Here is a 111,434-nt window from a genome sequence, read left to right as displayed (position 1 = left end):
GCCGGATCAACCCGTCGTCGGTGAACAGCTGCGCCCTCTCCAGGATGTTACGCAGCTCACGGATATTGCCCGGGAACGGGTGCAGCGCAAGTTGCTGCAAGGCAGCCTCAGTCAGGCTGGCAGCCGGCTTGCCGGCCATCCGCTGCAAGAGGCTCTGCGCCAGTAAGGGCAGGTCCTCGACCCTTTCGCGTAACGCGGGTAAGCGTATCGGGAAGCCACTGATGCGGTAATACAGGTCTTCACGGAATGTGCCGTCCGCGACCATTTGCTTCAGCGGCTTGTGTGTTGCTGAAACCAGGCGGAAATCGGAATGCACGGTACGCAGGCTACCGACCGGGCGGAAGCTACCGGACTCGATCAGGCGCAGCAGTTTGACCTGCATCGCCAGCGGCACTTCGCCGATTTCGTCGAGGAACAGCGTGCCACCATGGGCCGCTTCGGCAAGGCCGATCTTGCGCTGGTTGGCACCGGTAAAGGCGCCCTTCTCGTAGCCGAACAATTCACTCTCGAACAATGACTCGGTCAAGCCGGTACAGTCGACTACCACCAAGGGGCCGTTGGCCCTAGGGCTGCCCATATGGATTGCACGGGCGAACAGCTCTTTGCCAGTCCCCGATTCGCCCTGCAGCAGCACGGGTATCTGCGCAGGTGCCGCCCGTTGCAGGCTGGCCAGGGCTGCTTTGAACGCTGGGGCCCGGCCAACCAGCCCCTGCTGCTGCGGTTGCGCGGACGCAAGCGTGATGGTGGTCAGGCGCTCGACGAACGCAACGACCCTGCCCTGTTCATCGAGGATGGGCCGCAACTCTACATCCACATGTTCAGGCCCACGCGGGGTGTGATGGATATGCAGCACGCGCTCCGGCGCCTTGCTGTCCCAGGCCTTGCGCATCGGGCAATGTTCGCCGGCCTGGTCACAAGGCACGGCGTAGTGATGAGACACCCGATGGCACTTCTCACCCAGCGGCGCTACTGCGTCACGGCCGAACTGTCGGCGGTAGGCCGCATTGGCAGCGAGGATGTTGTAGTCGGTGTCCAAGACGATGGCAGGTAGCGCATCGTGTTCCAGGTAGGAAACCAGGGCTAGGATGATTGAATGGGTTTGAGGCATGAAAATGAAAACGACCGGTTGGATAACCTGGCCGAGGGTACCAAGTACTGCCAAACACTGCCATTGGCTGCCAGTCGACTGCCAAACGTAGCTGCCATTTTATCTGGCATGCGCCTGCCAATGCCGGATCGGCTGGCCTGCGTGGCTGGAAATTCCTGGCATGCATCTTGATAAACCTCCTGTCACTCCCTGCGCCTCTCAAAGGCGCCGTGGAACATTTGGAGAACGTAATGATCATTGGCAACAACCTTCACGTAGAAGCTTTCTTCGATGAGGCGACCTCGACCATCAGTTACCTGGTCATGGACGGCGAAACGCGCAAGTGTGCATTGATCGACAGCGTGTTGGATTACGACCCGAAGTCTGGGCGCACCTGTACCGCTTCGGCGGACCGGCTGATCGCCCGGGTCGCCGCGCTGGGCGCAGAGGTCCAGTGGGTGCTGGAAACCCATGTACACGCCGATCACCTTTCGGCCGGGGCGTACCTCAAGGAAAAGCTCGGCGGCCACACGGCCATTGGCGCGCACATCACCCAGGTGCAGAAAGTGTTCGGCACCTTGTTCAATGCCGAACCTGGCTTTGCGCGCGATGGCAGCCAGTTCGATGTGCTGCTCGAAGACGAGGAAGGGTTTCGTATCGGCAATTTGCATGCCCGGGCCTTGCACACCCCTGGGCATACCCCTGCGTGCATGAGCTACCTGATAGAGGATGCCGGAGAAAAGGTGCTGTTCGTTGGCGATACGCTGTTCATGCCTGATTACGGCACCGCCCGTTGCGATTTCCCCGGTGCCGACGCGCGTACCCTGTACCGGTCAATCCGCCGGCTGCTGGCGTTCCCCGACCACACTCAACTGTTCATGTGCCATGACTACCTGCCAGGCGGGCGTGCCATGCGCTACGTCACCACGGTGGCCGAACAACGCGCCAGCAATATCCACATCCATCAAGGCATCGACGAGGACAGCTTCGTCGCCATGCGCGAAGCCCGTGACAAGACCCTCGACATGCCCGTGCTGATCTTGCCGTCGGTGCAGGTCAACATGCGCAGCGGTCATTTTCCCGAGCCCGAGGCCAACGGTGTCAGCTACCTGAAGATCCCGCTGAACAAGCTTTGACCGCCCTGCCCGATAACCAGAATTTCAGGAAGTCCCCCATGCCTGCCTTGCAATCCCCTGCCAGTTCCAACCACCACAAGGTGGTCATCGTCGGTGCCGGTGCCGCGGGTATCGCCACCGCTGCCAGCCTCATCAGCCGCGACCCCTCGCTGGACATCGCGCTGATCGATCCCGCCGATGTGCACTACTACCAGCCTGGCTGGACCATGGTCGGCGCCGGTGTATTCACGGCACCGAGTACCGCTCGCACCATGGCCTCGACCATTCCACAGGGCGTACGCTGGGTCAAAGCGCGCGTTCAAGGCTTCGATCCACAGGGCCAGCGGGTCACGCTCGAGGATGGCCGTGCCATCAGTTATGAACAACTGGTGGTGTGCCCTGGACTCAAGCTCGACTGGGAGGCCATCGACGGCCTCAGCGATACCCTCGGGCGTAACGGCGTGACTTCCAACTACCGCTACGATCTTGCGCCCTACACCTGGCAACTGGTGCAAAACCTCAAGCAGGGTCGTGCCCTGTTTACCCAACCACCGATGCCGATCAAGTGCGCCGGTGCGCCTCAAAAGGCGCTGTACCTGTCTTGCGATCACTGGCTGCGGCACGGTCGGTTGGGTGATGTGAAGGCCAGCTTCTTCAATGCGGGCGCCGTATTGTTCGGTGTACCCGACTATGTGCCAGCGCTGATGGCTTATATCGACAAGTACGGTGTCGACCTCAACTACACACAACGCCTGGTGGCGGTGGATGGCCCCAACAAGCGTGCCACCTTCGTCCGTGCGCTGGCCGACGGCAGCAGCGAGACCCGCACCGAGGCCTTCGACATGCTGCACGTCGTGCCACCGCAGGTTGCCCCGGACTTCATCCGCAACAGCCCGTTGGCGGATGCTGCGGGCTGGGTCGATGTCGACCCACATACCCTGCGCCATCGGCAGTTCGCCAATGTCCATGCTCTGGGTGACGTTGCCAGCACCAGCAATGCCAAGACCGCCGCGGCGGCGCGCAAGCAGGCGCCTGTAGTGGCCAATAATGTGCTGGTGGCGCTGGGCAGGTTGCCGACCCTTGCACAGTACGATGGCTATGGGTCCTGCCCACTGACCGTCGAGCGGGGCAAGATCGTCCTGGCCGAGTTCACATATGGCGGCAAGGTTGCACCGAGTTTTCCGCGTTGGCTGCTCGATGGACGGCGACCAACACGCCTGGCCTGGTTGCTGAAGGCCCGGCTGCTGCCACCGCTGTACTGGCAAGGCATGCTCAAGGGGCGTGAGTGGCTGGCGCGGCCCCTGCCGTTGGCCGCCGAGGCCGCCCAGTGATCGAACATCAACTGCTCGGCGCCGGGCTCGGTGCAATCATCGGCGCAGTGCTGGCGCTGACGGGCGCTGGCGGAGGCATCCTTGCCGTACCCCTGCTGGTGTTTGGCCTCGGCCTTTCGATGGTGGAAGCCGCCCCCATTGGTTTGCTAGCCGTTGGGCTCGCCGCTGCCGTGGGCGCGGTGCTGGGCTTGCGCCAAGGGCTGGTGCGTTACCGTGCAGCGCTTTTCATCGCACTGATTGGCATTGCCGGCGCTCCGCTCGGCCTGATGCTGGCGCACCGCTTGCCCAATACGCCGTTGGCCTTGGTGTTCGCCGGGGTCCTGGTTTACGCCTGTGTACGCATCTGGCGCAAGGCGGCCAAAGAGCTGCGGGGTGAAACCAACGAGGCGCACCGCTACATCGAGCCCTGCGTACTCAACCCGTTGCAGGGGCGTTTGCGCTGGACGTTGCCTTGTGCGCGGGCGTTGGCCTTGACTGGCGCGCTGTCGGGGTTGTTGTCAGGGTTGCTGGGGGTGGGTGGCGGCTTCGTGATCATTCCGGCCTTGAACCGCTACACCAACCTGCGCATGAAGAGCATCGTCTCCACCTCCCTGGCGGTCATTGCGCTGGTGTCGACGGGGAGCGTGGTTAGCGCCAGCCTGGCTGGGGTAATGCACTGGCAGGTGGGCGCACCGTTCGCTATCGGCGCTGTGCTCGGCTTGTTGCTGGCCAGGCCACTGGCGGCGAAGCTGGCCGGGCCACGCTTGCAGCAGATGTTTGCAGTGGCCGGATGGCTGGCTGCCTTGCTGCTCGCGGCAAAGGCTCTACTCGGCTAACAGCTCGCCCTGTTCGGCGGCGCACAGCGCCAGCAGGTAGTCCCAGACCACCCGCAGGCGTACCGACTTGTGCAGTTCACGGCGCGTGCAGATCCAGTAGCTGCGCTGGATGGTTTCGCTGGGCAGTACGCGCACCAGCGTCGGGTCGTGGCGGGCCATATAGTTGGGCAGCACGGCGATGCCCAGGCCTGCCCGGGCCGCCGTTTGCTGGGCGATGACGCTGGTACTGCGGAAGGCCACGCTGGGTGAGCGGCAGAAGCTGTTAAGGAACAGCAACTCCTGGCTGAACAACAAGTCGTCGACGTAGCCAATCCAGCTGTGGCGGGCCAGGTCTTCACGGTGACGCAAAGGTGGCGCCCGGTCCAGGTACGCCTGGCTGGCATACAGCGCCAGGCGGTAGTCAGTGAGTTTGCGGGTGATCAGTAGGTCAGCGTTGGGCCGCTCGAGGTGAATACTGATTTCCGCTTCGCGGTTGAGAATGCTGACAAACCGCGGGACCGCCACCAACTCCACTTCAAGCCCGGGGTAACGCTCGAACAAGGCGTTCATGCGTGGGGTGAAGAACATGATGCCGATGCCTTCGGTTACCCCCAGGCGGATTTTGCCCAACGGGGTGATGGCCTGGTTGATTTCTTCCTGCGCCAGCAGTGCGACGTTCTCCATGGCTTCAGCATGCTTGAGTAGCGCCTGCCCGGAGGGGGACAGTTCGTAGCCTTGGGCATGTTGCACGAACAATGCAGTGCCCAGGCTTTTTTCAATGCTTTCGATATGCCGGGCGACGGTACTGTGGGTGGTGTTGAGGCGCTTGGCGGCGGTGAGGAGGCGGCCACTGCGCTGCAACTCGAGGAAAAACCGCAGATCATTCCAGTCGAACATGCATCCCTTTCCCTGTTGGCCGTTGTGCTAAAACGCACAACGGCTGCGCGAAATCTCGTGTTCCCTCAGCGAAATTAATCAATAAGATGGAAGGCGACAAGAATAATAATCAGGCGCGAGGTTGCACATGCCATCAGCCGATTCTGTCTTTGACTACGTGGTCGTAGGGGCCGGCCCCGCCGGATGCCTGCTGGCCAACCGTTTATCTGCCGACCCTTCCTGCCGCGTCCTGCTGCTCGAAGCGGGCGGCCGCGACAACTATCCCTGGATTCATATCCCTGTCGGCTACCTTTACTGCATCAACAACCCGCGCACCGATTGGTGTTTCAAGACCGAAGCGCAACCGGGGCTGGGCGGACGCAGCCTGGGTTATCCACGGGGCAAGGTGCTGGGTGGCTGTTCCTCGATCAACGGCATGATCTACATGCGTGGCCAGGCAGCCGACTATGACCGCTGGGCTGAACAGGGCAACGACGGCTGGGCCTGGAGCGATGTACTGCCATTGTTCAAGGCCAGCGAAAACCATTTTGCCGGAGCCAGCGAACACCATGGCGCCGGCGGTGAGTGGCGGGTCGAACGCCAGCGCTACAGTTGGCCGATCCTCGATGCGTTTCGCGATGCTGCCGAGCAGAGCGGCATCGGCAAGGTCGATGACTTCAACACGGGCGACAACCAGGGCTGTGGATACTTTCAAGTCAACCAGCGCAGCGGTGTGCGCTGGAACGCGTCCAAGGCGTTCCTGCGGCCCATCAAGGAACGCTCCAACCTCACCGTCCTGACTGACGTGCAGGTCGACCAGGTGTTGTTGAACAACACCCGAGCACGCGCTGTGAAAGCGCTGTGGCAAGGCGCCTGGCATGCGTTCGCTGCCCGGCGCGAGATCATCCTGTGCGCCGGTGCTGTGGGGTCTCCCGGCATCCTGCAGCGCTCTGGTATAGGCCCGCGCACGTTGCTGGAACGCTTGGGTATAGGCGTGCGCCACGATATGCCGGGTGTCGGCGGCAACCTGCAGGACCACCTGCAACTGCGCCTGATCTATCAAATCCGCAATGCCCGCACCCTCAACCAGATGGCCAACAGCCTGTGGGGCAAGATGGGCATGGGCCTGCGCTATCTCTACGACCGCAGCGGGCCGCTGGCCATGGCGCCGAGCCAGTTGGGTGCGTTCGTGCGCTCAAGCCCCGATCAGCCCACGGCCAACCTCCAGTACCATGTGCAGCCGCTGTCGCTGGAGCGCTTCGGCGAGCCACTGCACCGCTTCCCGGCGTTTACCGCTTCGGTGTGTAACTTGCGCCCGGCGAGCCGCGGGCGTATCGACATTCGCAGCGCGGACATGAGCAGTACCCCGCTGATCGACCCCAACTACCTCAGCGACCCGCAAGACCTGCGCGTGGCCGCCGACGCTATCCGCCTCACCCGGCGTATTGTCCAGGCCCCTGCCCTTGCCGCTTTCGACCCTGTGGAGTATTTGCCTGGCCCTGCCCTGCAAACCGAACAAGACCTGTTCGAGGCCGCCGGCAAGATCGGCACCACGATTTTCCACCCGGTGGGTACCTGTCGCATGGGTAATGGCCCATTGGACGTTGTGGATAACCAATTGCGCGTGCGCGGTATACCCGGCCTGCGCGTGGCAGATGCCTCGATCATGCCGCAGATCACCTCCGGCAATACCTGTTCCCCTACCCTGATGATCGCCGAGAAAGCGGCGCAACTGATCCTCAAAGGAGCTGCCACTCACACTTACCTGAACGAAGACGCGTTACCGACGCCCTGACCCGGGTGCGTGCAGTACCGGCAGCCTGCGGTCAGAGGCGGCCGACAGTGGAACAACAAAAATAATCACTGTGGCCTGCGGGCCGAGGACAGCAACGATGTCGGATTACATCCAAGAGCAGGGGGCGGCGGCGAGCAGCAACAGCCGTCGTGAAGAACGCAAGATCATTTTCGCGTCATCCCTCGGGACGGTTTTCGAGTGGTATGACTTTTTTCTTTATGGCGCGCTGGCTGCGGTCATCAGCAAGCAGTTCTTCGCGGGTGTCAACGACACCACTGCCTTCATCTTCGCCCTGATGGCCTTTGCTGCCGGCTTCCTGGTGCGACCCTTCGGTGCCTTGGTGTTCGGCCGGCTGGGTGACATGATCGGGCGCAAGTACACGTTCCTGATCACCATCGTGCTCATGGGCCTGTCCACCTTCGCCGTGGGCCTGCTGCCTACCTACGCCAGCATCGGTATCGCAGCGCCCATCATCCTGGTGGTGCTGCGCATGCTCCAAGGGCTGGCCCTGGGCGGCGAGTACGGCGGTGCGGCAACCTATGTGGCAGAACACGCACCGCCCGGCAAGCGCGGCTTCCATACAGGCTTCATCCAATCCACTGCTACCCTGGGCCTGCTGCTGTCGTTGCTGGTGGTGCTGGGCAGCCGTTACATCAGCGGCGATCAGTTCGAAACCTGGGGCTGGCGCTTGCCGTTCCTGCTGTCGATCGTGCTGTTGGGGATCTCAACCTGGATCCGCATGAGCATGCATGAATCGCCGGCCTTCGTGAAAATGAAGGCGCAGGGCAAGGTCAGCAAGTCGCCGATCCGTGAGTCGTTCACTTCCTGGCCCAACCTCAAGGTCGTGCTCACCGCCTTGTTCAGCATCAACGCCGGCCAGGCCGTGACCTTCTATACCGCGCAGTTCTACGTGCTGTTCTTCATGACCCAGATGCTCAAGATGGACCCGGCCCAGGCCAATACCCTGCTGATCATCAGCGTGGTGATCGGTGCGCCGTTCTTCGTGATTTTCGGCTGGTTGTCCGACCGCATCGGGCGCAAGCCGATCCTGATGGTTGGGCTGTTGCTGGCGACGGTGCTGTACTTCCCGCTGTTCAAGGCGCTCAGCCACTACGCCAACCCTCAGATCGATGCCGCCAGCCGCCAGGCGCCCATCGTGGTCACTGCTGATCCGCAAGGTTGCACCTTCCAGTTCGACCCCGTTGGCAAGGCCCGTTTCGACAGCCCGTGCGACAAGGTCAAGACGTTCCTGGTCAAGCAGGGCCTGCCCTATAGCTCGGTGGCGGTCACCGGCAGCCAGGTGGTGGTGAACATCGGTGACAAGACCATCAATGGCTTCGATGAAGCCGCCATGCGTACCGCGATCGAACAGGCAGGCTACCCGGCCAAGGCTGACCCGGCGCAGGTCAACCAGGTCATGGTAGTGGTGCTGATCGTGGCGATGATCCTTATCGCTACCATGACCTATGGCCCGTTGGCGGCGGTGATGGTCGAGCTGTTCCCCACCCGCATCCGTTACACCTCGATGTCGCTGCCCTACCACATCGGCAACGGTTGGTTCGGTGGGTTCCTGCCGACGGTGTCGTTCGCGTTGGTGGTGTACACCGGGGACATCTTCTATGGCCTGTGGTACCCCGTGCTGGTGACCGGCATCAGCCTGGTGGTGGGGATCTTCTGTCTGAAGGAAACCAAGGACGTGGATATCGACAAGGTGTGAGGCAAGGCACACGTATAAAAAAACCGGCTGTAAAAGCCGGTTTTTTTATGCCCTAAAAAAACTTATGCACGATTTTCGAAAAAACGTCATACACAGAAATAAATAGCTAATTCAGATACTTACCGCTGTTCCAAGCGCATTCATCCAAAAATTGCTAACAACTTATCCACAGATGCTCAGGCGATCTGCTCCTGCGGTTTTTCATCCACTGGCGGCAGCGAACCCAAGGCCCGTTGGGTCGCCTCATTCCAGGCGGCAGCACGATCATTGAGCTCGGCAATGGCCCGCGGACCGCTGCCGTTGGCGTACATCGGCTCACCAATCACTACCTCGATGGTGCCCGCGCGCTTACCCCAGCCGGTCTTGGGCCAGAACTTGCCAGCGTTGTGCGCGATCGGCAGCACCGGCAGGCCAGCGTTCACCGCCAGGGCAGTACCCCCGCGGGAAAACTTGCCCAGTGTGCCGAATGGCACACGGGTACCTTCGGGGAATATCAACACCCATACGCCCTGCTTGAGCAGCTCATCACCCTTGCTTGCCACCTGGCGCAAGGCTTCCTTGGGGTTGTCGCGGTTGATGGCGATCGGCCTGAGCATGGCCATCGCCCAGCCAAAGAAGGGCACGTACAGCAGTTCACGCTTGAGCACTTGGCTCAACGGCGAAAAATAGGCGGAAAGGAAGAAGGTTTCCCAGGTGCTCTGGTGGTTGGACAGAATCACACAGGGTGTTTTGGGCACGTTCTCGGCACCGGTCACCTTGTAGTGGATACCCAGGAATACCCGCGCCAGCAGCACGGCGAATCGGCACCAGTAGACGTTGATGAAGCGATAGCGTTTGTGGAAGGGCAAAAATGGCGCGATGAAAAAGCTCAGCGAGCACCACAGCAGAGAACTGGTGCCCAGTAGCAGGTAAAAAAGAAAGATTCTGATCGCCTGCAGGATCGACATAGTGGCATGTACCGTTGCGGGGCTTGCCCGCCTGAGAAAAATGCGCCCTTAGGCGCATCGTTTAAATTAGTTCTCTGGCGATAGCGGCCAGATCGTCGAAAATCAGTGTAGTTTCAGCGACGCCTTTTTCCAGGGTCCGCTCTCCCTTGCCGGTTTTGACCAACACGGGTTGTGCACCGACGGCCAGGGCGGCCTCAAGGTCACCTTTGCTGTCGCCAACGAACCACACGCCGCGCAGGTCGGCCTGGTAGTAGTCGGCAATTGCCCGCAGCATACCCGGCTTGGGCTTGCGGCACGCGCAGCCTTCATCCGGCCCGTGCGGGCAGTACACGATGTGGCCTACTTCGCCGCCCTGTTCGGCCACCAGCGCACGCAGGCGTGCATGCATGGCCTCCAGGGTTGCCAGCGAGTAGTAACCACGGGCAATGCCGGACTGGTTGGTGGCCACGGCCACCGTCCAGCCCGCCTTGCTCAACTGCGCGATGGCCTCGATCGAGCCGGGAATCGGGATCCATTCCTCCAGCGACTTGATGTAGGCGTCGGAGTCTTGGTTGATCACTCCGTCACGATCGAGAATCAGCAGTTTCAAGGCTTACCCCAGCAGCGAAATGTCGGCCACGCCCAGGAACAGACCGCGCAGGCGGCTGAGCAAGGCATAACGGTTGGCACGCACCTTGGCATCCTCGGCGTTGACCATCACCGCCTCGAAGAAGGCGTCGACCGGGTCACGCAAGGCAGCCAGGCGGGCCAGCGATTCGCTGTACTGGCGTGCGGCAGCCATCGGTTGCACAGCCTGGTCGGCCTGCTGGATGGCCGAGTACAGGGAGAACTCGTTGGCGTTGTCGAAGTACTTCGGTTCGACCTGCTCTGCGATAGCACCTTCAGCCTTGCCCAGCAGGTTCGACACGCGCTTGTTCACCGCGGCCAGGGCCTCGGCTTCTGGCAGCTTGCGGAAGGCCTGCACGGCCTGTACGCGCTGGTCGAAGTCCAGGGCGGAACCCGGCTTCAGGGCACGCACCGACAGATAGGTGGCAACGTCGATGCCCTCGTCTTCATAGCGCGCGCGCAGGCGGTCGAAGATGAACTCCAGCACCTGCTCCGCCAGGCCGGCAGCCTTGACCTTGGTACCGAACTGCTTGACCGCGAACTCGACCGCACCGGTCAGGTCCAGGTCCAGCTGCTTCTCGATCAGGATACGCAGCACGCCCAATGCAGCACGGCGCAGGGCGTACGGGTCTTTGCTTCCGGTGGGCAGCATGCCGATACCAAAGATGCCGACCAGGGTGTCGAGCTTGTCGGCGATGGCAACGGCAGCACCGGTCAGGGTCTGCGGCAGCTCGGCGCCAGCGCCGCGCGGCATGTACTGCTCGTTCAGTGCCAGGGCGACGTCTTCTGGCTCGCCATCGTTGAGCGCGTAGTAGTAACCGGCAACGCCCTGCATTTCAGGGAATTCGCCGACCATCTCGGTGGCCAGGTCGCATTTGGACAACAGGCCGGCACGGCCAGCACGCTGGGCGTCGCCGCCGATCAGCGGGGCAATGAAGGCGGCCAGTTTGGAAACGCGTTCGGCCTTGTCGTAGACGGTACCCAGCTGAGCCTGGAATACCACGTTCTTCAGGCGCTCGTTGAAGCTCGCCAGTGGCTGCTTCTTGTCCTGCTTGAAGAAGAACTCGGCGTCGGTCAGACGTGGGCGCACGACCTTTTCGTTACCCTGGACGATCTGCTTGGGGTCCCGGCTCTCGACGTTGGCCACGGTAATGAAGCGCGGCAGCAGCTTGCCTTCGCTGTCCAGCAGGCAGAAATACTTCTGGTTGTCCTGCATGGTGGTAATCAGGGCTTCCTGCGGCACGTCGAGGAAACGCTCCTCGAACGAGCACACCAGCGGCACAGGCCACTCGACCAGCGCGGTCACTTCGTCCAGCAGCGCTGGCGGCACGATCGCTGTGCCTTCCTGCTGCAGGGCCAGTTCGGCAGTGCGCTTGGCAATCAGCTCGCGGCGCTCGGCGAAGTCGGCCAGCACGTAGGCTTTGCGCAGGTCTTCGACGTAGTTGGCCGGGGTGGTGATGACCACATTTTCCGGGTGATGGAAACGGTGGCCACGGGACTCGCGGCCTGCCTTCTGCGAGAGGATGGTGCAGTCGACCACCTGGTCGCCGAGCAGCATCACCAGCCACTGGGTCGGGCGTACGAACTCTTCACGGCTGGCAGCCCAGCGCATGCGCTTGGGGATCGGCAGGTCGTTGAGCGAATCCTCGACGATGGTCGGCAGCAGGCTGGTGGTGGCTTTGCCCGGGATGTGCTGAGAGAAGCGCAGTTTGGCGCCGCTCTGGTCGATTTCGGACAGTTCGACCCCGCACTTCTTGGCGAAGCCCAGGGCCGCCTGGGTTGGCTGGCCTTCGGCGTTGAACGCCGCCTGCAGGGGCGGGCCATCGATGTTGATGCTGCGGTCAGGCTGCTGCACGTCGAGCTGGCGGATCAAAACGGCCAGGCGGCGTGGCGCGGCATAGACCTGTTTGCCCGCGTAGTTCAGGCCAGCGGCCTGCAGGCCTTTCTCGATACCGGCGAGGAAGGCTTCGCCGAGGCTGGCAAGGGCTTTGGGTGGCAGCTCTTCGGTGCCCAGTTCTACCAGAAAATCTTGAGCACTCATTGTGCAGCCTCCAGCTTCGCCAACACTTCGTCACGCAGTTCAGGGGTGGCCATCGGGAAGCCCAGGCGTGCGCGGGCTTGCAGATAGCTTTGCGCCACGTCCCGGGCCAGGGTGCGCACGCGCAGGATGTAGCGCTGGCGCTCGGTCACCGAGATGGCGCGGCGGGCGTCGAGCAGGTTGAAGGTGTGCGAAGCCTTCAGGACCATTTCGTAGGTGGGCAGCGGCAGGTCCAGCTTGATCAGGCGGTTGGCTTCGCTTTCGTAGAAGTCGAACAGTTCGAACAGCTTCTCGACGTTGGCGTGTTCGAAGTTGTAGGTCGACTGCTCCACCTCGTTCTGGTGGAACACATCGCCGTAGGTGACCTTGCCGAACGGGCCGTCGGCCCACACCAGGTCGTACACCGAGTCGACGCCCTGGATGTACATGGCCAGGCGCTCCAGGCCGTAGGTGATTTCACCGGTGACCGGGTAGCACTCGATACCGCCAACCTGCTGGAAGTAGGTGAACTGGGTCACTTCCATGCCGTTGAGCCAGATTTCCCAGCCCAGGCCCCAGGCGCCCAGGGTCGGCGACTCCCAGTTGTCTTCGACAAAACGGATATCGTGGACCAGTGGGTCGAGGCCGATGGCTTTCAGCGAGCCGAGGTACAGCTCCTGGAAGTTGGCAGGGTTGGGCTTGAGCACTACCTGGAACTGGTAGTAGTGCTGCAGGCGGTTGGGGTTTTCGCCATACCGCCCGTCGGCAGGGCGACGGCTAGGCTGCACGTAGGCGGCGTTCCAGGTTTCTGGGCCGACGGCGCGCAGGAATGTTGCGGTGTGGAAAGTGCCGGCGCCTACTTCCATATCGTAGGGCTGAAGCACCACACAACCTTGCTCGGCCCAGTAGTTCTGCAGGGCGAGGATCAGGTCTTGGAAGGTACGCACGGCTGGCGTAGGCTGGCTCACGAAATTCACCTGTATCTGGGGATGCGGATGTAAAGAGCGGGAGTATAACCTGATTCGCTTCGCCCTCTACTCATTGGAGCCTTATGCCACGCTGCTTTTGGTGTTCAGACGATCCGTTGTACCAGGCCTACCACGACCAGGAATGGGGAACGCCGCAGCGTGACCCGGCGTTGCTGTTCGAGATGCTTTTGCTCGAAGGGTTCCAGGCGGGGTTGTCGTGGATCACCGTGCTGCGCAAGCGCGAACGCTATCGACAGGTGATGTATGGCTTCGATCCGGTAAAGCTGTCGCAGATGAGCGACGAGCGGATCGAAGCGTTGATGCTCGATCCCGGCATCATCCGCAACCGCCTCAAACTCAAGGCCGCGCGGCGCAATGCACAGGCCTGGCTGGCTGTGGATAACCCGGCCGAGTGGCTGTGGTCGTTCGTCGGGGGCACGCCCAGGATCAATCATTTCACGGGCCGCGGCGAGGTGCCGGCAGTGACCGATGAAGCCAAGGCCATGAGCAAGGCCCTGCAGAAAGCCGGCTTCACTTTCGTCGGCCCGACCATCTGTTACGCCTTCATGCAGGCGACCGGGATGGTCATGGACCACACCACCGATTGTGATCGTTACGCCGCCTTGGTGCGCTGAGGGGTTACAATGCGCGCCTTGCTGAAATAAGGAATTCGCCTGTGGAAAAGTTCAAGGGCGCCCTGATGGTCGGGGTGCTTCGTCTGTTTGCCAAGCTGCCCTGGGGCGCAGTGCAGCGCGTCGGTGCCGGCATCGGCTGGCTGATGTGGAAAATCCCCAACGGTTCGCGCAACGTCGTGCGCATCAACTTGGCCAAGTGCTTCCCGCAGATGGACCCGACCGAACGTGAGCAGTTGGTGGGCCGCGCGCTGCGGGACATCGGCAAGTCGTTTGTCGAAAGTGCCTGTGCCTGGATCTGGCCGCCGCAGCGGTCGCTGGACCTGGTCAAGGAAGTACACGGGCTTGAAGTACTGGAGCAGGCCCTGGCCTCGGGCAAGGGCGTGGTCGGCATCACCAGCCACCTGGGTAACTGGGAAGTGCTCAACCACTTCTACTGCAGCCAGTGCAAGCCGATCATCTTCTACCGCCCACCCAAGCTCAAGGCGGTGGATGACCTGCTGCGAGAGCAGCGCGTACAGATGGGCAATCGCGTGGCGCCTTCGACCAAGGAAGGCATCCTCAGCGTGATCAAGGAAGTGCGCCGTGGCGGCCAGGTGGGCATCCCTGCTGACCCGGAGCCGGCCGAATCGGCGGGTGTGTTCGTGCCGTTCCTGGGTACCCAGGCGCTGACCAGCAAGTTCGTGCCGAACATGCTGGCCGGTGGCAAGGCGGTAGGAGTGTTCCTGCATGCGCTGCGTTTGCCGGATGGTTCGGGCTTCAAAGTGTTCCTGGAAGCAGCCCCGGAGGCGATGTACAGCACCGATGTGACCGAGTCGGCGGCGGCCATGAGCAAGGTGGTCGAGCGCTATGTGCGCGAATATCCCAGCCAGTACATGTGGAGCATGAAGCGCTTCAAGAAGCGCCCGGCTGGCGAGCCGCGCTGGTATTGATGTTTCGGGGGGCTGCTTTGCAGCCCCAACGATTTCAGGCCTTGTTCAGTTTCTTGAGAAACACCGTCATTTCTTTTTCGGCCTGCTTGTCGCCATGAGCCTGCGCCGCCACTATCCCATCCTCCCAGGCCTTGCGCGCCGCCGCCGCATCACCCTGCAGCTGATACGCCTTGCCCAGCAGCTTCCAGGCTGCGGAGTACTTCGGGTCTTGCTCCACACACACCGCCAGGTGCACCGCCGCTTCAGCGCCGTTCCCTTCATCCAGCCAGGCTTTGCCCAGCCCGAACCGCAGCAGCGGGTTATCCACACCCTTGGCCAGCATCTTCTCCAGCGACTCGCGCATGCCCTCTTCCCCTAGAAGAAACTCAAACCCACGTGGAACAGCTTCTCCACGTCCCTGATGTGCTTTTTATCCACAACGAACAGGATCACATGGTCGCCTGACTCGATCACCGTATCGTCGTGGGCGATCAGCACCTGTTCGTCACGAATGATCGCGCCGATGGTGGTGCCGGGTGGCAGGGAGATGTCTTCGATGGCCTTGCCGACCACCTTGCTCGACTTCGCATCGCCATGTGCTACCGCTTCGATCGCCTCGGCCGCACCACGGCGCAGCGAGTGTACGCTGACGATGTCGCCACGGCGCACGTGCGCCAGCAGGGTGCCGATGGTGGCCAGCTGCGGGCTGATGGCAATGTCGATGTCGCCGCCTTGCACCAGGTCGACATAGGCCGGGTTGTTGATGATGGTCATCACCTTGCGCGCGCCAAGGCGCTTGGCCAGCAGCGACGACATGATGTTGGCTTCGTCATCGTTGGTCAGCGCCAGGAAGATGTCGGCGTCGGCGATGTTCTCTTCCAGCATCAGGTCCTTGTCCGAGGCACTGCCCTGCAGCACCACGGTGCTTTCCAGGGTGTCGGACAGGTGGCGGCAGCGCGCCGGGCTCATCTCGATGATCTTCACCTGATAGCGGCTTTCGATGGCCTCGGCCAGACGCTCGCCGATCTGCCCGCCACCGGCGATGACCACGCGCTTGTTGGTTTCATCGATCCGCCGCAGTTCACCCATCACGGCGCGGATGTCTTTCTTGGCGGCGATGAAGAAGACCTCGTCGTCGGCCTCGATCACGGTATCGCCCCGTGGGGTGATCGGCCGGTCGCGGCGGAAGATCGCGGCTACGCGGGTGTCGACGTTGGGCATGTGCGCGCGAATCTGGCGCAACTGCTGCCCCACCAACGGGCCACCGTAGTAGGCCTTGACTGCCACCAACTGCGCTTTGCCTTCGGCAAAGTCGATCACCTGCAGTGAGCCTGGGTGTTCGATCAGGCGCTTGATGTAGTTGGTGACCACCTGCTCGGGGCTGATCAGCACGTCCACTGGAATGTGGTCGTTGTCGAACAGTTCCTCGCGTGTGAGGTAGGCCGATTCACGCACGCGGGCAATCTTGGTCGGGGTGTGGAACAAGGAATAGGCGACCTGGCACGCCACCATGTTGGTTTCGTCACTGTTGGTGACGGCCACCAGCATGTCGGCATCATCGGCGCCGGCCTGGCGCAGTACCGTGGGCAGCGAGCCGCGGCCTTGCACGGTACGGATGTCGAGGCGGTCGCCCAGGTCGCGCAGGCGATCGCCGTCGGTGTCGACCACGGTGATGTCGTTGGCTTCGCTCGCCAGGTGCTCCGCCAGCGTACCACCCACCTGCCCTGCGCCGAGGATGATGATCTTCATCCGCTACTCCCTAAACGTTTTGCTTACCCGCGCGAGGCGGCGATCTTGATCAGCTTGGCATAGTAGAAGCCGTCATGGCCGCCTTCCTGGGCCAACAGCTGGCGGCCATGGGGTTGACGTACACCTGCCTCGGTAGCCAGGTCCAGCTCACGGGCGCCCGGGGTGCGGGTGAGGAAGGCCTCGATCACTTCGGTGTTCTCGGTGGGCAAGCTCGAGCAGGTGGCATACAGCAGCATGCCGCCCACTTCCAGGGTTGGCCACAGGGCATCGAGCAGCTCGCCTTGCAGCGCGGCGAGGGCTGGAATGTCGTCGGCCTGACGGGTCAGTTTGATGTCCGGGTGGCGGCGGATCACGCCGGTCGCCGAGCACGGCGCGTCGAGCAGGATGCGCTGGAAGGGCTTACCGTCCCACCAGCTGGCCGTGTCGCGGGCGTCACAGGCGATCAGCTCGGCGTCCAGCTGCAGGCGGTCGAGGTTCTCGCGCACACGGGTCAGGCGCTTGGCCTCCAGGTCGATAGCCACCACATGGGCCAGGCCCGTTTCGGCTTCGAGCAGGTGGCAGGTCTTGCCGCCTGGGGCGCAGCAGGCGTCGAGCACGCGTTGGCCGGGCGCCAGTTCGAGCAGGTCGGCGCACAGTTGCGCGGCTTCGTCCTGCACGCTGACCCAGCCCTGGGCGAAGCCTGGCAGGCTGCGTACATCACAAGCTTCGGCCAGCACGATACCGTCGCGGCTGTACTGGCAGGCACTGGCACCGACGCCTGCTTCGGCCAGTAAGGCCAGGTAGGCGTCGCGGCTATGGTGGCGGCGGTTGACCCGCAGGATCATCGGCGGGTGGGCATTGTTGGCCGCGCAGATCGCTTCCCACTGCTCTGGCCAGAACGCCTTGAGCGCTTTCTGCAGCCAGCGCGGGTGGGCGGTGCGTACCACGGGGTCGCGCTCCATGCCGGCGAGCAGGGCCTCGCCTTCGCGTTGGGCGCGACGCAGCACGGCGTTGAGCAGCCCTTTTGCCCAAGGCTTTTTCAGCTTGTCGGCGCACCCGACCGTCTCGCCGATGGCTGCGTGGGCCGGAATGCGGGTATAGAACAACTGATACAGGCCGACCAGCAACAGTGCCTGCACATCGGCGTCGGCAGCCTTGAACGGCTTCTGCAGTAACTGCGCGGCGAGCAGGTCGAGGCGCGGCTGCCAGCGGGCAGTACCGAACGCCAGGTCTTGGGTCAGGCCGCGGTCACGTTCGTCTACCTTGTCCAGTTGCGCCGGTAGCGAGCTGTTCAGCGAAGCCTTGCCGCTGAGGACAGCAGCCAAGGCACGAGCGGCGGCGAGGCGTGGGTTCATTGGCCAAGCACCTTGCCACTGGCGAACTTCTCGCGGCGGCTGTTGAACAGGTCGCTGAAGGCCAGGGCCTTGCCGCCTGGCAATTGCAGGCGTGTCAGGCTCAAGGCCTGGTCACCGCAGGCGACCACCAGGCCGTCCTTGCTGGCAGAGAGGATTTCACCCGGGGCGCCCTTGCCTGTGGACACGTGAGCGGCGAGCACCTTCACGCTCTCGCCGTCGAGGGTGCTGTGGCATACCGGCCAGGGGTTGAAGGCACGGATCAGGCGCTCCAGCTCCACGGCTGGGCGGCTCCAGTCGATGCGCGCTTCGTCCTTGTTCAGCTTGTGTGCATACGTGGCCAGGGCATCGTCCTGCACTTCGCCCTGCAAGCTGCCGTCAGCCAGGCCGGCGATGGCCTGCACCACAGCGGGTGGGCCCATTTCGGCGAGGCGGTCGTGCAGGCTGCCGCCGGTGTCCTGGGCGCTGATTGGCGTAATCACTTTGAGCAGCATGGGGCCAGTGTCCAGGCCGGCTTCCATGCGCATCACGGTCACGCCGCTCTCGGCATCGCCTGCTTCGACGGCGCGCTGGATCGGCGCCGCGCCGCGCCAGCGTGGCAGCAGCGATGCGTGGCTGTTGATGCAGCCCAGGCGGGGGATGTCCAGCACTGCCTGGGGCAGGATCAGGCCATAGGCGACCACTACCATCAGGTCCGGCTTCAGTGCAGCCAGTTCGGCCTGGGCCTCTGCATTGCGCAAAGTCGGCGGCTGGAACACCGGAATGTCATGGGCCACGGCCAGCTGCTTGACCGGGCTTGGCATGAGCTTCTGGCCACGGCCGGCAGGGCGGTCGGGCTGGGTGTAGACGGCCACGACCTGGTAGGGGCTGTCGAGCAAGGCCTTGAGGTGTTCGGCAGCAAACTCTGGAGTGCCTGCAAAGACGATGCGCATGGAGTTCTCGCTTCAAAAAAGAAAAAGGCTTGCCGGAGCAAGCCTTCTGGAAGGTGGGGATCAGGCTTGCTGGCGGTGCTGCTTTTCCAGCTTTTTCTTGATCCGGTCGCGTTTGAGCTGCGACAGGTAGTCGACGAACAGCTTGCCGTTGAGGTGATCGAACTCGTGCTGCACGCACACCGCCAGCAGGCCTTCGGCTTCGAGCTCGTAGGGCTTGCCGTCGCGGTCCTGCGCCTTGACGCGCACGCGCAGCGGGCGGTCGACGTTCTCGTAGAAGCCAGGCACCGACAGGCAACCTTCCTGGTACTGGCCCATGTCGTGGGTGAGTTCTTCGACCACCGGGTTGATGAAGACCCGCGGCTCGCTGCGGTCTTCGCTCAGGTCCATCACCACGACCTGTTTGTGGACGTTGACCTGGGTGGCAGCCAGGCCGATGCCGGGCGCTTCGTACATGGTTTCAAACATGTCGTCGATCAGCTGGCGCAGGGCGTCGTCGAACTCTGTCACCGGTTTGGCGATGGTGCGCAGGCGCGGGTCCGGGAATTCGAGAATGTTCAAGATGGCCATAGGGTCAGGCAGTCACTGTGCGTTCGGTTGAAAACTGAACACACATAATAAAGGGAATCGGGGGATTCGGCACCTGGCAAGCTCGACTAGGGTGTCTATGGGCTTGATAGCGTCCGATTAATGGACAGCTTTTCAAAGTGTTACCCACACAGTTATCCACAGGTTGTACCACGTAGATGGCCCTGTTTCGATCAAGGATGATCCCTATGCTCAATCACCATTCGTCGCTCTGCCCGCCTGCCGAACTAGAGGCGCGATTACGCCTGCATCGTCTTCCAGAAACGGGTTTGCGTCGCTTTCGCACTTTACTCGAAGCCTTCGGCAGTGCTTCGTCGGCGCTTAGCGCTCCGGCCGGCGCCTGGCGAGCATTGGGTATAGCACAAGCCAGCATCGATGCCAGGCGAAGTGCTGAGGTGCGCGACGGGGCGCTGGCTGCAATGGCCTGGTTAGAGCGGCCCGGCCAGCATTTACTGATGTGGGACAGCCCTGGCTACCCCGCGCTGCTGGCGGAAATCGACGATGCCCCGCCCTTGCTTTTCGTCGCGGGTGACCCGGCCTTGCTCGAGCGGCCCCAGCTGGCGATTGTGGGCAGCAGGCGTGCTTCGCCACCGGCTCTGGACACGGCCCGGGCCTTTTCCCGTTACCTGTCCCATGCCGGGTTCACCATCACCAGCGGGCTTGCATTGGGTATCGACGGCGCCGCTCATCGGGCTGCGCTTGAGGCCGAAGGTGCCACAATTGGCGTGCTAGGCACGGGTCTGAAAAAACTTTATCCACAGCGCCACCGCGACTTGGCCAGGGCAATGATCGACAACGGAAGCGCGCTGGTTTCCGAGTACCCGCTGGATGCCGGGCCGTTACCTGGCAATTTTCCACGGCGTAACCGGATCATCAGTGGCCTGTCACTGGGCGTGCTGGTGGTCGAGGCGAGCTTGGCCAGCGGTTCGCTGATTACCGCACGGCTTGCGGCCGAGCAAGGCCGCGAGGTGTATGCCATCCCCGGCTCCATCCACCACCCAGGCGCCAAGGGCTGCCACCAGCTGATTCGCGATGGCGCATTGTTGGTGGAAAGCGTGGAGCAGATCCTGGAAAGCCTGCAGGGGTGGCAGAACCTGCCACCGGCCGTCGTGGACACACCGACACATCCGTTGCTAGCGCTGTTGCATGCTGCGCCGCAGACCAGCGAGATGCTTGCCCATTGCAGCGAACAACCATTGGCGCAGGTACTGGCGCAGTTGACCGAGTTAGAGCTCGAAGGCCGGGTGAGCAATGAAGCTGGGCGTTGGTTTGCCCGCGCCGGCTAAGTAAACTGCGTGCAAGGCTTAAATGCGGAGAGACACAAATGGTGAGCAGTTGGCGTGTGCAACAAGCCGCACGTGAGATTCGGGCCGGTGCGGTGATCGCCTACCCGACGGAAGCGGTCTGGGGCCTGGGCTGCGACCCGTGGAACGAGGACGCGGTGTATCGCTTGCTGGCGCTCAAGTCGCGGCCTGTGGACAAAGGGTTGATCCTGATCGCTGACAACATCCGCCAGTTCGATTTCCTGTTCGAGGATTTTCCCGAAGACTGGATCGACCGCATGGGCAGCACCTGGCCGGGGCCCAATACCTGGCTGGTACCGCATCAGGACCTGTTGCCGGAGTGGGTGACGGGGCAGCATGACACCGTGGCGCTGCGGGTCAGTGATCACCCGCAGGTGCGCGAGTTGTGTGCGTTGGTGGGGCCGTTGATTTCCACCTCGTGCAACCCGGGTGGGCGGCCGGCGGCGAAGACGCGGTTGCGGGTGGAGCAGTATTTCCACGGGCAGCTGGATCTGGTGCTCGGCGGGGCGCTGGGTGGGCGCAAGAATCCGAGTGTGATTCGTGATCTGGCCACGGGCGAGGTCGTCCGCCCGGGATAGAGCTGCCGGGAGAACCGACGACTTCCCGGGCAGCGCCTATGTTGTTGCAGCGGGCTTGTCCTGCGAAGGGGCCGCAAAGCGGCCCCTGTGTTCAAGGGAGCAGAACGGTCGACCCCACAGTCCGCCGCGCCGACAGTTCGGTCTGCGCCTTGGCTGCCTCACTCAGCGGATACCGCTGCTGGATATCCACAACCAGCTTGCCGCTGGCAATCATGGCAAACAGGTCATCCGCCATGGCCTGGGTGTTTTCGGCATTGTTGGCATAGCCGGCCAGGGTCGGCCGGGTGACATACAGCGAGCCCTTCTGCGACAGGATGCCCAGGTTGACCCCCGTCACCGCGCCCGACGCATTGCCAAAGCTCACCATCAACCCGCGTGGCTGCAGGCAGTCCAGTGAAGTCAGCCAGGTATCGGCACCCACGCCGTCGTACACCACCGGGCATTTCTTGCCGTCGGTCAGCTCAAGCACGCGCTTGGCCACATCTTCGCGGCTGTAGTCGATGGTGGCCCAGGCACCCAGCGCCTTGGCCCGCTCAGCCTTTTCGGAGGAGCTGACAGTACCGATCAACTTGGCCCCCAGCGCCTTGGCCCATTGGCAAGCCAGCGAACCGACGCCCCCGGCCGCCGCATGGAACAGGATCACATCGCCTGGCTGCACGGCGTAGGTCTGCTTGAGCAGGTATTGCACGGTCAGGCCCTTGAGCATCACCGCCGCCGCTTGCTCGAAGCTGATGCTGTCAGGCAGCTTGACCAGGTTGGCCTCCGGCAGCGTATGCACTTCGCTGTAGGCACCCAGTGGGCCGCCGCCATAGGCTACACGGTCACCTACTTTCAGGCGGCTGACCCCCTCGCCCACCGCTTCGACCACACCGGCACCCTCGGTGCCCAGGCCTGACGGCAACGCAGGCGGTGCGTACAGCCCGCTGCGGAAATAGGTGTCGATGAAGTTCAAGCCGATCGCATGGTTACGCACACGCACCTGCTGGGGCCCGGGCGGCGCCGGGTCGAACGCCACAAGCTGCAACACTTCGGGGCCGCCATGCTGGCTGAACTGGATACGCTTGGCCATCTCGCACTCCTGTTATCGGGATCGGGAAAGGCCTTCTATCGGACGCCTTTGCTTGATCGCCGTCAACTGCGGCGCGCCAACCACCGGTGGTATGCTACGCGCCGAATTCTTCCCTGCCCGTTCCTGGTGACCCGATGACTAGCCGCACCGAGGCCGTGAAAGCCTACCTGCTCGACCTGCAAGACCGCATCTGCTCTGCCCTCGAAGCCGAAGACGGCAGCGCCCGCTTCGTCGAGGACGCGTGGGTGCGCGAAGCTGGTGGCGGGGGCCGCACGCGGGTGATCGGTGACGGGCAACTGATCGAAAAAGGTGGGGTGAACTTCTCCCACGTGTTCGGCGCCGGCCTGCCGCCATCGGCCAGTGCCCATCGCCCCGAGCTGGCAGGCCGTGGCTTCGAGGCCTTGGGCGTGTCGCTGGTAATCCATCCGCACAACCCGCATGTGCCAACATCCCATGCCAATGTACGTTTCTTCATCGCCGAGAAGGAAGGCGAGGAGGCCGTCTGGTGGTTCGGTGGCGGCTTCGACCTGACCCCGTACTACGGCAATGAGGAGGATTGCATTCACTGGCACCGTGTGGCCGAGCAGGCGTGCGCGCCGTTCGGCGCTGACGTTTACCCGCGCTACAAGGCCTGGTGCGACCGCTACTTCCACATCAAGCACCGAGGCGAGCCCCGTGGCATTGGCGGGCTGTTCTTCGATGACCTGAACGAGTGGGATTTCGACACCTGCTTCGCCTTCATCCGCGCCATCGGCGATGCCTATGTCGACGCCTACCTGCCGATCGTCCAGCGCCGCAAGAACACGCCTTACACCGCCCAGCAACGCGCGTTCCAGGAGTACCGCCGCGGCCGCTACGTGGAGTTCAACCTGGTCTATGACCGCGGCACCCTGTTTGGCCTGCAATCAGGTGGCCGTACCGAGTCGATCCTCATGTCGCTGCCACCGCAGGTACGTTGGGGTTACGATTGGAAGGCCGCGCCGGGCAGCGAAGAAGCGCGCCTGACCGAGTACTTCCTGCAAGACCGCGACTGGCTCGCCCAGTAAGCCTGTGGATAACCGAGGAGCTCCCATGGACCAGTATGTCGTTTTCGGTAACCCCATCGGCCACAGCAAGTCGCCGTTGATCCACCGCCTGTTTGCCGAGCAGACCGGCCAGGACCTGGAGTACGCCACCTTGCTGGCGCCACTGGACGAATTCAGCGACTGCGCCCGTGGCTTCTTCAAGCAGGGCAGCGGCGCCAACGTGACCGTGCCGTTCAAGGAAGAAGCCTACCGCCTGTGCGACAGCCTTACCCCACGTGCCCAGCGTGCCGGGGCGGTAAATACCCTGAGCAAGCTGGCAGACGGCACCCTGCGCGGCGACAACACCGACGGCGCAGGCCTGGTGCGTGACTTGACGGTGAACGCCGGGGTCGAGCTGGCAGGCAAGCGCATTCTCATTCTGGGTGCCGGTGGTGCGGTGCGGGGTGTGCTGGAGCCTATCCTGGCGCACAACCCGCAATCGCTGGTGATTGCCAACCGCACGGTGGAAAAGGCCGAGCAACTGGCCCATGAGTTCGATGACATGGGGCCGGTGGTGGCCAGTGGCTTTGCCTGGTTGCAGGAGCCGGTGGATGTGATCATCAATGCCACCTCGGCCAGTTTGTCCGGTGAGCTACCGCCGATTGCCGACAGCCTGATCGAGGCGGGGCGGACGGTGTGCTACGACATGATGTATGGCAAGGAGCCCACACCTTTTTGCCAATGGGCGAGCAAGCTGGGGGCCGCCAAGGTGTTGGACGGGCTGGGCATGCTGGCAGAACAGGCGGCTGAGGCGTTCTTTATCTGGCGTGGAGTTCGGCCGGATACGGGGCCGGTCTTGGCTGAGTTGCGTCGACAACTGGCTCGCGGCTGAGAACCTGGGGCCGCTTTTGCGGCCCATCGCCGACAAGCCGGCTGCACATCATTCGGTAAATTGAATAGGGCACAGCGCCTTTCCCTCCAGCTTCTGCAACTCTTCGATTACCTGCGGCCTGGCCCGCTGCAGCGTCAAACTTCCCCCCGTGCGTCGCAACCGCCGTGCCTCGCGGTGCAACATATCCACACCTGAGTAATCGATGAAATTCACCTGCCGAGCATCAATCACCACATGCGGCCCCTGGCAGCGCTGCAGGCGCACCTGCAGGTAATGCGCCGCGCCGAAAAAGATCGACCCGCCCACCCGCAGCACATCCACCGACCCTTCGCGGCTCTGCTGTACCCGTGGCCGTGACGTGCGCTTGAGATAGAAAAACAGCGAGGCCAGCACGCCAGCGTAAATGGCCGTCTGCAACTCCAACAGCAAGGTCGCGGCAGCGGTCAGGGCCATGACCAGGAACTCCGAACGGCTGACCCGGAACAGTGCGCGTATCGCGCGATGGTCCACCAGCCCCCAGCAGATCAGCAGGATGCTGCCGGCCATGGCCGGAATCGGCAACTGTGCGATCAGCCCGGCGCCTGCCACGGCGAACAGCGCCACCCACGCTGCGGAAAACACCCCAGCCATCGGCGAGCGGGCGCCGGCGTCGTAGCTCAGCCCCGAACGGGTGAAGGAGCCGGATGACAGATAGCCGGAGAAGAACGCCCCGACAATATTCGACAACCCTTGGGCACGGATTTCCTGATCGGCGTCGATCAGTTGCTCAGAGCGTGCCGACAGCGAGCGGGCAATCGACAGGCTGGTGACCAGCCCGAGCATGCCCACCGCCACGGCGCTGGGCAGCAGCCGCAGCATCAGGTCCAGGTCCAGCAGGGGCAGTGGGCTCAAGGGCGGTAATTGGCCAGTGAAGGCCGGTACCCGTGGTACGTGACCGAAGACGCCCGGCAGCAGCCAAGCCAGCAGGCTGACCAGCATCAGGCTTATCAACAGGCTCGGCCAGCGTGGGCGCCAGAGCTTAAGGGCGATGCCGATGAGTACGGTGGCCACACCCAGCGCCAGTGAAGGCAGGTCGATCTCACCGGCGTGGCTGGCCAGCGTCTGTACGGTTTTCAACGCCGTTGCCTGGCTTGGCAGGTCCATGCCCAGCAGGTTAGGCAGTTGGCCAAGGGCGATGACGATGGCGGCGCCGAGGGTGAACCCGAGCACCACCGAATGGGAGACGAAATTGACCAAGGCCCCAAAACGCAGCAGGCCGAGCAGCAACTGGAAGACGCCGGCGAGGAAGGTCAGCAGCAACACCAGGGTGACGTAGTCAGCGCTGCCGGCCACGGCCAAGGGGCTGATGCTGGCGTAGAGGACAATGGAAATCGCGGCGGTCGGGCCGCAGATCAGGTGCCAGGAGGAGCCCCATAGGCAGGCGACCAGTACCGGCACGATTGCAGCGTACAGTCCGTATTCTGCAGGCAGCCCGGCGATCAGGGCATAGGCGATCGATTGCGGCAGGGCGAGGATCGCACCGCTCAGGCCCACCAGCAGGTCCTGGCGCAGGCTGCGACCCGATTGACGGGGCAGCCAGGTGAGGAAGGGCAGCAGGTGGGTCAGGTGAATCATCGGGCAACTCGCGTCAGGGGTTGTCGGGTACAGGCTTTACAAATCGGATGCCACCGCTTCCCTGGCACTGCCGCCGGCCAGGGTGGTCACCCCGGCCAGCCAGCCCTCGACCACCTGAGGGTTCGCCTTGGCCCAGGCCTTGGCCGCTTCATCGAAAGTGATTTTCTTATCCACAACCTCGGCCATGATGCTGTTTTCCATATCCAGGGTGAATTTCAGATTACCCAGCAGCCTCGCCGCGTTCGGGCACGCTTGTGGATAACCCTTGCGGGTCAGCGTATAGACCTCGCCCTTGCTGCCAAACCACTGCTCACCGCCCGTGAGGTAATGCATCTTCAGCTTCACGTTCATCGGGTGCGGTGTCCAGCCCAGGAAGGTGATGAACTGGCTCTTCTTCACGGCGCGGTCGACTTGCGCCAGCATTGCCTGTTCGCTCGACTCCACCAGCTTCCACTGGCCGAGGTTGAATTCATTCTTGTCGATGATCGCTTTCAGCGACAGGTTCGCTGGCGCCCCCGAGCCGATCCCGTAAAGCTTTCTGTCGAATTGGTCGGCATGTTTTTGCAGGTCGGCAAAATCCTTCACGCCGGCATTCCATACGTAGTCGGGTACCGCCAGCGTAAATTCGGTTCCCTCCAGATTGCGCGAGTGCTGCTGCACATCGCCGCTGGCGATGAACTTGTCGTGAAAGCCCTGCTGCGCCGGCATCCAGTTGCCGAGGAAGGCATCGACCTTGCCGTCCTTCAGGCCACCATAGATGATCGGCACCGCCAGGCTGTCGACCTTGACCTGATAGCCCAGGCGCTCCAGCAGCAGCCGGGCGATAGCGTTGGTGGAGGCAATGTCGCTCCAACCGGGGTCGGCCAGTTTCACGGTGGTGCATTGCGCGTCGTCGGCGTAGGCGCTGGCAGTGGTCAGGCCAAGGGCCAGGGCGAACATGGCGGTGGAGAACTTGAGCATGGCGGCCTCTCTTCATCAATCCAAGGGTGCGGGCTGTGGATAACGTGCCTTGCGCTCGAGGTCGTCGAGGTCGATGTGGTTGCGCATGTACTGTTCGCTGGCATCAACCCAAGGTTGATGGTCCCAGCTTTTCAGCGTGCCGATGGCCAGCGCTTCGGCGACCAGACGGCGCCGCCGCTGGCTGGCCAATACCTGCTGGCGCAGGCTGGGCATATCCCAACGCTGCCGGGCTTCATCGACAAATGCCTGCAGCAGCGCCTGGTGGTCCGGGCTGCCGGTGAGGTTCTCCCGCTCGTGCGGGTCGCGGCTCAGGTCATAGAGTAGACAGGGGTCGTCTTCGCTGTACACGAACTTGAAGGCGCCGCGGCGGATCATCATCAGCGGGCCGACCGTGCCTTCGGCCATGTATTCGCCGATCACCTCGTCATGGCCGCCCTGCCCTTGCAAGTGCCCGAGCAGCGAGTGGCCATCCAGGTGCAGCTGTGGTTCCACCTGGCCGCCGGCCAGCTCGACCAGAGTCGGCAACAGGTCGCAGGTAGACACCGAGGCGCTGACCCGCCCGGGCGCAAAGCGGTTGGGTGCATAGATCAATAGCGGTACCCGCGCCGCCATCTCGAACCAGTGCATCTTGTACCAGAGCCCACGCTCGCCAAGCATGTCGCCGTGGTCACCGGAGAATACGATCAAGGTATCGTCGGCCAGGTTGCACTCTTGCAGGGTCTGCAGCAGCTGGCCGATGTTGTCGTCAATGTAGCTGCAGGCGCCGAAGTAGGCACGGCGGGCGTCGCGGATCTTATCCACAGGCAGGGGCTTGTCCCACAGGTCGTAGACCTTGAGCAGGCGCTGGGAATGGGGGTCCAGCGCATGCTGGCCCAATTCGGCGCAGGGCATGGGGATATCCACACCCTCGTAACGATCCCAGTAACGCTTCGGGATGGTGTACGGGTCGTGGGGGTGAGTCATCGAGACGGTCAGGCAGAACGGCCGGCCATGGTTCTCGCGCACATGGTCGTAGAGGTACTGGCGGGCCTTGAACACCACCTCTTCGTCGAAATCCAGCTGATTGGTGCGCACGCAGGGGCCGGCCTGCAGCACTGATGACATGTTGTGGTACCAACTCGGGCGCTCGTGCGGCGCGTCCCAGTTCACTGTCCAACCGTAATCGGCGGGGTAGATATCGCTGGTCAGGCGTTGTTCGTAGCCGTGCAATTGGTCCGGGCCACAGAAGTGCATCTTGCCCGACAACGCTGTGCGGTAGCCGAGCCGGCGCAGGTAATGGGCGTAGGTGGGGACATCAGCGGGGAAGTCGGCAGCATTGTCATAGGCGCCGATGCGGCTGGGCAACTGGCCGCTGACCAGGGTGAAGCGCGAGGGGGCGCACAGCGGGCTGTTGCAATAGGCCGAATCGAATACCACGGCCCCCTCTGCCAGACGCTCCAGGTGGGGCATCTGGATCGGTGAGGTGCCGTAGATCGGCAAGAGGGGCGCGGCCATCTGGTCGGCCATGATGAACAGGATGTTCGGGCGCGTCATGGTGGGCTTCCATCGTTCAGGGTTATGCGAACTGCTTGCCTATCAAGATGCGGGTGTGGATAACATGGGTAAAGCCCATGGCGGGCAATGACTGGGATTAGCAGTACTTATGTTTGATCACTTGGCCGAGCTCTCGCTCGACACATTGCGTGTGTTCGAGTCCGCGGCGCGCTTGCGCGGCTTCACCGCTGCCGCGCTGGAACTGGGGACTACCCAACCGGCGGTGAGCCAGCAGGTCAAGCGCCTCGAGGCCCATCTGGGCACGCGCCTGTTCGACCGCATCTACCGCGGTATCGAGCTGACCGAGGCGGGCCAACTGTTATTCGAACAGGTGAATCAAGGCCTGCAGGCGATGGACGACGGTATTGCCCAAGCCAGCGGGCGGGGCCAGCGCGAGGTGCTACAGGTGGCCACGGACTTCGCCTTTGCCGCGTTTTGGCTGATGCCGCGCCTGCAGCGTTTCCATGCTGCTTATCCACAGGTGGATGTGAGCCTGGTGACCGGTGAGCGCAGTCAGGCGATGTTGCGGCCTGATATCGATGTGGCGGTATTGTTTGGCGATGGGCGCTTCCATCAGGGGGAGAGCCGATGGTTGTTCGATGAGGAGGTATTCCCGGTCTGCAGCCCACGGCTGACTCATGGCAAACCCTTGTCAGCCGTGGCTTTGCAACGATTGCCCTTGCTTCATTTACGCGGTGAACAGGCCAGCCGCTGGTTCGATTGGGCGGGGGTCTTTCGCGGGTTTGGTGTGGCCAGCCCGCCGCCATCTGGACAATTGCGGTTCGATAACTACACGTTGTTGATCCAAGCAGCGATTGCCGGGCAGGGGGTGGCAATTGGCTGGGGACATCTGGTCGATGGGTTGGTGGAGCAAGGGTTGCTGTGTCGGCCGTTGGAGGGGAGTTTGCGCTCCCAGCGGGGGTATTACGCGGTGCTGCCTCCGCGCAAGCGGCGGGGGGCGCTGATTGAAAGGTTCGTGGCGTGGCTGGAGCATGAGCGGGGGCTTTGACAGGGTTGATGTGTAGCCGGGCTGGCTTGCCGGCGCAGAGCGCTCAGGATACGAAGTTCAGATGCTCGCCCCGGTGCAGCCCCAGCTCCAGGATATCGACCATCCCCGCCGCCACCCCGGCCAGCCGCCGTAACGGCCCATCCAGCTCCGGCGGCACCGTACCGCTGGCCGTGCGAAAGTGCTCCATACCCATTCCAGGGAAATCCTGCGGCGCATTGATCAGCGTCCAGTGCAAGGCGCTGCGCTGCAGTGCATCGACCACCTGGTCGGCGCCCTTACGCTGTTCATCACTGTAGCTGCCCGGCGTATCCAGCACGGCAAAATCGCCCACCAGCAGCACACGGCGTATAGTCGTGCGGGTAAGCCCGGCGACCAGTGCTTCGCTCATTTGCCATTGTGCTGCCAGGTCGCCTGGTGCCAGCGCCGACAACAGGGCAATCACCGCCGAGCCGCCCGCCGCGCCCTGCTCCGCCTGGTCGGCGCCCTCCAGGCCGCCTATCTTGAAATGCAGGCCGGGGCGCGGGGCATGACGGTTGAGGTCATCGACCACGGCCGTGACCTCATGCTGGCGTGACAGCAACTCAACCATCAGGGCGCTGCCCAGGCTGCTTTCAGCCCCAAACAGCACCAGCTTGAACACTGGGGTTTCGGCATTTTTCACCACGTCACTCCCTTTGCAGGTGGTGATGGTTTGACCGCATTCAGGAGTTATCGTGCAGAGGATCAAGGGTTACCACGCCCACGTCTATTACGACGCAAGCACCATCGAACAAGCTCGGGCTCTGTGCGAGGAGGCAGCGCGGCTGTTTCCCGTGACCATGGGACGCATGCACCGCAACCCGGTCGGGCCGCACCCGGACTGGAGCTGCCAGTTGGCTTTCGGGCCAGAAGTGGTGGGGGTGGTGTTGCCGTGGTTGGCGTTGTACCGCAAGGGGCTGGTGGTGTTTCTGCATCCGCTGACGGGGGATGAACTGGCGGATCACCGGGATCATGCGATCTGGATGGGTGCCGTGCGGCCTTTGGATCTGTCGATCTTTGAGCAATAGGCTGTTCTTACCGCCCCTATCGCCGGCTTGCCAGCGATAGGGGCGACGCGGCTCAGCGTCGTGCGCCTCGCACCCCTTCAGCCAAGGCCGAGCACAGGCCCAGTACGTCGCTGACGGCCTGATCGGCATCCTTGGCCTGGGCGATCTTGTCGACCAGCGCCGAACCCACCACCACCCCATCGGCCAGGCGCGCAATCGCCGCAGCCTGCTCCGGGGTGCGAATACCGAAGCCGACACTGATCGGCAAATCGGTATGCCGACGCAGGCGCGCAATGGCTTGGGTCACCTGGTCGGTGGTCGCCGAGCCGGCACCGGTCACACCCGCCACCGATACGTAGTAGACGAAGCCGGAGCTGCGCTCCAGTACGCGCGGCAGGCGCGCATCGTCGGTGGTCGGGGTGGTCAGGCGGATGAAGTCGATGCCTGCGGCCTGGGCCGGGGTGGCGAGTTCGGCGTCGTGTTCTGGCGGCAGGTCGACGATGATCAGGCCGTCGACACCTGCCTCTTTGGCCTCGGCGACGAACCTGGCCACGCCAAAGCGGTGGATCGGGTTGTAGTAACCCATCAGCACGATCGGGGTGGTTTGGTTACCGACGCGAAATTCGCGAACCATCTGCAGGGTTTTGGCCAGGGTCTGGCCAGCGTCCAGGGCGCGCAGGGTGGCCAGCTGGATGGCCACGCCATCGGCCATCGGGTCGGTGAATGGCATGCCCAGCTCGATCACGTCGGCACCGGCCGCCGGCAAACCCTTGAGGATCTGCAGCGAAGCGTCATAGCCAGGGTCGCCAGCGGTGACGAAAGTGACCAGCGCAGAGCGGCCTTCGGCTTTCAGCTCGGCGAAGCGTTGTTCTAGACGGCTCATGCCTGTTTCTCCTGGGCGGCCATGTGGTTCATCACGGTTTGCATGTCTTTGTCGCCACGGCCGGACAGGCAGATGACCATCAGGTGGTCCTTGGGCAGGGTCGGGGCGCGTTTGATTGCCTCGGCCAGGGCATGGGCGCTTTCCAAGGCCGGAATGATGCCTTCCAGACGGCAGGTGGCATGGAACGCATCGAGGGCTTCGTCGTCGGTGATGCTGACGTACTCCACGCGCTTCACTTCGTGCAGGTAGGCGTGCTCTGGGCCGATGCCCGGGTAGTCGAGGCCTGCGGAAATCGAGTGGGCGTCGGTGATCTGCCCGTCATCGTCCTGCAGCAGGTAAGTACGGTTGCCGTGCAGCACGCCTGGGACGCCGCCATTGAGGCTGGCGGCATGCTTGTCGGTGTCGACGCCGTGGCCACCGGCTTCAACGCCGATGATCTGCACGCTGGCATCGTCGAGGAAATCGTGGAACAGGCCCATGGCGTTGGAGCCACCGCCGACGCAGGCAATCAAGCTGTCGGGCAGGCGACCTTCCTTCTCCTGCAGCTGGGCGCGGGTTTCCTTGCCGATGATCGACTGGAAGTCGCGCACCATGGCCGGGTAAGGGTGTGGGCCGGCTACGGTACCGATCAGGTAGAAGGTGTCGTCGACGTTGGTGACCCAGTCGCGCAGAGCCTCGTTCATGGCGTCTTTCAAGGTGCCGGTGCCTGCGGTAACCGGAACGATCTCGGCGCCCAGCAGTTTCATGCGGAACACGTTGGCCTGCTGGCGCTCAATGTCGGTGGCGCCCATGTAGATCACGCAGGGCAGGCCGAAGCGTGCAGCGACGGTGGCCGTGGCCACGCCGTGCATGCCGGCGCCGGTTTCGGCGATCAGGCGTTTTTTGCCCATGCGCTTGGCCAGCAGCACCTGGCCGATGCAGTTGTTCACCTTGTGCGCGCCGGTGTGGTTGAGCTCTTCACGCTTGAAGAAAATCTTGGCGCCGCCGCAATGTTCGGTCAGGCGCTCGGCGAAGTACAGCGGGTTGGGGCGGCCGATGTAGTCGCGCTGGAAGTAGGCCAGCTCTTCGAGGAATGCGGGGTCGGCTTTGGCCGCTTCGTATTCGCGGGCCAGGTCCAGTACCAGCGGCATCAGGGTTTCGGCCACGTAGCGGCCGCCGAACGCGCCGAACAGGCCGTTGGCATCGGGGCCGGCGCGGTATTGGGTCTGGGTCATGGGGCGCTCCAAGGCGTAATGAATGAGTGATGGGCTTTACTCTAACCACGGCAAGCCTGTCTGAAAACCGATAAGATTGCGAAAACCTGTAAGGAAAACTCACAAGTCAAATGGCCCATGACCTCCCTCCCCTCAATGCCTTGCGTGCGTTCGAGGCGGCCGCCCGGTTCAATAGCGTCAGCCAGGCAGCGGAAGCTTTGCACGTGACCCACGGCGCTGTGAGTCGGCAAATCAAGGTGCTTGAGGAGCACTTGGGCCTAGCGCTGTTCGTTAAGGACGGGCGTGGCATCAAACTCACAGATGCAGGCGCAAGGTTGCGTGATGCCAGTGCTGAAGCATTCGACAGGCTGCGGGGTGTATGCGCCGAGTTGAGTCGGGATGTGAGTGAGGCGCCGTTCGTGCTGGGCTGCTCGGGCAGTTTGCTGGCGCGCTGGTTTATCCCCCGGCTGGGGCGTTTGAAAGCCGACTTGCCGCAATTGCGCCTGCACTTGTCCGCAGGTGAGGGCGACCTTGACCCGCGCCGCCCAGGGCTCGATGCCCTGCTGGTTTTTGCCGAACCGCCATGGCCTGCTGACATGCAGGTCCATGTATTGGCCGAAGAACGTATCGGCCCGGTGCTCAGCCCACACTTTGCAGGCTTTGAACGCTTGCGTAATGCACCTGCCACTGCCTTGCTGGATGAGGCGCTGCTGCATACCACCTCACGCCCGCAGGCGTGGCCCACCTGGGTGGAAGAACAAGGCCTGAAGGCCGCTGGCCTGAAGTATGGCCAGGCCTTCGAGCACTTGTACTATTTGCTGGAAGCCGCTGTGGCAGGCCTTGGTGTGGCGATCGCGCCGCAGCCGCTGGTGGCTGACGACCTGCGTGCTGGCCGGTTGAGTGCACCGTGGGGCTTTTCCCCCACCGCGGCAGCCCTGGCGCTCTGGGTGCCCCGGCGCGCCGCTGACGGGCGCGCCGAGCAACTGGCGCAATGGCTGCGCCGCGAACTGGAACGGCAGGCAGGTTAGTTGCGACGGTACAGCAGATAGGCGGCCAGCAGGCCGAGGGCGCCAATGGCTACGCCGGCAGTGGTGACAGGGTGCTCCTGCGCATAGTCACGGGTGGCGATGCCGGTCTGGCGAGTGCGGGTCTTCACTTCCTCGTAGGCATCACTAAGCAGGCTGCGCGAGTGTTTGAGGGCGCTTTCGGCATTGCTGCGGATGGCCTTCACAGATTTCTGCGATTCCTCCGATGCGTCGTGCTTGAGGTCCTCGAGGCTCTTCAGAAGGCTTTCGATCTCCGCTTCCATGCTTTCCAGGGATGTTTTACGCAGCGAATTGCGGTGCATGTTGACGCTCCTTTGCAGTATGGACTGTAAGGATTGCGACTACGCCACGGTGCAAAAGTGCAATCGAACTTTCCCTGGCGCCGACGGTTCGCAGGTAAACCAGGCCTGCGCTGCTAGGCTCAATCTCACCGTCATCCAAGGAGAGTGCACATGTCCGATCATCACACCTACAAGAAGATCGAACTGGTAGGGTCATCGCCCACCAGCATCGAAGAGGCAATCAACAATGCCTTGGCCGAAGCGGCCAAGAGCATCAAGCACCTGGAGTGGTTCGAAGTGATCGATACCCGTGGCCATATTCAAGGCAACAAGGCTGCGCACTTCCAGGTCACGCTCAAGGTAGGCTTCCGCATCGCCAACAGCTGAAACATGCCGGGGGTGGATAAACCCGGCGTGATAGCGTTATACAGTCAAGGGCGCCTTGCCGGCGCCCTTTTCGATTTTCATCTGAACAAGGAACGCGTGTGATGAAGAAACTGATTCTGGCGGTTGGCCTGATGACGCTGGCGGGTGGCGCGCTGGCGGCGGGCAAGCCTTGCGAGGAACTGAAGGCTGAGATTGCGGCAAAGTTGGATGCCAAGGGGGTGAAGGGCTATACCCTGGAGGTGGTCAAGAAGGGCGACCCGGCTGGCAAGGTGGTGGGTAGCTGTGAAGCGGGCAGCAAGGAGATTGTCTACCGCCGTGGTTGAAGGTCGGCCAATCGCCGACTCCCACACGTTACTCCACTGCCTGCAGGTCTGTGCGGTAACCGTGGGAGCCGGCGTGCCGGCCAAAATGGGGCCTACTCGGCTTTCAAGGCCTGTGCCATCAATTCATAGGACCTGATCCGGTCCGCGTGCTCATACAGGTCGCTGGTAAAGATCAGCTCATCGGCCCCGGTCTGTTCCAGTAGCACCTGCACTTTGGCCCGAACCTTCTGCGGGCTGCCGATCATTGCCAAGCCCAGGAAGCTACCCACCGCGTCCCGTTCGTGCGGCAGCCACAGCCCGTCCATGCTTGGTACAGGTTTACGCTGCATCAGGCTTTGCCCGCGAATCAGGGCGAGGATGCGCTGATACATCGAGGTGGCCAGGAACTCGGCCTTGTCGTCGGTTTCTGCCACCACCATCGGAATACCCAGCATCACATAGGGCTTGTCCAGGGTGGTCGAAGGTTTGAAGTGGTCGCGGTAGATACGAATCGCCTCATGCATGTAGCGGGGCGCGAAGTGCGAGGCAAAGGCGTAAGGCATGCCGCGCATGCCGGCCAGCTGCGCGCTGAACAGGCTGGAGCCGAGCAGCCACATGGGTACCTCAGTGTCATGCCCGGGTACTGCGATCACTTTTTGATCATCCGTGCGCGGTCCCAGGTAGCGGGACAGCTCCTCGACATCATCCGGGAAGTCGTCGGCGCTGCCCGAGCGTTCGCGGCGCAGGGCGCGTGCGGTCATCTGGTCGGAGCCGGGTGCGCGGCCAAGGCCCAGGTCGATCCGCCCCGGATAGAGGCTGGCCAGGGTGCCGAACTGTTCGGCGATCACCAGCGGAGCATGGTTGGGCAGCATCACGCCGCCGGAGCCGACGCGGATCGTCGAGGTACCGCCGGCCAGGTAGCCGATCAGCACTGAAGTGGCCGAGCTGGCGATGCCATCCATGTTGTGGTGTTCAGCCACCCAGAAGCGGTTGTAGCCAAAGCGTTCGACGTGCTGCGCCAGGTCCAGCGAGTTGCGCAGCGCCTGCGCAGGGCCGCCGTCGGCGCGTACTGGCACCAGGTCGAGGGTCGATATCTTCAGGTCGCGCAGTTGCGTCATGGGTGCCTCCGCAAGAGTGATTGGCCAGAGGCCTTTACAACTCTGTATGGGCACATTCCGAGGATTCAATGCTTGCCGTACGATTGATCTGAACTTGCCGTAGGCGGATGACCTCTGAACCGTTAGATACGCAACCGAACGACCAGGAGGCATCATGAAAAAGACAGCATCGGCAATTTGGCAAGGCGGCCTTAAAGAGGGTAAAGGCCTGCTCTCCACCGAAAGCGGCGCGCTTAAACAGAACCCCTATGGTTTCAACACCCGTTTTGAAGGCACGCCCGGCACAAACCCTGAAGAGCTGATCGGCGCTGCCCATGCCGGATGCTTTTCCATGGCGCTGTCGATGATGCTCGGTGAGGCGAAACTTACGCCGGAACGTATCGACACCATTGCTGAGGTTACGTTGGACAAGCAGCCCGATGGCTTTGCCATTACTGCCGTGCACCTGATCCTAAAGGCGAAGGTGCCGGGGGCCAGCGAGGCCCAGTTTCTGGAGATTGCCAACAAGGCAAAGGCCGGATGCCCAGTGTCGAAGGTGCTGAACGCGAAGATCACCCTGGATGCCTCGCTGGTGGGGTGAACGGCGCAACGTGAACGGTTTGCTGTAGTCTAAACAGCGTCGGCAGCGTCGCTGCCTTTTCAGGAGCCGTTCAATGATTCGCGTAGCAATCGCCGTGCTGGCTTCCCTGCTGGCCACTTCTGCACTGGCGGCGGTCAAACCGTGCGAGGAACTGAAGGCCGAGATCGAAGCCAAGATCCAGGCTCAGGGCGTACCGTCCTACACCCTGGAGATCGTGCCCAACAGTGACGTCAAGGACCAGAACATGGTCGTTGGCAGCTGTGAGGGTGGGACCAAGAAGATCATTTATCAGAAGAATGATCGGTAGATCGTCAGGGGCTGCCAAGCAGCCCCGGCGTTCATTCACGGAATGCAGAATACGTTGCTGGGCTCATTGACCACCACCTTTCGGCTGGCGTCATACAGCAGCACCTGCGGTTCCATGACCGGTGCCCGCGCTTCCAGGCGATAGCGCTCGCCCGCCTTGAAATCATCGAAGCGCACGGTCAGGTAGCAGGTACGGTCACGGGGCTGGGTCATCATGCCGCCCGCGTAAATTTCATAATCGAAGCGCACCACCAGTTCATGCTTACCAGGCGTCACCTGGAAATAGCGGCCATCGCTTAGACGCTTGCCATCGAGCTTGTCAGCCATGATGACCCGGCCTGGGGTCATGGTGTAGAGGTCAACCCATGCCTGCTTGGGGTCGACGGGTGGCAAGGGGCTGGCGCATGCCCCCAGTGCACTGAGGGCGATCAGCATCATGGGCTGGCGCATGGTGAAACTCCACTTGCGATTTACACGCTACAAGCATAGCGCCGTTTGGGGCCCTCAGGTGCGTTGGCAGCCTGCAGGCAGGCCTTGGCCTAGCAGTTTTTGCTGATGATCGTAGAGTTTGACCCAGGGGCGAAAGCCAATGCTGCCGGCCTGCAGTTGGTACCGCTGCCCGGCGTTGAAGTCCTTGAAGGTCAGGTTGAGCTGGCAATCACGCCACAGTGGCTCGTCCACCGGGCCGATGTTGCTCGGATTGACCGGAAACTGGTAGCGCACGGTCAGCTCGTGGCTGCCGGGTTGGACTTCAAAGTAACGCGAATCGACCCAGTCACGTTCGTCGACCTGCACGGCGTGCAGGGAGGTATCGTCAGTTGGGCTCAAATCGACCCAGGCTTGGTTAGGGTCCGGGTCTGGCAGGGTCGAACAGGCAGATATGAGCAGCAGTGAGCCGATGACGAACAGTGCACGCATGGCGAAACTCCCCCCTGGCGAGATAGTCTTGGAGCGCATCGGCCGTGAGCGAGTTGGATAGCCCAAGATGGTATGGTTTTTTCTTTTGAAGCGCTCAGGCCCTGGGCCACTCGACCACTGTTTCAGGGCGTTGGTTCCCCTTGTGGGCGCCTTTCTGCTGAACGGCTGTACCAGCCTCGGTTACTACGGCCAGCTGGCGCAGGGCCAGTGGCAACTGCTACGCGCCCGCCAGCCGGTGGACCAGGTGATCGCTGACCCGTCCAGCCGCCCTCAACTGCGCGCCCGCCTGCAACATGCCGAGCAGGCCCGAGTGTTTGCCAGCGAGCACCTGAAACTGCCGGACAATCGCAGTTATCGGGTCTACGCCGACCTGGGGCGCCCTTATGTGGTGTGGAACGTATTTGCCACGCCCGAACTGTCGCTGCAGCCGGTTACCCACTGCTTTCCCATCGCCGGTTGCGTGGCCTATCGCGGTTACTACCAGCAAGGTGCAGCCCGCGGCGCGGCGGCGTTGATGCGCGAGAAAGGGCTGGATGTGTACCTGGGCGGGGTTGAGGCGTACTCGACACTTGGTTGGTTCGACGACCCGATTCTGTCGTCGATGGTCGGATGGGGCGATGAGCGCCTTGCCACACTGATCTTCCATGAGCTGGCACATCAGCGCTTCTACGTGCAAGACGACACCGAATTCAACGAGTCGTTTGCCACCTTCGTCGAGCAGGAGGGAACGCGCCAATGGCGCCAGGCACGTGGGCTTGCAGCGATTGAGAACGGCCAGGGCCAGCAGCGTGACCAGTTCATCCGACTGGTATTGGCGAGCCGCGAGCGGCTGCAAACGATTTATGCCGGGCCACTGGATGACGCGCACAAACGCGCGGCCAAGCAGGCGGAGTTCGAGCGCTTGCGCCGTGAGTACCGTGATGTGCGCGACCGTCAATGGGCGGGTGACAAGCGCTATGACGCCTGGATGTATGGGCCGATGAACAACGCCAAACTGTTGCCGTTCGGGCTATATGACCAATGGGTGCCGGCGTTTGCGGCGGTGTTTCGTGAGGTTGGGGGGGATTGGACGCGGTTTTATGAGCGGGTTGAAGGGTTGGGGCGGTTGCCCGTTGAACAAAGGAAGCAAGCGCTGGCCAGATTGGCGGCGAGCCACTGAAAGGTGGGGGGCTGCAAGGCAGCCCCATGTGCCTCAGGCCTTGAGGAATGCCTGATGCATCTGAGCCAAGGTAGCGAAGTGAAATTCCGGCGTGTGCGCCTTCAACTCCTGCTCACTACCAAACCCATACCCTACCGCCACTGCCTGCAGGCCGTTGCTGCGGGCACCGATCAGGTCGTGCTTGCGGTCACCGATCATCAGGGTTTGCGCCGGGTCCAGCCCTTCCTCGTCCAGCAAGTGACGAATCAACTCGACCTTGTTGGTGCGCGTGCCGTCCAGTTCGCTGCCGTAGATCACCTTGAAGTGATGATCGAAAGCGAAATGACGGGCGATTTCGCGGGCGAACTCCCACGGTTTGGAGGTGGCGATGTACAGGGTGCGCCCTTGCCCGTTGAGGGCATCGAGCAGTTCCGGCACACCGTCGAACACCAGGTTTTCGTACAGGCCGGTCACGCGGAAGCGTTCTCGATAGAAGTTCACCGCTTCCCACGCCCTGGCTTCATCGAAGCTGTAGAACTGCATGAAAGCCTGCAGCAAGGGTGGGCCGATGAAGTGTTCGAGGCGCGTCAGGTCCGGTTCGTCGATACCCAGTTTGGCCAGGGCATACTGGATTGAACGGGTGATGCCCAGGCGCGGGTCGGTGAGGGTGCCATCGAGGTCGAAGAGGATGTTCTGATGGTGCATATCAAGTGCTCTACTCAATTCATTCATGGACGCCTTCGCGGGTCATTCCGGTTGATCGTAGCCTTCGGCCAGGTGCTGGTCCTTGAGCTTGACGTAGTTACCGGCGCTGTAGGAGAAGAAGGCGCGCTCCTTGTCGGTCAAGGGCCGGGCCTGTTTTACCGGGCTGCCGACGTACAGGTAGCCGCTTTCCAGGCGCTTGCCGGGCGGCACCAGGCTGCCGGCGCCGATGATCACTTCGTCTTCGACAGTGGCGCCATCCATGACCGTGCTGCCCATGCCAACCAGAATGCGGTTGCCCAGGGTGCAGCCATGCAGCATGACCTTGTGGCCGATGGTCACCTCATCGCCGATGATCAATGGAAAGCCATCAGGGTTGAACGGGCCAGCATGGGTGATGTGCAGCACACTGCCGTCCTGCACGCTGGTGCGCGCCCCGATACGGATGCGATGCATGTCGCCACGCACCACCGTCAGTGGCCACACCGAGCTGTCCTCACCGATCTCCACATCGCCCAGCACCACGGCCGAACGGTCGACAAAAGCGCGCGGTGCAACTTTCGGAGTGTGTTGCTGAAAGCTTCGGATGGCCATGATAGCGTCTCTCATCTGTGCCGATAGGCAGGCTGCCTGCTGCGGTCGACGTCGATTGTAATTAAGATGGGGTAGTGTTTCTTCTGCCAAGGTATCCAAACCGTGAGTGCGACCAACCCGCTTCTGCAGCCCTACGATCTGCCGCCCTTCTCGGAAATCCGTGCCGAACACGTGTTGCCGGCGATCGAAGAGATCCTTGCCGACAACCGTAAAGCCATTGCCGACATCCTCGAAAAGCAGAGCAAGAACCCCACCTGGGCCGGCCTGGTGCTGGCCATGGACGAACTTAACGACCGCCTGGGCGCTGCATGGAGCCCGGTCAGCCATCTCAATGCGGTGTGCAACAGCAAGGAATTGCGCGAGGCCTACGAGGCCTGCCTGCCAGCGCTGAGTGCCTACTCTACCGAACTGGGCCAGAACCGTGCGCTGTTCGAAGCGTACCAGGCACTGGTCAACAGCCCGCAAGCCGCAGGTTTCGACGTCGCGCAGAAGACTATCCTCGAGCACGCCCTGCGCGACTTCCGCTTGTCGGGCATCGACCTGCCTGCCGACAAGCAGCAACGTTACGCTGAAGTACAGAGCAAGCTCAGTGAACTGGGCAGCCGCTTCTCCAACCAATTGCTCGACGCCACCCAGGCGTGGACCAAGCACGTCACCGACGAAACGGCGTTGGCCGGCCTCACCGACTCGGCCAAGGCCCAGATGGCTGCCGCCGCTCAGGCCAAGGGCCTCGACGGCTGGCTGATCACGCTGGAGTTCCCCAGCTACTATGCGGTGATGACCTACGCCAGCGACCGTGCCCTGCGCGAAGAACTGTACGCCGCCTACTGCACCCGCGCCTCGGACCAAGGCCCGAACGCCGGCCAGTTCGACAACGGCCCGGTGATGCGTGAAATTCTGGACCTGCGCCAGGAGCTGGCCGGGTTGCTGGGCTACAAGAACTACGCCGAACTGAGCCTGGCGACCAAGATGGCCGAGTCCAGCGACCAGGTGCTGAGCTTCCTGCGCGACCTGGCCAAGCGGTCCAAGCCGTTTGCTGCCCAGGACCTTGAACAGCTCAAGGCCTATGCCGCCGAACAGGGCTGCGCCGAGCTGGCCAGCTGGGACGCCGGTTACTTTGGCGAGAAGTTGCGTGAACAACGTTACAGCGTGTCGCAGGAAACCCTGCGCGCCTACTTCCCCATCGACAAGGTACTGTCTGGCCTGTTCAGCATCGTCCAGCGCCTGTACGGCATCGAAATTGCCGAGCTCAAGGGCTTCGACAGCTGGCACCCCGACGTGCGCCTGTTCGAGATCAAGGAAAACGGCCAGCACGTCGGCCGCTTCTTCTTCGACCTGTATGCCCGCGCCAACAAGCGCGGCGGTGCCTGGATGGATGGCGCCCGCGACCGTCGCCGCACCGCCGACGGCGAGCTGCAGAGCCCGGTGGCCAACCTGGTGTGCAACTTCACCCCGGCCGCGCCTGGCAAGCCTGCACTGCTGACCCATGATGAAGTCACCACGCTGTTCCACGAATTCGGCCACGGCCTGCACCACCTGCTGACCCGTATCGAGCATGCCGGCGTGTCCGGGATCAATGGCGTGGCGTGGGATGCGGTGGAGCTGCCGAGCCAGTTCATGGAAAACTGGTGTTGGGAGCCCGAAGGCCTGGCGCTGATCTCTGGCCATTACGAAACCGGCGCCGCCCTGCCCCAGGACCTGCTGGACAAGATGCTGGCAGCGAAGAACTTCCAGTCCGGCATGATGATGGTGCGCCAGCTGGAATTCTCGCTGTTCGACTTCGAGTTGCATGCCAGCCACGGCGACGGCCGTAGCGTATTGGAGGTCCTCGAAGGCGTGCGTGACGAGGTTTCGGTCATGCGCCCACCGGCCTACAACCGCTTCCCCAACAGCTTTGCGCATATCTTTGCGGGGGGTTACGCGGCGGGCTATTACAGCTACAAATGGGCCGAAGTGCTGTCGGCTGACGCCTTCTCGCGCTTCGAGGAAGAAGGCGTGCTCAACGCTGAGACCGGCCGCGCCTTCCGCGAGGCGATCCTGGCCCGGGGCGGTTCGCGCGAGCCGATGGTGCTGTTCGTCGACTTCCGCGGCCGGGAACCATCCATTGATGCACTGCTGCGCCACAGCGGCCTGAGCGAGGGCGCGGCGGCATGAGCGAGGTAGCTGTGACCAAGACCAAGAAGCGCTTCATCGCCGGGGCGGTATGCCCGGCGTGCAGCGAGCCCGACAAGCTGATGATGTGGAACGAAGACGGTGTGCCGCACCGTGAATGTGTTGCCTGCGGCTTTTCCGACACCTTGAATGAACAAGGGCTGTCGGTGCCCACGGAGCTGGGCACGCGGGTCAACCACTTGGCACCGAAGGCCGCACCGGCCAAGGTGCAGACGGTGCAGTTCTTCCCCAATCCAAAGCTGAAGAAACCGGCCGAATAAGGCCCCACCTGCCTGCCCTGGCTCACTGCCAAGGCAGGCAGTGCTTCATCACCACGGGTGGTAGATAATCACGCCACTGTGGCTCTACTCGCCATCCATGCTGGCCTGCTCTTCACGTGAGCACGGTGATCCATCATGGACAACCCCCTTCTGCAAAGCAGCAGCACCCCCGTCGATTACCCTTCGATAACGCTGCAAAACATGCGCGACGCTTTCGAGCACGTGCTGCGCGCCCACGCGCAAGGCGTGGCGCGCATCATTGAGCAGCAGCAAGCGCTTCCCACCTGGGATGACCTGGTACTGGCAGTGGACGCGCTGGATGCGCAGTTGCTTGCTGTGCTCTATACCGTTATCCCCCTGGTGGGCAAACAGCCGTCCTGGGGCGAGGCGATTGCCGACTTCTACGGCCAAACGGTGGCGCGCTTCGACCAGAAATTTGCCAACCGCCACCTGCACAGCTTGTACGAGCGGCTGGCGAACAGCGCCATCGGCAGGAACCTGGGCACTCAGCAGCGCGCGACCCTGCATTGGTACCTGGGCAAGTTTGCCGTCGGTGGCGCAGCGCTGGCCGAAAGCGACCAGGCTCGCCTGGCTGAACTGCAGATGCAGATCGGCGAGTTGCGCCAAGCGTTCCTGAGCAACATCGGCCGGCCAGGGTTGTTGGTCGAGGATGAGACCGAACTGCGCGGCCTGCCACGAAGGCTGCGTGACGAATTGGCCGCGCGTGCCGAGGCAGCGGGTGCGCAAGGTTGGTTGATCGCCTGTGAAAGCGAGCCCACCGGCGCGGTGCTTCGGCAAGCCGCTCACCGCCCCCTGCGCGAGCGCGTGTACCGTGCCTTTCACACCCGTGGGGTAAGCGCCGACCCGCAGCAGGACAATGGCACTCAGTTGCAGCGCCTGGCCGAATGCCTGGACGAAAAGGCCCGCCTGCTCGGCTTTGCCAGCCACCTTGAACTGAGCCTGCTTGGCAAAAGTGCAGGCTCGGCCAGCCAGGTGAGCCATTTTCTACAGCTACTGGCAAGGTGCGTGCGCCCCGCCATGGCGCAATGGCGCGCCCGGCTGGCGCAACAGGCCGTGGCGCAAGGCCTGGGGACTGTGCGGCCTTGGGATGTCAGTTATCTGCTGGCAGCATCGGGGGAAGCGCAACCCAGGGGGACGTTTCGCGAGCATTTCCCGCTCAGTGGCGTGGTCAACGCATTGGCCCAGCTGGCGCAGCAGCTGTTTGCGCTGGAACTGCGCCCAAGGCGGCTGGCGACCTGGGACGACAGCGTACAGGCTTTCGAAATCTGGCAGCACCACGCCTTTATCGGTTTGCTTTACCTCGACGCCGTGCAACATGCGGGCAAACAGGCCGATGCCGTGTTCACCACCTACGTGCGCAACCGGCGGGTCGATGCCGAGGGTATCTACCATCCAGCCGTCGTGGTCGTGAACAGCGATATCCCAGCGGCGCAGAAGGGGGCAGAGCCGCTGCTGGATCACCTTTCGTTGCGCAAGCTGTACCATGAGTTCGGCCATGCCCTCCATCACCTGCTGGTGCGCACCAGTAGCCATGTGATGTCGGATGTGACCGAGCTTGGCACCGATGGCGTGGAGCTGTTCGGTAAGCTGTTCGAACGTTGGGTGTGGGACGCGGGCTACCTCGCTGGCATTGCTGGGCCTCGGCAGGACGGCAGCACGCTGAGCCAGGCGCAGGCTGAGGTGCACGTGAACGCGTTGAGGCAGCAGAGCATCGATGAAATCGGCCGCGACCTGAGCCTGGCGTTGTTCGACCTGGACCTGCACCGCACGCCGCTGGACGGTAGAACGCTGGTGCAGCGTCTTGAGGACGCGCGCGCGTGTTGCGGGTATTGGCCCCTGGAAGATTTCGAGCGCCCCGCGCATGCTTTCGACCACCTGATGGACGGTTACGACGCTGGCTTTTACGCCTACCTGTGGGCGGACGTTCATGCGTTTGATCTGTTCAGCCGCTTCCAGGCGCAGGGGCTGTTGGACCGGGCCACGGGGCGGGCCCTGCAGCAGACGCTGTTCGAAAGCGGTGCCGCACGCCCGCTGCGCGAAGGTATCCAGGCCTTCCTCGGGCGGCCGCCAAGCCCGTCCGCTTACCTGCGCTGGCATGGGCTGGGCTGACCGAAGGTGCTGGCAAGATCCCAGGGATCTCGATACTGTATGTAAATACAGTATGAGGGTGCGTCATGATACCGCCAGTAGCGCAAAAGGGCCGTGGCACGGCCCACAACCCGCATAACCGCTTCGCCCCGAACCATTCGGTGGCGGAGGATGACGGCTGGTATCAAGAGGTGCCGCTGACCCAGGCTACCGAAGTACGGGTCGAAACCGCCAAGTCGGTCATCAGCCGCAATACCTCCCCCGACCTGCCGTTCGACCGCTCGATCAACCCTTATCGCGGTTGCGAGCATGGCTGCATTTACTGCTATGCCCGTCCTTCCCACGCCTATTGGGACCTTTCCCCAGGGTTGGACTTCGAAACCAAGCTGATCGCCAAGACCAATGCGGCCGAGGTGCTTGCGCAACAGCTGAGCAAGCCGGGTTATGTCTGTGCACCGATCAACTTGGGGTCCAATACCGACCCATACCAGCCGATCGAGCGTGAGCAGCAGCTGACCCGGCGCTTGCTGGAAGTGCTGTTGAAGTTTCGCCACCCCGTGACCATCGTTACCAAGGGCGCGTTGGTGCTGCGCGATCTCGACGTGCTGGCCGAGATGGCCAGCCAACGGCTGGTGCGGGTGATGATCAGCCTGACGACATTGGACGATGACCTCAAACGAGTGCTCGAGCCGCGGGCGGCGTCGTCCAGGGCCAGGTTGCGCGCCATCCGGGTATTGCGCGAGGCGGGGGTGCCGGTGGGCGTCTTGTGTTCGCCGATGATCCCGATGATCAACGACAGCGAACTGGAGCGCTTGCTCGAGGCCGCCAAGGAGGCTGGCGCGCAGAGCGCGGCCTACATGATGTTGCGCCTGCCCTTGGAGGTGGCACCGCTGTTCGAACAATGGCTGCAGGACCACTACCCGCAGCGCGCCAACCATGTGTTAAGCCTGATTCGCCAGAGCCGGGGAGGCGAGTTGTATGACAGCCGCTTTGGCGCGCGTATGCGGGGAGAAGGTATTTTTGCCGAACTGCTGGCACAACGCTTTGCCAAGACCCAGCGCCGGTTGGGGTTTGAAGGGCGCGACGCGCAACCGCTGGACTGTTCAGCGTTCTGTCCACCGGGCGGACAGATGGCTTTGTTCTGAAACCCCAACCTAACTAATCGAAGTACATAATTCTATTCCAGGCTCTTGGCAGTTGATGTTTTTTTGCTATTATTCAGTTCCCGCCTCACCTATCTGGAACACGCGTTCTAGAGCCTCCGAATTAAGTTTCAGTTAAGTTTTCCCCGCTAGCGTAGGCATCCAGTTCACCGAGACTGTGATTTCTGGCCCGTGCGTGTCATCTAAAACCCTGCATAGCCAGAATCTTTCACCGGTAAAATGGACTTACCTACACACCGTCAAGAGGATGAATCATGCCCGTCAAGGACCCATCCAAGGTCGTTCCGCAGGTCCCCGCGGAGAGCGCCGATGCCGCCCTTAAGCACATCGTCGACGGCTTCCTGCGCTTTCACCACGATGTCTTTCCCGAGCAGCAGGAGCTTTTCAAGAAGCTCGCCACCGCTCAAACGCCACGCGCCATGTTCATCACCTGCGCCGACTCGCGCATCGTCCCCGAGCTGATCACCCAGAGCTCGCCAGGCGACCTGTTCGTGACCCGTAACGTCGGTAACGTGGTGCCGCCTTACGGGCAGATGAACGGCGGCGTTTCCAGTGCGATCGAGTACGCCGTGTCGGCGCTGGGTGTGCACCACATCATCATTTGTGGCCACTCCGACTGCGGCGCGATGCGTGCGGTGCTCAACCCGAAATCGCTGGCCAAGATGCCGACCGTTTCCGCCTGGTTGCGCCACGCCGAAGTGGCCCGTACCGTGGTTGAGAACAACTGTTCTTGTGGCAGCGAGCACGAAACCATGCAGGTGCTGACGCGGGAAAACGTCATCGCCCAGTTGCATCACCTGCGCACGCACCCGTCGGTGGCTTCGCGTCTGGCAGCGGGTGAGCTGTACATCCATGGTTGGGTGTACGACATCGAGACCAGCAAGATCGAAGCGTACGACGCCGCCAGCGACAGCTTCATGCCCCTGGCTGCTGGCGAGCCAATCCCCTGCGCTACTCCGAGAGGCCGCTACTAAGCGACCCGTCCAACGCTAGAACCTTGATAGCCGGCTGCACCCCCTGAGGGGTGTGGTACGGCCTTCGGCTGCCTTGAATTCCCTGACTGCCCTGCCGGCCTGTCCGCCGGCGGCCCGCGCCTGCGCGCTTGTCAGGGGCCAACGTGCCCACGGCCAGAGGAATGGCCGTGCGACAAAGGAAGGAGAAATAGGGTGAACATGACACAGTTGAAAGCGGCCCTGCCGCGAGAGTTGTTGGCGTCGGTGGTGGTCTTTCTGGTGGCCCTGCCCTTGTGCATGGGGATTGCGATCGCTTCCGGCATGCCACCGGCCAAAGGCCTGATTACCGGCATCATCGGCGGCATCGTAGTGGGCTTTCTGGCGGGCTCACCGCTTCAGGTCAGTGGCCCTGCAGCGGGCCTGGCGGTGCTGGTGTTCGAGTTGGTACGCCAGCATGGCATGGCCATGCTCGGGCCGATTCTGCTGCTGGCCGGGGTCTTGCAGTTGCTGGCCGGGCGCTTGCGCCTGGGCTGCTGGTTTCGCGTCACCGCGCCAGCGGTGGTGTACGGCATGCTGGCGGGTATTGGCGTGTTGATCGTGCTGTCACAGGTGCATGTGATGTTCGACACGGCGCCACAACCCTCGGGCATGCATAACCTGCTGGCGTTCCCGTCGACCGTGGCTGCTGCCCTGCCACTGGAAAGCGCAGGTTCGGGCTGGCAGGCCGGCGCCCTGGGCCTGGGTACCATTGCCATCATGTGGGGCTGGGAGCGCTGGCGGCCGCAGGCGCTGCGGTTCATCCCCGGTGCCTTACTCGGCGTGGCGGCAATGACAGCCATCAGCCTGTGGCTGGCGCTGCCGGTCAACCGTGTGCAGGTACCGGCGGACCTTTCCGAAGCCATCGACTGGATCGGCGTGGACGACCTTATGAAGCTGGCCGACCCCGCTCTGCTGGTCGCAGCCTTTGCCCTGGCGTTCATCGCCAGTGCAGAGACCCTGTTGTCGGCCGCCGCCGTAGACCGCATGCACAGTGGGCAGCGTTCGGACTTCGACCGTGAGTTGTCGGCCCAGGGTGTCGGCAACATCCTTTGCGGCGTGCTCGGCGCGTTGCCCATGACCGGGGTGATCGTGCGCAGCTCGGCCAATGTGCAGGCCGGAGCCCAGACGCGGGCATCGGCCATCTTCCATGGCCTGTGGCTGTTGGCATTCGTGGTGGCGCTGAGCAGTGTGCTGCAGCAGATCCCGGTGGCGAGCTTGGCCGGCGTGCTGGTCTTCACCGGTGTGAAACTCGTGGACTTCAAGGCATTTCGGGGGCTGGGCCGCTACGGGCGCATGCCAATGTTCACCTACGCGGCCACCGCGTTGGCGATCATCTTCACCGACCTGCTGACCGGTGTGTTGCTGGGCTTTGCCCTGACCCTGCTCAAGCTGGCCTTCAAGGCGGCCCGCCTGAAGATCAACCTGGTGAGCCTGGAGACGCCTGGGCATATGGCACTGCGCCTGAGTGGCGCAGCGACCTTTCTCAAGGTGCCGGCGCTGACGCAAGTATTGGAAAGCCTCCCCGCTGGCACCCACCTCCACGTGCCGATGACCCACCTCAGTTATATCGATCACTCTGTGCTGGAGCTGCTCGAAGACTGGGGCCGCACCCAGCGCCACCATGGCTCACGGTTGATCATCGAGCCCCGGGGGCTGAAACGGCGGGTCGAGGGCCGCTTGCGTACCGTCACCGAGTGCTGATACCTGGGGCTGTCGGCTCTGCCGTGCCGACAGCCTGCCAGCATCCGGGACGAAAGGTCAGGCGGGTTGGCTCAGTTCCACGCCCAGTTGGCGCGACAGGCAAGGCCAGCGTTTCCAGGCAGCACCCGTCGCCGGGCTACTCAGGGTTTCGCGGTAGGCCTCTACCGATTCCACGGCGAAACTCTCGTCATTGAGCATTTCTTCGACCGAGTGGTGCACCACCTCATCCAGTTGGTTGGCGAACGTCTCGCCAATCAGTTGATGGGCAATCAGGTTGGCCATGGTGGTATCGAACGGAATCAACGGTTGCTGGAAGTGACGGATGTACAGGTCGTTCACTTCCTCTACCAGGCGATGGGCCAGGTAGGCCTCGTCCAGCAGGCAGTCCAGCCCCGCATGCCCGTGCATCACGCTGGGCGGCTGCAGGAAATAGGCTTCGGCGATTTTAAGCACGGGTTTGATCTGCGATTCGATACCGGCTTCGCGGGCGACCGCATGGGCGGCCTCCAGCAATTCTGGAACCTGGTCGATGTAGGCGCTGACGAAGCGCGCCAAGGTACCCTGGGCGTCCTGCTCAGGCAGTTGGATCGAGGGGTGCAGGTGCGGTAGTTGGGCCTCGAGACGCGCTTTCAGTTGGCCGGTACGGCCTTCGTGTTGGTGGGCTTGGCTAATCTGCTCGCGTACAGCAGCGATGTTCATGACAACTCCAGGGACAAGACGTTTCAAACGGAAGACACTAAATTAGCTCGATATGCAGGATACTTAAGACGTATTTGTTATAAGCGCCGCAAACGTGTGCGCCCTTGGCTATATCTAAATGCCATTATTGTGCCAGACCCTATCTAGCACGGGCCCTGCAGGATATTTCCTGAATTCATGAAGTTCATTTCACCCCCGCCGTTGCGGGCCATTGGTCGCTGTCTATACTCCGCTTGAACGTGATTCGTTGATGAGGCCCGACTGCTTTTAGCAGGGGCTCGGTCGTCGAAGCCAGGCAGTCTTGACCGCCGTTCCCTCTTGCCGCAGGCCATGCCTCCGGGACAACAAGAATTAGAAGGGGAACCCGCAATGATGCGACATCCACCTGTCTGGATGGGCCTCCTGTTGTGGACGGTTTTCGGTCAGGCCAACGCCGCCTGGACTGTGAACATGGCGCCCGGCGCGACTGAAGTCTCCAACGCCGTGTTCGACCTGCACATGACCATCTTCTGGATCTGCGTGATCATCGGCATCGTGGTGTTCGGCGCGATGTTCTGGTCCATGGTCATCCATCGTCGTTCCATCGGCCAGCAGGCTGCGCATTTCCACGAACATACCTGGGTGGAAATCCTCTGGACGGTGATCCCCTTCCTGATCCTCGTGGCCATGGCCATTCCGGCGACCAAGACGCTGATCGATATCTACGATGCCAGCGAATCGGACATCGACATCCAGGTCACCGGCTACCAGTGGAAGTGGCATTACAAGTACCTGGGCCAGGACGTGGAGTTCTTCAGCAACCTGGCCACGCCGGCCGACCAGATCCAGAACAAGGCACCCAAGGATGAGCACTACCTGCTCGAGGTAGACCAGCCGCTGGTGCTGCCGGTGGGCGCAAAAGTGCGCTTTCTGGTAACGGCCGCCGACGTGATCCACTCCTGGTGGGTACCGGCCTTTGCGGTCAAGCGCGATGCCATTCCCGGCTTCGTCAACGAAGCCTGGACCCGCATCGAGAAGCCCGGCATCTACCGTGGTCAGTGCACCGAGCTGTGCGGCAAAGACCACGGCTTCATGCCAGTGGTGGTCGAGGTCAAAACCCAGGCCGACTACGACACCTGGCTTGGCGAGCGCAAGGCCGATGCGGCCAAGCTCAAGGAGCTGACCAGCAAGGAATGGACCCTGGAAGAGCTGGTCGAGCGCGGCGACAAGGTCTACCACACCACCTGCGTGGCCTGTCACCAGGCCCAGGGCCAGGGCCTGCCGCCGATGTTCCCGGCGCTCAAGGGCTCGAAAGTGGCCACCGGGCCCAAGGAAGAACACTTGAGCGTGGTCTTCCATGGGCGGCCAGGCACGGCCATGGCCGCGTTCGGCAAACAGCTCTCGGAAGTCGATATCGCTGCTGTGGTTACCTACGAGCGTAACGCCTGGGGCAACAACAAGGGCGACATGGTCACGCCGAAGGATGTGCTGGCGCTCAAGCAGGCAGACGCGCAATGAACCGGGTTACTCGCGGCAGTCAGTGGATTGCAGGAGACAGGACATGAGTGCAGTGATCGACGACCACGCCAACGGCCATGAGCATGCGCATGGCCCCGCGAAGGGCCTGATGCGCTGGGTGCTGACCACCAACCACAAGGACATCGGCACGATGTACCTGTGGTTCAGTTTCATGATGTTCCTGCTCGGCGGCTCGTTTGCCATGGTTATCCGCGCCGAGCTGTTCCAGCCCGGGCTGCAGATCGTGGAGCCGGCGTTCTTCAATCAGATGACCACCATGCATGGCTTGATCATGGTGTTCGGTGCGGTGATGCCGGCCTTCGTCGGCCTGGCCAACTGGATGATCCCGCTGATGATCGGGGCGCCCGACATGGCCCTGCCACGGATGAACAACTTCAGCTTCTGGCTGCTGCCGGCGGCATTCCTGCTGCTGGTTTCGACGCTGTTCAGCCCAGGCGGCGGGCCGAACTTCGGCTGGACCTTCTACGCCCCGCTGTCTACCACCTATGCCCCAGCCAGCGTGACCTTCTTCATTTTCGCCATTCACCTGATGGGTATCAGCTCGATCATGGGCGCGATCAACGTGATCGCGACCATCCTCAATCTGCGTGCGCCCGGCATGACCCTGATGAAGATGCCGCTGTTCGTCTGGACCTGGCTGATCACCGCCTTCCTGCTGATCGCGGTTATGCCGGTGCTGGCGGGTGTGGTGACCATGATGTTGATGGATATCCACTTCGGTACCAGCTTCTTCAGTGCTGCCGGCGGTGGCGACCCGGTGCTGTTCCAGCATGTGTTCTGGTTCTTTGGCCACCCCGAGGTGTACATCATGATCCTGCCCGCCTTTGGCGCGGTCAGCTCGATCATCCCGGCGTTTTCCCGCAAGCCGCTGTTCGGTTACACCTCGATGGTCTATGCCACTGGGGCGATCGCCTTCCTGTCGTTCATCGTGTGGGCACACCACATGTTCGTGGTCGGCATCCCGGTGGTGGGTGAGCTGTTCTTCATGTACGCCACCATGCTGATCGCCGTGCCCACCGGGGTGAAGGTGTTCAACTGGGTGAGCACCATGTGGGAAGGCTCGCTGACATTCGAGACACCGATGCTGTTCGCCATTGCCTTCGTCATCCTGTTCACCATCGGCGGTTTCTCCGGCCTGATGCTGGCCATCGCCCCGGCAGACTTCCAGTACCACGACACCTACTTCGTGGTGGCGCACTTCCACTACGTGCTGGTGCCCGGGGCGATCTTCGGCATTTTCGCCTCGGCCTACTACTGGCTGCCGAAATGGACGGGGCACATGTACGACGAAACCCTCGGCAAGCTGCACTTCTGGCTGTCATTCATCGGTATGAACATGGCCTTCTTCCCCATGCATTTCGTAGGCCTGGCCGGCATGCCGCGGCGCATCCCCGACTACAACCTGCAGTTCGCCGACTTCAACATGGTGTCATCGATCGGTGCATTCCTGTTCGGTGCCACACAGATCTTCTTCTTGTTCATCGTCATCAAGTGCATTCGCGGTGGCGCGCCGGCACCGGCCAAGCCCTGGGATGGCGCCGAGGGCCTTGAGTGGTCGATCCCCTCACCCGCGCCCTATCACACCTTCCAGACACCACCGGACGTGAAATAGGTAACTGCCCATGAACGGCCAACCGCTCAAGCGCCTGGTATTGCGCCTGCTGATGCTGACGGTGGTGATGTTTGCCTTCGGCTTTGCCCTCGTGCCGATCTACGACGTGATGTGCAAGGCCTTCGGCATCAACGGCAAGACTGGCGGGCAGTATGAAGGCAGCCAGGTCAGCGACCTGACGCGCTCGGTGCGAGTGCAGTTCATGTCAACCAATGCCAGCGACATGGTCTGGGACTTCTATTCCACCGCCGATCAGCTCGAGGTCAACCCGGGGGCGGTCAACCAGATGATCTTCATCGCCCATAACCCGACCAACCGAGCAATGAGTGCCCAGGCCATACCCAGCATCACCCCGGCCGAAGCCGCGGCGTATTTCCACAAGACCGAGTGCTTCTGCTTTACCCAGCAGGTGCTGCAGCCCGGCGAACGCATCGAGATGCCAGTGCGTTTCATCGTCGACCGCGACCTGCCGGCGAGCGTGAAGCACCTGACACTGGCCTACACCTTGTTCGACATCACCGCTCGCCATCCGCCGGTTGCGCATGCCGCTGCCCCGGACGTTCAGGGCGCCCGTTAAGGGAAGGAGAACAGCAATGGCAAGTCATGAGCACTACTACGTCCCGGCGCAGAGCAAATGGCCGATCATCGCCACCCTTGGGATGTTCATCACGGTGTTCGGCCTGGGCACCTGGTTCAACGATCTCAAGGCCGGCCACCCTGGCTCTCATGGGCCGCTGATTTTCTTCATCGGGGCGTTGTTCCTGGCCTACATGTTGTTCGGCTGGTTTGGCTCGGTTGTCAGGGAAAGCCGCGCCGGGCTCTACAGCCCGCAGCTGGACCGCTCCTTCCGCTGGGGCATGAGCTGGTTCATCTTCTCCGAAGTGATGTTCTTCATGGCCTTCTTCGGCGCGCTGTTCTACGTGCGTGTGCTGGCCGGCCCATGGCTGGGGGGTGAGGGGCACAAGGGCGTGGCCCACATGTTGTGGCCGAGTTTCGAGTTCGCCTGGCCGCTGTTGCACACACCCGACCCTAAACTGTTCCCGCCACCGAAGGAAGTCATCGACCCTTGGCACCTGCCCTTGATCAACACCATTCTGCTGGTCAGCTCGAGCGTGACCATCACCATCGCCCACCACGCCCTGCGCCGCGAAAACCGAGGTGCGCTGAAGCTGTGGCTAGGGCTGACCATCCTTCTGGGCCTCAGCTTCATTTCACTGCAGGCCTATGAGTACCACGAGGCTTACACCAAGCTGGGGCTGACGCTGGGGTCGGGGATCTATGGCGCGACCTTCTTCATGCTCACGGGCTTTCACGGTGCCCACGTGATCTTGGGCACGATCATCCTGATCGTCATGTTCATACGGGTGCTACGTGGGCATTTCAGCCCCGAAAAACACTTCGGCTTCGAGGCGGCCAGCTGGTACTGGCACTTCGTCGACGTGGTGTGGGTGGGGCTGTTCATCTTTGTGTATGTGCTTTGAACGCTGATGAAGAACGCTGTGGGAACAGTCAGAAGGGTGCGTGGGATACAAGCTGGCCACTGATGAAGCCCCAGGCCACCAGGCCTATGGTCAGGGCCGCCAGGGTGACCCGCACGGTCAACGCCTTCAGCAAGCGGGTCGAGTTCTCGTCGTCCTTGACCAGAAACACCAGGCCACTGAACAGGCTGGCAACCGTGGCCAACAGCATCAGGACAATCGCGGCCTTGAGCATGGCGCTTCTCCAGAGGGATGCGGTGATGTGGATAAGTATAGCGAGGCGCCCGTGAGGCCGTTTCGTCCGGGCTGGGTACCCACCCTGGTGGTGCTTGCGCTACTGCCAGGTTTGATTGCGCTTGGCTGCTGGCAGCTGGGCCGTGCCGATGAAAAACGTGCGTTGCTGGCGGCGTATGCCGAGCGCAGCATCGAAGCGCCGCTCTCCACTGCCCAGTTGCAGCAAAGCGACGATACCGCGATGCGCCGTGTCCACCTTTACGGCCGTTTCGATGCTGAGCACAGCCTGCTGCTGGACAACCGCATGCGCGATGGCCAAGCCGGCGTGGAGCTGCTGCAACCGTTCCACGACCAGCCCAGTGGCCTGTGGCTGCTGGTCAATCGTGGTTGGCTGCCTTGGCCGGACCGCCGCAGCCCCGTCGCGTTCGACACTCCGACGCAGGCGCTGGCGCTGGATGCCTCGGTATATGTGGCGCCGGGCAGCACCTTCCAGCTGCACCCCGACCCCGTCGGCGGCCAATGGCCGCATTTGCTGACCGCCGTGAACCCCACGCAACTGTGGCAACAGCTCGCGCGCGAAGGCTTCGCCCATGAGCTGCGCCTGCAGCCCGGCCCGGCCACCTACCGCCTGGACTGGCCGGTGGTCGCCATGGGCCCGGAAAAACACCTGGGCTATGCCGTGCAATGGTTCGCCCTGGCCACTGCCCTGGTGCTGCTTTACCTCTACTTTGGCTGGCACCACAAAAAGGAGAACAACCATGGCCGCCGCCACCACTCCACTGGACCCGCCTGACCGTCGCAAACCCAGAGCCCGCGGGCGTTTGCAGTTGATTCTGATTCTGCTGGTGGTGCTCGGCCCGATGATCCTGGCCACCAGCATGTACAAGCTCAAGTTCTGGGTGCCGGAAGGCCGCAGCTACCATGGCGCGATGATCGGCAACGGCCAGAGCCGCAGCGACATTGGCGTCACCGGCGAGGATGCGCGCTGGCAGCTGCTGGTCAGCGCGCCCGAGGGCTGTGCCGAAGAGTGCCAGCGCCTGGTGTACCTGGCGCGGCAAATCCAGGTGGGCCTTGGGCGAGACGCCAGTCGCGCCAGTCATGCCCTGGCCGCCGCCCAGCCGTTGAGCGCTGACTATCAAACCCTGCTGGGCCGCGAGTATCCGCAGCTGCAACGCTACCCACTGGATGCCCAGCGCTATGTCCAGAAGCTGGGCGAGCGGGCCCCGCACCTGTGGATCGTCGACCCACACGGCAACCTGGTGCTGCGCTACGACGGCAAGGTCAACGGCAAGCATGTGCTGGACGACCTGCGCCACCTGCTCAAGCTGTCCAATATCGGCTAGGAGCCTGCCATGGCCAGACCCGGATTTCGCCTCGCTGTGTTCGCCACCTTGCTGGCGCTGCTGGTCGTGCTGCTGGGGGCCTATACGCGGCTGACCCATGCCGGCCTGGGGTGCCCCGATTGGCCGGGTTGCTATGGCTTCATCAGCGTGCCGAAAACCGATGCGCAACTGGCCCATGCCGAGTTGCACTTCCCCGAGCACCCGGTGGAAGAAGCCAAGGGCTGGGCCGAGATGGTCCACCGCTACTTTGCCGGCACCCTTGCCCTGGTGATTGCCCTGCTCGCTTTCCAGGCCGTACGCCGCCATACCCGCGACGGCCAGCCGTACCGCTTGCCGCTGGTGTTGCTGGGGGTGGTGTTGGCCCAGGCGGCGTTCGGCATGTGGACCGTGACCCTCAAGCTGTGGCCACAGGTGGTCACGGCGCACCTGCTTGGCGGTTTCACGACCTTGAGCTTGCTGTTCCTGTTATCCCTGCGTCTATCCCGGGCCTTTGCGCCGTTGCCGAAGCTGCCCTTGAGCCTGCGTCGGCTCGCGGCATTGGCGCTGTTGGTGGTGGTTGGCCAGGTCGCCCTGGGTGGGTGGGTCAGCGCCAACTACGCGGCGGTCGCCTGCATCGATCTGCCCACCTGCCATGGCCAGTGGTGGCCGGCAGCGGACTTCAGCAACGGCTTCCACCTCACCCAGCACGTCGGCCCCAACTACCTGGGCGGGCAGTTGGACAGCGATGCGCGCACGGCCATCCATATCAGCCACCGCCTGGGGGCGTTGCTGGTCACCTGCGTGCTGCTGATGCTCAGTTGGAAGCTGCACCGTTGTGGCCTGCCCGGCCTGGCGCGGTGGGTGCTGCTGGCCTTGGCACTGCAAGTAGGCCTGGGCGTCAGCAACGTGGTGTTCCACCTGCCGCTTGCCGTGGCCGTGGCGCATAACGCCGGTGGAGCGCTGTTGCTGCTGAGCATGGTGCTGGTGAACTACCGCATTCGTGTGGTCGACAAGGTGCGCGTCGGCCATGGCTGGCGCCTGACGCCGGTTACCGGTGTCGGTATCTCCCATCACATGAGGAACGATTCGTGGCGACGCCTCTGAGTGCCCGGCGTGCCAGTTGGCGCGACTATCTGGAGCTGACCAAGCCGAAGGTGGTGGTATTGATGCTGATCACCTCGCTGGTGGGGATGCTCCTGGCTACCCGTGCCGGTGTGCCCTGGAGCGTGCTGTTGTTCGGCAACCTGGGCATCGCCCTGTGCGCGGGCGGCGCGGCGGTGGTCAACCATGTGCTGGACCGGCGTATCGATGCGCTGATGGCGCGCACGCACAAGCGGCCGCTGGCCGAGGGACGGGTCGAGCCGCTGCCGGCGCTGCTGTTCGCGCTCGCATTGGCGTTACTGGGCATGGTGCTGCTGCTGGTGTTCACCAACGCCCTCACCGCCTGGCTGACGCTGGCATCGCTGCTCGGCTATGCGGTGCTCTATACCGGCTTTCTCAAACGTGCGACACCACAGAACATTGTCATTGGCGGCCTGGCGGGGGCAGCCCCGCCGCTGCTCGGCTGGGTGGCGGTGAGCGGACACGTCAGCGCCGAACCGCTGCTGCTGGTACTGATCATCTTCGCCTGGACGCCCCCGCACTTCTGGGCCCTGGCCATCCACCGCAAGGAGGAGTACGCCAAGGCCGATATCCCGATGCTGCCGGTGACCCACGGCGAGCGCTACACCACGCTGCACATCCTGCTCTACACCCTGATTGTGCTGGCGGTGTCCCTGCTGCCGTATGTCATCCACATGAGTGGCCCGCTGTACTTGGCCTGCGCCCTTGCTCTGGGCCTGCGCTTCCTGCAATGGGCCTGGGTGTTGTACCGTGGCAGCCGGCCGCATGCGGCGATCAGCACCTTCAAGTACTCTATCGGCTACCTGTTCGCGCTGTTCATCGCGTTGCTCGTTGACCACTACCTGTTGTTGAACCTATGACCCGAACCCAGAAAACCGTCTTCATCCTCGTTGCCCTGGTCGCGTTGATCATGGGCCTGACCGTCAACAAGGTGCTTAACGGCCGCGACCAGCTCAACCCGACCGAGCTGATCGATGCCGGCATCATCCTTCTGCCACAGAGCCGTGCGGTGGCGGACGTGACCATGACCAACCAGGATGGCCAGCCGGTGCAGCTGGACGACCTCAAGGGTAAATGGTCGCTGCTGTTCTTCGGTTACACCTATTGCCCGGACATCTGCCCGACCACCCTGGCCCAGTTGCGCCAGGTGAAGAGCGAGCTGCCCAAGGAGGCCGTGAACCGCCTGCAGGTCGTGCTGGTGAGTGTGGACCCGAACCGCGATACGCCGAACCAGCTCAAGCAGTACCTGGGTTACTTCGACAAGGATTTCGTCGGTGTGGCGGGGTCGATCGAGGATACCCAGAAGTTGGCCAATGCCTTGAGCATCCCGTTCATCCCGGCCGATACCAGCAAGCCCGGGTATACCGTGGATCACAGCGGCAACCTGGCGATCGTCGGGCCGGATGGACGTCAGCGTGGGTTCATTCGTGCGCCGTTCAACAACCAGAAGCTGGTGGCGCAGTTGCCGGGGCTGGTCAAGCGCGATTGATACAGGCCTGAAAAGCGTCGCGGGGCAAGCCCGCTCCCTCAGGTACCTCACTGCATTCAAGCTCAGTGGAGTACCAGTGGGAGCGGGCTTGCCCCGCGAGGAACACAGCGCGATCTAACGGCTTAGAACGCCGGCACCACCGCACCTTTGTACTTCTCGTTGATGAACTGCTTCACCTCTGGCGAGTGCAGTGCCGCCGCCAGTTTCTTCATGTCTTCCGAATCCTTGTTGTCCGGGCGGGCAACCAGAATGTTCACGTACGGCGAGTCGGCGCCTTCGATGGCCAGGGCGTCTTTTTCCGGGTTCAGCTTGGCTTCCAGCGCGTAGTTGGTGTTGATCAGGGCAGCATCGACCTGGGTCAGCACGCGCGGGATGGTGGCGGCTTCGAGCTCACGGAACTTCACGTTCTTCGGGTTCTCGGCAACGTCCTTAATGGTCGACAGGATGTTGCTGTTGTCCTTGAGCTTGATCACGCCGGCCTTGTCCAGCAGCAGCAGGGCACGGCCGCCGTTGGTGGCGTCGTTGGGAATGACCACGGTGGCACCGGACGGCAGCTCGTCGAGCTTCTTGTACTTGTTCGAGTACACGCCCAGCGGTTCGATGTGCACGCCGGCAACGCTGACCAGGTCAGTGCCCTTGGCCTTGTTGAACTCATCCAGGTACGGCTGGTGCTGGAAGAAGTTGGCATCCAGGCGCTTCTCGGCGACTTGCACGTTCGGCTGGATGTAGTCGGTGAACTCTTTCACCTTGAGGTTTACACCCTCTTTCTCCAACTGCGGTTTGACGAAGTTGAGAATTTCGGCGTGCGGCACCGGGGTGGCGGCAACGGTGAGGTCCCCGGCGTGGGCCGAGAAGGCCGCGACAGCGGCAGCGACAGCAAGCAGCTTCTTCATTGATCACTCCTTGTGAGGGCCGCGACGGCCCCCGAACGGGTCGGCCGGACCGACCCCATTGGGGTTACTTACGGGAAAAATGCACAACCAGTTTGTCGCCCACGCTCTGCAGGACTTGAACCAGTACCAACAGCAGCACCACGGTGACCACCATCACATCGGTCTGGAAACGCTGATAGCCGAAGCGGATGGCCAGGTCACCCAGGCCGCCGGCACCGACCACACCGGCCATCGCGGTATACGACACCAGGGTAATGGCAGTGACGGTGATTGCCGCGAAGATGCCCGGCCGAGCCTCCGGCAGCAGCGCATTGGTGATGATCTGGCGGGTCGTGGCGCCCATCGACTGGGTCGCTTCGATGATGCCGCGGTCCACCTCGCGCAAGGCGGTTTCCACCAGGCGTGCGAAGAACGGCGTGGTACCTACCACCAGAGGCGGAATGGCACCGGCCACACCCAGCGAGGTGCCGGTGATCAGCACGGTGATCGGGATCATCACGATCAGCAGGATGATGAACGGCAGCGAACGCAGGATGTTGACGATCAGCGACAGCAGCGCGTACACGCCCTTCTGCTCAAACATCTGCCGCGGGCCACAGAGGAACAGCAACACGCCCAGCGGCAGACCCAGCAGCACGGTGAAGAACAGCGAGCCGAACAGCATGATCATGGTGTCGATGGTAGCCAGCCAGATTTCGGCCCAGTCGACGTTGGCAAAGAAATTCAGCGCGTCCATCAACGCAGTACCTCCATATGTACGTCAGCTGCCTTGAAGCGGTCGAACGCCGCTTCCATGTCGCCGCCGGTCACGGCCAGGGTCAGCTGCCCATAGGGCACGTCCTTGATGCGGTCGATGCGCCCGGCGAGGATGCTGTAGTCCACCCCGGTTTCGCGGGCCACGGTGCCCAGCAGCGGCGCATAGGTAGCGTCACCCTGGAAGGTCAGGCGCACGATACGGCCAGGTACATGGGCAAAGTCGTCACGCTGTTCGCCTTCGTCCACCTGCTCGTCTTCCTGGACGAAGCGTTTGGTGGTGGGGTGCTGCGGGTGCAAAAACACCTCGGCAACCGAGCCTTGCTCGACGATCTGCCCGGCATCCATGACCGCCACGCGGTCGCAGACCCGACGAATCACGTCCATTTCGTGGGTGATCAGCACGATGGTGAGCTTCAACTCCCGGTTGATCTCGGCCAGCAGCTGCAGTACCGACGCCGTGGTCTGAGGGTCGAGGGCGCTGGTGGCTTCGTCGCAGAGCAGGATTTTAGGGTTGGTGGACAGGGCACGGGCGATGCCGACGCGCTGCTTCTGGCCGCCGGACAACTGCGCCGGGTACTTTTTGGCGTGGTCCGACAGGCCTACACGCGCCAGCAACTCAGTGACCCGTTTGTCGATCTCGCCGCGCGAGAGCTCGCCGGCCAGGGTCAGCGGTAGAGCGACGTTGTCGGCAACCGTCTTGGAGGCCAGCAGGTTGAAGTGCTGGAAGATCATGCCCACTTGCTGGCGGAAGCCGCGCAGCTGGTTGGCATTGAATGCGGTGACGTCTTCGCCGTCGACGATGATCGTGCCGCCGGAAGGCTCTTCCAGGCGGTTGATCAGGCGCAGCATGGTGCTTTTGCCCGCCCCGGAATGGCCAATCAGGCCGAACACCTGGCCGTTCTCGATAGTCAGGCTGGTCGGATTCAGGGCGGGTATTTCCCTACCGGCGACGCGGTAGGTCTTGTGTACATGTTGGAACTCGATCACGTAGCGAACCTTGTGGGGCGCAGGGGATTTGGGGTCAGCGGTTGGCTGGGGTGGCGCATTTTAGCCTTTTCCCATAGTTGTTCTTAGCATTTATTTCGTAATCAACCAATCCTGCGGGCATAACGCGACCACCGGTAAAGCTTATTGAACGTAGCCGCAGGCGCTCCAGTCACTACTAGAACAAGCCCACCGGGCACCCTGAAGACTGATGAGGAGAGCCGAGATGCCTAGCAAGAAGACGGATACGTCCAAGCAGAGCCAGCTTGCCGGCACCACTACACCCGATCGTGCCAACACCAATGCCAAGGTGCAGAGCCTGGAGGACGTGCGCAGTGACGCCACCGGCCAGGCCTTGCGCACCAACCAGGGCGTGCGCATCGCCGATAACCAGAACACGCTCAAGGTGGGTGACCGCGGGCCGTCGTTGCTTGAAGACTTCATCATGCGCGAGAAGATCACCCACTTCGACCACGAGCGCATCCCTGAACGTATCGTCCATGCTCGAGGTACTGGCGCGCATGGTTTCTTCCAGAGCTATGGCAATCATGCGCAACTGACCAAGGCCGGCTTCCTGCAGGACCCGGAGAAAATCACCCCGGTGTTCGTTCGTTTTTCCACGGTGCAGGGCCCGCGGGGCTCGGGCGATACCGTGCGCGACGTTCGCGGCTTTGCGGTGAAGTTCTACACCGACGAGGGCAATTTCGACCTGGTGGGCAACAACATGCCGGTGTTCTTCATCCAGGATGCGATCAAGTTCCCGGACTTCGTCCACGCGGTGAAACCCGAACCCCACAACGAAATCCCTACCGGTGGCTCGGCCCACGACACCTTCTGGGACTTCGTCTCGCTGGTGCCGGAGTCGGCGCACATGGTCATGTGGGCGATGTCCGATCGCGCCATTCCGCGCAGCCTGCGCATGATGGAAGGGTTTGGCGTGCATACCTTCCGCTTGATCAACGCCGAAGGTGTGGCCAGTTTCGTCAAGTTCCATTGGAAACCGGCCCAAGGCGTGCACTCGGTGCTATGGGACGAGGCGCAGAAACTGGCAGGCAAGGACACTGATTTCCACCGCCGTGACCTGTGGGAAGCCATCGAAACCGGCGACTATCCAGAGTGGGAGCTTGGCGTACAGATCGTGCCAGAGGCCGATGAGCATAAATTCGACTTCGACCTGCTCGACCCGACCAAGATCATTCCCGAAGAGTTGGTGCCGGTTACCCCGCTGGGCAAGATGGTGCTCAACCGCAACCCGGACAACTTCTTCGCCGAAATTGAGCAGATTGCGTTCTGCCCCGGCCATATCGTGCCGGGTATCGATTTCAGCAATGACCCGTTGCTGCAAGGGCGGCTGTTCTCGTACACCGATACCCAGATCAGCCGCCTGGGTGGCCCGAACTTCCACGAAATCCCGATCAACCGCCCAGTGGCGCCCAACCACAATAACCAGCGCGACGCGTTGCACCGGCAGACGATCCATAAGGGGCGTGCGTCCTACGAGCCAAACTCGATCGACGGTGGCTGGCCGAAGGAAACGCCTGCCGGCCCGGTAGACGGCGGTTTCGAGAGCTATCAGGAGCGGGTCGACGCCCACAAGGTTCGCCAGCGCAGTGAGTCGTTCGGTGACCACTTCTCGCAGGCGCGGATGTTCTTCCAGAGCTTGAGCGCCAATGAGCAGCAGCACGTCATCAAGGCCTACAGCTTTGAGCTGGGCAAGGTGGAACGCGAGTCGATTCGCGCCCGCGAGGTCAATGAGATCCTGGCCAATATCGACCTGAAGCTGGCAGCTGCCGTGGCCACCAACCTCGGCTTGCCAGCGCCCAAGGCCGGTACGGTGAAGGTCAAGGGCAGCAAGCAGGCGCAATCGCCCGCCCTGAGCCAGATGAACCACCCTGGCAAGGTCGGCGTGAAGGGCCGCAAGATCGCCGTGCTGGTAGCCAATGGTGTGGACGGCAACAGCGTCGATCGCCTGGTCAAGGCCCTGGAAGCCCACAGCACACGTATCCTGTTGCTGGGCCCGACCTCGGCACCGGTGAAAACCGCCGAGGGCAAGCCATTGCCGGTGGATGCGTCGATGGAAGGTATGCCCTCGATCATGTTCGACGGCATTGTCGTACCGGCGGGCAAGGGGGCATTGGATGCTCTGGCGGCCAGCGGCCTGGCCAAGCACTTCCTGCTTGAGGGCTACAAACACCTCAAGGTCATTGCCTTGGCCAATGACGGTAAAGGACTGCTGGGGGCCCTGGGGCTCAAGGAAGACAAAGGCCTGTTACTGGGGGATGACCAGAAAACCGTGGATGCCTTTGTCAAAGTGCTCGAAGGCCACCGTGTCTGGGAGCGCGAAGCGGTAGCCGAAGCCATACCTGCATAAGGGGCGCTGCCTTTCAACAGCATGCCGGCTCCTGCAGATTCGCCACAGTCATCAACGGCTATGGCGAATCTGGGTGAGCCGGCTTGGCGGCGATGGCATCAAGGCATTCAGCGTTGATGCGGGACCAGTACCACCTGGGCCGGCAACTTGCGCTGAATCTCGTGTTTCTGCTTCAGCTGGAAGCCACTGTCGATCTTGTGAACCCGCTTCTCCAGCAGATTTTTCAACCAGGGCGCATCCTCGGTGCGCGGGACCTGGAACACCACCTCACACTGATAGCTCACCACGTCTGCGGCAATCTCGTCGAGTTGGCGGCGCATGGCACGAATGTCAGTGGTCTTGAGTGCAATCACGGTGCTTGGCGCCGTCGGGTCGATCACCCGTGCCTGTGGTTTGGCCTCGGCAGCCTTCAACGCCGCCTCGGCCTTTTCCAGTTCAGCCTTGCGGGCCTGGCTGACGGCATCGCCACCGGTGACGGCAGGTGCTTGGGGCATCAGCGCGCGGGCACGGGCCAGCGCGGTGGCAGCCGCGTTGACATCGCCCTTCTGCAGGACGATCTGGCTGCGTTTGAGGTAAGCCTCGGCCAATTGCCGCTGGTATTGCTCCAGGCGGCTATCGTCGGGCGCTTGCGCCTGCAGGGCGGCAAGCTGGTCTTCGGCGGTGGCCAACTCATTGCTGCTGATGTTCTGCTGCAGCTGCTGCCAGGCATCGGCTTGGGCAGGTGCATTGGCCTGCTCGACCGGCGCACTGGAACAGGCGGCCAGGAACATGGAAAACGCGGCAACAAGCAGATAACGGGATGCGAACGGCTTCATTCCTGCGACTCTCTATTTGCGCAAAAAGCGAGCAAGTCTACACCCAGGTGCGCACGCTCGAAAACAGGTCTTACAGACCCTTTACCGGTCAAAAGGTTGCAGGGCACGCCTTTGCGTGCCCTGAATTTCAACGTTTGGGCAGGGCCAGGCTCAGCAAGAATAGCACTGCGGCACAGACCACGATCGATGGCCCGGCCGGGGTATCCTTGAACCAGGACAGGGCCAGGCCGCCGCACACGGCGATAATGCCGAGCACGCTGGCCCCCAGCGCCATCTGCTCAGGCGAGCGTGCGTGACGTTGTGCCGCAGCGGCCGGGATGATCAGCAACGAGGTGATCAGTAGCACGCCAACGATCTTCATGGCCACGGCAATGACCACGGCAATCAGCAACATGAGCGCCATGCGCAGGCCGGCCACGGGCAGGCCTTCGACCATGGCCAGTTCCTCGTGCACGGTAATCGCCAGCAAGGGCCGCCACAGGGCGGCCAGCAACAGCAACACCAGCGCACTGCCGCCGAGAATCCACGCCAGGTCGGTGGTGCTGATGGCCAGCAGGTCACCGAACAGGTAAGCCATCAGGTCAATGCGCACATCGTGCATGAAGCTCAGCACCACCAGGCCCAGCGACAGCGTGCTCGGTGCCAGGATGCCGAGCAGTGTGTCCGAGGCCAGCGGCTGGCGTTGCTGCAGGGTCACCAGCAGGATCGCCAGCAGCAGGCAGCCCACAGTCACCGCCAGTGCCGGGCTGACATCCAACACGAAGCCCATGGCCACGCCCAGTAGCGCGGCATGTGACAGGGTGTCGCCGAAATAGGCCATGCGCCGCCACACCACGAAGGAACCAAGCGGGCCGGCCACCAGCGCCAGGGAAAGACCCGCGAGCAGGGCGTAGAGAAGAAAATCAGCCATGCTTGCAGTGGTCTCCGTGAACATGGTTGCCAGGTGCGACCACTGCGCCATGCAGGTCGTGGCTGTGATCGTGATGGTGGTGGTAGACGGCCAGACTGGGGGCGTTCTGGCCGAACAGCTCGACGAAAGCGGGGTCGTTGCTGACGTGTTCGGGGTGGCCGGAGCAGCATACATGGCGGTTGAGGCAGACCACCTGGTCGGTGGCGCTCATCACCAGGTGCAGGTCGTGGGAAACCATCAGTACGCCGCAGCCATGGCGATCGCGCAGGCAGGTGATGAGGTTGTACAGCTCGGTCTGGCCAACCACATCGACGCCTTGCACGGGTTCGTCCAGCACCAGCAACTGCGGTTCGCGCAGCAGCGCCCGGGCCAGCAGCACGCGCTGCATCTCGCCACCGGAAATGGTCTGGATAGGGTTGTCGATGACCTGTTCGGCGCCGACTTCCTGCAGCGCCGACAAGGCTGCCGCACGGTCTACGCCAGGCACCAGGCGCAAGAAGCGCAGCACCGACAGCGGTAGCGTGGCGTCCACCTGGATCTTCTGCGGCATGTAGCCAATACGCAGCTTGGGTTTGCGCCAGACTTTGCCCCGATGCGGCTTGAGCAACCCGAGCACAGCGCGCACCAGGGTCGTCTTGCCGGCGCCGTTGGGGCCGATCAGGGTGACGATCTGGCCGGGTGCAACCGACAGGTCGATGCTGTCGAGCACGGCCTCGCCGCCGAAGGTGACGCCGACCTGCTCAAGGCGGATCAGTGCGTCGCTCATGCCGCGCTCCGGCAGTTGCCGCACAGGCCGACGATTTCCACGGTCTGGGTCTCGACACTGAAACCCACGCCCTTGGCGCTGGCAATGATCGCGTTGCTGATGCTGTCGTGCTCCAGCTCGATGGCCACGTGGCATGCGCGGCAGATCAGGAACTGACCCTGGTGCGCGTGCTCGGGGTGGCTGCAGCCGATGAAGGCGTTGAGCGAAGCGATGCGGTGCACCAGGCCGTTTTCCAGAAGAAAATCCAGCGCCCGATAAACGGTCGGCGGCGCGGCGCGGCGGCCATCCTGCTCGCTGAGCACCGCCAGGATATCGTAAGCGCCCAGCGGCTTGTGGCTTTGCCACACCAGCTCCAGCACACGGCGGCGCAGCGCGGTCAGGCGCAGGCCTTGACGGGTACACAGGGCCTCGGCCTCGGCCAGGGCACTATGCACGCAATGGGAATGATCGTGGGGACGGTGAGCCAGCGGCGTGATGGACATGGGCAGCGACGGTTCTGGATGGAGACGTTATTATGTTACCTGTTTCTGACGACTCGAGTATTCACCGTGTCCCGATTCCTTGTGCTTTTTGTCGCTTTTCTCGCCAGCTCGGCGCAGGCCGAGGTGCGTGTACTGACCAGCATCAAACCCCTGCAGCAGATCGCCGCCGCCGTGCAGGATGGCGTTGGCAGCCCCGAAGTGTTGCTGCCCCCTGGTGCCTCGCCGCACCACTACGCCTTGCGCCCGTCGGACGTACGACGCGTGGGTGATGCCGACCTGCTGTACTGGGTCGGGCCGGACATGGAGAACTTCCTGCCACGGGTGCTGGGTACCCGCAGCAAGCCCACGGTAGCCGTGCAGTCGCTGCCGGGCATGAAACTGCGTCACTTTGGTGAGGACAGCCAGTCCCACGAGGAAGAAGACCAGGACGATCATGACCACGATCACCGCCCAGGCAGCCTGGACGCGCACTTGTGGCTGTCGTCGGTCAATGCCCGAGTCATCGCGGCGAAGATGGCGGCGGACCTGGCGGCGGCGGACCCTGCCAACGCGGCGCGCTACCAGAGCAACCTGAAGGCCTTCACCGAGCGCCTCGACGGCCTGGATGCCCGCATCAAAGCGCGGGTGGCAGGGATTGCCGACAAGCCTTACTTCGTGTTCCACGAGGCGTTCGACTACTTCGAGTCAGCCTACGGTCTCAAGCACACCGGCGTGTTCAGCGTGGCTTCCGAGGTGCAACCGGGTGCGCAGCATGTCGCGGCCATGCGCAAGCGCCTGCAGGAAGTGGGCAAGACGTGCGTGTTCAGCGAACCACCGCTACGGCCGCGACTGGCTGAAACGCTGACGGCCGGGTTGCCGGTGCGGTTGGCGGAGCTGGATGCGCTGGGCGGCACCGACCCGGTGGATGCCACAGGGTATGAGCGCCTGCTGGAGAAGCTGGCCAATGACCTGGCGGGGTGCCTGGAGCAGCTGTGATGGTTGGGCTGGCCCCATCGCCGGCGAGCCGGCGACAGGGCCGCCGCTATCAGAGTGCGATCGGCAGGTGCAACGCCACCTGCTGGCGCTGCGCCAGGCGCAGTTCAAACTCGCCAGGGTCGTGGATCATCACGTCCATCCCAGCGAATGACTCGGCCGCGATCAGGCGCGACAGCCAGAAGCGCACACAGCCGACCCGCAACATCTCCGGCCACAGCTCGGCCTCGGCTGCCGTGAATGGCCGTAGCGCCGCGTAGGCCGCCAACAGCGCCTGGGCGCGGGGCACGTCGATAGCGCCCTGCTCATCCAGGCACCAGTCGTTCACGGTGATGGCTATGTCATACAGCATCGGGCCTGAGCAGGCGTTGTAGAAGTCGATCACGCCGGTCAGGTGGGTGCCCTCGAACATCACGTTGTCACGGAACAGGTCGGCATGCAGGTTGGCCCGTGGCAGGGCCAGGATCTGCGCCTTGTGCGCGGTGATCTCGTTCAGCGCCGGCTGCAGCAGCGCCACTTGCTCTGCCGTCAGGCGCGGCATCAGTTCGGCACCTGCGGCCAGCATCCAGTCCAGGCCACGGTCAGTCTTGCGCTCGATGACGTGCTCCCGGGTGGCCAGATGAATGTGTGCGAGCAGTTCACCGACCTGGGCGCAGTGCTGGTTGTTAGGCACCTTGATGTGCTTGCCCGACAAGCGCGGCTGCAACAGTGCCGGCTTGCCGCACAGCTCACGCAGGCCGTTACCGTCGCGGTCGCGGATGGCGTATGGCACTGGCATGTCGGCGCCATGCAGGGTATCCAGCAATTCGATGAAGAACGGCATGTCCTCGCTGGGCCCGCGTTCGATCAGCGTCAGGACGAACTCCCCCTGTTCGAGGCTGACGAAGAAGTTGCTGTTTTCGGTGCCGGCGGCAATGCCCTGGAAGTCGAGCAGACGGCCCAGCTCGTACGGCGCCAGAAAGGTTTCCAGCTCAGGCCGGGTCACGGGGGTGAAAACTGACATGATGAAAAATGCCCATACGGGCACTTCCGCCGGGAAGTGCCGGGTTGATGTGAACGGTGCGCGTCAGATTACCACTCGAAGATCTTCCAGGACGGAATCAGCATGTCCGGCTGGTCGGATCGAATGAAATTGCCATCAGAGCCATCGGCGCGTACCAGAAAATAAGGCTTGCCGTTTTTCGGCGTGATCTTGATCGCATACAGGAAGCCGTTCTGCCGGTATTCCTGGATGGTTTTATCGCCTTCCGTGCGAATGGTCACCTCGGGATCTGCCGAGGGGGCGTCGTCCGCCGCCAGGGTGACGACTGGCATGGTTGCCAACAGGCTGAGCAGTAACAGGCGATTGAGTGTACGCATGATAACCTTGTCCCTTTGTCGTCATTGATCCGGCTATTCTAGCTCCGGACCCGCCGAAAAGGTTGATTCTGCTCATGAGCCAAGCGCCCCTCGTCCTGGTGGACGGTTCCTCCTACCTGTACCGCGCCTTCCATGCGCTGCCGCCGCTGACCACCTCCAAGGGGATGCCCACCGGCGCGGTCAAGGGCGTGCTGAACATGCTCAAGAGCTTGCGTAAGCAATACCCGGACAGCCTTTTCGCGGTGGTGTTCGACGCCAAGGGCGGCACATTCCGTGATGCGATGTTCGCCGAGTACAAGGCCAACCGCCCGAGCATGCCCGATGACCTGCGGGTGCAGGTCGAGCCGTTGCATGCCAGCGTCAAGGCGCTGGGCTATCCGCTGCTGTGTGTCGAAGGCGTGGAGGCCGACGATGTGATCGGTACGCTGGCGCGCAGCAGTGCGGCCCTGGGCCGGCCGGTGATCATTTCGACCGGTGACAAGGACATGGCGCAGCTGGTGGACGGGCACGTCACCTTGGTCAACACCATGACCGGCAGCGTGCTGGACGTGGCCGGCGTACACGAAAAATTCGGCGTAGGCCCGGAACACATCATCGACTTCCTTGCGCTGATGGGTGACAAGGTCGATAACATCCCGGGCGTGCCGGGGGTGGGCGAGAAGACCGCAGTCGGCTTGCTGACCGGTATCGGCGGCGGTCTGAGCGATCTGTATGCCAACCTCGACAAGGTTCCGGCGCTGGCCATCCGTGGTGCCAAGACGTTGCCTGCGAAACTCGAAGAACACCGCGACGCGGCGTTTTTGTCCTATGAGCTGGCGACCATCAAGGTCGACGTGCCGCTGGACATCGAGGTCGATGCGCTGGTCTGCGGCGAGCCCGACCGAGAGGCGCTGCTGGCGCTGTATACCGAGATGGAGTTCAAGAGCTGGATTGCCGAAGTGCAGCGCGATGCGGCCACAGCCGGCGATGACATTGCCCCGGCCGAAGAGCCCGTCACCAAGGTCGAGCCTCAATACGAGACGGTCCTGGACCCGGTTCGCTTCGACGCCTGGCTGGAGAAACTGCGCCAGGCGCCGTTGTTCGCCTTCGACACCGAGACCACCAGCCTGGATGCCCAGCAGGCGCAGCTGGTGGGCCTGTCGTTCGCCGTTGACCCGTATGAAGCGGCCTACGTGCCGCTGACCCACGACTATGAAGGCGCGCCGGCCCAGCTCGACCGCGAGGCCGTGCTGCTGGCGCTCAAGCCGCTGCTGGAAGACCCCGCCAAGGCCAAGGTCGGGCAGAACGCCAAGTACGATATCAACATCCTTGCCAACGGCTCACCCGCCATCCACATGCGGGGCGTGGCCTACGACACCATGCTCGAGTCGTATGTCTACAACTCCACTGCCACCCGCCACGACATGGACAGCCTGGCGCAGAAGTACCTCGATCACACCACCATCGCCTTCGAGGACATCGCCGGCAAGGGCGCCAAGCAGTTGACCTTCAACCAGATCCACTTGGACAAGGCAGGCCCCTACGCCGCCGAGGACGCCGACATCACCCTGCGTCTGCACCAGGCCTTGCAGGCCCGCCTGGCGCAGACGCCGAGCGTGCAGCCAGTGCTGATGGACATCGAGATGCCGCTGGTGCCGGTGCTGGCCAAGATCGAGCGCCAGGGCGCGCTGGTCGATGCTGCCCTGCTGCAGGTGCAGAGCGGTGAACTGGGCGTGAAAATGGCTGACCTTGAACGCCGCGCCTACGAACTGGCAGGCGAAACGTTCAACCTCGGCTCGCCCAAGCAGCTGGGCTCGATTCTTTACGACAAGCTTGGCATGCCGGTGCTGAGCAAGACCGCCAAGGGCCAGCCGTCCACTGCCGAAGCAGTGTTGGACGAGCTTGCCGAGCAAGGCTACCCGCTGCCCGAGGTGCTGATGCAGTACCGCAGCCTGAGCAAGCTCAAGAGCACTTACACCGACAAGCTGCCGGGCCAGATCAACCCGCGCACCGGGCGCATTCATACCTCGTATCAGCAAGCCGTGGCCGCTACCGGGCGCCTGTCGTCGAGCGACCCGAACCTGCAAAACATCCCGATCCGTACCGCCGAGGGCCGGCGTATTCGCCAAGCCTTCGTCGCAAGCCCGGGCTACAAGCTGCTGGCCGCGGACTATTCGCAGATCGAGCTGCGTATCATGGCCCACCTGGCCAAGGACGAAGGCCTGCTGCATGCCTTCCGCAACGATCTGGACGTGCACCGCGCCACGGCCGCAGAAGTGTTCGGGGTAGCCTTGGAAGCGGTCACCACCGACCAGCGCCGCAGCGCCAAGGCCATCAACTTTGGCCTGATCTACGGCATGAGCGCCTTCGGCCTGGCCAAGCAGATCGGCGTCGACCGCAAGCAGTCGCAGGACTATATCGATCGCTATTTCGCCCGCTACCCCGGCGTGCTGGCCTACATGGAGCGCACGCGCACCCAGGCAGCCGAGCAAGGCTTCGTTGAAACCCTGTTCGGTCGGCGGCTTTACCTGCCGGACATCAACGCCAAGAACCCCGCGCTGCGCAAAGGCGCCGAGCGTACGGCGATCAACGCACCGATGCAGGGTACCGCCGCCGATATCATCAAGCGGGCGATGGTCAACGTCGACAATTGGCTGAGCGAAAGCAGGCTGGATGCGCGCGTGATTCTGCAGGTACACGATGAACTGGTGCTGGAGGTGCGCGAGGAGCTGGTGGATCAGGTGAAAGATGAAATTCGCCAGCACATGAGCCGTGCCGCCCAACTGGATGTGCCGCTGCTGGTCGAAGTAGGTGTTGGCTCGAATTGGGACGAAGCTCACTGATTGAGCCGGGTAACCTGTGTAGGATCTGCGTTGCAGTGACGTGGATCCTGGCATGGCTCGATGCCATTAGTGCGGAAGTTTCATGAAACTATCGCAAATAGTTTTCAGGGCTTTGGAACTAAACCGGTGAAACGGCGCTCAGAGTAACTGAATGGCTGGTGAAGCCCTTCGATGCTCCTATGTTGTGTTAAGTGTTGGCAGATACCCGGACCCCGCCCTAGCGGTCCGGACTTGAACCCCGAACTTCCCCCTCCCCATACGAAGTCCGGGGTTTTTTTTGCCCGTCATTTGGGCCCTATCGCCGGCAAGCCGGCGATGGAGTCACCTCAGGCCACCGGCTTGTCTTCCAGCGCCATCCAGCCCGCCAGCACCCGGTAGGCCTCTTCGAGCCCCAGGCGCTTGGGTGCCGAGAACAGCTGGATAGTCACGCCATCCCCCCAACCTTTGCGAATTTCCGACTGGACCTTGAGCAGGGTGTTCTTGCCGGCGCCATGGGTCAGCTTGTCGGCCTTGGTCAGCAGGATGTGCATGGGCATGGCGCTGGCCTTGGCCCAGTCGAGCATCATCTTGTCGAAGTCGGTCATCGGATGGCGCACGTCCATCATCAAAATCACGCCGCGCAGGCATTCGCGGCTGCCCAGGTAGGCCTCCAAGTGGCGCTGCCAGTGCTGTTTGAGCGGGATCGGGACTTTCGCATAACCGTAGCCTGGCAGGTCGACCAAACGCCGTTCATCGTCCAGACTGAAGAAATTCAACAGCTGGGTACGCCCTGGAGTCTTCGAGGTGCGGGCCAGGCTGGCATGCGTCAGGGTGTTGAGGGCGCTGGATTTGCCGGCATTGGAACGGCCGGCGAAAGCCACCTCGTAGCCCTGGTCGTCCGGGCATTGTTCGACCTTGGCAGCGCTGAGGGCGAATGTGGCTTTCTGGCAGAGGCCGAGGATGGGGTTCTTGACTTGCATGGGATTTCCGATGTGGGTGTTGCCAAAGCCTAGGCCGGCAAGCGGTGTCGTTTCCGTTTGGATGGCGGAAGTATATAATGCCCCAGTTTTTGTGTGCTCATTCTCCCAGCGAAGGAGATCGAGCATGGGGTGTCGAACAATAGCTCGCGCATCAGAACGCAGCGCGTCCCCCAACCCTGTCAGGTCGTTTCGCATCGCGAAATGGCTGCTAGCTGTCGGTATGTTCCTGCCGTTTTTCAGCGCACAGGCTACACAGGATCCCGAGGCGTTGTACAACCGCACGTGTGCGGCCTGTCACGCCGGGCAGTTGCCACAGGCGCCCAAGAAGGGTGACCAGGCAGCGTGGGAGCCAAGGCTGGCGCAAGGCATGGAGGTACTCATGGCGCATGTAACTCAGGGTTTCAAGGCTATGCCGCCGCGTGGATTGTGCATGGACTGCAGTGCCGAGGACTACCGTTTGGTCATCCTTTGGATGAGCGGCAGCCCCGATACATAACATTTCACCCTTAGCCGTGTTGGATTAGCTGATGAACAAACTAGTCGTGAGTCTGCTGTTGACCATGGGTGTCGCAGGTGCGGCCAATGCTGCGGAACCTATCAAAGGCGATGCCACCGCCGGCCAGGCCAAGACGGCCGTCTGTGGTGCCTGCCACAACCCGGACGGTAACAGCCTGGCGCCGAATTTCCCGAAACTGGCCGGCCAGGGCCAGCGCTACCTTGAAAAGCAATTGCATGACATCAAGTCTGGCAAGCGCACCGTGCTGGAGATGACCGGCATGCTGGCCAGCTTCAATGACCAGGACCTGGCCGATATCGCCGCCTACTTCTCCAGCCAGAAAGGCAGCGTTGGCGCAGCCGATCCCAAACTGGTCGAGCGGGGTCGCGCGCTGTTCAACGGCGGCGACCTGGACAAGGGCATGCCGGCCTGTACCGGCTGCCACTCGCCCAACGGGGCAGGTATCGCCCTTGCTGGCTTCCCGCACCTGAGCGGCCAGCATTCGCAGTACGTGAGCAAGCAGCTCACCGACTTCCGCGAAGGCAACCGCACCAACGACGGTGACGCGATGACCATGCGTACCATTGCTGGCAAGCTGAGCAACCATGACATCGAAGCGCTGGCCAGCTACATCCAGGGCCTGCATTAACATTGAGTTAATGCAGCAACGCTAAAGATGAAAGGGCGGTGCGGACCGCCCTTTTTTACGTCCGCAGCCGGTACACTACAGAACTCGGGCCCTTCCCGACCTGTCTCAGCACAGGTCGCGTCGAGGCGACCAATGACTGCTCAGGAGTAAAGCATGCGTAAACTGATTCTCAGCGCTGCGCTGGTCGCCGCCAGCGTATTCGGTATGGCCGCCGTACAGGCTGCGGAGCCTGCCACCGCCGGCAAGGAATATATCGAGCTGAGCAACCCCGTGCCGGTCTCCGTGCCTGGCAAGATCGAAGTGGTCGAGCTGTTCTGGTACGGCTGCCCTCACTGCTACCATTTCGAACCGACCATCAACCCCTGGGTCGAAAAACTGCCCAAAGACGTCAATTTCAAACGCGTCCCTGCCATGTTCGGCGGCCCCTGGGATGCCCACGGCCAGATGTTCCTGACCCTCGAAGCCATGGGCGTGGAGCACAAGGTTCACGCAGCTGTGTTCGATGCTATCCAGAACCAGCACAAGCGCCTCACCGACCCTAACGATATGGCCGATTTCCTCGCCACCCAGGGCGTCGACAAGGACAAGTTCCTCGCCACCTTCAACTCCTTCGCGATCAAAGGCCAGGTCAACCAGGCCAAAGAGCTGGCGAAGAAATACGAAATCAGCGGCGTTCCGAGCATGGTGGTCAACGGCAAGTACCGCTTCGATCTGGGTACCGCTGGCGGGCCGGAAGGCGTGCTGAATGTAGCCGACCAGCTGATCGACAAGGAGCGCGCCGCTAAGTAAGCGGCGAACCCCATGCGCCGCTTGCGAAACGAGCGTGGCATTGGCTTGCATCAGCCGCAGGTCAACGAGCATCACCTGCAGGCGCCTGGCCTGCCCGAGGATGGTCGCCTGCGGCTGCTCAGCTTCAATATCCAGGTGGGCATCAGCACCGAACGGTATCGGCACTACCTGACCCGCAGCTGGCAGCACCTGCTCCCTCACAACGGGCGCGCCACCAACTTGCAGAAGATCGGCGAGCTGCTCAACGACTTCGACCTGGTGGCGTTGCAGGAGGCCGACGGCGGCAGCCTGCGGTCTGGCTATGTCAACCAGGTGGAGCACCTGGCGCACTTGGGGGCCTTCCCCTACTGGTACCAACAGCTCAACCGCAACCTTGGGCGTTTCGCCCAGCACAGCAATGGTGTGCTCAGCCGCCTCAAGCCACAACAGCTCGAAGACCATCCCCTGCCCGGCCCTGCAGGGCGAGGCGCGATTCTGGTGCGCTTCGGCGAAGGCCAGGACGCGCTGATCGTGGTCATGATGCACCTGGCACTGGGGGCCAAGACCCGCGCCCGCCAGCTGGCCTACATTCGCGAACTGATTGGCGGCTACCGCCACCAGATCCTGATGGGTGACATGAACACCCATGCCAATGACCTGCTTGACCACTCCCCCCTGCGCGATCTGGGGCTTATCGCGCCGCAGGTCGAGGCCACCTTCCCCAGTTGGCGACCGCAGCGTTGCCTGGACCACATCCTGCTCAGCCCCAGTCTCACCCTTGAGCGGGTCGAGGTGCTGGCGCAGCCGATTTCCGACCATCTTCCGGTGGCGGTAGAAATCCGGTTGCCGGATGCATTGACGGCGGATACGCTGCCGGCGTTGCGCTAGCTCCGCTAAAGCGTCTCAATTCCCTCAAGTGTTCGAGGTCTGCGCCGACAGCGTGTAATCACAGCCAACAGATGCACCACCTGTCGCGGATCCAGGCATGACCGAAGAAGCTGAGCGCTGGAAAGAAAAATACCTCAAAAGCATCGAACAGCAGGAAAAGCTCGAGCGACGCTGGGAAGCACGGCTCGACCTGCTGCGCCGTGGCCTGGTGCGCAGTACCCTCGCCGCCGAAGGCAGCGACAAGGTGGTCGACCAGTGCATGAAAGAGATGCGCGAGGTCATCCGTAGCGACAACATGGATGCTGGCCTTGCCGGGTTGATCCCGCGCCTGGAAAAGGCTGTGCTCGATTCCGAGCAGCGGCGTGAAACCCGTATGAATCAGGTCAGCGATGCACTGACCGCGCTGGTCGCCCAGCTACAGGGCCTGCCATTACCCGGCGATGTTTCGCGGCCACTGAAGAAACTGGCAAAAAAACTCGATGGCGGGGTCAGCCAGTCGCGCGAATTACCGCCACTGCTGGGTGAGCTCAGTGGCCTGCAGGGGCGCGCGCTTTCTGCCTTGAACACGCCGCAGGAAGAGGTCCGGCCAGGCCTTCTGCAACGCCTGTTCGGCAATCGTGACGGCGAGCCTGCTTCGCAACCGGAGCCTACTTCCGCCGGTGCGTTGACCGAGGCACAACCACAGCCGCTGCCGGATGGCCCCGGGGTGGCGCATCTGTCGCCAAGTGATGTCGACGAACTGCGCTCGCTGGGCTCGCCTGTGCCAGCCGAGCCTGTCGAACCACCGGGAGCGGTCACGCCTGACCCGGCCCCTCCGGTGCCGTTGCCGGTCGAAACCGTTAAGCCGCCCAGCGCGCAAGCTGACCCTTCGGTATTGCCGTTGCAGCCTGTAGAGCCCACGGCCGAAACACTGGCCCTGGCGCCCCTTGAGGAAACCTTCGGCGAAGACGGCCCCTACGCACTCCCTGACGCCGTCGAGCCGCCCTACAGCCAGGTCGCCGCGCACATCGAGCAGACACTGATCGGCCTGCTCGATGACCTCAGCCTGCCGGAGCGTCACAAGGCCCAGGCCCTGGAGATGCGCGAGCGTGTAGCACGTGGCTTGAACTGGTACGAGTTGATCCCGGTACTCGATGACCTGGCCGTGCTCATGCTGGCCATCACTGACAGCGGCCAGCACGAATTCGAGACCTACCTGCAGCAGATCAACGAGCGCCTGGAAAGCTTCCAGAGCCATTTGCACGAAGCCAGCGCAGGCCATGCCGACAACAGTTCGGCCGCGCGTGAACTGGACAGCCAGTTGCGTGAACAAGTCGATGGCCTGCAAAGCAGTGTGCAGGGTGCAGCCGATGTCGACAGCCTCAAGCAAATTCTGGAAAACCGGCTCGAAGGCCTGTTGGTTACCATGGACGACCATCAGCACGAGCGTGATCGCCGTGAGCAGGAACTCGCCGGGCGCCTGCAAGGGCTGGCCGAACGGGTAGCGAACATGGAGCAGGAGGCCCTTGGCTACCGTGAACACCTGGAAGAACAGCGGCAGAAAGCCCTGATTGACCCACTGACCGGCCTGCCCAACCGCGCCGCCTGGAGCGAGCAGGTCGAGCGTGAACTGCTCGACTGGCATGAAAACGGTGGCCACCTGGCGATGGCGATACTCGACCTTGACCATTTCAAGCGCATCAACGACAGCTACGGCCATCTGGCAGGGGACAAGGTCTTGAAGATCGTTGCCGACCAGCTGCGCAAGCGCCTGCGCGGGCGTGACTTCATCGCCCGTTTTGGTGGCGAGGAGTTCGTGCTGCTGCTGCCGCAAACCTCACCCGCTGCGGGCGCGAAGATTGCCGAAGGGCTGCGCGCGGCAATAGAAGCCTGCCCGTTCCACTTCAAGGGTGAGCGGGTAGTGATCACCGCGTCCATCGGCCTGAGCGCCTTCCGTTCAGGCGAGCGCGGCGACCAGGTGCTCAAACGTGCTGATGCGGCACTGTACCGGGCCAAGGACCTAGGCCGTAATCGGGTGGAACAAAGCTGAACGGGTGAGCCGTGCGTGCATACGTTATGCTATTGCATTACTAGCTCATCAACCTGGCTTCCACCATGAAAGCGTTGTTTTCCGCATTGCTGCTGCTTGCCCTGGCCGGTTGCTCGACCGGCCTGCGTATCGACCGCAGCCACACCTCGGCCAACCAGGACAACCGCATCCAGTTCGTTGTCCTGCATTACACCAATGCCTCGCTGGAGCGCTCGCTGGCGCTACTCACCCATGGCGAGGTCAGCAGCCATTACCTGATCGGCGACGGCCCGGCCACGGTCTATCAGTTGGTCGATGAAAACCGTCGTGCCTGGCATGCCGGCGACAGCCAGTGGCAGGGGCGGACTTGGTTGAACTCCAGCTCCATTGGTATCGAGATCGTCAACCCGGGGTTCGATACCACTCCCAACGGTCGCGTCTGGTACCCCTACAGCGAAGCGCAGATCCAGGCGCTGATCGCTCTTCTCAAGGACATCGTCAAACGTAACAACATCGAGCCGCGGCACATCATCGGCCACAGTGACATCGCGCCGCTGCGCAAGCTTGACCCGGGGCCGATGTTCCCCTGGAAGCGCCTGGCCGATGCCGGGCTGGGCATCTGGCCGGAGCCCACTGCGGTGGCGCGCCAGCAAGCCTACTTCAGCGACAACCCACCGACCGTCGGCTGGTACCAGCAGGAGCTGGCACGCTTTGGCTACGCCGTGGAACAGACGGGGCAGCTGGATGTAGCCACCCGTCACGTGATCGCGGCTTTCCAGATGCACTTCCGGCCTGAGCGCTTCGATGGTATGCCGGATGCGCAGACGGCAGCGATGTTGCAGGTGCTCAACCGCATGCGCTGAGCCTGAGCGCTTCGCTGCACTCCGCCAAACGGCCACGCCAATCCGCCATCCAGTTGCTATACCTTGTATATCAACTGGATGCTGCCCATGTCGGCCCTGATAACTGCACTGCGCCAATTTTTTTACCGTCCCTGGATGCTGGCCACTCTGGCAGCGTTGGCCAGCGCTGCGGTATTGCTCACGGCGAGCATCGGCATTGCCCTGCAGCAGATGAAGCAGAGCGAGAGTGCGCAGATGAACGCCCAGGGCGAACGCTTCCTCGATCGCCTTGAGCAGGTCTTCGGACAGCTGCGCGAAGGGGTCGATGACCTGCAGGCGCAACCGCTGCGTGGGTGCAGCCCGGCGATGTTGGCGGCGTTGCAGCAGGTCGGGCTGAGTTCGCGTTTCATCTATGAAGCGGCTTATGTGGACGCCAACGTCGCCTGTTCCAATCGGGGTGGAGCAAGAGCATTTGTGCCCACGCGGCCACCCGATCTTCAGGGCCCCACCTACAGCTACTGGCTGAACACCACAACCGAGCCCAACGAAAACCTTGCCGCGCTGATGTTGGCACGGGGCAATTTTCTGGTTTCCACCTCGCGGGGGCATTTGACCGATGTGGTCGACCTGCCGCCGGGTGGCAGCTTGTTGGTGGTGCTCGACAACGGCACACGGGCGATTCCGGTGCTGGGCCCGCCCCAGGTCTGGCCGCCGACCAGCGACTGGCCACCGCCCAGCCAGAACTCCCTGTTCGAAATGCAGGACCGCCTGATTTACCGCATGCCGACCAAATCGCCCGATTACCAGCTGGTACTGATAGCCCCTCGGGCCAGCCTGCCGCTGAAAATGAACGGCATGCTGTGGCTGTTGTTCCCCGGTAGTGTGCTGGCGGCCTGTTGCATCGGCTGGCTGGTACTGCAACTGATCCTGCAGCGGCGCTCGATGAGCTCGGAGCTACAGAATGCGCTACGCCGCGGTGAGTTGCAGGTGCTGTACCAGCCGATCATCGAGCTCGACACCCGACGCTGTGTGGGGGCCGAGGCATTGGTGCGCTGGCGCCGCCCGGACGGAACGCTGACCAGCCCGGACCTGTTCATCCCGCTCGCAGAAAATACCGGGCAGATACGGCAGATTACCGATTTTGTGCTGCAGCGGGTGCTGGAGCAGCTCGGCCAGCTGCTGCGCTCGCATCGCAATCTGTACATTTCGGTAAACCTTGCCGCATGCGATGTGATGGTGCCGCGCATCGGCGGGGTGGCTGCGCGATTACTGGCGCTGCACAGGGTCGCGGCGAGCCAGATCGCGTTCGAGGTCACTGAGCGGGGTCTGATTGACGTAGTGGTGGCCCGCGATAACCTGCAGGCCTTGCGAGCGGTGGGTCATCAGGTATTGATCGATGATTTCGGCACGGGGTACTGCAGCCTGGCCTACCTGCAGACTTTGCCGGTGGATTGCCTGAAAATCGACAAGGCGTTCATAGATGCCCTGGGGCACGATGCCGCCAGCAGCGGCGTGGCACCGCATATCATCCGCATGGCCCACGACCTGCATCTGCGGGTGATCGCCGAAGGCATCGAATGCGAGGCCCAGGCGGTGCTGCTCAACAGCGAAGGGGTCAATTACGGGCAAGGCTGGCTGTTCGCGCACCCGCTCAATGCCCGCCAGTTCGCCGAGTTGGTCACGCGTGGGCGGCAGGTCAGGCGGCAGCGGCTCGATGATGAGCCCTGAGCGCCGCCTTGACCCTCCCGATCAGACGGGCAACGCCATATAGAACTGGGTACCCTGCCCTGGCCGCGAAAACACCCCCATGCGACCGCCGTGCAGCTGAACGATTTCCTTGCATAGCGCCAACCCCAGCCCAGCACCGCCCTTCTTGCGTCCGACTTGTACAAAGGGCTCGAAGATGCGCCCTTGCTGGCCATAAGCGATACCTTCGCCGTTATCTTCGACGCTGATGATCACCCGTTCGGCGTGCCGACGTGCATGCAGGCGAATTCGCCCACCGCTGGCCGTATGACGAATGGCATTGTGCAGCAGGTTGTCCAGTACCCGGTCCAGCTGGGCGACATCGGCGTGGATGCGTGGCAGCGGTGGCTCCAGGTCCTTGATCAGGTCGATCTGCTTGAGCGCGGCCTGCTCGCTGAAGCGTGCCTGGGCGCGCTCAAGCAGCTCGTCGAGGGCGCAGGGGGCCAATTCGAGTTTCTGCAGGCCGCTCTGGTAGCGCGAGAAGTTGAGCAGGTCGTTGATGAGCTGGGTCAGGCGCTGCATTTCCTCGCCGATGGTTTCCAGCAGGTCATGCTCGCGTGCTTCCGGCGGGAACTTGATGCGCTCGCGCAACAGCCCGAAGGCCATGTGCATGCCGGTGACCGGGGTACGCAGCTCGTGGGAAGCGCGTAGCACGAACTCGCTGCGCACACGCTCGAAAGCGCGTTGTTCGGTCACATCATGCAGCACCATCACCGCGCCCAGAATAGGCCCTTGCGGGTGACTGACAGGGGTCAGGCTGTAGGTCAGCAAGCGTGATTCGTCATCGACCTCGATGCTCAGGTCGTCGGGTGGGCGATCCAGGCTGCCGCCGCGCAGCACCTGGCGCAGTTGTTGCTCGAGCTCGGGGCGCTGCAAGGCTTCGGCCAGGCCGCTGCCGACGCGGCTGTCACTCCAACCCAGCTGGCGCTGGGCGACTGGGTTCAGGTGCTCCAGCAGCCCTTGGCGGTCAATGATCAGCAGGCCGTCGTCGATGCTGTCGAGTACTGCCTGCAGGCGCTGCTGGCCGGCCAGTAGCTCATCGACATTGGTGGCCTGGTGCTTGCGCAGGGCGTCGGCCATCAGCCCGAAGCGTCGGGTCAGCTGGTTGAGTTCGATGGCCTGGGTGACCGGCAAGGTGACCTCGAAGTTACCTCGCCCAAGTTCATCTGCGGCCTTGGCCAGCGCCTCGATGGGCTGGCCGAAGCGGCGGGCAATGTTGTGTGCGGTAATGAAGCCGAGTACCAGGACTACCAAGCCCATCAGGCCGAGCACGCCGCTGACCAGCAAGGCGCGGCCCCGGGTGCGTTCTTCGCTGCGGGTGATGTGATCGAGCGCTTGCCGGTGCGAATCGAGCAGGTCGGTGCGGACCTGGTTGAAGGCTGCCCCCAGGGGCTGATCCACCCCGAGGCTGCGAGCGGGTGCAGGGCTTTCGCGGTAGGCCTGAAGGAAGGCCTGGTAGTTGCTGCTGGCCTTGCTGAAACCGGTGCGCTCACCACCTTGCGCCAGCCCTTGGGTGAGCAGTTGCTCGAAGTTTTCCTGCAAGGTCCGCAGGCTCTCCGGGGTGGTATCGTCATCGAGCATGAGCGTCAGTTGCTCGCCCAGGTTCTGCCGCAGTTTCAGCCCTACCTCAAGCACATGCGTGGTGTCGCGCACCGACTGCTGTTGCATGTTTGCCATCTGCAACACGCTGACCAGGCCAAGCATCAGGCCCAGCAGCGCCACCGTCACCAGCGCCGATATGCTAAGAAAAAGCCGCGTACGCAGCTTCATTGGCCATCTCATAGATTGTACTGCTTACGCTTGCGATACAGGGTGGACGCGTCGATGCCCAGGGTCTTGGCGGCCTGGTCGAGCGTGTCGCTGGCCGCCAGCACTGCACCGATGTGAGCGCGCTCGAGTTCATCCAGGCTCAGGGCGGCGCCAACCCGAGGCGCATTGCCGGTGGGTTGCTCGCCCATGCCCAGGTGGCTTATCTCCACGCGTTCCTGCGGGCAAATGATGCTGGCACGTTCTACCACGTTGCGCAGTTCGCGAATGTTGCCCGGCCAGCGGTAGTTGAGCAGTGCAGCGCGGGCCTCGTCGCTGAAGCCGCGGGCTGGGCGGGAGTATTCCTTGACGAAGCGGGCCAGGAAGCGGTCAGCCAGGGTCAGGATGTCTTCGCTGCGCTCGCGCAGAGGCGGCAGGTGCAAGGTGATGACGTTGAGGCGGTACAGCAGGTCTTCGCGGAAGCGGCTTTCGCGCACCATCTCTTCCAGATTGAGGTTGGTCGCGGCGAGGATGCGGACATCCGCACGGCGGGTTACCGGGTCGCCGACGCGTTCGTACTCCTTGTCCTGGATGAAACGCAGCAGCTTTGGCTGCAGTGCCAGTGGGAAGTCGCCGATCTCGTCAAGAAACAGGGTGCCGCCATCCGCTTGGCTGACCCGTCCCAGCGTGCTCTCGCTGGCACCGGTGAAGGCGCCGCGGGTATGGCCGAACAGTTCGCTTTCCATCAGTTCGGCATTCAGCGAGGGGCAGTTGATGGTCACGCAGGCCTTGCGGGAACGCTTGCTCCAGCTGTGAATGGCCCGCGCCAGCTCGCCTTTACCGGTACCGGATTCGCCCAGAATAAGGATGTTGGCATCGGTGGTGGCTACCTGGCGGGCAGTTTCCAGTACGGCCATCATTGCCGGACTGTGCGAATCGAGGCCGTCCTTGGGCTTGCGCACCTCCCCCTCCAATGCTTCCAGGCGTGCAGACAGCTGGCGCACCTCCAACTGTTTGGCTGTGGCGAGGCGCAGCTGGTCGGGGCTGCACGGTTTGACCAGGTAGTCTGCGGCCCCGGCCTGGATCGCGTCGACGGCAGTGTCAATCGCCGAATGGGCGGTGACGATCACCACGCGCATCCAGGGCGCCTGGATACGCATCTGCGCCAGGACATCAAGGCCGTTGTCCTCGCCCAGGCGAAGGTCAAGGAAGCACAGGTCGAAGACCTGGCGCTGCAGCAACGCCTCGGCCTGCGCGGCGCTGTTGGCCGTGGCCACACTGTAGCCCTCGTCCTCGAGGCAGTAGCGGAACGTGCGCAGGATAGCGGACTCGTCATCCACCAGCAGAATGCGGCCTTGGTTGTCCTGGGCTGATTCCATTTCCAGCGCTCCTTAGGATAAGTCTTCAATTAGTGTGGGAAAAATCGGGCAAGTTGCATGGTCAATTCTGAAGGATTCTGTGCTTTGCATGCTAGCCAGTGGCCCAACAGTGCCGCTAAGCCGCGATATCTCGATGATTTTGTTAGAGCTCCAGGCTGGCACATTGGTTGCGACTATTTTCAGATTTTGCCTACAAAAGGAGTGCAGTCATGCCCTTTCCCACTCGAATGGCCGTATTGACGGCTGGTTTGCTGTCCATTTGCACCCCGGTGTTTGCCGATCAAGTCGACGACGCGCGCCTGGAGGGGTCCCTGCAAACGGCGCTGGCGCTCAACCGCATACTCAATCCGTTTCGCATCGAGGTAGAGGTCGATGGCCAGCGAGCACGTCTGTCGGGCGAGGTGGAAAACGAGGTAGAGCGCCAGTTGGCCGAGCACGTTGCCCTGGCCACCCGCGGAATCGAGCAGGTCGACAACCAGTTGAAGGTCAATGCCGAGCTGGTCGAGCGCCCGCTCGAATTGCGGGCCTATGCCCAGCGCTTGGAGGACGCCACCTTGGCCGCTGTCATCCGCGCCCGGTTGCTGTGGAGCCGTACCACCGAAAAGGCGCCCATCGAGGTGCAAAGCAGCGACGGCGTGGTGACGCTGCGCGGCAGGGTCGACAGCGTGGAAGCCAAGGAGCTGGCAGGGGTCGTGGCGCGAACGACCGATGGCGTGCACCTGGTCAACAACCTGGTGAGCCTGGACACCGCTGCCATGGCCAAGGCGCGGGAAACGCCGGTTGGCGCCCCCACAGGACCACAGCCCAGCGACCGGTGGGTAATCGACAAGATCCAGAACAGTTTCCGGTTCAGCCGTAACCTCGACGGCCTGAATATCAAGGTGGCCAGTGATGACGGCATGGTGCGGCTGTCCGGTGAGGTGGTCAGCAATGAGCAGAAAACCATTGCGCTAGAGATCGCCCGGCAGATTATCGGGGTGCGTGGGGTGGATGCCGACCTGCTCAAAGTGGCCACCAAGGTTGAAGGCTGAATCGTGCAATTAGCACGACGTCACGAAGGGCATCGTGCAGGATACGTCCTTCAGCCCTACGAGGTGTTTGTGTAACTCATTGATTTATAACGTTTTTATGGGTGAGCAAAGACTGGCACGCAGGCTGCAATTAACTGTTCAGGTTTGAATAGAAAAATTACAGCAGGAGAGCCGGCATGAACCGCCAATCCGACAACCGCTCGCAGAATGCCGCACTGCCATTGCGCCAGTTCCTTTTATTAGGGATGGCGCTGCTGCTGACGTTGGCCGCAGGCCTCTTTTATTACAGCTGGCAGACCGCGCGACTCGCCGAGCAGGTTGCCGCGCAGACTGCGCTGCTGACGCAGATCCAGGCGACACGTGCCAATACATTGGTAAAGGCAGCCGAACCGCTGCCTTCGGCCAATACCTCGCCGGCCACTGTTGAAAATGTCGTACCCCAGCAGCGCTGGGTGTTCTGAGACAGCGGTTGGACCGATTTCAAAAAAGAAAGGAGAAGCATCATGCTGAGCTGGGCTATCACTTTCCTCATCATCGCCATTGTCGCTGCAGTCCTGGGCTTCGGTGGTATCGCTGGCGCCGCGACGGGTATCGCGAAGATCCTGTTCATTGTCTTCCTGGTGCTGTTCGTGGCGTCCTTCTTCTTTGGACGGGGTCGAGGTTGACGATGAGCAGGAAGCTTTGCACAGCCCTGGCTGCTGCCCTGTTGTTGGGCAGTAGTGCAGGGGCAATGGCGGCCAATGATGGCCAAGTCCGAGCCGATCAGTTGCTCGGCTCGGACACCAAATACCGGGAAACCTGGCAGAAGGCGATCAAAGGCGAGGAACGCCTGCCCGACTGGGTGATCAACCTGACGGGCAGCGCGCAGGAGCAGATGTCTGCAGTGACCGAAGACGGTGACAAGTACTTGGTCGGTCCGCTGTGCGAATCCCAGGACAAATGCACCTACAAGCGTCTGATCGTGGCATTCAGTTGGGACAAGGATGAAGCATACGGGATGCTGGTAGAGGTGCCCGAGGGGCTGCCGAGCGACAAGTCGCCTACCCGTCATGCGCAGTACACATGGATTGGCAAGCCGGATGACGGCATGCAGAAATTGCTGCAGGAGCAGCTCAAGCGCGACCCGAATTGGTACTGAGGGTTTTCGGACAAGCGGTCGCGCACTGTCACGTGATAGAAGCGGAACCTTTCTATCGTTCTCGCTTCTATGATGCGCCGCCTCGAGGAGAGGCTGCACATGACCAAGGGGCCGGGCTGTTCTGATCGTTGCAGGATCGGAGTGGCCTAGGGGTACAGGGAGTGCCTCCAGAATTGGGCCGGGTCAGGAAAGGCATAATCGGAAGCTTCAGGTCTTACGTGCGGATGTGCGTCGTCACGACCTGGCTTCCGAGGCGCCATCTACCTTTTCCCCACCTCCTTTCAGGATTTTGCGTTCGAGACACATTTTGTCTTGACCGTACATCAAATTTTTTTCGCCTGATCCAACGCTGGCACAAGTGTCATTTCAGCCATTCGGATTGTCGAACAAGCCATCAATCCGCCTCCGCGTACACGGTCAAATCTGCCTAAATATGGCGCTTTGGTCTTGTTCGGGATTCCGAACGTTATAAATCAATGAGTTGCGGGTGCCTCATTTTGACGCAGATCAGTATGCCGAATCGGTATGTGGTATGCGCTTCCGGCATTAGATTTCATTCCTTCCCATCGCAATAGTTGCCGCCTTTTCGCTGGCCCGAGCGCCTTGTCGCTCGCTCGCGGTGTCCTTACATGAGGTCTCCGGACGGAAGCTCTACGCTGCCCGTGACGTTGCCAACGGCTCTGTTACGCGCTTTTCCGGTCGGTGCCCGTGACCACTAGAACAAAGGGTAAAGACATGAAGAAGGCAAAACTGAGCCTCGCCTGGCAGATCGTCATCGGTCTGGTCCTGGGCGTTGCAATCGGCGCGCTACTGAACCATTTCAGTGCGGAAAAGGCCTGGTGGATCAGCAACGTCCTCCAGCCAGCCGGTGACATCTTCATTCGCCTGATCAAGATGATCGTCGTCCCGATCGTGATTTCGTCGCTGATCGTGGGTATCGCCGGGGTTGGCGATGCGAAGAAACTGGGCAGCATCGGCCTGAAGACCATCATCTACTTCGAGGTGGTGACCACCATCGCCATCGTCGTTGGCCTGGTCCTGGCAAACCTGTTCCACCCTGGCGCCGGCATCGACATGAGTACCTTGGGTACCGTCGACATCTCCAAGTACCAGGCGACTGCCGCTGAAGTGCAACATGAGCATGCGTTCATCGAAACCCTGCTCAACCTGATTCCGTCGAACATTTTCGCAGCGCTGATGCGTGGTGAAATGCTGCCGATCATCTTCTTCTCGGTGTTGTTCGGCCTGGGCCTGTCGAGCCTGCAGGCCGATCTGCGCGAGCCACTGGTGCGTACCTTCCAGGGCGTGTCGGAGACCATGTTCAAGGTCACCCACATGATCATGAACTACGCCCCGATCGGCGTGTTCGCCCTGATCGCCGTAACGGTCGCCAACTTCGGTTTCAGCTCGCTGCTGCCGCTGGCCAAGCTGGTGCTGCTGGTGTACTTCGCCATCGCCTTCTTCGCCTTCATGGTGCTGGGCCTGGTAGCGCGTGTATTCGGCTTCTCGGTGATCAAGATCATGCGCATCATGAAAGATGAGCTGATCCTGGCCTACTCCACTTCCAGCTCCGAGACCGTGCTGCCGCGCGTGATCGAGAAGATGGAAAAATACGGTGCGCCGAAGTCGATCTGCTCGTTCGTGGTTCCGACTGGTTATTCGTTCAACCTCGACGGCTCGACCCTGTACCAGAGCATCGCGGCCATCTTCATCGCCCAGCTCTACGGCATCGACCTGTCCTGGAGCCAGCAGCTGCTGCTGGTACTGACCCTGATGGTCACCTCCAAGGGTATTGCCGGCGTACCGGGCGTGTCGTTCGTGGTCCTGCTGGCGACCCTGGGCAGTGTGGGCATCCCGCTCGAAGGCCTGGCGTTCATCGCCGGTGTCGACCGCATCATGGACATGGCACGTACCGCCCTCAACGTGATCGGCAACGCCCTGGCGGCGCTGGTGATTGCCCGTTGGGAAGGCATGTACGACGCTGCCAAGGGCGAGCAGTACTATGCCTCGCTGATGGCGGACAAGAAGGAAACCGCCGTGGTTGGTGAAGCCGCCAAGCGCTAAGCCTGATGCACTGACGAGAAACCCCGACCTGTCGGGGTTTTTTGTTGTCTGCATGGGGCGCTTCGCCGGGGCCGGCTAAAGCGTCTTCGGTGCGTTATCATTCAGGCATTTTTCAGGGGGAACACACGGATGCTCAACGGCCTTTGGCTCGGCTTTTTCCTGGTGGCGGCCGTTTGCGCCCTGACCCAATGGCTGGTTGGTGGCAACGCCGGCATATTCGCCGCGATGGTCGAGAGCATCTTTGCCATGGCCAAGCTGTCGGTGGAGGTGATGGTCCTGCTGTTCGGCACCCTGACCCTGTGGCTGGGGTTTCTCAAAATCGCCGAAAAGGCCGGTATCGTCGAATGGCTGGCCAAGGTGCTCGGCCCGCTGTTCGCCCGGCTGATGCCAGAAGTACCGCCTGGACACCCCGCCCTGGGGCTTATCACCATGAACTTTGCCGCCAACGGCCTGGGGCTGGATAACGCCGCCACGCCGATCGGCCTCAAGGCCATGCGTGCCCTGCAGGAGCTCAACCCCAGCAGTACCACGGCGAGCAATGCGCAGATCCTGTTTCTGGTGCTCAATGCCTCATCGCTGACCCTGCTGCCGGTCACCATCTTCATGTATCGCGCCCAACAAGGCGCCACTGACCCGACGTTGGTGTTCCTGCCGATCCTACTGGCCACCAGCGTCTCTACCCTGGTCGGCTTGCTGTCGGTGGCGGTTATGCAGCGCCTGCGTCTGTGGGACCCGGTGGTGCTCGCCTACCTGATCCCCGGGGCATTGTTGCTCGGTTGCTTCATGGCGTTCCTCGGCACCTTGTCGGCGGCGGCGCTGGCGAGCCTGTCGTCGATCCTCGGCAACCTCACGCTGTTCGGCGTAATCATCCTGTTCCTGGTGATTGGGGCGTTGAAGCGGGTGAAAGTGTATGAGGCCTTTGTCGAAGGAGCCAAGGAAGGTTTCGATGTCGCCAAAAGCCTGCTGCCCTACCTGGTGGCCATGCTTGTGGCCGTTGGTGTTCTGCGGGCCTCGGGGGCACTCGAGCTTGCGCTGGACGGCATACGCCATGCGGTGGACTGGTTGGGCATGGACACTCGCTTCGTCGAGGGCTTGCCGACCGCGTTGGTCAAACCGTTCTCCGGCAGCGCGGCGCGGGCCATGCTGATCGAAACCATGCAGACCCACGGCGTGGACAGCTTCCCGGCGCTGGTGGCCGCCACCGTGCAGGGCAGCACCGAAACCACCTTCTACGTGCTCGCTGTGTATTTCGGCGCCGTTGGCATCCAACGTGTCCGCCATGCTGTGGGCTGCGCCTTGCTGGCGGAGTTGTCCGGGGTGATTGCGGCGATCCTGGTCTGCTACTGGTTCTTCGCCTGAGCCTGGGTGCTCTGGGCCACGGCCCAGTTCACCACCTGCACGGCCAGTTGATCGCTGGCCGCTCCGAAACCTGCCACCACGGCTGAAACCTGCTTGTCGGCCAAGGGCTGGTGCACCTCGAAACGTTTACTGGCGAGGATGCGTTGGCTGCGTCCCTGGACCAGGCGCGCGTCGTAAAGGATCACCACTTCGACCGTGCCGCCTGCGTGGTATTCGCTCTGGAACGCCTGCAGCTCACCGGCCAGCTCGTAGTCCGCCTGCAGGTTGCTGTCGTCGGCGCTCAGCCGCTGAACACGGCCGTCACGCTGAAAGCCATCGAGCAGGCGGTTGCGCACCAGCAGCGGCACGGGGTCGCTCCAGCGCGCGCCTTTATAGCTGCTGATCACATCCCCCTGAGGGATCACCGCGATGCGTGGCCCTGCCAGCACTTCGCTGGCCAGCGGCTTGTTCAGGCGCAGCGACCAGTCCACCGGCGTGGCACTGTGGCTGGCCTGGTTGACCGGCAGCCGGTAGATATCCACAGGTTCGCTCTGGGGCAGGATCGAGCAGGCGCTGGTCATGCTCAGCGCGGCCGCCAGGGCCAGCAGGCGCAGCGACAGGTTCATGGCTGGAACTCCTTGTTGTTGTCGCGGCCTAGCAGGTAGCCACTCGGGTCAGCCTCCAGGCGCCGGGAAATGCCCTTGAGTGAATTGAGGGTTTCGCGCAGTTCGCGGATGGCAGGTGTCAGTTGGTTCAGGCCTTGTGCGCCATCATCGATGGACTGGCGGTTGTCCTTGAGCAGGCTGTTGATGGTCGCGGTGCTTTCGGCCAGCGACTGCATGGCTTGTTCGGCGCTGCCGATGGCTTGCTTGCCTTCGGTGCCGAGCAGGCCATTGGCGTTGCGCATCAGCGCCTGGGTCTCGGCCAAGGTGGCATTGGCCTGTTTACCGACTTGGGCCAACTGTTCGATCGCCGAGGAAATACCACCCTTCTGGTTGGCGAAGGCGCCAGTGGTCTGTTCCAGATTGGCCAGGGTATTGCTCAGGCGGTCGATGTTGCTTTCCGAGAACATCTGGTTGGCGTTGTGCAGTAACAGGTTGATGTTGGTCACCAGGTCACTGCTGTCATTGAGCAGGCGTGAGATGGGCGAGGGTGATGCGACGATGACCGGCAGCTTGCCATCCTTGCCTTTGAGCTCAGGGCTTTGCGGGGTGCCGCCGCTGAGCTGGATGAACGAGTTGCCCGTAACTCCGGCCAGGGTGAGCTTGGCCTGGGTATCTTCTTTCACCGGCGTGTCGCCGCTCAGGCGCACACGGGCGAGCACCCGGCGTGGGTCTTTTGGGTCCAGACGCAGGGTGGACACGTCGCCAACCTTGATGCCGTTGTACTGCACCGGGCTGCCCCGGGACAGCCCCGAGACGGCCTCGTTGAAGACCACCTCATAATCCTTGAAGGCATCGTCGACGCTGGACTTGGTCAGCCACAGGCCGAACAGCATGGCACCGACGACCACCAGCACGGTGACCAGGCCGATGAGAACATGATGAGCTCGGGTTTCCATTGTTCAGCGCTCCTGCCCGGCGATGGTGGCGGCCTGCTCGGCTGCCCGCCCACGTGGGCCGTGAAAATAGTCGTGAATCCACGGGTCGTTGGTTTGCTCGACTTCGGCCAGGGGGCCGGCGACCAGCACCTTTTTCTGCGACAGCACCGCGATGCGGTCGGTGATGGTGTAGAGGGTGTCCAGGTCGTGGGTGATGAGAAACACGCTAAGGCCCAGCGCATCGCGCAGGGTGAGGATCAATTGGTCGAAGGCCGCCGCACCGATCGGGTCGAGGCCGGCTGTGGGTTCGTCGAGGAACAGGATGTCGGGGTCCAGCGCCAGCGCCCTGGCCAGCGCGGCGCGTTTGATCATCCCACCGGACAACGAAGAGGGGTACTTGTCGGCGGCGGAAATCGGTAACCCGGCCAGGGCCAGCTTGACCCCGGCCAGGTGCTCGGCATCGGCGCGCGACAGGCCGGCGTGCTCGATCAAGGGCAGCGCGACGTTTTCCGTCACCGTCAGCGAAGAGAACAGCGCGCCCTTCTGGAACAGCACCCCGAACCGACGTTCAACCTGCGAGCGTTGCGCCTCGCGCAGTGCAGCGAGGTCTTCGCCGAACACGTTGACCTGGCCTTCGGTGGGGCGGCGCAGGCCGATGATGCTGCGCAGCAATACCGACTTGCCGCTACCCGAACCGCCGACCACGGCCAGGATCTCGCCACGGTACAGATCCAGGTCGAGGTTTTCGTGCACGACCTGGCTGCCGAAGCGGTTGCAGATACCTCGGGCTTCGATCACTGCTTCACGGCCACTCACCAGCCCATCTCCATGCAGAACAACGCTGCCACCGCGTCCAGCACGATGACCACGAAAATCGATTGCACCACGCTGGAGGTGGTGTGTGCGCCGACCGACTCGGCACTGCCGCTGACCTTGAACCCCTCCAGGCAACCAATGGAAGCGATCAGGAAGGCGAAAAACGGTGCCTTGGCCAAGCCCACGATAAAGTGCTGCACGCCGATGTCGCTTTGCAGCAGTGACAGGAACATGGCCGGCGAGATGCCCAGTGACAGAGCACAGACCACCGCGCCGCCGACGATGCCGCAGATCATCGCGAGGAAGGTCAGCAATGGCAGCGAAATCAGCAGCGCCAGTACCCGGGGGACCACCAACAGTTCGATCGGGTTGAGCCCGAGGGTGCGGATGGCGTCGATCTCTTCGTTGGCTTTCATCGAGCCGATCTGCGCAGTGAAGGCGCTGGCGGTGCGGCCGGCCATGAGAATGGCGGTCAGCAGTACGGCAAACTCACGCAGGAACGAAAACGCCACCAAGTCCACGGTGAACACCGTTGCGCCAAAGTCGGCCAGCACCGTGGCGCCAAGAAAGGCCACCACTGCACCCACCAGAAAGGTCAGCAAGGCGACGATGGGCGCGGCATCCAGGCCGGTCTGTTCGATGTGCGCGACAACCGGTGTGACACGCCAACGCTGCGGTTGCAGCAGGCGGCGCAGCAAGGTTTCCAGGATCAGGCCGATGAAGCCGAGCAATTGCAGGGTGTCCTGCCAGAGCGTGCCGACTGCACAGCCAATGCGCTCCAGCAGTTGCAGCAGCACGTTGCGCTCTGGCGCCTTGACCGGGATGCAATAGTCCTGCACCGAGCTGTAGACAGTCTTGAGCAGAGCGCGGCTGGCGTCGGGCAGGTCGTTGGTGCATCGCGACAGGCGTTCGGCGCCAAGCAGTTCGGCCAGCAGCGAGGCGCCGGCGGTGTCCAGGCGGCCCAGCTGGCTGAGGTCGGCGATGGCATCGGCGCTGTATTGGGCGCGCAAGCGCTCGCTGTCGCGCTTGAGGCTGGCGTAGTGAGCCAGGGTCCAGTCACCGGCAATACGCAGGCAGGCCGGTTGGCGGCTGGTGTCCAGGGTGGCGCTGGGGGTGGTCATAGGCTCCATGCATCTGACTGGCGTAGAGGCTGATCATAGCGCAGCGCGCATGGAGCGGTTTGTAGAGAATGTGCTGAACGTCGAACCTGGGGCTGCTGTGCAGCCCCTTCCGAGGGGCCCAGTGCCTGCAGATCACTCAACCAGCTGGCGCGTCGTCGACCACCTTGAAGCGCAGCACGCCGATGACCTGACCATCTTCGGTCAGCACCCGTACCTGCCATTTGCCGACCGGATTGGGCGGAAAGTTCTGCTTGTGGGTCCAGGCACGGTAGCCTTCCTTGCGACCCCCATGGATGTCCAGGGCGATCCTGTCGACTTCCTGGCCGTCTTTCTGCCACACGTGGTAGATCCGCTCGTTGAGGCCGCGCGGGGCGTTGATGGCGGTGTAGGCGTACAGGCCACTGCTGCGAATGCGGCTGGCGGCAATTTCGTCCAGGGATTCACCGGGCTGACGGTTGAGCACCTCGGTACTTACCGCCACCTCGGTCATCCACAGGGTGGCGGGTGGCACCCACGAGCGTAGCAGCCAGCCGCCACCGCCCACGGCCAAGGTCACCAACACCAGCGCCACGCCGCGACGCCAATTGTTGATCGGGAAGCTGCTGGCGAGGCTTGGGAATGACAGCGCCATGGCGGCGATCAACGCCAGCTTGAAGCTTTGCGCAGTGGTCAGGTGCAGGATGATCGGCAGCGCGGTGAGCAGTGCGGCGAACAGGGTAAGGGTGTGCAATGCGAGGAACAGCCAGCGGCGCGGGGCCAGCCACTTGTAGTACAGCGGGTCGACGATCGAGACCAACCCGGCAGCCCCCAGCAGGCCGGTGAACACCAATTGGCCGCTGTTCCAGGTCGTGGTGATGAAGAAGAACGGCAGGACGAAGAACAGGCTTTCCTGGTGAATCATCTGCGTTGCGTAGCGCAACAGTGGCTGTGGGATTTCGCGTTTGAAGGTACGGGCAAACAGGCCGGTGAGGGTGTTTTCCAGCATCAGCCAGACCCAGCTGACCAGCATGAGAATGGCCACCCAACTGGCCAGGCTGGCCTGGCGGTCGACCAGGATGAAACTGCCGATACCGGATAGAAAACCGCCGAGCGCGATGATGCCGGGGTAGCGTTTGAGCAGCTCGATGATGCGCTGGACGAAATGGGGGATCGGGGGCATTGGCTATACGACGGGAGTGAGGAGGTGGCTGTGCCGGCCTTTTCACGGTAAAACCGCGACAGGGCCGGTACTGGCCAAAGGATACCGCTGAACTACCGCTCCCGTGTAGCACCGCTGGGTCGTTCAGGCGTCTGCCGACGCTTGCGCAGCAATCCTGCCGCCAGCAACACGCCAAGCAGCAAGGCAATCAGGCCGTACAGTTCGTCATACCCCAACAACGGCTTTTCAATCCGCAGATAACCCTCGTCCTTGAGCAACGCCTTCAGGGCATCGTTGGCCTGCTCCAGGGTCACTTCGCGCAGCTTGCGCGCTGGGTCGGCAAAGCGTCCGTTGTTGTAATCGTTCAGCGCACCCCAGTAGTAATCGGCCAAGGCGCTGTTGCCCTGGGTGGTCCAGCTTTCCCTGGCGACGGCGGCATCCTTGATGCGGGCGAAGGTGTCCGCATCCAGGCCTTGCTTGCGCAGGTGGTCGAACAGCTGCTGCATCAGGTTGACGGCGGCGTTGACATCATCGCGTTCAAGGTCGGCATTGAGGCTGAGCATACCGCTGTCGCCGAAGCTTTCGCGCTGTACGGAAGGGCCGTACGACAGGCCATTGCGCAGGCGCAGCTGGTCGTACAGGGCCCAGTCCAGATAGCGCGAGAGCAGGTCGAGGGTCTGCTGGTGGTCGTTGTCCAGCACCGGTTCGATGAACAACCAGTGCAATTTGACACTGTCACCGACAAAGCCGCGGGTCAGGTCACGCCGCTGCTCTGCTTGCTGGCTGATGGTTTCCAGATCGCGCCGCTCCTCCGGCTCGGTGGCGGGCAATTCGCCAAAGGTGCGTTCCAGATAGGCCGGCAGGAGGCGGTCGAGGCCACCGACCATGATTAGGGTCATGTTGTTGGCGGCATACCAACGGTCGCGCAGGTTCTGTACCTGCGCCAGGGTCATGTCATCGAGGTCGGAACGCTCCGGGCATTTCAGGCCCAGTTCGGTGGCCAGTTGGTCGCTGGCAGGGTGGCCGATGTCCTGGCGGTCGAGCCAGCGTTGCAGGTGGCCATAGTGGCCACCGTCTTCGCGTTCGATGATGCGCTTGGCGGTGGCCAGGGCCTTGGCGTCGATGCGGGTATCGCGAAGCACCGCCAGTAACAGGTCGAGTACCTTGCGTTGGTTGCGCGCCGGGGCTTCGATGACGAAGGTGGTGTCGGCGCTGCTGGTATAGGCATTCCACTCACCACCCAACGCCTGCAGGCGCTCCTCAAGGCCACCCTCGCCGCTGTCGTCGATACCGCTGAACAACAGGTGCTCGAGCAGATGCGGCAGTTCTTTCTGCTCGCAATCGAAGTCGTCCAGGCCTACCCCTACCACCAGGCGGATCGCCACATGATCCCGTTCATACCCGGACTTGAGAATCACCTGCAGGCCGTTGGGTAACAGGTAGCCCTCTACCCGCGAGCGATCGAGGGCAAGTGAAGGGAGGCTGCAGATCAGCAGGCAAACGAACATCAGGCGACGCATGGGCGATCTCGAGTCTCCAGGAAGGCGGGGTCAGGACAGGTTAGCTTCGTCCGGCACGCTGTCGAGCATCAGCCCGCCCGTGTCCGAGCCACCTAGTACCACATAGGCACTGCTGCAGAACAAAGAGTTCAAACGTTTCATGTCAGCAATCAGTTCCAGGTGCAGTGAACTCGTTTCGATACTCTGCACCACCTTGCGCTGCAGACGGCTGACATGGGCATGGGCCAGGCGCCTTTCCTGGGCGCGGAAGCGTCGCTTTTCACGTAGCAGCAAGCGCGCGCTTTCCGGGTCGGCGCTGAGAAATACCGACAGCCCCAGGCGCAGGTTGGCCAGCAACTGCTCCTGCAGGCCGGTCAGTTCTTCCAGGCCGACTTGGGAGAACTCCCGACGCTGGCTGGTCTTCTGCTGCTGCACCTTGCGCAGCATGCGCTCGACCAAGTCGCAGGCCAGCTTGAGGTTGATCGCCAGTTCGATGATTTCGGCCCAGCGTCGGTTGTCCTGGTCGCTGAGGTCCTCCCGGGGCATTTGCGCCAGGTACAGCTTGATCGCGCTGTACAAGGCGTCGGCGTCCTCACCCAAGGCGCGCACCTGCTGTGGCAAGGCCGTCTGGGTGCCACGCAGGGCGTTGAGCATGGCTTCGAGCAGGCTGTCGACAATATCGCCCAGGCGCAATGTCTCGCGCGCGGCATTGGCCAGTGCCAGGCTGGGGGTGGTGAGTGCCGAGACGTCGAGGTGCCGGGGGCGTATCTGGCCGTTGCCGTTTTCGCGCTCGGGCAGCAGGCGGTTGCACAGCCGACCCATGGGGTTGACCGTGGGGAGCATGATCAAGCAGCGCAGCGTGTTGTAGAGCAGGTGAAAGCCGATGACCAGCTCCTGGGGGCTGAAACTCAGCGAGTCCATCCATGCCACCAGGGGGTGTAGCACCGGGATGATCAGCACCAGGCCAATCAGCTTGTACAGCAGGCTGCCCAAGGCCACGCGCCGGCCAGCGGCGTTCTGCATGCTGGTACTGATGAAGGCCAGCAACCCACTGCCGATGTTGGCGCCGACCACCAGGCCGATGGCCACCGGCAGGCTGATGACCTCTGCGCCGGCCAGCGTGGCGGTCAGCAGTACGGCGGCCAGGCTTGAATAGGTGATCATGGCGAACAGTGCGCCAACCAGGGCATCGAGCAGAATGTCGCCCGTCAGCGAGGCAAACAGCACCTTCACTCCCTGGGCGTGGGTGATCGGCGCAGCGGCCTGCACGATCAGCTCCAGTGCCAGGATGATCAGCCCCAGGCCAATCGCCACCCTGCCCAGTTGGCCGGCACGCGTCTGCTTGCGTGACAGGAAGAAGATCACGCCAAGAAACACCAGCAGCGGCGAAAGCCATGACAGGTCCAGGGTCAGCACCCGCGCCATCAATGCCGTACCGACATCGGCGCCGAGCATGATCGCCAGGGCCGGGGTCATGGCCATCAGGCCCTGGCCCACGAAGGAGGTGACCAGCATGGCGGTGGCGTTACTGCTCTGCACGACGGCGGTCACGACGATGCCGGCGATGAACGCCAGGGGCCGCCGGTTCATGTTCTGGCTGAGCACCCGTCGCAGGTTGGACCCAAATACGCGCAGGATGCCGGTACGCACGATGTGCGTGCCCCACACCAGCAAGGCCACGGCGGACAGCAGGTTGAGCAGGGTCAGCATGGTCTAGCCCCCCTTTTTTATCGTCGCTCCAAAAGCGGAGCCAAACAGGTGAAGCCGTGAGCCTGGCCCGGGGGTGGGCAATATTTCCCAGTGCTCACTCAAGCTTTAGTTGTTTTGCAGACCTGGCGCCAGCTTGGCATGGTCGGCAAACATTTGAAATATTTCTGTCATGAAAGCTTGCGCATAAAAAAAGGCCCGGTTGAGGGCCTTTAGGTTCAGCGCTCCCGGTCTTATTGACCTGGGATGTCCTTGCGCAGTTTCACTGGATCGTGGTCCTTGCCTCCCTTGCGCGCCAGGGCGGTACGCATGCGGATGTTGATGGCCTCCACCGCCAGCGAGAAGGCCATGGCGAAGTACACGTAGCCCTTCGGAACATGGACGTCGAAGGATTCAGCGATCAGCACCGTACCCACGACGATCAGGAACGAAAGTGCGAGCATCTTCAGCGATGGATGCTTGTCGATGAAGTTACTGATGGCACCGGCGCACAGCATCATCACCAGCACTGCCACCACGATCGCGGCGATCATCACCGGTACGTGCGAGACCATGCCCACAGCAGTGATGACCGAGTCCAGGGAGAACACGATGTCGATAATGGCGATCTGAATGATGGTGTAGAAGAACTTGCCCCCTGCGCCCTTGGGCTCATCCGAGCTTTCCTCCTCGCCTTCCAGGCCGTGGTAGATTTCCTGGGAGCTTTTCCACAGTAGGAACAGGCCGCCAAAGAACAGGATCAGGTCCCGGCCGGAGATGCCTTGGCCGAACACCACGAACAGGTCGGCAGTCAGGCGCATGACCCAGGTGATCGACAGCAGCAGCATGATACGGGTGACCATGGCCAGGGCCAGGCCGAAAATCCGGGTGCGTGGCTGCATGTGCTTGGGCATGCGGCTGACCAGGATCGAGATCATGATGATGTTGTCGATCCCGAGAACGATCTCAAGCGCTGTGAGGGTAAAAAAGGCAACCCAGATTTCCGGGCTGGTCAGCCATTCCATGTGTATTCCTTCGAACGATAATGGCGATGCGCCCGGACAGGCGCATCGCGTGGGGTAATGCGGGTTTACTAGAGACTACTGAACAGCGGGAAAATGCCCATCAGCAACGCGGCGAACATTATGCACAGGCATACCAGCACTGCCCACTTGAGGGTGAAGCGCTGATGATCGCCGAATTCGATGCCTGCCAGGGCCACCAGCAGGTAGGTCGAGGGTACCAGCGGGCTGAGCAGATGTACCGGTTGCCCGACGATCGACGCACGGGCCATTTCTACCGGGCTGATACCGTAGTGGCTGGCCGCTTCCGACAGCACCGGCAGCACGCCGTAGTAGAACGCATCGTTGGACATGAAGAAGGTGAACGGCATGCTCACGATCGCAGTAATGACGGCCAGGTACGGGCCCAGTGCTTCGGGGATGACCGCCAGCAGGCTCTTGGACATGGCCTCGACCATGCCGGTGCCTGACAGGATGCCGGTGAAGATACCGGCGGCGAAGATCAGGCCGGTCACTGCCAACACGCTGCCGGCATGGGCGGCGATACGGTCCTTCTGCTGCTGCAGGCATGGGTAGTTGACGATCATGGCGATACTGAACGCGATCATGAACAGCACCGGCAGCGGTAGCACGCCTGCAATCAGCGCCACCATCAGGGCGGCGGTCAGGGCGCCGTTGAAGTAGATGAGCTTGGGCCGACGGGCTTCCGGGAACTGCGATACGGTAATTTCGCTATGGTCGATGTCGTCGGTGGGCAGGTGCAGCTCGCCCAGGCGGGCACGCTCACGCTTGCCGTACAGATAGGCGATGGCCAGGATCGCCAGCACGCCGAAGACCATGGCTGGGATCATCGGTACGAAGATGTCCGACGGGTCCACGTGCAGGGCGCTGGCAGCACGGGCAGTCGGGCCGCCCCATGGCGTCATGTTCATTACCCCGCCGGCAAGGATGATCAGCCCGGCCATGATTCGTGGGCTCATGCCCAGGCGGCTGTACAGGGGCAGCATGGCGGCGCAGCAGATCATGTAGGTGGTAGCGCCGTCACCGTCGAGCGATACCACCAGGGCCAGTACGGCAGTACCCACGGAGACCTTGAGTGGGTCACCCTTGACCAGCTTGAGGATCTTGCGCACGGCCGGGTCGAACAGGCCGGAGTCGATCATCAGGGCGAAGTAGAGTATGGCGAACATCAGCATCACGCCGGTGGGCGCAAGCTTGCTGATGCCCTCGAGCATCATCGGGCCGATCTTGGCGGAAAAACCACCGAACAGGGCGAACAGGATCGGTACCAGGATCAGCGCGATCAAGGCCGACAGGCGCTTGGTCATGATCAGGTACATGAAGGTGATGACCATGGCAAAGCCGAGGAAGGTCAGCATGGCAATACTCCAGGCGTAGCGCGGCGAAAGGAATGTCGATTCGGGCGGATCAGCGCGTCGGGCGCTGCGCGGGGAGCAGGCGGAGGGGGACTACGAGAAGGCGGGCACAGGAAAACATCAGAATCACCATTGTTGTTGTTGATTTGGGCCGGGCATGGAAATCTCCGGGTGCCCTGGCTAACCGGTCTTGTGCCGGTGGTGAGCGCTATCCTATGAGGGCAAGCTTTCAGCCAGCTTTCGCTGAGAAATGGGCGACAGGAGGTAGGTGATGCTGGATGTAACCGAAGGTGGGTGCCACTGTGGCGCCTTGCGGTATCGATTGCAGGGCGATCTGACAGACATCGCCCATTGCCATTGTTCTATTTGTCGGCGGGTCAGCGGCGGCCTGGTGGTCACCTGGCTCACCCTGCCCCGCTCAGGCTTCCGATGGCTGGCCGGCAGGCCGCAGTGCTATATGGCGCCGGCCACCTGCAAGCGCTATTTCTGTGGCGAGTGTGGCGCACACGTGGCGTTGGTGACCGAGCACAGCCCGGGCAGCATCGATGTGACGGTGGCGACACTGGATCATCCTGAGCAGGTGCGGGCGCAGCGGCATATCTGGACCGGCAGCCGCTTGCCCTGGCTGCACCTGGATGAAGACTTGCCGGGGGAAGTGGAAGAAAAACTGTAGCCTTTGGTGATGCCCATAGAGCCCTACCCGCAAGGGCTCTATGGCAGTTGCAGGCCCCCCGCAGCCTTGTGCAGCGCCCGCAGATGCTCCCCCACCTGCTTCACATTGGCCTCGACTGCGGCAATTTCCCGGGCCCGGGAAGGCTCCAGTAGCGCCCTCACCTCTTTGTCCAGGTCGGTGCTCAACCTTAGCAACTGGGCCTGGCGCTCAGTGCTGACCTTTTCCAGGTGCTTGCGCTCATCCGGCTGCGGCAGCCCATAGCCCTTGGCATCCAGCAGCTCCGCCGGGCGGCTGAGGAAGCCACTGTTGGCGAGCATCTGTTTCAGGGTCTGGTCGGCTTTGTTGATACTGCCATCCTTGAGTGCAGCCGCATTCAGGTAGCGCTGTTTGACCTCGTCCTGGGCCAGCAGCAACTGGCGACGCAGGCTGGCCTGCTCGAGCAAAAGCAAGGCGGCACTGGTACGCAGGTCGGCTTGCGCGAACCAGCCACGGCGCTGTTCGGCGTCCAGGGCCAGCCAGTCCTCGACCTTGTCTTGCTTGATTGGCAACTGTTTCTTCAATACATCGAACATGGCCTGGTAGCGGTCCCGATAGGAGTCGAACCGGTAGCCCAGGCGCAGTGCCTCACGTGGGTCGTCAAGCACGCTGGTATCGGCCAACCCCCTGCCTTTGAGGACTTCGAGCAAGCCGTTGGGCATGATGCTGTCGAGGTCATTCAAGCGTGGGTTGGCGGTGCCGCTGCGCAGCAACTTCAGCGATTCCACTGCGCAGTTGTTGGACAGGAAGTAGTAGTTGCCGTCGTAGCTCCAGTGCATTTCGGCGGCCTGGCGTACCAGGTTTTCGATCTCACTGCGGGTGAGCTTCAAAGGGATCGAGGCCAAGCTGCGCAATTCGGTCTTGGTGTACTCGTCGATCACCTGGCCAAGAGGCAATACGAACAACCGTGACGGGTAGGCGCCGACCAGGCCATCCCAGCTCGAAAGCTGCACGTCATTGACGAATGCCCGATACGACAGCACCAGGTGCTGGTCGAGGTCCAGGCGGCAATCCGGCCCGCGTGGCCGCCCAGGCTTGCAGATCACCAGGCGCAGCATGCTGTGGCCCCAGCGGCTGACCCAGTTCTGATTGGCTTCGGCCAGCAGGTAATCCACCTCATAGACCCGTTCCGGGTCGATCTCACCCAGCGGTTGGCGGGCGAAATCGCTGCCAGCGTTGAGAAATGGCAGGCCTTTGGCGCAGTTGTTCTGTTGGGGCGCCCAGCCGAAGTGGTCGCGCAGGTACTGGTTGAGGGCCGGGCGGCGGCAGCCATAGCTCGGGTCGAGGAGGAAGTACTCCATGTTGACCGCGATGAACTCCTTGGGGCTGCTCAGCTCGTAGCTGTCGGGGCTGCGCACGAACTGGCCGTTGTGCTGTTCGCGCTCGCCGCGACGGCCGACGTATTGCTGCCAGCCGGCCAGGTCGAGCAGGCGTGGGTCATCGCTGAGGGTGAAGCGCCGTTCGGCCTGGCCGCGGCAGTCTTCCGGCAGGCCGACCTTGCCGAGCGATCCTTGCTGGCGCTTGCAACGGGCGATCAGGGAGCGCTCCGCGCTGGGCCAGAGGCGAGCGCGGTCGTAGATATGGGTGAGCTCATGCAGCACGGTGGCTAGCAGCTCTAGGCGCACCGTGCCATGGGGCCGCTGGGTGGCCTCATGCGCAGCGCTGCCGTCTGCCAGGCTGGGCAGCAGACGACGGTTGAGCTCCAAGGTCGAAACCACAGATGCCTGGCCATAGGCATCGGCCGGCATGTTGTCGCTCCAGCTGACCAGAATGCGCCGGTCAAGCTGCTGCTTGAAACGTGGAGGGAGCTTGTTCAGCGCCTCGTCCAGCAAGGCCTGGGTGGCTTGGACCTGTTGTGGTTCCAGGCCGGACGCCTGCAGCGTGAGCTGCAGGTCGGCCATGGCGGGCGTGCCGAGCAGCGTCAGGGCGCAGCCGAGCAGCCAGGCACGCACACGGTTCACAGCGCGAGAATGGCTTCGGCCAGCACCTGGTCGCTGGCGCTGCGCGCTTCGGGTACGCGCTCACGCAGGGTATTGAACGCAGCTTCGAGCTGGGCGCCACGGATATCGCCGTTACTGGCGACGAAGCTGGCGGCATCGTCATGGGCCTCACGCACGACCTTGGAATCGCGGATCGACGTGGTGGTGTCGGACGTGAAGTCGATCGAGCGGCCAAAGGCACGCACGATGATGTTGCTGGTGGCCACCAGAGTCTGTGCCTGGGCCAGGTCGGCCAGCAGCAACATGCCGAGGGTAGCGGCGATCAGCGGTTTACGCATGGAGCATCTCCGGAGCATACAGGGAGTCAAATGTGGTTATTGGACGAGAATTGCCTCTGCCAGTTCAAGGTCGCCGACAGAGTGGTGACAGTTGTGCCGCAGCGCATCCAGCGCGGCTTCCAGGCGTGCACCGCGGATCATGCCATCGCTTGCGACAAATGCAGCGGCATCGTCGCGTGCTTGCCTGACCAGCTTGCGGTCGAACGGGGCGGTAGTGACCTGGCTGGTTACGTAGCCTGTGATGACCAGGCTTTGCGTAGTGGTGTCCATGGCCTGGGCGCGGGCGATCGCCAACGGCATCGCCATGGCGGTGAAAAACAACGGCAACAGATAACGCATGGGCTTTCTTACGGCTGGAATCGTGATGGGTGCAGGCTACAGCAGTTGCGCAGACAACGGCCAAGGCCCTTGCTGCGCATGGCGCGGAATCAAAGCGCCAGGATGGCTTGGGCCAACTGTGCATCGCTGGCTTGCAGTGCTGGCATGCTTGAACGGATGTGCAGGAAGGCGCTTTCCAGCTTGGCGCCGCGAATCGCGCCCTGGCTGCCAACGTAGCTGGCGGCGTCGTCGCGTGCCGCTTGGACGATCTTGTCATCACGGAACGATGAGGACAGGTCGGAAGTGGCGTCGGTGGTAGCGGCAACGGCACGTACCACGGCATCGGTGGTGACGACGAAGCTGCTGGCGTTGGCAGCGCTGGCCAGGCCGAGCAGCAGGGCGGCGCCAATCAGGTGATTACGGAACATGGTCGTGGACTCCTGGAAAAGGGTCGGGTGGGTCTGCTTATCGGACGCTCACAGGGTTCGTCGCGGTACTTTTGAACAGATGGTTTCTACCAGACTGTTAAGCCAAGCGTATCACGCGGCGGTATTTGCGGAGGTTAATGGATGGCGCGCAAACAAACTGTGTCGGCTATTAATGAAGTATTCAAAACTGTACCTGTCGGTGCATCAACCGCTCTAGCGCGCGGCCCAGGCAATAAAAAACCCGCTGCAGTTACCTGCAACGGGTTTGGAATTCGCGGTGCCGGACTAAGCCGGCAACCGATGCTTAGCGCCAGAACGGCTTGCTCAGCTCTTCGTAACGCTGCGATTCGCTGATACCGGCGTCGGCCAGCAGGCGGGCGTCCAGGCGAGCCAGTTGACGGCGGCTGGCCATGCGACGCTGCCACAGCAGCAGGGTGGAGAGCGCGCGCAGCGGCAGCGAAGCGTTAGATTGCTGTGCGTTGTTTTCGAAAACCAGACCGGAACTGAGGGTACGTTCCATGATGCTTCATCCTTCCGCTTGTGGCGGGATTAGGTAGTGATTTAACTGATGCCAATGATCCTCCTCTGTTGTCCATAACAGTAGATACAGTTCAACAGTAATGCGATAGGCCAGTTAACTGTTTAACCGTACTGTTGCACTCGAAACTGGCGCAACTGTACTGGTGCGCACGATTATGGTGCATTTTTCCGTTATATGGCCGCGGGAGTAAAGAGAGGTCAGCGAAATAACCAGTACAGTAGTACAGTTATTTTCGAGTTGGTGAGGTCACTGCTACGGCACGCGGTTGCAGCACCGCTCTTCAACGCAAAAAGGGCCGCACAGCGGCCCTTGGGATGGCTGGGGCGGGTGGTGCAGCCCCGTCACGACCAGGTCGTAATTACAACCGATCAGCTAGCGAGCATGCGCCCAGATTCTTCCAGGTTCTCATGCCAGCTCAGCGCTTCACGCAGAATGTGTGGGGTGTGGCCACCGCGTTGGCAGGCGCGATCGAAATAGTCGTTCAACGCGGCGCGGTAGTCCGGATGCACGCAGTTGTCGATGATCGCACGAGCCCGCTCGCGAGGCGCCAGGCCGCGGAGGTCGGCCAGGCCTTGCTCGGTTACCAGAATGTCGACGTCGTGCTCGGTGTGGTCGACGTGGCTGACCATCGGCACCACGCTGGAAATCGCGCCGCCCTTGGCGATCGACTTGGTAACGAATACCGCCAGGTGGGCGTTGCGGGCGAAGTCGCCGGAGCCACCGATGCCGTTCATCATCCGGGTGCCACAAACGTGGGTGGAGTTGACGTTGCCATAAATGTCGAACTCCAGCGCGGTGTTGATGCCGATAATACCCAGGCGGCGCACGACTTCAGGGTGGTTGGAGATCTCCTGCGGGCGCAGCACCAGCTTGTCCTTGTAGCGCTCCAGGTTGCCGAACACGTCAGCGTTGCGGCGAGTCGACAGGGTGATCGAGCTGCCCGAGGCGAAGCTCAGCTTGCCAGCGTCGATCAGGTCGAAGGTCGAGTCCTGCAGTACTTCGGAGTACATGGTCAGGTCTTCGAACGGCGACTCGATCAGGCCACACATCACCGCGTTGGCGATGCTACCGATACCCGCCTGCAGTGGGCCGAGCTTGTTGGTCATGCGGCCAGCGTCGACTTCGTTCTTGAGGAAGTTGATCAGGTGGTCGGCGATGGCCTGGGTTTCTTCATCGGGCGGCAAAACGGTGGACGGCGAGTCTGGCTGGTCGCTGATGACGATACCGACGATCTTGGCCGGGTCGATTGGGATGGCAGTGCTGCCGATGCGATCATCGACCTTCACCAACGGAATCGGGGTACGGGTCGGACGGTAGGTCGGGATATAGATGTCGTGCAGGCCTTCGAGGTTGGCGTTGTGCGACAGGTTGATCTCGACGATCACTTGTTTGGCGAAAATCGCGAAGCTGGCCGAGTTACCTACCGAGGTGGTGGGCACGATGTGGCCTTCTTCGGTGATGGCGACGGCTTCGATGACCGCGATGTCCGGCAGTTTCAGCTGCTGGTTGCGCAGTTGCTCGACGGTTTCCGAAAGGTGCTGGTCGATGAACATGACCTGGCCGTCATTGATGGCCTTGCGCAATGTGCTGTCGACCTGGAACGGCATGCGACGGGCCAGCACGCCGGCTTCGGTCAGCTGCTTGTCGAGGTCGTTGCCCAGGCTGGCGCCGGTCATCAGGCTGATTTTCAGTGGCGACTGCTTGGCGCGTTCGGCCAGCGCATGCGGCACAGCCTTGGCTTCGCCGGCGCGGGTGAAACCGCTCATGCCGACGGTCATGCCGTCCTCGATCAAACCAGCGGCATCAGCCGCACTCATTACCTTGCTGTGCAGGGAGGACAAGCGGATACGATCACGGTACATGGATTGTTATCTCGGGCTACTGAAGCTACTGCAGCGCAGTCTAGAGATTTCGCCCGGCGCCGTCCCACGACCATGGTCGTATGAGAAGCCCTGAAATAGAGCCGTTGATCTGGATCAGCCAAAATGAAAAAAAGCCCCGGAAAATACTCACCGGGGCCTTCTTATCGCGTGCAGCGTTCGAGGCGAGAGCGTTACTCGACGGCCTTGACCATGTCTTCGATGACTTTCTTCGCGTCGCCGAACACCATCATGGTCTTGTCCAGGTAGAACAGTTCGTTATCCAGGCCGGCGTAGCCGCTGGCCATGGAGCGCTTGTTGACGATGATGGTCTTGGCCTTGTACGCCTCGAGGATGGGCATGCCAGCGATCGGCGACTTTGGATCGTTCTTCGCTGCCGGGTTGACCACGTCGTTGGCGCCCAGCACCAGCACGACGTCGGCCTGGCCGAACTCGGCGTTGATGTCTTCCATCTCGAACACCTGGTCGTAAGGCACTTCAGCCTCGGCCAGCAGCACGTTCATGTGTCCAGGCATGCGCCCTGCCACCGGGTGGATCGCATACTTCACCGTGACACCGTTGTGGGTCAGTTTCTCGGTCAGCTCCTTGAGCGCGTGCTGGGCGCGTGCGACGGCCAGGCCGTAACCTGGAACGATAATCACGCTGTCGGCATTGCTCAGTAGGAAGGTGGCGTCGTCAGCGGAACCGGACTTCACCGGGCGCTGCTCCTTCGCACCTGTAGTGGCGCCTGCGTCGGCATCGGCGCCGAAACCGCCAAGGATGACGTTGAAGAACGAACGGTTCATCGCCTTGCACATGATGTACGAAAGGATCGCACCGCTGGAGCCTACCAGCGAGCCGGCGATGATCAGCATCGAGTTGTTCAGCGAGAAGCCGATCCCGGCCGCCGCCCAGCCCGAGTAGCTATTGAGCATCGACACGACGACCGGCATGTCGGCGCCCCCGATCGGGATAATGATCAGCACACCCATGATGAAAGCCAGGACCAGCATCAGGGTGAAGGCGCTGTAGTGGCCGGTGAAGGTGAACAGCAGGCCCAGCGCGAGGGTGGTCAGGCCCAGGATCAGGTTCAGCTTGTGCTGGCCGGTGAACTGTACGGGTGCTCCCTGGAACAGGCGGAACTTGTACTTGCCCGACAGCTTGCCGAAGGCGATCACAGAGCCGGAAAAGGTGATTGCACCAATGGCTGCACCGAGGAACAGCTCCAGGCGGTTGCCGGCGGGGATTGGGTCGCTGATGACGGCAACGATGCCCATGGACTGCGGTTCGAGCACTGCGGCGATGGCGATGAACACTGCCGCCAGGCCAATCATGCTGTGCATGAAGGCGACCAGCTCCGGCATCTTGGTCATCTCCACGCGTTTGGCCATGATCGAACCGGCGCAGCCGCCGATCAGCAGGCCGACGATGACGTAGCCGATGCCGGCGGTCGCCAGCTCTGCACCCAACTTATAGATGAGGCCCACCGTCGTGAGGATGGCGATCCCCATGCCGATCATGCCGAACAGGTTACCGCGCCGGGAGGTGGTCGGGTGCGACAGGCCCTTGAGTGCCTGGATGAAGCAGACCGAGGCGACGAGGTAGAGAAGCGTTACCAGATTCATGCTCATGCTTACTTCTGCGCCTCGTTCTTGGTTTTCTTCTTGAACATCTCAAGCATGCGCCGGGTGACCAGGAAGCCACCGAATACGTTCACTGCGGCCAGGGCCACTGCCAGAGTACCCATCAACTTGCCCGCAGGGGTCACGGTCAGGGCGGCTGCCAGCATGGCACCGACGATGACAATCGCCGAAATGGCGTTGGTGACCGCCATTAACGGTGTGTGCAGTGCCGGCGTGACGTTCCACACCACGTGATAGCCCACATAGATGGCCAGCACGAAGATGATCAGGTTGTAGATGCCATGGGAAATCAGCATGTCTTCCATTGTCGTGCTCCTTAGCCGTTCTTGCGGACGATCTGACCGTCGCGGCACATGAGGCAGGCCGCGACGATGTCGTCTTCGAGGTTGATGACCAGCGCGCCGTCCTTGTCGAACAGCAGCTTCATGAAGTCCAGCAGGTTGCGGGCATACAGGGCCGAGGCGTCTGCACCTACCTGCGCGGGCAGATTGGTCGGGCCGACGATGGTCACGCCGTTTTCCATGACCACCTGATCGGCGACGGTCAGCGGGCAGTTACCACCTTGGGCGGCAGCCAGGTCGATGACCACCGAGCCTGGTTTCATCTGCGCCACGGTTTCGGCACTGAGCAGCGTCGGTGCCTTGCGACCGGGAATCAGTGCGGTAGTGATGACGATATCGGCCTGTTTGGCGCGTTCGTGGACCGCTTGGGCCTGGCGTTGCATCCAGCTGGCCGGCATCGGCCGTGCATAGCCGCCGACACCTTCGGCGCAGGCGCGCTCCTCGTCGCTCTCGTAGGGCACATCGATGAACTTGGCCCCCAGCGATTCGATCTGCTCCTTTACTGCCGGGCGTACATCCGACGCCTCGATGACCGCGCCGAGGCGTTTGGCCGTGGCGATGGCCTGCAAGCCGGCAACCCCTGCGCCCAGGATCAGCACACGGGCAGCCTTTACGGTGCCGGCGGCGGTCATCAGCATGGGCATGAAACGGGGGTAGTGATGGGCGGCCAGCAACACGGCCTTGTAGCCGGCGATGTTGGCTTGGGACGACAACACGTCCAGGCTCTGGGCGCGCGACGTGCGAGGTGCGGCCTCCAGGGCGAAGGCGGTGATACCGCGCGCTGCCATCTTGGCGATCAGTTCGCTGTTGAAGGGGTTGAGCATGCCCACCAGCACGCTGCCGCTGTTGAGCTGGGCCAGTTCCAGGTCGTCGGGCGCGACAACCTTGAGGACCAGCTGGGCGCCATAGGCATCTGCGGCACCGCCCAGGGAAGCGCCCACGGCCTCATAGGCACTGTCCGGAATGCTGGCATTGAGGCCCGCCCCCCGTTGGACCGTGACCTGATGGCCTTGGGCAATCAGTTTCTTGATCGTTTCCGGGGTCGCAGCGACCCTTGTCTCACCGGTCTGCGTCTCGAGAGGAACACCAATGTGCACGACTATTTCTCCTGCGGTGACCTTTTTGTCTTTATAGAAGCCAGCGCACTTCGGATGGTGCGCGGGGTTGGCTATTGAATGCCAGCCCGCCGAATCCTGGGCGGGCGGAGCATTTTGCAGACGAACCCAAAGGGCTTCAACCGGTTCTGGAGCGAAACGAAGTTAAAACTACAAGTCACCCTGTGACCGTATGTCGCAACAATTGGCTCGCAGCCCATCAAGCATGGGCTATTGGCAGATTAGGGGAGATTTGGAATTTTTTTGCGATGATTTCGCAGAATGGCTGTTCGTGGTCGTAAAAGCCTCTGAAGCCCGCGTGTTCACCGGGCTGAAAGTGGTTTTTCGTTTAACCCGAACAGTTGTCTTAAAGGCGACAAAAAAATATATCTGTAGGTGTTTAAAATAATTGACTACAAAAGTCAGGCAGGCGCTTCGCCCTTGTGAGCGGCGATATACAGCTGTGACTGGGCCAGTAGCCAGTCACGGAACGCGCGCAGCGAGGCGGACTCCACTTTGCGCTCCGGGATCATCAGATAATAGGCCTTGGTGCTGGACAGTGCGTGCCTGTTAGCGACCACCAGCCTGCCCTCCTCCAGTTCGCGCTGGATCAGGAACGGCGGGATCAGCGCAACACCCATCTCATGCATGGCGGCTTGGGCGAGCATGGAAAACAGTTCATAGCGCGGGCCTGTCATGTCGCCGGCGATGGTCATCCCGAGGCCGTTGAACCACTGGCGCCAAGCGTAGGGCCGAGTGGTCTGTTGCAGCAGCGGGAGGTTGGCAATGCGTTGCGCATCAAGCAGGCCCTGCCCGCTCAGCAAGGCCGGGCTGCAGACGGGCATGGGGTTTTCGCCCATCAGGCGATGAGAGTGAGTGCCCGACCAGTCGGCATCACCGAAATAGATGGCGGCGTCGAAGGGCGTGTCGGCGAACAGGAACGGGCGGGTGCGGTTGGTCAGGTTGACGGTGACCTCCGGGTGGCGGTGCTGAAAATCCTTTAGCCGCGGTAGCAGCCACTGGGTGCCGAAGGTGGGGACTACGGCAAGTTCGATCACGTTGGCGCCCTGCTGGCGCATCACCGACAAGGTGTCACGTTCCACCGCATCGAGCTGCGTGGCGACCTGGCGGCTGTAGGACAACCCCGCTTCGGTCAGCTTCACGCCGCGCCGCGAGCGGCGGAACAGTTCCACGTTGAGGAACGTTTCAAGGCTGCCGATCTGTCGACAGACGGCACCCTGGGTCAGTGCAAGCTCCTGGGCGGCCTTGGTAAAGCTCTCGTGGCGCGCAGCCGCTTCGAAACAGACCAGGGCGGTGGTGCTGGGGATCTTGCGGCGCATGTACGTCAACCTCACTCGTATGGCTGTTAACAGGGCGTTCTGGTGTATCACGAAGTGATAAATCATCACTAGTGCGTGCGCAATCCTCGTTTGTCCCCGCTGCCGATCAAGCCTAGGATCAATGGCACAAGAATCTGCTCCCAATTTCCGAGGATTTTGCTCATGGCCGGTAAAGCAAGCTTCAACTGGATCGACCCGCTGCTGCTTGATCAGCAGCTCACTGAAGAAGAGCGCATGGTGCGTGACAGCGCTTATCAGTTCGCCCAGGACAAGCTGGCGCCGCGGGTACTGGAGGCTTTCCGCCATGAGCAGACCGATCCGTCGATTTTTCGCGAAATGGGTGAGGTTGGCCTGCTGGGCGCGACCATCCCCGAGCAGTACGGCGGCAGTGGGTTGAACTATGTGTGTTATGGCCTGATCGCCCGTGAGGTCGAGCGTATCGACTCCGGCTACCGCTCGATGATGAGTGTGCAGTCTTCGCTGGTGATGGTGCCGATCAACGAATTCGGCACCGAAGCACAGAAGCAGAAGTACCTGCCCAAGCTGGCCAGCGGCGAGTGGATCGGCTGCTTCGGCCTGACCGAGCCTAACCATGGCTCCGATCCGGGTTCGATGATCACCCGCGCGAAAAAGGTCGACGGTGGCTACCGCCTGAATGGCAGCAAGATGTGGATCACCAATAGCCCGATTGCCGACGTCTTCGTGGTCTGGGCCAAGGATGATGCTGGCGATATCCGCGGCTTTGTTCTTGAAAAAGGCTGGGAAGGCCTGAGCGCGCCGGCGATTCACGGCAAGGTTGGCCTGCGTGCATCGATCACCGGTGAAATCGTCATGGACAACGTGTTTGTGCCGCAAGAGAACATCTTCCCTGATGTGCGCGGCCTTAAAGGCCCGTTCACCTGCCTCAACTCGGCCCGCTATGGCATCTCTTGGGGCGCCTTGGGTGCGGCTGAAGCCTGCTGGCACACCGCTCGTCAGTACACTCTGGACCGTCAGCAATTTGGCCGCCCGCTGGCAGCCAATCAGCTGATTCAGAAAAAGCTGGCCGACATGCAGACTGAAATCACCCTCGCCCTGCAAGGCTGCCTGCGCTTGGGCCGTATGAAGGATGAAGGCACCGCTGCAGTGGAGATCACTTCGATCATGAAGCGCAACTCCTGCGGAAAGGCGCTGGACATCGCACGCATGGCCCGTGACATGCTCGGGGGCAATGGCATCTCCGACGAGTTTGGCGTGGCGCGCCACTTGGTCAACCTTGAAGTGGTGAACACCTATGAAGGTACCCATGATGTGCATGCGCTGATACTGGGGCGTGCGCAAACCGGCATCCAGGCCTTCTACTGATAAGGAGCCTGTCCATGGGCGCGCTATCTCATCTGCGGGTGTTGGACCTTTCCCGTGTACTGGCTGGGCCATGGTCTGGTCAGATACTGGCGGACCTGGGGGCGGACGTGATCAAGGTCGAGCGGCCCGGCAGTGGCGACGATACGCGCTCATGGGGGCCGCCCTTCCTTAAGGATACGCAAGGCGAGAACACCAGCGAGGCGGCTTACTATTTGTCGGCCAACCGCAACAAGCGCTCGGTGACCATCGACTTCACTCAGCCACAAGGGCAGCGCCTCGTACGCGAACTGGCTGCCAAGTCGGACATCGTCATCGAAAACTTCAAGGTGGGCGGGCTGGCAGCCTATGGGTTGGACTATCCGAGCCTGAAAGCGCTCAACCCCACGCTCATCTATTGCTCGATCACGGGCTTCGGGCAGACCGGGCCTTATGCCAAGCGCGCGGGCTATGACTTCATGATTCAAGGGCTGGGTGGGCTGATGAGCCTGACTGGGCGCCCTGACGGTGAAGAAGGTGCAGGGCCGATGAAGGTGGGCGTTGCGCTCACCGACATCCTGACGGGGTTGTACTCGACCGTAGCGATCCTGGCCGCCCTCGCCCATCGTGACCAGGCCGGTGTGGGACAGCATATCGATATGGCGCTGCTCGATGTGCAGGTGGCGTGCCTGGCTAACCAGGCAATGAATTACCTGACCACGGGCAACCCGCCTCGGCGCCTGGGTAATGCACATCCTAATATTGTGCCTTATCAGGACTTCCCGACGGCCGATGGCGATTTCATCCTTACCGTGGGTAACGATGGCCAGTTCCGCAAGTTTGCCGAAGTGGCGGGGCAGCCGCAGTGGGCGGACGACCCACGTTTTGCAACCAACAAGCAGCGAGTGGCCAACCGTAGCGAGCTGATTCCGTTGATCCGTCAGGCTACGGTGTTCAAGACTACGGCGGAATGGGTCAAGCAGCTGGAGGCTGCGGGTGTGCCCTGTGGGCCGATCAATGACCTGGCGCAGATGTTCCAGGACCCGCAGGTGCTGGCGCGTGGCCTTGCAGTCAGTATTCCCCATGCGCTGGGTGGGCAGGTGCCTCAGGTGGCTAGCCCTATACGGCTATCAGAGACACCGGTGGAGTACCGGCGTGCGCCCCCGCTGCTCGGTGAGCATACCGAGGCTGTCCTGGCGGACGTGCTGGGGTTGGGTGCTGAGGATGTCGGGCGTTTACGCGCCGCTGGTGTGCTGTGACGTCATAGGGAGTGCTTGCAAAGCGGGGAGGCCGACAGGCCTCCCCGCTTTGCGCTTGGCGATTTTGCAAGTTATTGAATTTAAAGGTTGACGGGGTTTCGAATCCCCTTATAATGCGCCCCACTTCCAGCGTAGTCGGAACGAGAAACTCCTTGAGATTCAATGAGTTAATCGATCCAGGTAGTACTGGAAATGCTTCGGTCGTCTGATCGATAGCGGTTGAA

General features: G+C 62.3%; 110 protein-coding genes (1 of these 110 running past the window's edge). 53 read left to right on the top strand and 57 right to left on the bottom strand.

Annotated features, from left to right (window positions below; all coding sequences use genetic code 11):
- Window positions 1-1,108, bottom strand: the 5' portion of a protein-coding gene (locus tag L6D80_RS19215; RefSeq protein ID WP_176514755.1) for a sigma-54 interaction domain-containing protein. The gene continues 197 nt to the left of window position 1, outside the view; 1,108 of the gene's 1,305 nt are visible here — the first part of the coding sequence; the start codon lies at window positions 1,106-1,108; its stop codon lies off the left edge, out of view.
- A gap of 230 nt (window positions 1,109-1,338) precedes the next feature.
- Between L6D80_RS19215 and L6D80_RS19210 the strand changes: the two genes are divergently transcribed.
- Genes L6D80_RS19210 through L6D80_RS19200 form a run of 3 tightly spaced genes read left to right on the top strand, consistent with a single transcriptional unit; the run spans window position 1,339 to window position 4,348 of the window.
- The gene (locus L6D80_RS19210) at window positions 1,339-2,223 is read left to right on the top strand and encodes an MBL fold metallo-hydrolase (RefSeq protein WP_054902263.1); all 885 of its coding nucleotides are present in this window, start codon (window positions 1,339-1,341) and stop codon (window positions 2,221-2,223) included.
- A 38-nt stretch (window positions 2,224-2,261) separates the two neighbouring features.
- Window positions 2,262-3,533 (top strand): NAD(P)/FAD-dependent oxidoreductase, encoded by a 1,272-nt coding sequence (locus L6D80_RS19205; protein ID WP_176514753.1) that lies wholly within the window; start codon window positions 2,262-2,264, stop codon window positions 3,531-3,533.
- On the top strand, window positions 3,530-4,348 hold the full coding sequence (locus tag L6D80_RS19200) for a sulfite exporter TauE/SafE family protein (protein ID WP_054902271.1): 819 nt from the start codon (window positions 3,530-3,532) through the stop codon (window positions 4,346-4,348). Before L6D80_RS19205 ends, L6D80_RS19200 begins: the two co-directional genes overlap by 4 nt.
- Here L6D80_RS19200 and L6D80_RS19195 read toward each other — a convergent pair.
- Window positions 4,337-5,224 (bottom strand): LysR family transcriptional regulator, encoded by an 888-nt coding sequence (locus L6D80_RS19195; protein ID WP_176514751.1) that lies wholly within the window; start codon window positions 5,222-5,224, stop codon window positions 4,337-4,339. The two genes, L6D80_RS19200 and L6D80_RS19195, sit on opposite strands and share 12 nt — an antisense overlap.
- 127 nt (window positions 5,225-5,351) lie before the next feature.
- Here L6D80_RS19195 and L6D80_RS19190 point away from each other — a divergent pair, with 127 nt between their 5' ends.
- Window positions 5,352-6,998 carry a GMC family oxidoreductase gene (locus L6D80_RS19190; RefSeq protein WP_176514749.1) on the top strand — a complete coding sequence of 549 codons (1,647 nt, stop codon included), beginning with the start codon at window positions 5,352-5,354 and terminating at the stop codon, window positions 6,996-6,998.
- 97 nt (window positions 6,999-7,095) lie between these two features.
- Entirely contained in the window at window positions 7,096-8,715 is a 1,620-nt protein-coding gene (locus L6D80_RS19185) for an MFS transporter (RefSeq protein ID WP_054902259.1), read from the top strand.
- 176 nt (window positions 8,716-8,891) lie between these two features.
- Here the strand turns inward: L6D80_RS19185 and L6D80_RS19180 are convergent, their stop codons facing one another.
- From L6D80_RS19180 to glyQ, 4 genes are all read right to left on the bottom strand, one after another.
- Window positions 8,892-9,662, bottom strand: a complete 771-nt coding sequence (locus L6D80_RS19180; RefSeq protein WP_054902258.1) for a lysophospholipid acyltransferase family protein — start codon at window positions 9,660-9,662, stop codon at window positions 8,892-8,894.
- Between the two features lie 61 nt (window positions 9,663-9,723).
- On the bottom strand, window positions 9,724-10,251 hold the full coding sequence (gmhB, locus tag L6D80_RS19175; protein ID WP_054902257.1) for a D-glycero-beta-D-manno-heptose 1,7-bisphosphate 7-phosphatase: 528 nt from the start codon (window positions 10,249-10,251) through the stop codon (window positions 9,724-9,726).
- Between the two features lie 3 nt (window positions 10,252-10,254).
- Window positions 10,255-12,309 (bottom strand): glycine--tRNA ligase subunit beta, encoded by a 2,055-nt coding sequence (glyS, locus tag L6D80_RS19170; protein WP_054902256.1) that lies wholly within the window; start codon window positions 12,307-12,309, stop codon window positions 10,255-10,257.
- Window positions 12,306-13,253 (bottom strand): glycine--tRNA ligase subunit alpha, encoded by a 948-nt coding sequence (gene glyQ, locus L6D80_RS19165; protein WP_025337182.1) that lies wholly within the window; start codon window positions 13,251-13,253, stop codon window positions 12,306-12,308. Before glyQ ends, glyS begins: the two co-directional genes overlap by 4 nt.
- A gap of 83 nt (window positions 13,254-13,336) precedes the next feature.
- Here glyQ and L6D80_RS19160 point away from each other — a divergent pair, with 83 nt between their 5' ends.
- Together L6D80_RS19160 and L6D80_RS19155 are read left to right on the top strand one after the other, a co-directional pair.
- Window positions 13,337-13,888 carry a DNA-3-methyladenine glycosylase I gene (locus L6D80_RS19160; protein WP_054902255.1) on the top strand — a complete coding sequence of 184 codons (552 nt, stop codon included), beginning with the start codon at window positions 13,337-13,339 and terminating at the stop codon, window positions 13,886-13,888.
- A 41-nt stretch (window positions 13,889-13,929) separates the two neighbouring features.
- Window positions 13,930-14,817 carry a lysophospholipid acyltransferase gene (locus L6D80_RS19155; RefSeq protein WP_054902254.1) on the top strand — a complete coding sequence of 296 codons (888 nt, stop codon included), beginning with the start codon at window positions 13,930-13,932 and terminating at the stop codon, window positions 14,815-14,817.
- Between the two features lie 34 nt (window positions 14,818-14,851).
- Here L6D80_RS19155 and L6D80_RS19150 read toward each other — a convergent pair whose 3' ends face one another.
- Genes L6D80_RS19150 through def form a run of 5 tightly spaced genes read right to left on the bottom strand, consistent with a single transcriptional unit; the run spans window position 14,852 to window position 19,375 of the window.
- Entirely contained in the window at window positions 14,852-15,160 is a 309-nt protein-coding gene (locus L6D80_RS19150; RefSeq protein WP_054902253.1) for a tetratricopeptide repeat protein, read from the bottom strand.
- 11 nt (window positions 15,161-15,171) lie between these two features.
- Window positions 15,172-16,545, bottom strand: coding sequence for a Trk system potassium transporter TrkA (gene trkA, locus L6D80_RS19145; RefSeq protein ID WP_054902252.1), 1,374 nt, complete (start codon window positions 16,543-16,545; stop codon window positions 15,172-15,174).
- Window positions 16,546-16,568: 23 nt separating this feature from the next.
- Window positions 16,569-17,879, bottom strand: coding sequence for a 16S rRNA (cytosine(967)-C(5))-methyltransferase RsmB (gene rsmB / locus L6D80_RS19140; protein WP_054902251.1), 1,311 nt, complete (start codon window positions 17,877-17,879; stop codon window positions 16,569-16,571).
- The gene (gene fmt / locus L6D80_RS19135) at window positions 17,876-18,808 is read right to left on the bottom strand and encodes a methionyl-tRNA formyltransferase (RefSeq protein WP_176514747.1); all 933 of its coding nucleotides are present in this window, start codon (window positions 18,806-18,808) and stop codon (window positions 17,876-17,878) included. Before fmt ends, rsmB begins: the two co-directional genes overlap by 4 nt.
- A gap of 60 nt (window positions 18,809-18,868) precedes the next feature.
- Entirely contained in the window at window positions 18,869-19,375 is a 507-nt protein-coding gene (gene def / locus L6D80_RS19130) for a peptide deformylase (RefSeq protein ID WP_054902249.1), read from the bottom strand.
- Window positions 19,376-19,581: 206 nt separating this feature from the next.
- Here def and dprA point away from each other — a divergent pair, with 206 nt between their 5' ends.
- Together dprA and tsaC are read left to right on the top strand one after the other, a co-directional pair.
- Window positions 19,582-20,679: a DNA-processing protein DprA gene (dprA, locus tag L6D80_RS19125; RefSeq protein WP_176514745.1), complete on the top strand. Its 1,098-nt coding sequence runs from the start codon at window positions 19,582-19,584 to the stop codon at window positions 20,677-20,679.
- 38 nt (window positions 20,680-20,717) lie between these two features.
- Window positions 20,718-21,275, top strand: coding sequence for an L-threonylcarbamoyladenylate synthase type 1 TsaC (gene tsaC / locus L6D80_RS19120; RefSeq protein WP_054902247.1), 558 nt, complete (start codon window positions 20,718-20,720; stop codon window positions 21,273-21,275).
- A 91-nt stretch (window positions 21,276-21,366) separates the two neighbouring features.
- On the opposite strand, the gene L6D80_RS19115 is transcribed toward tsaC, so the two are convergent.
- Window positions 21,367-22,344: an NADPH:quinone reductase gene (locus tag L6D80_RS19115; RefSeq protein WP_054902246.1), complete on the bottom strand. Its 978-nt coding sequence runs from the start codon at window positions 22,342-22,344 to the stop codon at window positions 21,367-21,369.
- Window positions 22,345-22,478: 134 nt separating this feature from the next.
- Here L6D80_RS19115 and hemF point away from each other — a divergent pair, with 134 nt between their 5' ends.
- A complete protein-coding gene (gene hemF, locus L6D80_RS19110; protein WP_176514736.1) occupies window positions 22,479-23,390 on the top strand; it encodes an oxygen-dependent coproporphyrinogen oxidase in 912 nt (303 codons plus the stop codon).
- Between the two features lie 25 nt (window positions 23,391-23,415).
- The gene (gene aroE / locus L6D80_RS19105; RefSeq protein ID WP_054902244.1) at window positions 23,416-24,240 is read left to right on the top strand and encodes a shikimate dehydrogenase; all 825 of its coding nucleotides are present in this window, start codon (window positions 23,416-23,418) and stop codon (window positions 24,238-24,240) included.
- 48 nt (window positions 24,241-24,288) lie between these two features.
- Here aroE and L6D80_RS19100 read toward each other — a convergent pair whose 3' ends face one another.
- Genes L6D80_RS19100 through betC form a run of 3 tightly spaced genes read right to left on the bottom strand, consistent with a single transcriptional unit; the run spans window position 24,289 to window position 28,347 of the window.
- Entirely contained in the window at window positions 24,289-25,854 is a 1,566-nt protein-coding gene (locus L6D80_RS19100; RefSeq protein WP_176514734.1) for a SulP family inorganic anion transporter, read from the bottom strand.
- Between the two features lie 36 nt (window positions 25,855-25,890).
- Window positions 25,891-26,814, bottom strand: a complete 924-nt coding sequence (choX, locus tag L6D80_RS19095) for a choline ABC transporter substrate-binding protein (RefSeq protein WP_176514732.1) — start codon at window positions 26,812-26,814, stop codon at window positions 25,891-25,893.
- 15 nt (window positions 26,815-26,829) lie between these two features.
- The gene (gene betC, locus L6D80_RS19090) at window positions 26,830-28,347 is read right to left on the bottom strand and encodes a choline-sulfatase (RefSeq protein ID WP_176514730.1); all 1,518 of its coding nucleotides are present in this window, start codon (window positions 28,345-28,347) and stop codon (window positions 26,830-26,832) included.
- 109 nt (window positions 28,348-28,456) lie between these two features.
- Here betC and L6D80_RS19085 point away from each other — a divergent pair, with 109 nt between their 5' ends.
- Window positions 28,457-29,356: a choline sulfate utilization transcriptional regulator gene (locus L6D80_RS19085; protein WP_176514728.1), complete on the top strand. Its 900-nt coding sequence runs from the start codon at window positions 28,457-28,459 to the stop codon at window positions 29,354-29,356.
- A gap of 43 nt (window positions 29,357-29,399) precedes the next feature.
- Here L6D80_RS19085 and L6D80_RS19080 read toward each other — a convergent pair whose 3' ends face one another.
- Window positions 29,400-30,017 (bottom strand): NAD(P)-dependent oxidoreductase, encoded by a 618-nt coding sequence (locus L6D80_RS19080; protein ID WP_176514727.1) that lies wholly within the window; start codon window positions 30,015-30,017, stop codon window positions 29,400-29,402.
- A gap of 52 nt (window positions 30,018-30,069) precedes the next feature.
- Between L6D80_RS19080 and L6D80_RS19075 the strand changes: the two genes are divergently transcribed.
- Window positions 30,070-30,402 (top strand): DOPA 4,5-dioxygenase family protein, encoded by a 333-nt coding sequence (locus tag L6D80_RS19075; RefSeq protein WP_054902238.1) that lies wholly within the window; start codon window positions 30,070-30,072, stop codon window positions 30,400-30,402.
- A 52-nt stretch (window positions 30,403-30,454) separates the two neighbouring features.
- On the opposite strand, the gene trpA is transcribed toward L6D80_RS19075, so the two are convergent.
- On the bottom strand, window positions 30,455-31,264 hold the full coding sequence (gene trpA / locus L6D80_RS19070) for a tryptophan synthase subunit alpha (protein WP_054902237.1): 810 nt from the start codon (window positions 31,262-31,264) through the stop codon (window positions 30,455-30,457).
- Complete coding sequence (trpB, locus tag L6D80_RS19065; RefSeq protein ID WP_054902236.1) at window positions 31,261-32,478, bottom strand: tryptophan synthase subunit beta; 1,218 nt, start codon at window positions 32,476-32,478, stop codon at window positions 31,261-31,263. Before trpB ends, trpA begins: the two co-directional genes overlap by 4 nt.
- A 110-nt stretch (window positions 32,479-32,588) precedes the next feature.
- Here trpB and L6D80_RS19060 point away from each other — a divergent pair, with 110 nt between their 5' ends.
- Window positions 32,589-33,485 (top strand): LysR family transcriptional regulator, encoded by an 897-nt coding sequence (locus tag L6D80_RS19060; RefSeq protein ID WP_176514725.1) that lies wholly within the window; start codon window positions 32,589-32,591, stop codon window positions 33,483-33,485.
- On the opposite strand, the gene L6D80_RS19055 is transcribed toward L6D80_RS19060, so the two are convergent.
- The gene (locus L6D80_RS19055; protein WP_054902234.1) at window positions 33,482-33,805 is read right to left on the bottom strand and encodes an ElaB/YgaM/YqjD family protein; all 324 of its coding nucleotides are present in this window, start codon (window positions 33,803-33,805) and stop codon (window positions 33,482-33,484) included. The two genes, L6D80_RS19060 and L6D80_RS19055, sit on opposite strands and share 4 nt — an antisense overlap.
- A gap of 150 nt (window positions 33,806-33,955) precedes the next feature.
- Between L6D80_RS19055 and L6D80_RS19050 the strand changes: the two genes are divergently transcribed.
- Together L6D80_RS19050 and L6D80_RS19045 are read left to right on the top strand one after the other, a co-directional pair.
- Complete coding sequence (locus L6D80_RS19050; protein ID WP_054902233.1) at window positions 33,956-34,171, top strand: dodecin; 216 nt, start codon at window positions 33,956-33,958, stop codon at window positions 34,169-34,171.
- Between the two features lie 101 nt (window positions 34,172-34,272).
- Window positions 34,273-34,494, top strand: a complete 222-nt coding sequence (locus L6D80_RS19045) for a DUF1161 domain-containing protein (RefSeq protein ID WP_054902232.1) — start codon at window positions 34,273-34,275, stop codon at window positions 34,492-34,494.
- 92 nt (window positions 34,495-34,586) lie between these two features.
- Here the strand turns inward: L6D80_RS19045 and L6D80_RS19040 are convergent, their stop codons facing one another.
- Complete coding sequence (locus L6D80_RS19040) at window positions 34,587-35,591, bottom strand: LLM class flavin-dependent oxidoreductase (RefSeq protein ID WP_054902231.1); 1,005 nt, start codon at window positions 35,589-35,591, stop codon at window positions 34,587-34,589.
- 154 nt (window positions 35,592-35,745) lie between these two features.
- On the opposite strand from L6D80_RS19040, the gene L6D80_RS19035 reads away from it, so the two are divergent.
- Window positions 35,746-36,171 (top strand): OsmC family protein, encoded by a 426-nt coding sequence (locus L6D80_RS19035; RefSeq protein WP_176514722.1) that lies wholly within the window; start codon window positions 35,746-35,748, stop codon window positions 36,169-36,171.
- Window positions 36,172-36,244: 73 nt separating this feature from the next.
- Entirely contained in the window at window positions 36,245-36,478 is a 234-nt protein-coding gene (locus tag L6D80_RS19030) for a DUF1161 domain-containing protein (protein ID WP_054902229.1), read from the top strand.
- Between the two features lie 35 nt (window positions 36,479-36,513).
- On the opposite strand, the gene L6D80_RS19025 is transcribed toward L6D80_RS19030, so the two are convergent.
- The gene (locus tag L6D80_RS19025; RefSeq protein WP_054902228.1) at window positions 36,514-36,927 is read right to left on the bottom strand and encodes a PA0061/PA0062 family lipoprotein; all 414 of its coding nucleotides are present in this window, start codon (window positions 36,925-36,927) and stop codon (window positions 36,514-36,516) included.
- Between the two features lie 54 nt (window positions 36,928-36,981).
- The gene (locus tag L6D80_RS19020; RefSeq protein WP_176514721.1) at window positions 36,982-37,395 is read right to left on the bottom strand and encodes a PA0061/PA0062 family lipoprotein; all 414 of its coding nucleotides are present in this window, start codon (window positions 37,393-37,395) and stop codon (window positions 36,982-36,984) included.
- Window positions 37,396-37,480: 85 nt separating this feature from the next.
- On the opposite strand from L6D80_RS19020, the gene L6D80_RS19015 reads away from it, so the two are divergent.
- A complete protein-coding gene (locus tag L6D80_RS19015; protein WP_176514718.1) occupies window positions 37,481-38,554 on the top strand; it encodes an aminopeptidase in 1,074 nt (357 codons plus the stop codon).
- 33 nt (window positions 38,555-38,587) lie between these two features.
- Here L6D80_RS19015 and L6D80_RS19010 read toward each other — a convergent pair whose 3' ends face one another.
- Together L6D80_RS19010 and L6D80_RS19005 are read right to left on the bottom strand one after the other, a co-directional pair.
- Window positions 38,588-39,238, bottom strand: a complete 651-nt coding sequence (locus L6D80_RS19010; protein ID WP_054902226.1) for an HAD family hydrolase — start codon at window positions 39,236-39,238, stop codon at window positions 38,588-38,590.
- A 42-nt stretch (window positions 39,239-39,280) separates the two neighbouring features.
- Window positions 39,281-39,829, bottom strand: coding sequence for a gamma carbonic anhydrase family protein (locus tag L6D80_RS19005; protein WP_054902225.1), 549 nt, complete (start codon window positions 39,827-39,829; stop codon window positions 39,281-39,283).
- Between the two features lie 102 nt (window positions 39,830-39,931).
- Here L6D80_RS19005 and prlC point away from each other — a divergent pair, with 102 nt between their 5' ends.
- The 6 genes from prlC (at window position 39,932) to L6D80_RS18975 (ending at window position 48,226) form a co-directional block, all read left to right on the top strand.
- On the top strand, window positions 39,932-41,983 hold the full coding sequence (prlC, locus tag L6D80_RS19000) for an oligopeptidase A (protein ID WP_176514716.1): 2,052 nt from the start codon (window positions 39,932-39,934) through the stop codon (window positions 41,981-41,983).
- On the top strand, window positions 41,980-42,261 hold the full coding sequence (locus tag L6D80_RS18995) for a YheV family putative zinc ribbon protein (RefSeq protein ID WP_176514714.1): 282 nt from the start codon (window positions 41,980-41,982) through the stop codon (window positions 42,259-42,261). The genes prlC and L6D80_RS18995 overlap by 4 nt, the downstream gene beginning before the upstream one ends.
- 135 nt (window positions 42,262-42,396) lie before the next feature.
- Window positions 42,397-44,391 carry a M3 family metallopeptidase gene (locus tag L6D80_RS18990; protein ID WP_176514712.1) on the top strand — a complete coding sequence of 665 codons (1,995 nt, stop codon included), beginning with the start codon at window positions 42,397-42,399 and terminating at the stop codon, window positions 44,389-44,391.
- Between the two features lie 65 nt (window positions 44,392-44,456).
- Window positions 44,457-45,515: a PA0069 family radical SAM protein gene (locus L6D80_RS18985; protein WP_054902221.1), complete on the top strand. Its 1,059-nt coding sequence runs from the start codon at window positions 44,457-44,459 to the stop codon at window positions 45,513-45,515.
- 272 nt (window positions 45,516-45,787) lie between these two features.
- Entirely contained in the window at window positions 45,788-46,507 is a 720-nt protein-coding gene (locus L6D80_RS18980) for a carbonic anhydrase (protein ID WP_054902220.1), read from the top strand.
- A gap of 198 nt (window positions 46,508-46,705) precedes the next feature.
- The gene (locus L6D80_RS18975) at window positions 46,706-48,226 is read left to right on the top strand and encodes a SulP family inorganic anion transporter (RefSeq protein ID WP_220462629.1); all 1,521 of its coding nucleotides are present in this window, start codon (window positions 46,706-46,708) and stop codon (window positions 48,224-48,226) included.
- A 57-nt stretch (window positions 48,227-48,283) separates the two neighbouring features.
- Here L6D80_RS18975 and L6D80_RS18970 read toward each other — a convergent pair whose 3' ends face one another.
- Entirely contained in the window at window positions 48,284-48,925 is a 642-nt protein-coding gene (locus L6D80_RS18970) for a hypothetical protein (protein ID WP_054902218.1), read from the bottom strand.
- A 369-nt stretch (window positions 48,926-49,294) separates the two neighbouring features.
- Here L6D80_RS18970 and coxB point away from each other — a divergent pair, with 369 nt between their 5' ends.
- The 4 genes from coxB to L6D80_RS18950 are packed head-to-tail and all read left to right on the top strand — an operon-like array spanning window position 49,295 to window position 53,536.
- A complete protein-coding gene (coxB, locus tag L6D80_RS18965) occupies window positions 49,295-50,422 on the top strand; it encodes a cytochrome c oxidase subunit II (protein WP_054902217.1) in 1,128 nt (375 codons plus the stop codon).
- A 43-nt stretch (window positions 50,423-50,465) separates the two neighbouring features.
- Window positions 50,466-52,055, top strand: coding sequence for a cytochrome c oxidase subunit I (gene ctaD / locus L6D80_RS18960; protein ID WP_054902216.1), 1,590 nt, complete (start codon window positions 50,466-50,468; stop codon window positions 52,053-52,055).
- Between the two features lie 10 nt (window positions 52,056-52,065).
- Window positions 52,066-52,632: a cytochrome c oxidase assembly protein gene (locus tag L6D80_RS18955; RefSeq protein ID WP_054902215.1), complete on the top strand. Its 567-nt coding sequence runs from the start codon at window positions 52,066-52,068 to the stop codon at window positions 52,630-52,632.
- Window positions 52,633-52,648: 16 nt separating this feature from the next.
- Window positions 52,649-53,536 carry a cytochrome c oxidase subunit 3 gene (locus L6D80_RS18950; protein ID WP_176514708.1) on the top strand — a complete coding sequence of 296 codons (888 nt, stop codon included), beginning with the start codon at window positions 52,649-52,651 and terminating at the stop codon, window positions 53,534-53,536.
- A 28-nt stretch (window positions 53,537-53,564) separates the two neighbouring features.
- Here L6D80_RS18950 and L6D80_RS18945 read toward each other — a convergent pair whose 3' ends face one another.
- Complete coding sequence (locus tag L6D80_RS18945) at window positions 53,565-53,768, bottom strand: twin transmembrane helix small protein (RefSeq protein ID WP_054902213.1); 204 nt, start codon at window positions 53,766-53,768, stop codon at window positions 53,565-53,567.
- A 51-nt stretch (window positions 53,769-53,819) separates the two neighbouring features.
- On the opposite strand from L6D80_RS18945, the gene L6D80_RS18940 reads away from it, so the two are divergent.
- Genes L6D80_RS18940 through L6D80_RS18920 form a run of 5 tightly spaced genes read left to right on the top strand, consistent with a single transcriptional unit; the run spans window position 53,820 to window position 57,700 of the window.
- Window positions 53,820-54,560 carry an SURF1 family protein gene (locus L6D80_RS18940; protein ID WP_054902269.1) on the top strand — a complete coding sequence of 247 codons (741 nt, stop codon included), beginning with the start codon at window positions 53,820-53,822 and terminating at the stop codon, window positions 54,558-54,560.
- Window positions 54,526-55,110, top strand: a complete 585-nt coding sequence (locus L6D80_RS18935) for a hypothetical protein (protein ID WP_054902212.1) — start codon at window positions 54,526-54,528, stop codon at window positions 55,108-55,110. Before L6D80_RS18940 ends, L6D80_RS18935 begins: the two co-directional genes overlap by 35 nt.
- 9 nt (window positions 55,111-55,119) lie before the next feature.
- The gene (locus tag L6D80_RS18930; RefSeq protein WP_176514706.1) at window positions 55,120-56,193 is read left to right on the top strand and encodes a COX15/CtaA family protein; all 1,074 of its coding nucleotides are present in this window, start codon (window positions 55,120-55,122) and stop codon (window positions 56,191-56,193) included.
- Window positions 56,178-57,071 (top strand): heme o synthase, encoded by an 894-nt coding sequence (gene cyoE, locus L6D80_RS18925; protein WP_176514704.1) that lies wholly within the window; start codon window positions 56,178-56,180, stop codon window positions 57,069-57,071. The genes L6D80_RS18930 and cyoE overlap by 16 nt, the downstream gene beginning before the upstream one ends.
- On the top strand, window positions 57,068-57,700 hold the full coding sequence (locus L6D80_RS18920; protein WP_054902209.1) for an SCO family protein: 633 nt from the start codon (window positions 57,068-57,070) through the stop codon (window positions 57,698-57,700). Before cyoE ends, L6D80_RS18920 begins: the two co-directional genes overlap by 4 nt.
- A 122-nt stretch (window positions 57,701-57,822) precedes the next feature.
- On the opposite strand, the gene L6D80_RS18915 is transcribed toward L6D80_RS18920, so the two are convergent.
- The 3 genes from L6D80_RS18915 to L6D80_RS18905 all read right to left on the bottom strand — a co-directional run bounded on the left by L6D80_RS18915 (window position 57,823) and on the right by L6D80_RS18905 (window position 60,336).
- A complete protein-coding gene (locus tag L6D80_RS18915; RefSeq protein WP_054902208.1) occupies window positions 57,823-58,593 on the bottom strand; it encodes a MetQ/NlpA family ABC transporter substrate-binding protein in 771 nt (256 codons plus the stop codon).
- 64 nt (window positions 58,594-58,657) lie between these two features.
- A complete protein-coding gene (locus tag L6D80_RS18910; protein WP_176514703.1) occupies window positions 58,658-59,329 on the bottom strand; it encodes a methionine ABC transporter permease in 672 nt (223 codons plus the stop codon).
- Complete coding sequence (locus L6D80_RS18905) at window positions 59,329-60,336, bottom strand: methionine ABC transporter ATP-binding protein (protein WP_054902206.1); 1,008 nt, start codon at window positions 60,334-60,336, stop codon at window positions 59,329-59,331. The genes L6D80_RS18910 and L6D80_RS18905 overlap by 1 nt, the downstream gene beginning before the upstream one ends.
- A gap of 223 nt (window positions 60,337-60,559) precedes the next feature.
- Here L6D80_RS18905 and katE point away from each other — a divergent pair, with 223 nt between their 5' ends.
- Window positions 60,560-62,704 (top strand): catalase HPII, encoded by a 2,145-nt coding sequence (gene katE, locus L6D80_RS18900; protein ID WP_176514701.1) that lies wholly within the window; start codon window positions 60,560-60,562, stop codon window positions 62,702-62,704.
- A 107-nt stretch (window positions 62,705-62,811) separates the two neighbouring features.
- Here the strand turns inward: katE and L6D80_RS18895 are convergent, their stop codons facing one another.
- From L6D80_RS18895 to zur, 4 genes are all read right to left on the bottom strand, one after another.
- Window positions 62,812-63,519 (bottom strand): PA5502 family lipoprotein, encoded by a 708-nt coding sequence (locus L6D80_RS18895; protein ID WP_054902204.1) that lies wholly within the window; start codon window positions 63,517-63,519, stop codon window positions 62,812-62,814.
- Window positions 63,520-63,646: 127 nt separating this feature from the next.
- The gene (gene znuB, locus L6D80_RS18890; RefSeq protein ID WP_054902203.1) at window positions 63,647-64,429 is read right to left on the bottom strand and encodes a zinc ABC transporter permease subunit ZnuB; all 783 of its coding nucleotides are present in this window, start codon (window positions 64,427-64,429) and stop codon (window positions 63,647-63,649) included.
- Window positions 64,422-65,195 (bottom strand): zinc ABC transporter ATP-binding protein ZnuC, encoded by a 774-nt coding sequence (gene znuC / locus L6D80_RS18885; protein ID WP_176514698.1) that lies wholly within the window; start codon window positions 65,193-65,195, stop codon window positions 64,422-64,424. The genes znuB and znuC overlap by 8 nt, the downstream gene beginning before the upstream one ends.
- Window positions 65,192-65,677, bottom strand: coding sequence for a zinc uptake transcriptional repressor Zur (gene zur / locus L6D80_RS18880; RefSeq protein ID WP_176514696.1), 486 nt, complete (start codon window positions 65,675-65,677; stop codon window positions 65,192-65,194). The genes znuC and zur overlap by 4 nt, the downstream gene beginning before the upstream one ends.
- Before the next feature lie 18 nt (window positions 65,678-65,695).
- Between zur and L6D80_RS18875 the strand changes: the two genes are divergently transcribed.
- Window positions 65,696-66,652 carry a zinc ABC transporter substrate-binding protein gene (locus L6D80_RS18875; RefSeq protein ID WP_176514694.1) on the top strand — a complete coding sequence of 319 codons (957 nt, stop codon included), beginning with the start codon at window positions 65,696-65,698 and terminating at the stop codon, window positions 66,650-66,652.
- A gap of 49 nt (window positions 66,653-66,701) precedes the next feature.
- Here the strand turns inward: L6D80_RS18875 and L6D80_RS18870 are convergent, their stop codons facing one another.
- Window positions 66,702-67,652: a homoserine kinase gene (locus L6D80_RS18870; protein ID WP_176514685.1), complete on the bottom strand. Its 951-nt coding sequence runs from the start codon at window positions 67,650-67,652 to the stop codon at window positions 66,702-66,704.
- Window positions 67,653-67,720: 68 nt separating this feature from the next.
- A complete protein-coding gene (locus L6D80_RS18865; RefSeq protein WP_012316858.1) occupies window positions 67,721-68,008 on the bottom strand; it encodes a DUF2782 domain-containing protein in 288 nt (95 codons plus the stop codon).
- A 74-nt stretch (window positions 68,009-68,082) separates the two neighbouring features.
- Here L6D80_RS18865 and polA point away from each other — a divergent pair, with 74 nt between their 5' ends.
- Window positions 68,083-70,830 (top strand): DNA polymerase I, encoded by a 2,748-nt coding sequence (polA, locus tag L6D80_RS18860; protein WP_054902198.1) that lies wholly within the window; start codon window positions 68,083-68,085, stop codon window positions 70,828-70,830.
- 326 nt (window positions 70,831-71,156) lie between these two features.
- On the opposite strand, the gene yihA is transcribed toward polA, so the two are convergent.
- On the bottom strand, window positions 71,157-71,789 hold the full coding sequence (yihA, locus tag L6D80_RS18855; protein WP_054902197.1) for a ribosome biogenesis GTP-binding protein YihA/YsxC: 633 nt from the start codon (window positions 71,787-71,789) through the stop codon (window positions 71,157-71,159).
- A 193-nt stretch (window positions 71,790-71,982) separates the two neighbouring features.
- Between yihA and L6D80_RS18850 the strand changes: the two genes are divergently transcribed.
- The 7 genes from L6D80_RS18850 to L6D80_RS18820 all read left to right on the top strand — a co-directional run bounded on the left by L6D80_RS18850 (window position 71,983) and on the right by L6D80_RS18820 (window position 79,168).
- The gene (locus tag L6D80_RS18850) at window positions 71,983-72,285 is read left to right on the top strand and encodes a c-type cytochrome (protein WP_054902268.1); all 303 of its coding nucleotides are present in this window, start codon (window positions 71,983-71,985) and stop codon (window positions 72,283-72,285) included.
- A gap of 31 nt (window positions 72,286-72,316) precedes the next feature.
- Window positions 72,317-72,934 carry a c-type cytochrome gene (locus L6D80_RS18845; protein WP_054902196.1) on the top strand — a complete coding sequence of 206 codons (618 nt, stop codon included), beginning with the start codon at window positions 72,317-72,319 and terminating at the stop codon, window positions 72,932-72,934.
- 153 nt (window positions 72,935-73,087) lie between these two features.
- Window positions 73,088-73,723 (top strand): thiol:disulfide interchange protein DsbA, encoded by a 636-nt coding sequence (gene dsbA / locus L6D80_RS18840; RefSeq protein WP_176514683.1) that lies wholly within the window; start codon window positions 73,088-73,090, stop codon window positions 73,721-73,723.
- 12 nt (window positions 73,724-73,735) lie between these two features.
- On the top strand, window positions 73,736-74,590 hold the full coding sequence (locus L6D80_RS18835; RefSeq protein ID WP_054902194.1) for an endonuclease/exonuclease/phosphatase family protein: 855 nt from the start codon (window positions 73,736-73,738) through the stop codon (window positions 74,588-74,590).
- Between the two features lie 97 nt (window positions 74,591-74,687).
- Window positions 74,688-76,619, top strand: a complete 1,932-nt coding sequence (locus L6D80_RS18830) for a GGDEF domain-containing protein (protein ID WP_176514681.1) — start codon at window positions 74,688-74,690, stop codon at window positions 76,617-76,619.
- A gap of 65 nt (window positions 76,620-76,684) precedes the next feature.
- On the top strand, window positions 76,685-77,461 hold the full coding sequence (locus L6D80_RS18825) for an N-acetylmuramoyl-L-alanine amidase (protein ID WP_198756814.1): 777 nt from the start codon (window positions 76,685-76,687) through the stop codon (window positions 77,459-77,461).
- Between the two features lie 87 nt (window positions 77,462-77,548).
- On the top strand, window positions 77,549-79,168 hold the full coding sequence (locus L6D80_RS18820) for an EAL domain-containing protein (protein ID WP_176514672.1): 1,620 nt from the start codon (window positions 77,549-77,551) through the stop codon (window positions 79,166-79,168).
- Window positions 79,169-79,189: 21 nt separating this feature from the next.
- Here the strand turns inward: L6D80_RS18820 and L6D80_RS18815 are convergent, their stop codons facing one another.
- On the bottom strand, window positions 79,190-80,968 hold the full coding sequence (locus L6D80_RS18815) for a KinB sensor domain-containing domain (RefSeq protein ID WP_054902190.1): 1,779 nt from the start codon (window positions 80,966-80,968) through the stop codon (window positions 79,190-79,192).
- Window positions 80,965-82,311, bottom strand: a complete 1,347-nt coding sequence (gene algB / locus L6D80_RS18810; protein WP_054902189.1) for a sigma-54-dependent response regulator transcription factor AlgB — start codon at window positions 82,309-82,311, stop codon at window positions 80,965-80,967. Before algB ends, L6D80_RS18815 begins: the two co-directional genes overlap by 4 nt.
- A gap of 209 nt (window positions 82,312-82,520) precedes the next feature.
- Here algB and L6D80_RS18805 point away from each other — a divergent pair, with 209 nt between their 5' ends.
- The 6 genes from L6D80_RS18805 to L6D80_RS18780 all read left to right on the top strand — a co-directional run bounded on the left by L6D80_RS18805 (window position 82,521) and on the right by L6D80_RS18780 (window position 87,903).
- Complete coding sequence (locus L6D80_RS18805) at window positions 82,521-83,342, top strand: BON domain-containing protein (RefSeq protein ID WP_176514670.1); 822 nt, start codon at window positions 82,521-82,523, stop codon at window positions 83,340-83,342.
- 176 nt (window positions 83,343-83,518) lie between these two features.
- Window positions 83,519-83,803: a hypothetical protein gene (locus tag L6D80_RS18800; protein WP_054902187.1), complete on the top strand. Its 285-nt coding sequence runs from the start codon at window positions 83,519-83,521 to the stop codon at window positions 83,801-83,803.
- A gap of 42 nt (window positions 83,804-83,845) precedes the next feature.
- Complete coding sequence (locus L6D80_RS18795) at window positions 83,846-84,007, top strand: DUF1328 domain-containing protein (protein WP_003252966.1); 162 nt, start codon at window positions 83,846-83,848, stop codon at window positions 84,005-84,007.
- Window positions 84,008-84,009: 2 nt separating this feature from the next.
- Window positions 84,010-84,480, top strand: coding sequence for an inhibitor of vertebrate lysozyme family protein (locus L6D80_RS18790; RefSeq protein ID WP_054902186.1), 471 nt, complete (start codon window positions 84,010-84,012; stop codon window positions 84,478-84,480).
- A gap of 735 nt (window positions 84,481-85,215) precedes the next feature.
- Window positions 85,216-86,544, top strand: coding sequence for a glutamate/aspartate:proton symporter GltP (gltP, locus tag L6D80_RS18785; RefSeq protein WP_054902185.1), 1,329 nt, complete (start codon window positions 85,216-85,218; stop codon window positions 86,542-86,544).
- 129 nt (window positions 86,545-86,673) lie between these two features.
- On the top strand, window positions 86,674-87,903 hold the full coding sequence (locus L6D80_RS18780) for a nucleoside recognition domain-containing protein (RefSeq protein ID WP_176514669.1): 1,230 nt from the start codon (window positions 86,674-86,676) through the stop codon (window positions 87,901-87,903).
- On the opposite strand, the gene L6D80_RS18775 is transcribed toward L6D80_RS18780, so the two are convergent.
- The 9 genes from L6D80_RS18775 to L6D80_RS18735 all read right to left on the bottom strand — a co-directional run bounded on the left by L6D80_RS18775 (window position 87,885) and on the right by L6D80_RS18735 (window position 98,083).
- Window positions 87,885-88,508, bottom strand: a complete 624-nt coding sequence (locus tag L6D80_RS18775) for an ABC-type transport auxiliary lipoprotein family protein (protein WP_176514666.1) — start codon at window positions 88,506-88,508, stop codon at window positions 87,885-87,887. The two genes, L6D80_RS18780 and L6D80_RS18775, sit on opposite strands and share 19 nt — an antisense overlap.
- A complete protein-coding gene (locus tag L6D80_RS18770; protein WP_054902182.1) occupies window positions 88,505-89,443 on the bottom strand; it encodes an MlaD family protein in 939 nt (312 codons plus the stop codon). Before L6D80_RS18770 ends, L6D80_RS18775 begins: the two co-directional genes overlap by 4 nt.
- A 3-nt stretch (window positions 89,444-89,446) precedes the next feature.
- Window positions 89,447-90,238, bottom strand: coding sequence for an ABC transporter ATP-binding protein (locus L6D80_RS18765; RefSeq protein WP_054902181.1), 792 nt, complete (start codon window positions 90,236-90,238; stop codon window positions 89,447-89,449).
- Window positions 90,235-91,368, bottom strand: a complete 1,134-nt coding sequence (locus L6D80_RS18760; RefSeq protein ID WP_054902180.1) for an ABC transporter permease — start codon at window positions 91,366-91,368, stop codon at window positions 90,235-90,237. Before L6D80_RS18760 ends, L6D80_RS18765 begins: the two co-directional genes overlap by 4 nt.
- Before the next feature lie 127 nt (window positions 91,369-91,495).
- Entirely contained in the window at window positions 91,496-92,518 is a 1,023-nt protein-coding gene (locus L6D80_RS18755; RefSeq protein ID WP_176514664.1) for a DUF5924 family protein, read from the bottom strand.
- 92 nt (window positions 92,519-92,610) lie between these two features.
- Window positions 92,611-94,017 (bottom strand): M16 family metallopeptidase, encoded by a 1,407-nt coding sequence (locus tag L6D80_RS18750; RefSeq protein ID WP_054902178.1) that lies wholly within the window; start codon window positions 94,015-94,017, stop codon window positions 92,611-92,613.
- Window positions 94,018-94,047: 30 nt separating this feature from the next.
- Window positions 94,048-95,706, bottom strand: a complete 1,659-nt coding sequence (locus L6D80_RS18745; protein ID WP_054902177.1) for a Na/Pi cotransporter family protein — start codon at window positions 95,704-95,706, stop codon at window positions 94,048-94,050.
- A gap of 230 nt (window positions 95,707-95,936) precedes the next feature.
- Window positions 95,937-96,707 (bottom strand): TerC family protein, encoded by a 771-nt coding sequence (locus L6D80_RS18740; protein ID WP_054902176.1) that lies wholly within the window; start codon window positions 96,705-96,707, stop codon window positions 95,937-95,939.
- Between the two features lie 68 nt (window positions 96,708-96,775).
- The gene (locus L6D80_RS18735) at window positions 96,776-98,083 is read right to left on the bottom strand and encodes a CitMHS family transporter (protein WP_054902175.1); all 1,308 of its coding nucleotides are present in this window, start codon (window positions 98,081-98,083) and stop codon (window positions 96,776-96,778) included.
- 268 nt (window positions 98,084-98,351) lie between these two features.
- On the opposite strand from L6D80_RS18735, the gene L6D80_RS18730 reads away from it, so the two are divergent.
- Window positions 98,352-98,753, top strand: coding sequence for a GFA family protein (locus tag L6D80_RS18730; RefSeq protein WP_054902174.1), 402 nt, complete (start codon window positions 98,352-98,354; stop codon window positions 98,751-98,753).
- A 38-nt stretch (window positions 98,754-98,791) separates the two neighbouring features.
- Here the strand turns inward: L6D80_RS18730 and L6D80_RS18725 are convergent, their stop codons facing one another.
- From L6D80_RS18725 to L6D80_RS18680, 10 genes are all read right to left on the bottom strand, one after another.
- The gene (locus L6D80_RS18725) at window positions 98,792-100,750 is read right to left on the bottom strand and encodes a DUF7844 domain-containing protein (protein WP_054902173.1); all 1,959 of its coding nucleotides are present in this window, start codon (window positions 100,748-100,750) and stop codon (window positions 98,792-98,794) included.
- Window positions 100,747-101,067: a DUF2388 domain-containing protein gene (locus L6D80_RS18720; protein WP_176514662.1), complete on the bottom strand. Its 321-nt coding sequence runs from the start codon at window positions 101,065-101,067 to the stop codon at window positions 100,747-100,749. Before L6D80_RS18720 ends, L6D80_RS18725 begins: the two co-directional genes overlap by 4 nt.
- Before the next feature lie 36 nt (window positions 101,068-101,103).
- On the bottom strand, window positions 101,104-101,406 hold the full coding sequence (locus L6D80_RS18715) for a DUF2388 domain-containing protein (protein ID WP_054902172.1): 303 nt from the start codon (window positions 101,404-101,406) through the stop codon (window positions 101,104-101,106).
- A gap of 89 nt (window positions 101,407-101,495) precedes the next feature.
- Entirely contained in the window at window positions 101,496-101,813 is a 318-nt protein-coding gene (locus L6D80_RS18710; RefSeq protein ID WP_054902171.1) for a DUF2388 domain-containing protein, read from the bottom strand.
- Window positions 101,814-102,117: 304 nt separating this feature from the next.
- Window positions 102,118-102,333 (bottom strand): DUF1127 domain-containing protein, encoded by a 216-nt coding sequence (locus L6D80_RS18705; protein WP_023378057.1) that lies wholly within the window; start codon window positions 102,331-102,333, stop codon window positions 102,118-102,120.
- Between the two features lie 389 nt (window positions 102,334-102,722).
- Window positions 102,723-104,216, bottom strand: a complete 1,494-nt coding sequence (locus L6D80_RS18700) for an acetyl-CoA hydrolase/transferase family protein (protein ID WP_054902170.1) — start codon at window positions 104,214-104,216, stop codon at window positions 102,723-102,725.
- Between the two features lie 191 nt (window positions 104,217-104,407).
- Complete coding sequence (locus L6D80_RS18695) at window positions 104,408-105,844, bottom strand: NAD(P)(+) transhydrogenase (Re/Si-specific) subunit beta (RefSeq protein ID WP_054902169.1); 1,437 nt, start codon at window positions 105,842-105,844, stop codon at window positions 104,408-104,410.
- A gap of 2 nt (window positions 105,845-105,846) precedes the next feature.
- Window positions 105,847-106,161 carry an NAD(P) transhydrogenase subunit alpha part 2 gene (locus tag L6D80_RS18690; protein WP_003256966.1) on the bottom strand — a complete coding sequence of 105 codons (315 nt, stop codon included), beginning with the start codon at window positions 106,159-106,161 and terminating at the stop codon, window positions 105,847-105,849.
- Between the two features lie 11 nt (window positions 106,162-106,172).
- Window positions 106,173-107,294, bottom strand: a complete 1,122-nt coding sequence (locus L6D80_RS18685) for a Re/Si-specific NAD(P)(+) transhydrogenase subunit alpha (protein ID WP_054902168.1) — start codon at window positions 107,292-107,294, stop codon at window positions 106,173-106,175.
- Between the two features lie 419 nt (window positions 107,295-107,713).
- A complete protein-coding gene (locus L6D80_RS18680; RefSeq protein ID WP_054902167.1) occupies window positions 107,714-108,631 on the bottom strand; it encodes a LysR family transcriptional regulator in 918 nt (305 codons plus the stop codon).
- 162 nt (window positions 108,632-108,793) lie between these two features.
- Between L6D80_RS18680 and L6D80_RS18675 the strand changes: the two genes are divergently transcribed.
- The gene (locus L6D80_RS18675) at window positions 108,794-109,975 is read left to right on the top strand and encodes an acyl-CoA dehydrogenase (RefSeq protein ID WP_054902166.1); all 1,182 of its coding nucleotides are present in this window, start codon (window positions 108,794-108,796) and stop codon (window positions 109,973-109,975) included.
- Between the two features lie 14 nt (window positions 109,976-109,989).
- Window positions 109,990-111,210, top strand: coding sequence for a CaiB/BaiF CoA transferase family protein (locus L6D80_RS18670; protein ID WP_054902165.1), 1,221 nt, complete (start codon window positions 109,990-109,992; stop codon window positions 111,208-111,210).
- Window positions 111,211-111,434 lie beyond the last annotated feature (224 nt).

The organism is Pseudomonas ceruminis, assembly GCF_021602025.1.
In the GTDB taxonomy this organism is placed as follows: domain Bacteria; phylum Pseudomonadota; class Gammaproteobacteria; order Pseudomonadales; family Pseudomonadaceae; genus Aquipseudomonas; species Aquipseudomonas ceruminis.
This window is presented reverse-complemented; position numbering and strand designations above follow the sequence as displayed.

Coding starts and splice junctions, on each gene's coding strand:
- L6D80_RS19210 (WP_054902263.1), top strand. CDS start 1,339: ATGATCATTGGCAACAACCTTCACGTAGAAGCTTTCTTCGATGAGGCG.
- L6D80_RS19205 (WP_176514753.1), top strand. CDS start 2,262: ATGCCTGCCTTGCAATCCCCTGCCAGTTCCAACCACCACAAGGTGGTC.
- L6D80_RS19195 (WP_176514751.1), bottom strand. CDS start 5,224: ATGTTCGACTGGAATGATCTGCGGTTTTTCCTCGAGTTGCAGCGCAGT.
- L6D80_RS19190 (WP_176514749.1), top strand. CDS start 5,352: ATGCCATCAGCCGATTCTGTCTTTGACTACGTGGTCGTAGGGGCCGGC.
- L6D80_RS19185 (WP_054902259.1), top strand. CDS start 7,096: ATGTCGGATTACATCCAAGAGCAGGGGGCGGCGGCGAGCAGCAACAGC.
- L6D80_RS19180 (WP_054902258.1), bottom strand. CDS start 9,662: ATGTCGATCCTGCAGGCGATCAGAATCTTTCTTTTTTACCTGCTACTG.
- glyS (WP_054902256.1), bottom strand. CDS start 12,309: ATGAGTGCTCAAGATTTTCTGGTAGAACTGGGCACCGAAGAGCTGCCA.
- L6D80_RS19160 (WP_054902255.1), top strand. CDS start 13,337: ATGCCACGCTGCTTTTGGTGTTCAGACGATCCGTTGTACCAGGCCTAC.
- L6D80_RS19150 (WP_054902253.1), bottom strand. CDS start 15,160: ATGCGCGAGTCGCTGGAGAAGATGCTGGCCAAGGGTGTGGATAACCCG.
- trkA (WP_054902252.1), bottom strand. CDS start 16,545: ATGAAGATCATCATCCTCGGCGCAGGGCAGGTGGGTGGTACGCTGGCG.
- rsmB (WP_054902251.1), bottom strand. CDS start 17,879: ATGAACCCACGCCTCGCCGCCGCTCGTGCCTTGGCTGCTGTCCTCAGC.
- fmt (WP_176514747.1), bottom strand. CDS start 18,808: ATGCGCATCGTCTTTGCAGGCACTCCAGAGTTTGCTGCCGAACACCTC.
- def (WP_054902249.1), bottom strand. CDS start 19,375: ATGGCCATCTTGAACATTCTCGAATTCCCGGACCCGCGCCTGCGCACC.
- dprA (WP_176514745.1), top strand. CDS start 19,582: ATGCTCAATCACCATTCGTCGCTCTGCCCGCCTGCCGAACTAGAGGCG.
- tsaC (WP_054902247.1), top strand. CDS start 20,718: ATGGTGAGCAGTTGGCGTGTGCAACAAGCCGCACGTGAGATTCGGGCC.
- L6D80_RS19115 (WP_054902246.1), bottom strand. CDS start 22,344: ATGGCCAAGCGTATCCAGTTCAGCCAGCATGGCGGCCCCGAAGTGTTG.
- hemF (WP_176514736.1), top strand. CDS start 22,479: ATGACTAGCCGCACCGAGGCCGTGAAAGCCTACCTGCTCGACCTGCAA.
- aroE (WP_054902244.1), top strand. CDS start 23,416: ATGGACCAGTATGTCGTTTTCGGTAACCCCATCGGCCACAGCAAGTCG.
- L6D80_RS19100 (WP_176514734.1), bottom strand. CDS start 25,854: ATGATTCACCTGACCCACCTGCTGCCCTTCCTCACCTGGCTGCCCCGT.
- choX (WP_176514732.1), bottom strand. CDS start 26,814: ATGCTCAAGTTCTCCACCGCCATGTTCGCCCTGGCCCTTGGCCTGACC.
- betC (WP_176514730.1), bottom strand. CDS start 28,347: ATGACGCGCCCGAACATCCTGTTCATCATGGCCGACCAGATGGCCGCG.
- L6D80_RS19085 (WP_176514728.1), top strand. CDS start 28,457: ATGTTTGATCACTTGGCCGAGCTCTCGCTCGACACATTGCGTGTGTTC.
- trpA (WP_054902237.1), bottom strand. CDS start 31,264: ATGAGCCGTCTAGAACAACGCTTCGCCGAGCTGAAAGCCGAAGGCCGC.
- trpB (WP_054902236.1), bottom strand. CDS start 32,478: ATGACCCAGACCCAATACCGCGCCGGCCCCGATGCCAACGGCCTGTTC.
- L6D80_RS19060 (WP_176514725.1), top strand. CDS start 32,589: ATGGCCCATGACCTCCCTCCCCTCAATGCCTTGCGTGCGTTCGAGGCG.
- L6D80_RS19055 (WP_054902234.1), bottom strand. CDS start 33,805: ATGCACCGCAATTCGCTGCGTAAAACATCCCTGGAAAGCATGGAAGCG.
- L6D80_RS19050 (WP_054902233.1), top strand. CDS start 33,956: ATGTCCGATCATCACACCTACAAGAAGATCGAACTGGTAGGGTCATCG.
- L6D80_RS19045 (WP_054902232.1), top strand. CDS start 34,273: ATGAAGAAACTGATTCTGGCGGTTGGCCTGATGACGCTGGCGGGTGGC.
- L6D80_RS19040 (WP_054902231.1), bottom strand. CDS start 35,591: ATGACGCAACTGCGCGACCTGAAGATATCGACCCTCGACCTGGTGCCA.
- L6D80_RS19035 (WP_176514722.1), top strand. CDS start 35,746: ATGAAAAAGACAGCATCGGCAATTTGGCAAGGCGGCCTTAAAGAGGGT.
- L6D80_RS19030 (WP_054902229.1), top strand. CDS start 36,245: ATGATTCGCGTAGCAATCGCCGTGCTGGCTTCCCTGCTGGCCACTTCT.
- L6D80_RS19025 (WP_054902228.1), bottom strand. CDS start 36,927: ATGCGCCAGCCCATGATGCTGATCGCCCTCAGTGCACTGGGGGCATGC.
- L6D80_RS19020 (WP_176514721.1), bottom strand. CDS start 37,395: ATGCGTGCACTGTTCGTCATCGGCTCACTGCTGCTCATATCTGCCTGT.
- L6D80_RS19010 (WP_054902226.1), bottom strand. CDS start 39,238: ATGCACCATCAGAACATCCTCTTCGACCTCGATGGCACCCTCACCGAC.
- L6D80_RS19005 (WP_054902225.1), bottom strand. CDS start 39,829: ATGGCCATCCGAAGCTTTCAGCAACACACTCCGAAAGTTGCACCGCGC.
- L6D80_RS18995 (WP_176514714.1), top strand. CDS start 41,980: ATGAGCGAGGTAGCTGTGACCAAGACCAAGAAGCGCTTCATCGCCGGG.
- L6D80_RS18990 (WP_176514712.1), top strand. CDS start 42,397: ATGGACAACCCCCTTCTGCAAAGCAGCAGCACCCCCGTCGATTACCCT.
- L6D80_RS18985 (WP_054902221.1), top strand. CDS start 44,457: ATGATACCGCCAGTAGCGCAAAAGGGCCGTGGCACGGCCCACAACCCG.
- L6D80_RS18980 (WP_054902220.1), top strand. CDS start 45,788: ATGCCCGTCAAGGACCCATCCAAGGTCGTTCCGCAGGTCCCCGCGGAG.
- L6D80_RS18975 (WP_220462629.1), top strand. CDS start 46,706: ATGACACAGTTGAAAGCGGCCCTGCCGCGAGAGTTGTTGGCGTCGGTG.
- L6D80_RS18970 (WP_054902218.1), bottom strand. CDS start 48,925: ATGAACATCGCTGCTGTACGCGAGCAGATTAGCCAAGCCCACCAACAC.
- coxB (WP_054902217.1), top strand. CDS start 49,295: ATGATGCGACATCCACCTGTCTGGATGGGCCTCCTGTTGTGGACGGTT.
- ctaD (WP_054902216.1), top strand. CDS start 50,466: ATGAGTGCAGTGATCGACGACCACGCCAACGGCCATGAGCATGCGCAT.
- L6D80_RS18955 (WP_054902215.1), top strand. CDS start 52,066: ATGAACGGCCAACCGCTCAAGCGCCTGGTATTGCGCCTGCTGATGCTG.
- L6D80_RS18950 (WP_176514708.1), top strand. CDS start 52,649: ATGGCAAGTCATGAGCACTACTACGTCCCGGCGCAGAGCAAATGGCCG.
- L6D80_RS18945 (WP_054902213.1), bottom strand. CDS start 53,768: ATGCTCAAGGCCGCGATTGTCCTGATGCTGTTGGCCACGGTTGCCAGC.
- L6D80_RS18935 (WP_054902212.1), top strand. CDS start 54,526: ATGGCCGCCGCCACCACTCCACTGGACCCGCCTGACCGTCGCAAACCC.
- L6D80_RS18930 (WP_176514706.1), top strand. CDS start 55,120: ATGGCCAGACCCGGATTTCGCCTCGCTGTGTTCGCCACCTTGCTGGCG.
- L6D80_RS18920 (WP_054902209.1), top strand. CDS start 57,068: ATGACCCGAACCCAGAAAACCGTCTTCATCCTCGTTGCCCTGGTCGCG.
- L6D80_RS18915 (WP_054902208.1), bottom strand. CDS start 58,593: ATGAAGAAGCTGCTTGCTGTCGCTGCCGCTGTCGCGGCCTTCTCGGCC.
- L6D80_RS18910 (WP_176514703.1), bottom strand. CDS start 59,329: ATGGACGCGCTGAATTTCTTTGCCAACGTCGACTGGGCCGAAATCTGG.
- katE (WP_176514701.1), top strand. CDS start 60,560: ATGCCTAGCAAGAAGACGGATACGTCCAAGCAGAGCCAGCTTGCCGGC.
- L6D80_RS18895 (WP_054902204.1), bottom strand. CDS start 63,519: ATGAAGCCGTTCGCATCCCGTTATCTGCTTGTTGCCGCGTTTTCCATG.
- znuB (WP_054902203.1), bottom strand. CDS start 64,429: ATGGCTGATTTTCTTCTCTACGCCCTGCTCGCGGGTCTTTCCCTGGCG.
- znuC (WP_176514698.1), bottom strand. CDS start 65,195: ATGAGCGACGCACTGATCCGCCTTGAGCAGGTCGGCGTCACCTTCGGC.
- zur (WP_176514696.1), bottom strand. CDS start 65,677: ATGTCCATCACGCCGCTGGCTCACCGTCCCCACGATCATTCCCATTGC.
- L6D80_RS18875 (WP_176514694.1), top strand. CDS start 65,696: ATGGAGACGTTATTATGTTACCTGTTTCTGACGACTCGAGTATTCACC.
- L6D80_RS18870 (WP_176514685.1), bottom strand. CDS start 67,652: ATGTCAGTTTTCACCCCCGTGACCCGGCCTGAGCTGGAAACCTTTCTG.
- L6D80_RS18865 (WP_012316858.1), bottom strand. CDS start 68,008: ATGCGTACACTCAATCGCCTGTTACTGCTCAGCCTGTTGGCAACCATG.
- polA (WP_054902198.1), top strand. CDS start 68,083: ATGAGCCAAGCGCCCCTCGTCCTGGTGGACGGTTCCTCCTACCTGTAC.
- yihA (WP_054902197.1), bottom strand. CDS start 71,789: ATGCAAGTCAAGAACCCCATCCTCGGCCTCTGCCAGAAAGCCACATTC.
- L6D80_RS18845 (WP_054902196.1), top strand. CDS start 72,317: ATGAACAAACTAGTCGTGAGTCTGCTGTTGACCATGGGTGTCGCAGGT.
- dsbA (WP_176514683.1), top strand. CDS start 73,088: ATGCGTAAACTGATTCTCAGCGCTGCGCTGGTCGCCGCCAGCGTATTC.
- L6D80_RS18835 (WP_054902194.1), top strand. CDS start 73,736: ATGCGCCGCTTGCGAAACGAGCGTGGCATTGGCTTGCATCAGCCGCAG.
- L6D80_RS18830 (WP_176514681.1), top strand. CDS start 74,688: ATGACCGAAGAAGCTGAGCGCTGGAAAGAAAAATACCTCAAAAGCATC.
- L6D80_RS18825 (WP_198756814.1), top strand. CDS start 76,685: ATGAAAGCGTTGTTTTCCGCATTGCTGCTGCTTGCCCTGGCCGGTTGC.
- L6D80_RS18820 (WP_176514672.1), top strand. CDS start 77,549: ATGTCGGCCCTGATAACTGCACTGCGCCAATTTTTTTACCGTCCCTGG.
- L6D80_RS18815 (WP_054902190.1), bottom strand. CDS start 80,968: ATGAGATGGCCAATGAAGCTGCGTACGCGGCTTTTTCTTAGCATATCG.
- algB (WP_054902189.1), bottom strand. CDS start 82,311: ATGGAATCAGCCCAGGACAACCAAGGCCGCATTCTGCTGGTGGATGAC.
- L6D80_RS18805 (WP_176514670.1), top strand. CDS start 82,521: ATGCCCTTTCCCACTCGAATGGCCGTATTGACGGCTGGTTTGCTGTCC.
- L6D80_RS18800 (WP_054902187.1), top strand. CDS start 83,519: ATGAACCGCCAATCCGACAACCGCTCGCAGAATGCCGCACTGCCATTG.
- L6D80_RS18795 (WP_003252966.1), top strand. CDS start 83,846: ATGCTGAGCTGGGCTATCACTTTCCTCATCATCGCCATTGTCGCTGCA.
- L6D80_RS18790 (WP_054902186.1), top strand. CDS start 84,010: ATGAGCAGGAAGCTTTGCACAGCCCTGGCTGCTGCCCTGTTGTTGGGC.
- gltP (WP_054902185.1), top strand. CDS start 85,216: ATGAAGAAGGCAAAACTGAGCCTCGCCTGGCAGATCGTCATCGGTCTG.
- L6D80_RS18780 (WP_176514669.1), top strand. CDS start 86,674: ATGCTCAACGGCCTTTGGCTCGGCTTTTTCCTGGTGGCGGCCGTTTGC.
- L6D80_RS18775 (WP_176514666.1), bottom strand. CDS start 88,508: ATGAACCTGTCGCTGCGCCTGCTGGCCCTGGCGGCCGCGCTGAGCATG.
- L6D80_RS18770 (WP_054902182.1), bottom strand. CDS start 89,443: ATGGAAACCCGAGCTCATCATGTTCTCATCGGCCTGGTCACCGTGCTG.
- L6D80_RS18760 (WP_054902180.1), bottom strand. CDS start 91,368: ATGGAGCCTATGACCACCCCCAGCGCCACCCTGGACACCAGCCGCCAA.
- L6D80_RS18755 (WP_176514664.1), bottom strand. CDS start 92,518: ATGCCCCCGATCCCCCATTTCGTCCAGCGCATCATCGAGCTGCTCAAA.
- L6D80_RS18750 (WP_054902178.1), bottom strand. CDS start 94,017: ATGCGTCGCCTGATGTTCGTTTGCCTGCTGATCTGCAGCCTCCCTTCA.
- L6D80_RS18745 (WP_054902177.1), bottom strand. CDS start 95,706: ATGCTGACCCTGCTCAACCTGCTGTCCGCCGTGGCCTTGCTGGTGTGG.
- L6D80_RS18740 (WP_054902176.1), bottom strand. CDS start 96,707: ATGGAATGGCTGACCAGCCCGGAAATCTGGGTTGCCTTTTTTACCCTC.
- L6D80_RS18735 (WP_054902175.1), bottom strand. CDS start 98,083: ATGCTGACCTTCCTCGGCTTTGCCATGGTCATCACCTTCATGTACCTG.
- L6D80_RS18730 (WP_054902174.1), top strand. CDS start 98,352: ATGCTGGATGTAACCGAAGGTGGGTGCCACTGTGGCGCCTTGCGGTAT.
- L6D80_RS18720 (WP_176514662.1), bottom strand. CDS start 101,067: ATGCGTAAACCGCTGATCGCCGCTACCCTCGGCATGTTGCTGCTGGCC.
- L6D80_RS18715 (WP_054902172.1), bottom strand. CDS start 101,406: ATGCGTTATCTGTTGCCGTTGTTTTTCACCGCCATGGCGATGCCGTTG.
- L6D80_RS18710 (WP_054902171.1), bottom strand. CDS start 101,813: ATGTTCCGTAATCACCTGATTGGCGCCGCCCTGCTGCTCGGCCTGGCC.
- L6D80_RS18705 (WP_023378057.1), bottom strand. CDS start 102,333: ATGGAACGTACCCTCAGTTCCGGTCTGGTTTTCGAAAACAACGCACAG.
- L6D80_RS18700 (WP_054902170.1), bottom strand. CDS start 104,216: ATGTACCGTGATCGTATCCGCTTGTCCTCCCTGCACAGCAAGGTAATG.
- L6D80_RS18695 (WP_054902169.1), bottom strand. CDS start 105,844: ATGAGCATGAATCTGGTAACGCTTCTCTACCTCGTCGCCTCGGTCTGC.
- L6D80_RS18690 (WP_003256966.1), bottom strand. CDS start 106,161: ATGGAAGACATGCTGATTTCCCATGGCATCTACAACCTGATCATCTTC.
- L6D80_RS18680 (WP_054902167.1), bottom strand. CDS start 108,631: ATGCGCCGCAAGATCCCCAGCACCACCGCCCTGGTCTGTTTCGAAGCG.
- L6D80_RS18675 (WP_054902166.1), top strand. CDS start 108,794: ATGGCCGGTAAAGCAAGCTTCAACTGGATCGACCCGCTGCTGCTTGAT.
- L6D80_RS18670 (WP_054902165.1), top strand. CDS start 109,990: ATGGGCGCGCTATCTCATCTGCGGGTGTTGGACCTTTCCCGTGTACTG.